Source organism: Massilia aurea (genome assembly GCF_040790145.1).
GTDB classification, from domain to species: domain Bacteria; phylum Pseudomonadota; class Gammaproteobacteria; order Burkholderiales; family Burkholderiaceae_D; genus Telluria; species Telluria aurea_C.
The window spans coordinates 1-115,343 of sequence record NZ_JBFMMP010000008.1 but is presented as its reverse complement, the minus strand read 5'-3'; the positions used below and the strand labels follow the sequence as shown (position 1 = coordinate 115,343).

Below are 115,343 nucleotides of genomic sequence, written 5' to 3'. Positions count from 1 at the left end.
GGCGCTAAGTGAACTGAACCGTCTGTGCCACTGGCCAGCGTATTTCGACAAGATGGGACCGCCCCGCTTCTGGATCGGCCCGGCGCGCACGATCACGCCGCTGCACTGCGACTACGATGACAATATCTTCGCCCAGATTCACGGCGTGAAAAGGATCTTCCTGGCGCCGCCCCACCACGACGCGTTTCTGTATGCGCGCCAGGCAAATCCGCTGCTGTTCGGCTCTCCCGTCGACCCGGAGGCGCCGGACTACGAGCGGTTTCCGCTGGCGCGCCAGGCGGCGCTGGTGGAAATCATCGTGCGGCCGGGCGACATGCTGTATGTGCCGGCTGGCTGGTACCACCAGGTGCGGGCGCTGGAATTTTCGCTGTCGTCGAACCGCTGGGCGCGCGGGTTACCGCTGGCGCTCGCGGGTTTGCCCCCCAACTAGGCGACGGTGGTCGGCTCTTCGACCGCGCGCTTGGCCGGCTTGTCGTCGCCCAGCTTCAAGAACTGCGTGGAAGGCCGGCCATCGGCATTGTGCTGCACGATGCGCTCGGGGCGGCCCTTCGCGTCGAGCCAGACCTGGCCGATACCGGAACCATTCCACAGGCGTTCGCCGTGCTTGCGCTGGTCGGGCAGGTGCGGCGTGATCGACATGTCACGCCGCTTGGTGAACCAGTTCAGCGGCGAGCGCGGTGAATACAGCCAGCGATTAAGGCGATCGAGCCAGTTGAGCAGGTCTTCGGGGAATTCGTTCTTGAAGCCACTGCTGGTGATCTGCCAGATGTGCGGCGGCCGGTTCTCGTCGCGCACTTCCACATCGTAGGCGAACGAATAATGCACGTCGCCCGACAGGATCACGTAGTTGCCGGGCGTGCGCGAGTGGCGGAAGATGTTGAGCAAACTCCCCGCCGCGCCGCGGTGCGCCATCCAGTTTTCGGCATCGACCGTCAAGGCCTGGCCCATCACGGTAGCAACCTTCTGCACCACCTCGATCAGCTTCACGCCGAACATCGGCGCGGCCGAGACGATCACCGCCGCCGTTTCATCAATCAGCTCATGCTGCAATTCGGTCAGCGACTCCCAGTCCATCAGGCCGGACGGATGGCTTGGCCGGCGCTCGTTGCGCCAGCGCCGCGTGCGCGTATCGAGCACGATGACGGCCGGCTGCGTGCGCAGCATGTAATCCCACTGGCGAAACGTCAGCAGCCGCTCGATCAGGGCGCCATGCGGCTCGGGTTCGAGGCGGTTCTTCGCGTCCGGCCTGCCCGCCATGGCCGCCATGTCGTCCAGCACCTCGCCGAAGACGTCGGGCCGGTTGCCCCAGCCCTGGCACAGCATGTAAGCCACCAGCGCATTGCCCATGATGCGGCGCGAGAACGGGTGGCCGTAGGCGGTCTTTTCCCATTTATAGGACAGGTTCCAGTCATCGGTGACGTCGTGGTCGTCGAAGATCATCAGCGTCTGCACGTGCGCCAGCAGGCGCGCGGCCCGTGGCAGCTCGGCGCAGAAGCCGGCGAGCGCCTCGCCCTCGGTGTGCCAGCGCTCCTGGCACTTCGGGTCGAGGGGCGGCATCGGAATCTTGCCCACCACCTGCCATGGCACCGGCGACCAGACCAGGAGGTACATGGCCAGTACTTCGCCCAGCGTCATCAGGTGGTTGTCCGCATTGGCCGTGGTGAAGATCGGCTTTTCCACGCCGCCGAAGAACTTCTCGCGCAGCGCCTCGTTCGATTTGAAGGCGGGCAGCAGGCGCTGGCGGCCGTAATAACCGTCGGGATGCGCATACAACTCGGCACTGTCCTTGACGATGGCGCCTTCGACGCATTCGCCGAACAGGCCCAGGCGCTCGATCAGCGCATGGGTCGCGCCCAGCATCGGGCCGGCCACGTCGTCGGCATACACCTGGTCGCCGGCCAGCAGCAGCATCGACGGCCGCTCGCCCGCCTGGTCGGGGTGTTCGGCGATCAGGTCGTCACCGCGCGCCAGGCCGTCGCGCGACGGGTGATGCGGCTTGCGGCACGAGCCATACAGGATGTTGTCGGAACGGCTGCGCAGCACCAGGTTCGGCATCGATGCGCCCTCGTGCACCAGGTGGGGCGCCCAGGCAGCGATGCCCTGTTCCACGCCGGCGACGTCGGTCAGCAGCAGGTCGTAGTCGATCAGCGTGTCCTGCGGCAGCGGCGTGGGCAACGTGACGTCGATGAAGTGGATGTGCGCGTCGCGCCCGATCGGGATGACGCGGCACGCCGTCTTGTCCAGCGTCAGGCGCTGCGGCGCGGCGCCATGCGGCGCGAGTACCAGCGTCAGGTCGAGCGGCGTGCTGCCCACCAGCCAGAGCACGAGACGGCCAGGTTCGAGGCGGCGCAACAAGGGACCGGCGAGGACGGATGGGAGGCCGTTGGGAGTGTGTATATGTATCACGCGGACGACGGCTGACTGTGGAAAAGATCAGTCCAGTGTAACAGAGCCATCCGGAAATCAAAGTTGCCCATCCGTGCGCACGCAGGCAATGTATTTGTCAGTAATACACGCAGATGCGCTGGCCGTCGGCATCCATCACGCGGATATCGAGCCCGTACAGCGCGTGCAGCACGTCGGGCTGGATCACCTCGAGCGGCGTGCCGTGACAGGCCAGCTTGCCGTCCTTCATGGCCACGATACGGTCTGCGTAGCACGAGGCGAAGTTGATGTCGTGCAGGACCAGGATCACCGTCTTGCCCAATTCGCGTGCCGCACGGCGCAGCAGCCGCATCATGTCCACAGCGTGGCGCATGTCGAGATTGTTCAGCGGCTCGTCGAGCAGCACATAATCAGTGTCCTGGCACAGCACCATCGCCACGAAAGCGCGCTGGCGCTGGCCGCCCGAGAGCTGGTCGAGAAAGCGCTCGGCCAATGCGTCCAGGCCCAGGTAGCCCAGTGCGCGCTCGACGTGCGCGGCGTCATCGACGGTGGGACGCCCTTTCGTGTGCGGATAGCGCCCGAAGGCGACCAGGTCGCGCACCGTCAGGCGCATCGGCAGGTGGTTATCCTGGCGCAGGATCGCCAGGCGCTTGGCCAGTTCGGCGCTGTCGCCGCGCGCCGCGTCGATGCCGTCGACCAGCACGCGGCCTTCGCTCAGCGGCAGCAGGCGGCTGATCATCGACAGCACGGTCGATTTGCCGGCGCCGTTCGGACCGATGATGGCGGTCACGCCGCCAGCGGGAAGCAGCAAGGTGACATCGTCGACGACGACGCTGTCGCCATAGCGTTTGGTGAGGCTGGAGACTTCGATCATGTCGACCTTTTACGGGTAATCAGGAACAGGAACAGCAAGCCGCCGACGAACTCGATGACGACGCCGACCGTGGCGTTCAGTTCGAGCGCGCGCTCGAGCAGCAGCTGGCCGCCGACCAGGAACACGACGCCCCACAGCACCGCCATCGGCACGACGTACTTGTGCCGGTCGGTGCCGGCCGTGACGTACGCCAGGTTGCTGACCAGCAGGCCGAAGAACGTCACCGGCCCGACCAGCGCCGTGGACACCGACACCATCACCGCGATCAGGGCCAGGGTGAGCATGACCGTGCGGCGGTAATCGATGCCGAGATTGACCGCGATCTCGCGTCCGAGCGAGAGCACGTCGTAGCGGTGGCGCAGGCGCCAGGCCACGAGAGAGGCCAGCGCGATGGCGAGCGCCGCCACCGACAGCAAGCCGGTCTGGATCGCATTGAACGAGGCGAACATGCGGTCTTGCAGCACCAAAAATTCGTTCGGATCGATCAGGCGCATCACAAAGCTCGACAGGCTGCGAAACAGCAGGCCGAACACGACCCCGGCCAGCAGCATCAGGTGCAGGCTGTGCGCCGCGCCGGTGAACAATGCGCGAAACAGCAGGCAGGCAAAGGCCGTCATCAAGACCACCTCGAACGCGAAGCGCAGGTTCGGGTTGCCCGTCCCGGTGAGAGGATCGATGCCGATGCTGAAGATGATCACGGCCTGGATCAGCAGGTACAGCGAATCGAAGCCCATGATCGAGGGTGTGAGGATGCGGTTGTGCGTGATCGACTGGAACAGCACCGACGACACCGCGATCGCATACGCGACCAGCAGCATCGCGGCGAGCTTGGCGCCGCGGAATGGCAGCACGAAATCCCAGTTGCCGTTCGCGCCGATCAGCATGAAGGTGGCCACCAGCGATAGCGCCAAGCCAGCCAGCAGCGCCACCCGGATACCGGGCGGTATTTTGATTGAAAACTCAGGCGCCACGGGAACGACCTCGCAACAACAGGAACAAGAACAGCGCGCCGCCGATGACGCCGACCACGGTGCCGATCGGGATTTCGTAGGGCGCCACGACGAGGCGGCCGACAATGTCGCAGGCCAGCACGAACAGGCCGCCCAGGATCGCGACCCACGGCACCGAACGGCGCATATTGTCGCCAAACAGGATGCTGACCACGTTCGGCACGATCAGGCCGAGAAAGGGAATGCTGCCGGCCGTGACCACCACCACTGCCGATATCGCCGAGACGATCATCAAGCCCCATAACGTGAGGCGCTGGTAGTTCAGGCCCAGGTTGGTGGTGAACTGCTGGCCCATGCCGGCCACCGTGAAGCGGTCGGCCGCAAACCAGGCGGCCAGCGCCAGCGCGCCGCCGATCCATAGCAGCTCGTAGCGCCCGCGCAGCACGCCGGAAAAATCGCCGACGGTCCACGCGTGCAGCGTTTGCAGCATGTCGTAGCGCAGCGCGAAGAAGGTCGTCACGGCCTGCACCACGCCGCCCAGGATCAGGCCGATGAGCGGGACCAGGTACGGGGAGCGCAGCGGAATCCGGCGCAGCAGGCCAAGGAATAAAAAAGTGCCAGCCAGCGCAAAGGCGGCGGCCACCAGCATCTTGCCGAACACCGGCGTGTCGGGCGCGAGCAGCGCCAGCACCAGCACGCCCAGCGTCGCCGACTCTATCGTGCCGGCGGTGGACGGTTCGACGAAGCGATTGCGCACCAGCATCTGCATGATCAGGCCCGCAACCGCCAGCGACATCCCGGCCAGCAGCAGCGCCAGGGTGCGCGGCAGACGGCTCACGACCAGCAGTTGCCAGGCGTCCGATTGCGTACCGGCCAAGAGGCCGGCGAAGCTGAAATCGGCCGCGCCGATGGCGATGCTGAGGGCAACCAGCGCCGCCGTCATCAACAGCGGCAGCGCGAGCCAGGCGTGAGAGATCTTGCGGGAAGCACGTGCCGGGCTTCCCGCTTTCGTTACCACCATCCCGTCAGCGGCCCGCGGTGCCCAGGGCGCGCGACAACTGGTCGACGTTCTCCTGCAGCGCGGTGATGCCGGCGCTGCCCAGCGTGTACCAGTTCAGGCCATCGAGGTAGACGACGCGCTTGTTCTTCCAGGCGTTGGACTGGCGTACCAGTTCATTGTCGAGAAACCTGGCGGCGGCCGTGCCTTCGCGGCCGATGGCGGCGTCGCGGTCGATCACGAACAGCCAGTCGGGATTGGTCTTCTGGATGAATTCAAACGAGATCGCCTGGCCGTGGTTCGAGGTATCGAGCTTGGCGACGGCTGGCTTGATGCCGAAGGTGTCGTGCAGGACGCCAAAGCGCGAGCCCGGACCGTAGGCGCTCATCTTGCCGCCGGTGGTCAGGATCACGAGGCCCGTGCCGGCACTGGCCGACTGGGTTCTCAGCGTGGCGATCGAGGTGTCGAGTTTTCTTGTCAACTCAAGGGCGCGCGCCTGCTTGCCGAACAGGCCGCCCAGCAGCGTGAGGTTGTTCTTCGCGCTGGCCACCAGGTTGGTGCGGTCGACCGTCATGTCGATGGTCGGGGCGATCTTCGTCAGCTGTGCGTACTTGGCTTGCGAACGGCCGCCGACGATGATCAGGTCGGGCCTGGCGGCGTGGATCTTTTCGTAGTCAGGCTCGAACAGGGTGCCCATCTTGGGGGCGCTGTCAAAGCGCGCCAGCTGGCGCGGCAGCGGACGCGCGGTGGTGCTCATGGTCGGCACGCCGGCCACGGCGACGTCGAGTGCGGCCAGGTTGTCGAGGCTCGTCGCGTCGAGGACGATGACTTTTTTCGGGTTGACCGGGACGGTCGTGGTGCCGCTGGCATGCTTGATTTGCACGCTGCCCTTTGCCTGGGCCTGGGCCTGGGCCTGGGCCGGCAGTGCAGCGAACGACAGGGTCAAGGCGGCGCCGAGGGCGGCGATGGCGCGGCGGCGGGGGAAAGTGGCGGTGTTCATGTGCGTCAGCATGTGCGTCGGATCCTGGATTGTCTGGTGTGGATGTGCCAGAGCGAGGTGGCGGCGAACACGCAATGCCACGTATTCCCACGTATTGCCAACCTGCCCCGCCTGAATGATAATCATTATCATATGAAATTAACCCCCAGAAAGTTTGTCAAGTTGTGGCAAACGTTCGTCGTTACGCCATGACGCCAGTGCCCCGCCCCTCCCGCATCCTCGTGGTCGACGACCACGCCGACATCCGCGATCCGCTGGCCGCCTTCCTGCGCCGGCATGAGCTGGAGGTCTTGACTGCGCCCGACGCCGCGACCGCACGTGCGCTGCTGCGCGAGCATCCGATCGACCTGGTGGTGCTCGACGTGATGCTGCCCGGCGAAGGCGGCCTGTCGCTGTGCCGGCATCTGGCCGAGACCACGGCCACGCCGGTGATCCTGCTGTCGGCAATGGCCGGCCAGGACGATCGCGTGGCGGGGCTCGAGATCGGCGCCGACGATTACGTGACCAAGCCGTTCGACCCGCGCGAACTGGTGGCGCGCATCAAGGGCATGCTGCGGCGCCTGGGCCGCGCGGCCGCGCAGTGGCAGGGCCGCCGCTACGCGTTCGGTGACTGGACGCTCGACATGAACCGGCGCGAACTGCGCGATGCGGGCGGCGAGCCGGTGGCCTTGAGCAGCGCCGAACTGCGGCTGCTCGGCGTGCTGGTGGAGCGGGCCGGGAAGGTGCTCAGCCGCGACGAACTGCTCGACCTGACGCGCGATGGCGAGGTGCAGAATTTCGATCGCAGCATCGACAGCCAGGTGAGCCGACTGCGCAAGAAGCTCGAAAGCGATCCGCGCCGGCCACGCCTGCTCAAGACCTCGTGGGGTGACGGCTACGTGTTCACGGCCGATGTGCGGCCGCTGTCCGCGGCATAACGATGCGCCTGATCCCGAAGACGATGGGCGGCCAGCTGATCGCCACGATGCTGCTGGCCGTGATGGTGGCGCATGCCGCCGCGATCGTCGTGCGCCAGCTATCCCCGGACGGCATGCATCCGCTGGCGGCGCGCTATATGCTCGATCGCATGGCGGGCCTGTACCATGTGCTGCGCCTGTCGCCGGACAAGGGCGACGCGATGCTGGCAGCGCTAGGTTCGACCACGTCGCGTTTCTGGCTGGCGGCGAGTCCGAGCCAGGCCGGTCATCCGATGGACAAGGCCGAACAAAGCCAGTCGCGCGCGTTGGCCGAGCGTTTGCCGAAGGCGCCGGCGCCGCGCAGCTGGGTGGAGCTGACCGACCACCTGCCCGGCAGCGATGGCGCCCCCAGGGCCGGCATGCTCGCCTCGATCGAACTGCCCGACGGGCGCTGGCTCATCGGCTACCAGCAGTCGCCGGGGGCGAGTCCATGGTGGCGGCCGCTGCACTTTTCGATCCCGGTGAGCGTGCTGCCGGTGCTGCTGGTGGCGCTGCCGTTCATCCGCCGCATCCTGCGGCCGATCCGCGCGCTCGAAGGCGCGGCCGAGCGCTTCAGCCGCGGCGAGCACGATGGCCCGTTGCCGGTCACGGGCCCGCGCGAGGCGCGCGAACTGACGGCCGCATTCAATACGATGGCCGAGCGTCAGCGGCGCTTCGTCGAGGACCGCACGCGCATGCTGGCCGCGATCAGCCACGACCTGCGCACGCCGATCACGTCGCTGCGCCTGCGGGTGGAGCTGATCGACGACCCCGAACTGCGCCGCGCGATGACGCGCACGCTCGAGGCGATGGGCCAGATGGTGGAACAAACGCTGCATTTTGCGGCCGACGACTGTATCGGCGAGCCATCGCAAGATATCGACCTGGCCAGCTTGATGCGCGAGCTGACGGCCGACCTGGCGCGCCCCGGGATCAAGGTGCGCTACACGGGCGCACTGACACTGCCCTACCGCTGCCGCCCGATCGCGCTGCGGCGCGCGGTGGGCAACCTGGCCGACAACGCGATCCGCCACGGCACCGATGTAACGCTCAGCGCAAGCGCGGGCCATGCCGACGTGACGCTGACCGTGACCGACAACGGCCCCGGCATCCCCGAACACGAACTGGCCCGCGTCTTCGAACCCTTCGCCCGCCTCGACCCCGCGCGCTGCAGCGACACAGTGGCGACCGCAGGCGCAGGCGCAGGCGCAGGCACAGGGACGGCAGGCAACAGCAGCAGCGTAGGCCTGGGCCTCTCCATCGCCCGCTCCTGCATCGAAGCCCACGGCGGCACCCTCACGTTAAGCAACCGCCACCCAACCGGCCTGAGCGCAACAATCGCCCTCCCCACCTGATAAAACCCAATTAGGGTCAGAGTAGAATTGTTGAGCAATTTCTCCGAATTTCTCGCAATGAGGGTCAGTGTCGAATTAATTGGCAATTTCTTGTATTCAGCGTTACAAAAAACCATAGCCAACCGGCTAGAATATAAATAAATTGCAAATTAATTCGACTCTGACCCTAATTATTTTTTGGCTTCTTTTCGCTTTTGGAAAATTAATCTTCCATAGGAGAACCCATTAATTTCAAGACTCAATTGAAATCATTAAAGATAGTATCTTTGAGCAATTAAGGGACACAAGATCAATTAGGGTCAGAGTCGAATTATTGAGCAATTGTTCATACATTTCTATTTAACGGGGACAGAGTGGCCGGATTAACAATTGTGCTGACCAGAGAATAATCAGGGTCGCAGTCGAATTAAAAGCAATTATGAGAAATTGCTCAAAAATTCTACTCTGACCCTAATTTTTCTTTGAAGTAATTTGTGGGGTGGCGACAGATTTCGCTTGCACGCTTGGCGGACTGCGATAGAATGAATGAGAATCATTATCATTTGATGGAGGGCGCTGCCTTCCGCCGCTACTTTTCGTGCCCAGAGGATCTGCCATGTGCGACAAACACGCTTCGACCGTACCCTGCTCCATCGATGGATCACAGAGCTCGCGCCGGCGGCGTGTCTGGGAGTTGTCTCATGCGTCGCATTGTCCGCTCGTGGGTGTCGGGTTGCCGCTGAACGGTTTGCGCAAGCTGGTCGAGAAGGTGACGGGCGGGAAAGTGCTGCATGATGACTATGACATCCACGTCGGTACCGTCAGCGAATGCGCGCTGCGCACCCCCGTCGCCGATGCGGTCCAGAAGGAACTCGAACGCCGCTACGCCCAGCATGTCCAGCGCTTTCGCGCGGCCAAGACTACCGAGCAGGTCGAGGCGATGTGGGAGGCGGCTGTCGCGGCGGGCGATGTGGCCGGTGCGTTCTGGGCTGGCTTGTCCCATCCGCGCTGTACCGTGTCGCTCGAAGAAAAGATGTGCCGCGACATCCACATGGTCCAGCACCAGGCCGGCGCCTGCGCCCGCGCCGATATCAACAAGTTCAATGCGATCGTCGCCGACAATACCCGCCTCGAACGCGACCTGGCCCGCCTGCAGGAACGCTGCAACGCGCTGGTGCAAGAGAAAGCCCTCGACGCCGAGCGCCATGAGCAGCTCTTGATGTCGGCACGCGCAGCCACCATCGCCCGCGATGGCGATCTGCAGACCCTGCGCGCCGAGCTGGCGCGCCTGCAGGCCAGCGTCCCAGAACTCGACACCCGTGAACGCATGGCCGATCGCATCGCGCAAATGGAAGCGCGCGAGCTGGCCCTGCGCGCGCAGGTCGCGGAATTGAAAACGTTGCGTACCAACGCACCGGAAGCGGAAACCGCCCCCGGGCCGACGCCGGAACCCGTCGCCATGCCAGTTGCCATGCCGGTGCGGCTGGAAAACCGCGCCGTGCTGTGCGTCGGTGGCCGCAGCAGCAGCGTGCCGATTTATCGCAACATGATTGAACGCGTCGGCGCCCAGTTCGCGCACCACGATGGCGGCCTGGAAGACAGCAGCAGCCAGCTTGATGCCAGCCTGGCCGCCGCCGACCTGGTGATCTGCCAGACCGGCTGCATCAGCCACAGCGCCTACTGGCGCGTGAAGGACCATTGCAAGCGCCACGGCAAACGCTGCGTGTTCGTCGACAACCCGAGCGTCTCGAGCCTGGCGCGCGGCTTGCAGGAAGCCGCTACCGAAGAAACGCAGCCGGGCTAAATACTCAGGCGGCCAGCGTGCGGATCGCCGCCACCAGGCGATCCAGCTGCGCCGTCGTCGTGAAGTAGGACGGCGTCACGCGGATGCAGCCGCCACCTGCCGCCCCTTCGCGCGCGACGGTGAAGATACCGTGGTCGTCGGCCAACCGGCGCGCCAACGCCACATTGGCTTCCATCGACGTCTTGCCGGCGATGCGGAACGACGTCACCGCCCCCGTCATCCCCGCCTCGTCGGGCGTGAGCACCTGCACGTTCGGCATACGCCGCACCCGCGTCACCCAATAATCGCGCAAGCCGCGCAGGTGCGCCGCGCGCGCCGCCAGCGGGATGCGCGCGTGGAACGCCAGCGCCGCCGGAATCGTCATCACCGCCGCCACGTTGAGCGTGCCGGCATTCACGCGCGCGCGAATGTCGGTGGCCGGGTGCTCGGAGTTGCCGCAGTCAATGTCGATGTCTTGCAACCGGCCTTCGCGGATGTACAGAAAGCCCAGTCCCAGCGGCGCGCCGATCCACTTGTGCAGGTTGGCGCCGACGAAATCCGCGCCCAGTTCGGCGATCCTGAAATCGAGCTGGCCAAACGACTGCGCCACGTCCACCACCACATCGACATTACGCGCGCGGGCGATGCGCGCGATCTCGGCCACCGGCAGCACGAGGCCCGTGCGGTGGCTCACGTGCGTCAGCAGCAGCAGGCGGGTGCGCGGGTGCTGTTCAAGCGCCATGCGATAGGCGTCGATGACGTTCTGGCGCGTGGCCATGTCGGGCAGCGTGACCGACGCCACTTCGGCGCCCCGGCGCCGCGCCAGTTCGCGCATCGCATCCATCACCGTGCCGTAATCGAGATTGCCGATCATGACCGTCTCGCCGGCTTTCAGCGGCTTGTAATTGACGATCAGGTTCTGCAGCGACTCGACCGCGCTGCGCGTGAGCGCGATCTCCGTCGGCGCCACGCCGGCAAAGGCGGCCAGTTGCGCGCGGATCTCTGGCATCACGCCGCGATCGAAGCGCGTGCGCAGGTAGTGGGAGTTGTGCAGGTTCAGGTAGTCGAGGTTGCGCTTGTAATCCTCGAGCACCGGGCGCGCCATGATGCCGTAGTAGGCGTTTTCGAGATTGACGATGTCGCCGGCGACGTCGTAGCTGGCGCAGGGATCGGCGCCTGCCGGTGCTGTCCCGGCGGCGGAAGGTGCGGCCTGCGCGAGGCTGGCGCCGCCGAGCGTCAGCCCGGCCGCGCTGCGCAGCAGGCTACGCCTGCGATATGCAAATGTACTCATGAACCTGCCTGGTCAAGTCACGTCGATGGTCGTGCTCATCATGCCGACGAGCGCTGTCATTTCGGCCGAATCGGCGATCCCCAGCAGCAGGTCGCCACGGTTCAGCGCCCCTTCGTCCATCAGCTTGATCCAGCCTGCGATTTCGTCCGCGCTGGCGGTGCGTTCCAGGCCGGACTGATACAGGTGCGCGATGAACTCGGTATCGGTCATGGCGCTGATGCCGCCTTCGGCGACAGTCACGAACGTGGCGGCGATCGCCGCGATGGTATTGCCGCTCTCGAAGGCGCCGATCCAGTAATTCAGGCCGGCGGCATCCGGCGCACGGTCGAACAGCGCGTCGTACATGCGTACCAGGCTGCCGATCTCCGTGTCGGCAACATAAGTGCTTGCGCCGCCGACCGCCAGATACAGCGTCCCCGAGCCCATTTCACCAAAGCGCACAAGGACGTCGGCGCGCGTCGACGCGTTGAGCGAGGCGAGCCAGTTGTTCATGTCCACAAGATGGACATGTACCCCGATCAGATTCTTCTGCAGCGTTTGAATGAAGTCATAGTCCGTCAACGCGTCGTCTGCGCTGTACTGCGCCAGCAGGGTGGTGGCGATATCGCGCAGCGACGTGCCGGACGCGAGCGCCGCTTGCCAGCCATCGAGCTCAACGCGGGTAGCCGTCCGGCCCTCCAGGGCGTCAACCATGCGCGACAACGTGCCGCGCACGGATGCGTCCCGGCCTTCCCCCAGGAAGTGAAACAACTCGACATTGGCGACGCGATCGCTGCCCTCGGGCGGGGTGATGTTCCCGACTTCATCCATGGCATCGGCCGTGCGACGCGCGGTGACCACGAAATGGCCCTCTTCGACACGGATAACGTAATCACCGCGCTTGCCTCCCAGGTACAGGGTATCGAGGTCGTCGCCGCCGTCGATCCAGTCGTTGCCTGAGCCGCCGAAGAAGAGATCGTTGCCCGCGTCGCCGAACAGGCGATCGTCGCCGCTGTCGCCGTAGATCGTATCGGCGCCGCCACCGGCGTGCACGATATCGCTGTCGGCGCCCATGTGCAGCGTTTGAGCGGCATCGTCTGCCCACACTTGCTGGACGCCCGCGCCGGCGCCGGAAACCGGGTTCAGCGCGATATTACCGGCGAGCGCGAGAAAGCCGATGTCGTTGACCTGGATGTCCACGCTGGCCAGGCCACGCGCGTCGATGACCAATGCAGTCAGGGGATTGACGCCATCTGCCGGCGTACCGGCAAGATTGATCGTGCTGCTGTAACCTTCGCCAAATGCCGCCACCGGCACGATCGTCTGCAGCAAGATCGGCGTATCGGCAGCAACACCTGCCAGAAAACGGCTCGCCCCTTCAGCCAGCGCCGTTCGAGAGGTGGAACCGGCGTCAGTATGCTGGTCAATCTCGCGCAGCATGTCGCCCAGCGACGCGCCGGCTGCTTTCGGCGCCACGCTGCCGCTTGCCGTCAAGCCTCCGCTGTAAGAATCGATGTCCGCGCTCAGCAGCGTCCTGCCGCTGCTATCGCTAACGATCGGCAACGGGTCCTCGCCATTTGGCATCGGCACATATTGGGTCCCCACCGTCAGTAACTGGCGCTGCACGCCGTCACTGTCCACCACGTAGCGTACCTGAACATCGCGGTCGTTGATCAGACTCGACTGCGGCGCAGTGCCTTGCCGCTCGTCGACGTCGAGCACCCGCACCGTCAGCAACTGCGAGCCGATCGTGGTGTCGGTACGTCGCGTGATCTCGACTTCATAGGTGTTGTTGCCGGCCCCGGCCCCGAGGTCGCGCGGCGTCTCGTAGTCGGGCGCGTCAATAAAGATCAAGTAGCCATTGGTGGGGTCGATCGAGAACAGGGCAGCGTCGGCGCCGCCGCTGATGGCATAAGTATCAAGCACCGAACCGGGCGAGTCGGGATAGACCCGGTCCACCGTTACCTCACGGTCACCCTCTGCCACCTGGATCATGGCGCCGCCATGATAGGCAAAGTGGTCGGGGAGCAGGTTGTCGTCGCTGATGGTCGCGTTTCGGGTAGTCGTATACGGCGAGGTTGCCATGGTCATTCCCAAGGATTAGTTACCAAGAGTATATCCATGCCCATGGCAAGGCAGCAAAGAAAAAAGGGTTACCGGCGTGGAGCCTGTAACCCTTTGATCTGACTACTGAATGTTGGTGCCGCTGACCGGAATCGAACTGGTGACCTTCGCATTACGAATGCGCTGCTCTACCGACTGAGCTACAGCGGCGAAACCTGGACTTCGCCTTCTTTCATGCCCGACGAACCAGCCGTCGCTCACGAAAGAGCCATATTCTAGCAAACAAATCGGCAACCTTGCTAGTGTGTATCGCGTCCCTGTCGCAAGATTTCCGATTTGCCCGGCACTTGCCTAAGTTATAGGCACGCAATCAGGCCGCGTGATAGCCAGTGACCACGTCCACTTCTTCTTTCGAGCCCAGGAACACCGGCACGCGCTGGTGCAGCTTGGTCGGCTGGATGTCGAGGATGCGGCCTTTGCCGTCGGTAGCGGCGCCGCCGGCCTGCTCGACGATCATCGCCATCGGATTGGCTTCGTACATCAGGCGCAGCTTGCCCGGCACGCTCGTGTCACGCAGGTCGGCCGGGTACATGAACACGCCGCCGCGGGTCAGGATGCGGTGCACGTCGGCCACCATCGAGGCGACCCAGCGCATATTGAAGTCCTTGCCGCGCGGGCCGGTCGAACCGGCCAGCAGTTCGTCGACGTAGCGCTTGACCGGCGGATGCCAGTGGCGCTGGTTCGACATATTGATCGCGAATTCCTTGGTTGCCGCCGGAATCTGCATATCGCTCTGGGTCAGCACCCACGAGCCCTGCTCGCGGTCGAGCGTGAAGCAATGCACGCCATTGCCGGTGGTGAGCACCAGCATCGTCTGCGGGCCGTACACGGCGTAACCGGCCGCTACCTGCGTGCTGCCGGCCTGCAAGAAGTCCTGCTCGGTCGGGTCTTGCATGCCTTCCGGCGCCTTGAGCACCGAGAAGATCGTGCCGATCGAGACGTTGACGTCGATGTTCGACGAGCCATCCAGCGGATCGAACAGCAGCAGGAACTCGCCCTTCGGATAGCGGCTCGGGATCTGGCGGATGGTCTCCATTTCTTCGGACGCCATCGCGGCCAGGTGACCGCCCCACTCGTTCGCTTCGAGCAGGATCTCGTTGGAGATCACGTCGAGCTTCTTCTGCACTTCGCCCTGGATGTTTTCGGTCTCTGCGCTGCCGAGCACTTCGCCCAGCGCGCCCTTGCTCACGGAGTAGCTGATGCGCTTGCAGGCGCGGGCCACGACTTCGATCAGCAGGCGCAACTCAGCATTGATGCTCTGGTGCTGGCGTTGTTCTTCCACCAGGTACTGCGTCAGACTTACGCGTTTCATGAGTTCCTCAGGTTGTTTGAATTCAGGGTACGTTTGGCATGTTTGTTCAGTTGGCCAGCGCCTTGCCGACAATCTCGCGCACGTCGTTCGACAGCTTGACCTGCCCCGCCACCTTCTGCAAGGCTTCGCTCATCTGCCATTGCAGGGACGGCGTATAACGGCGCCAGCGGTCCATCGCGCGCGCCAGGCGGCTGGCCACTTGCGGGTTGAGCGCGTCGAGTGCGATCACTTGCTCGGCCCAGAAGGCGTAGCCGCTGCCGTCCGGCGCGTGGAACTGGACCGGATTGTTCACGCAGAACATCGACACCAGGCTGCGCGCACGGTTGGGATTGCGCAGCGTGAAGGCCGGATGCGTCATCAGGGCGCGCACTGTCGCCAGATCCGTGGTGGGGCTTGATGCCTGCATCGCGAACCATTTATCCACGACCAGCGGCTCGTTCTTGAATTCTTCATAGAACACGGCCAGGGCGTCGGCCGCCTGCGGCACACGCGCCGCGACCAGCGCGCCCAGTGCCGCGGCGCGGTCGGTCATATTGCCCGCTTCATCGAACTGGCGCTGGGCCAGGGCGACGCTGGCGTCGTCCGGTGCCGCGTTCAGGTAGGCCAGCGCGAGGTTCTTCAGGGCGCGCTTGCCGGCCGAAGCAGCGTCCGGGCTGTAGGGGCCGGGCGTGGCGTTGGCCTCGTACTGCGCCAGCAGTTCGCTGCGCAGGCGGGCGCCGATGTCGGCGCGCACGAACTGGCGCGCGATGTGTACGGCCAGCGGATCGACGCTCTCGAGCTGCTCGGCGATCATCGATTCGGAAGGCAGCGTCAGGCACTGCTCGCGGAAGGCAGGGTCGAGTGTTTCGTCGACCAGGATCTTGCGCATCGCTTCGATGAAGGTGTCGTCCAGTTTCAGGCTGGCCGCGGAATCGTCCCTGGCACTGGCTTCGCCGGTGAGTTTCAGCAGGCGCTCCATGGCCAGGCGCTGGCCGGCCTCCCAGCGGTTGACCGGGTCGCTGTCGTGGCTGAACAGGTGCAGCAGGTCGGCATCGGTGTAGCCGCCCTGCAGGATGACCGGCGCGGAAAAATCGCGCAGCACCGACGCCACCGGCTGCTCCTTGATGCCGGTGAATACAAAGGTTTGCTCGGCCTCGGTCAGTTCGAGCACGGCGGTCGTGCCGCGTTGCTCGCCATCGACCACGAGGGCCATGTCGGCGCCGGCGGCGTCGAGCAGGCCCACGGCCACCGGGATGTGGAATGGCAGTTTCTCGGGTTGGCCGGGCGTGGCCGGGCACGACTGGAACAGCTGCAACGTATAGGTCTGCGCCTGGGCGGCCCAGCGGCCTTCGAAGCGCAGCACCGGCGTGCCGGCCTGGCTGTACCAGCGCTCGAACTGGGCCAGCTCGCGCCCGTTGGCGTCGGCCATCGCGCGGCGGAAGTCGTCGCATTCGACGGCTTGCTCGTCATGGCGCGCAAAATACAGGTCCATGCCCTTGCGGAAGCCGTCGACACCGAACAGCGTCTGGTACATGCGCACGACTTCGGCGCCTTTTTCGTACACCGTCACGGTATAGAAATTGTTGATCTCGACGAACGAGTCGGGCCGCACCGGGTGCGCCATCGGGCCGGCGTCTTCCGGGAACTGGGCCTGGCGCAGCGTGCGTACCTGGTCGATGCGGGTGACGGCGCGGCCAGTGGCGGTGCCGATCATGTCGGCCGTGAATTCCTGGTCGCGGAACACCGTGAGGCCTTCTTTCAGCGACAGCTGGAACCAGTCGCGGCACGTGACGCGGTTGCCGGTCCAGTTGTGGAAGTACTCGTGCGCCACCACCGCCTCGATACCCTGGAAGTCGATGTCGGTCGCCACGCGCGGATTGGCCAGCACAAACTTGGTGTTGAAGATGTTCAGGCCCTTGTTTTCCATCGCGCCCATATTGAAGTCGCTGGTGGCGACGATCATGAAGCGGTCGAGGTCGAGTTCGAGCCCGTATTTTTCTTCGTCCCAGCGGATGCTGTGCTTCAGCGACTGCATCGCGTAGTCGGTTTTATCCAGGTTGCCGTCTTCGACCCACACCTGCAGCAGCGCGTCGCGGCCATCGGCCAGGCGGAAGGTTTCTTCCTGGCAGACCAGTTGCGCGGCGACCAGGGCAAACAGGTATGACGGCTTCTTGAACGGGTCTTCCCACAGCGCATAGTGGCGCCCGTCGTCCAGGACGCCTTCTTCGAGCAGGTTACCGTTGGACAGCAGCACCGGATAACGGGCCTTGTCGGCGCGCAGCATCACGGTGAACTTGGCCATGACGTCGGGGCGATCCGGGAAGAACGTGATGCGGCGGAAGCCCTCGGCTTCGCACTGGGTGAAGAAGTTGCCGTTGGACACGTACAAGCCGCTCAGCGTGGTGTTCTTCTCGGGCGCGCACAGCGATTCGATCTCGAGCACCACGGCGTCCGGCGCGCTGTGGATCACGAGCAGGTTGTTGGCCAGGGTGTAGTCGCCCTTGCCCAGTAGCTTGCCATTCATGCGCAGCGCCACCAGCTCGATGTCTTCGCCGTGCAGCTCGATGCCGCGCGTGGTGGCGGCCGGGTTGCGCCGCAGCGTGAGGCGGTTGGCCACGACGGTGCGCGCCGGATCCAGGTCGAAGCCGAGCTCTACAATATCCACCAGGTAGCTCGGCGGGGAATAATCCTTGCGGAAAATGGTCTGGGGTGTATCGGTGCGCATGATGGGCTCTGGCTGACACAGTGGATGAAGGGCTTATTTTACCAACAAGCTTTTGGGTCGCCGTCGACGAATTTTCATGTATCGGATTGTATGCACGGTAACGGGGTGTAAAAGTGGCTCCAAGAATCCTGAACAAGCGATAATCTTGAAGATCGGGGAAAGACCGACAAGACAAACGGGAGATTTGCATGAAACGCTTCATCACGATCGCTCTGGGCACCGCACTTGCGTTGCTGCTGGGCGGCTGCGCGACGAGCATCCGCAGCGATGTCACCACGTTCCACCAATGGCCGGCGCAGGTTGCCGACAAGAGCTATGTATTTGAAGTGCCGTCACCGCAGGACGATACCCTGGAATGGCGCAGCTACCAGGAACTGGTGCGCGGCCAACTGGCGCGCCAGGGCTTTCGCGATGCCGACGGCGCCACGCCGGCATTCACCGTGTCGATGGGCTTTACCACCACCGACCTGCCGGTGCGCGTGATCGAGCCGATGATGACGCCCTACTTCTACCCGAGCGCCCGCTTTGGCTACGGCGGCTATCGCGGCTTCAACCGCCGCTACTGGGGCGGCTGGTACAGCCCGTTCTACGATCCGTTCTGGGGCCCGTACCCGTCGTACCAGACGTCGATCGAGCACCACTACCGGCGCGAGCTGCAAGTCTCGATCAAGTCGTCGAGCGACGGCAAGCGCCTGTTCGACGTAACGGTGCATAACACCAGCCGCAATATGTCGACGCCGGAAATCATGCCGGCGCTGGTGCAGAGCGCGTTCGCGGGTTTCCCCGGCCAGTCGGGCGTGGCGCGGCGGGTGGTGGTGACAAAGGAACCAACCAGCTAAGTCACCATGCGCATTGCAGCAAGCACGTCATTCCCGCCTCCGCGGGAATGACGTTTTGAGGCTAACAAATTCTCTTGAAGCCCAGCGGTCGGGCCTAGCCGAAATACGCCTCCGACCCGAACGTGATCGCCACCACCAGCAGCAACGCCAGCACCAGCACGATCAGCAGCCGCCCGAACTTCGGCGCGCCGTCGTCGGCCGGGCGCGGCGGCGGCGTGACAGGCCGTTCGTCCCGGGTGTCTCTCATGGCAGCAGCACCGTCGAGCCGGTGGTGCGGCGCGCTTCCAGCGCGCGGTGCGCCTCGGCTGCCTGGGCCAGCGGAAAGGTCTGGTTCACGTTGATGGCGATCTTGCCGCTCGTGACCATCTCGAACAGTTCTGTCGACATCGTTTCGCATTCTTCGCGGTTGGACATGTAATCGAACAGCGTCGGCCGGGTGATGTACAGCGAGCCGCGCCTGGAAAGCTCGCCCGGCGCGAACGGTTCCACGGCGCCGGACGCATTGCCGAAGCTGACCATCAGCCCGCGCCGCTGCAGGCAGTCGAGCGAGGCGGTGAAGGTGTCCTTGCCCACCGAGTCGTACACCACCGGCACGCCGGCCCCTTTCGTCATCTCCTTGACCCGCGCCACGATGTCTTCGTCGTTGTAATTGATGACGTGCGCCGCGCCGTGCGCCAGCGCCAGCTCGCCCTTCTGTTTCGAGCCGACGGTGCCGATCAGCTGCACGCCCAGCGCACGCGCCCACTGGCAGGCGATCAGACCCACCCCGCCGGCCGCGGCATGGAACAGGATCGTCTGGCCCGCCTGCAGCCGGTAGGTGGAACGAAACAGGTACTGCACCGTCAGGCCCTGCAACATCATGGCCGCCGCCGTTTCGAACGAAATCGCAGCGGGCAGCTTGACGACGACCGCCGCCGGCATCACGCGCAGGTCGGCATAGGCGCCGTTCGGGCCGCCGGCATAGGCCACGCGGTCGCCCGGGCGGATGTGGGTCACGCCCTCGCCCACCGCCTCGACCACGCCCGCGCCTTCCTTGCCCAGGCCGCCGGGCAGCGGCTGCGGATACAGGCCGGTGCGAAAGTAGACGTCGATGAAGTTCAGGCCGATCGCGTGCTGGCGCAGCAGGATCTCGCCGGGCCCGGGGGCGCCCACGTCGACGTCGACATATTCCATCACTTCGGGGCCGCCGTGAGCGGCGATACGGATTGCTTTGGCGTGCATGCGGTTCTCCTGTGTGTGCCCCAAGAATACCGTATTCAGGCCCGGTTCTGAACCCGCTCAACATCGGTGCGCGAGTGTGGCGTCGGCGTTGAAGTTCGGTGCTCGCCGGCGCCGCAGCCGACCGCTGCACGCCGCCGAGCACGGTGCGCTGTGGCGCAATAGTTGCACCGCCGACCGCGCGGCCATCGCGCATCAGGCGACGGCGGGCTCGTCCTGGCGGGCCTTGCGGCCGGGCCTGCCGAACGGACAGCCGCGCTGCGCAGTCGAACCTGCACACCCGTCACCACAAGGAGCCACCACCATGACCTGGAAAAAAACACGCGTCGCCCGAGCAGGAGCGGCGCGATGAATCTGAGCGACCTCGAAGCAAGCGCCGCACCCGAGCGCCCGCTTGAAATGAATGCTGGCGCGCACAGCGACCGTCCGGTCGCCCTGAGCCTGCTGCTGGTGTCGCTGCTGGCCAGCCTGTTCTGGGCCGGGCTGGTGCTGGGTGGCCTGGTGCTGCGCGGGGCGGCACCGCTGCCTGCCACCGCAAGCACCGTCATTGCCGCAGGCCCATCGCTCGCCTGGCATGCGGGCCAGCTGGCGCTCGTGTTCCTGACCTGGGCCGGCCTGTGCACGGCCCTGATGCTGCCGCTGGCCAGCCGCGCCGCGGTGCTGTTCGCGCGCCTGGCCGGCCACCGCGCGGCCCGGCGCGCGCGCCTGCGCACGGGCCTGTTCGTGCTTGGCTACCTGGGCGCCTGGACCGGGTTTGCCCTGCTCGCCGCCATCGCCCAGTGGACACTGCACGCGGCCGGCCCGGGCGGCGCGATCCGCCATCCGCTGCTGCTCGGGCTCGTTCTCGTGGCGGCCGGCGTCTACCAGTGGACACCCGCCAAGCACGCCTGCCTGGCGCATTGCCGGGCGCCGCTCACCGGCATCCTGGCCGGCTGGCGCGACGGCCTGGCCGGGGCCTTGCGCCACGGCGCCGCGCATGCGCACGAGGCGCTCGGTTGCTGCTGGCTGCTGATGCTTGTGCTGCTGGCCGCCGGGCCCGACAATCCGGTGGCGATCATTGTCGTGGGCCTGTTCGTGCTGGCCGAGATCCGGCTGACGGGCGGTCACCAGGTCGCCTGCGCCGGCGGGTTGGCGCTACTCGCGCTGGGTACCGGACTGTTGTTTCCATGACGATTCGCGACCGTCGCATGATGCTCCTTGGACGTTTTTGCAAGGGGGGGCTATGCTAGAATGTCGGCCACTCTTGCATACCGTCTAAGGAATTCTCGACATGGCTGGACACAGCAAATGGGCCAATATCAAGCACAAGAAGGCCGCGACTGACGCCAAGCGCGGCAAGATCTGGACGCGCCTGATCAAGGAAATCACCGTCGCCGCACGCATGGGCGGCAGCGACATCCCGTCCAATCCGCGCCTGCGCCTGGCGGTCGAGAAGGCGGCTGATGCGAATATGCCGAAAGATAACGTCACCCGCGCGATCCAGCGCGGTTCGGGCGAGCTCGAAGGCGTGAACTACGAAGAAGTGCGCTACGAGGGCTACGGCATCGGCGGCGCGGCGATCATCGTCGAGTGCCTGACCGACAACCGCGTGCGGACGGTGGCCGAAGTGCGCCATGCGTTCAGCAAGAACGGCGGCAATATGGGCACCGAAGGCTCGGTCGCGTTCATGTTCCAGCACACCGGGCAGTTCCTGTTCGCGCCGGGCGTCGATGAAGACAAGCTGATGGAAGCGGCCCTCGAAGCGGGCGCCGACGACGTCGCTGCCGACGAAGAAGGCGGCTTCGAAGTATTGTGCGATCCGCACGCTTTTGCGGCCGTGAAAGAAGCGCTTGAAGCGGCCGGCTTCAAGGCCGAAGTGGCCGAAGTCATCATGAAGCCCGCCACCGAAACGGTGTTCACGGGCGACGACGCCATCAAGATGCAAAAGCTGCTCGATGCTCTGGAAAACCTGGACGACGTCCAGGAAGTGTTCACCAACGCCGTGATCGACGAATAACCCTGGTAGGCAATATGAAAATTCTCGTAGTCGGCTCGGGCGGCCGCGAACACGCGCTGGCGTGGAAACTGGCCCAATCGGAACGCGTCCAGACGGTCTTCGTCGCCCCCGGCAACGGCGGCACGGAGCTCGATGCACGCCTGGTGACGGTCGACCTGCACGAGCCGCAGGCGCTGGCCGACTTCGTCGCGGCCGAGAACATCGCCCTGACGCTGGTGGGCCCGGAAGTGCCGCTGGCGGCCGGCATCGTCAACCTGTTCCGCTCGCGCGGCCTGAAGATCTTCGGCCCTACCCGCGAAGCGGCCCAGCTCGAGAGCTCGAAGGATTTCGCCAAATCGTTCATGCAGCGCCACGGCATCCCGACCGCGAAGTACGAAACCTTCTCGGACGCCGCCGCCGCCCACGCCTACATCGACGCCAACGGCGCGCCGATCGTCATCAAGGCCGATGGCCTGGCGGCCGGCAAGGGCGTCGTCGTTGCCATGACACTTGCAGAGGCCCATTCGGCCGTCGATCACATGCTGGCCGATAACGCCTTCGGCGACGCCGGCGCGCGCATCGTCATCGAAGAATTCCTGGCCGGCGAAGAAGCCAGCTTCATCGTCATGTGCGACGGCAAGAACGTACTGGCGCTGGCCACGAGCCAGGACCACAAACGCCTGAAAGACCACGACCAGGGCCCGAACACGGGCGGCATGGGCGCCTATTCGCCTGCGGCGATCGTCACGCCGTCGATGCATGCGCGCGTGATGCGCGAGATCATCAACCCGACCATCCAGGGCATGGCGCGCGACGGCATCCCGTTTACGGGCTTCCTGTACGCCGGCCTGATGATCGATGCCGAAGGCAATCCGCGCACGCTCGAATTCAACTGCCGCATGGGCGACCCTGAAACCCAGCCGATCATGGCGCGCCTGAAAAGCGACTTTGCCACCGTGCTCGAACACGCCTGCAACGGCACGCTCGACACGGTCGAACTGGAATGGGACCGCCGCACCGCCGTGGGCGTCGTGATGGCCGCCGCTGGCTATCCAGACAGCCCGCGCAAGGGCGACGTCATCGACGGTATTCCGCCTGAAGTCCCGGAATGCGTCACCTTCCACGCCGGCACGCGCGTCGTGGGCGGCACGCTGCAAGCCAGTGGCGGGCGCGTGTTATGCGTCGTGGGTCTGGGCGACAGCGTCAAGATGGCGCAGAAGCGGGCCTATGAAACCGTGGAGAAGATTCATTTCAATGGCGCGCAGTATCGGCGTGATATCGGGTGGCGCGGGATCAAGTAAGCGGTACTGCGGGCGTTGGTTGAACTTGGGTTCCCGCCTCCGCGGGAACCCAAGTGTCTCCGAACACCCCCAACCTCACCAGCACCGGCCGCCTCAGAACGACCCACCCCCTGCGCAGGTGTACAATCTGCGCTCTTTTCATTTCCCGACCGCGAACGCTCGATGCCATCCCTCCATTCCGCAGCCATCAAGACCTGGCTGCTCGACCTCCAGGCGCGTATTGTCCAGGACCTTGAACAGGTCGATGGCAAGCCGTTCCTGCGCGACGCATGGACGCGCCCGGAAGGCGGCGGCGGGATTTCACGACTGATCGAAGAAGGCAATGTCTTCGAGCGCGGCGGCGTGAATTTTTCGCACGTGATGGGAGCCGCCCTGCCCCCGTCGGCCAGCGCCGTGCGCCCCGAACTGGCGGGCCGCGCCTGGGAAGCGATGGGCGTGTCGCTGGTGCTGCATCCGCGTAATCCGTATGCGCCGACGGTGCACATGAACGTGCGCTTTTTCGAGGCGACCGCGCCCGGCGAAGACCCGGTGTGGTGGTTCGGCGGCGGCATGGATCTCACGCCGTATTACGGCGACGACGGCGACGCGCGCCATTTCCACCAGACCTGCCACGACGCCCTGGCGCCGTTCGGCCCCACGCTGCACCCGCGCTTCAAGACCTGGTGCGACGAGTATTTTTACCTGAAGCACCGCAAGGAAGCGCGCGGCGTGGGCGGCATCTTCTTCGACGACCTGAACGAACTGGGGTTCGAGCAGTGTTATGCGCTGATGCAAAGCGTCGGCAACAGCTTCACTGCCGCCTACCTGCCGATCCTGGCGCGCCGCAAGGAGCAGCCGTACGGCGAACGCGAGCGCGATTTCCAGGCCTACCGGCGCGGCCGCTATGTCGAGTTCAACCTGGTGTGGGATCGCGGCACGCTGTTCGGCCTGCAGTCGGGCGGGCGCACCGAGGCGATCCTGATGTCAATGCCGCCGATCGTCAAGTGGCGCTACGACTGGCAGCCCGAAGCCGGCAGCCCTGAAGCGCGCCTGGCGGCCGACTTCCTGCCGCACCGGGACTGGCTCGCGCCGTGATGACCTGTATCGCCGTGCTGGGCGGCAGCTTCGACCCGGTGCACCGCGGTCACGTCGCACTGGGGCAGCTGTTTTGCGGCTTGCTGCAGGCCGACCAGCTGCGCATCCTGCCGGCCGGCCGACCGTGGCAAAAAAGCGGCCTCGAAGCCGGCGACGCGCACCGCATCGCGATGCTCGAGCTGGCCTTCGGCCCACTGAACAACGACAAGCTGCAGGTCGTGATGGACCTGCAGGAAATTGAACGTGCGACGCCAACCTACACGGTGGAAACCCTGCGTGCGCTGCGCCGGGAACTCGGCCCGCAGGCGTCGATCGTATTCTTGATGGGCGCCGACCAGCTGCTCAATCTCGATACCTGGAATGAATGGCGCGAACTGTTCGCGCTGGCCAACCTGGGTGTGGCCACGCGCCCGGGTTACGACCTGGCGCAGCAAGCGCTGCCGCCCCTGGTGGCACAAGAATTGTCGACGCGCCTTGCGACGCCCGACACCGTGCGCGCAAGCAGCCACGGAAAAGTTTGCCTCGCACCGACGCTGGACGTCGACATTTCGTCAAGCCGCATTCGTGCGGCCTTGCACGCGGGCCTGGAAGCGGACGCAAACGCGCTCGTGATGGCGCAAGTGCTAGACTATATTCAACAACATAACCTGTACAAAAACTAATGGATCTCAAGAAACTTCAAACCCTCGTCGTCAACGCCCTGGAAGATGTCAAGGGCCAGGACATCGTCCTGTTCGACACGACCCACCTGACCAGCCTGTTCGACCGCATCGCCGTCGTCTCGGGTACCTCGAATCGCCAGACCAAATCGCTGGCGGCATCGGTGCGCGACAAGGTCAAGGCCGCCGGCGGCGACGTCATCGGCATGGAAGGTGAAGACACCGGTGAATGGGTGCTGGTCGACCTGGGCGACATCATCGTCCACATCATGCAACCGGCCATTCGCCAGTACTACCGCCTCGAAGAAATCTGGGGCGAGAAGCCGGTCAAGCTGGGCGCCGCCAAGCGCAAGTCGACGCTCGAGGGCGCCGAGGCCGATGCCGCCAAGCCGAAGTCGAAGCACCTTGCCGCCAACCAGGACAAGATCGACGCCAAGCCGGTCAACGAACGCAAGCCGGCCGCCAAGCGCGCCGCCACCGTCGCCAAGACCCTCGCTGCCGAAGGGCCTGCCGCCGCCAAGAAGCCGGCTGCCAAGAAGCCTGCCGCCAAGGCCGTGCCAACCGGCAAAACCGTGAAGGTCAGCCCAAGCAAAACCGAGACCGCCGCTGTCGAAGCGACCAAGGCCAAGCCGCCAAAGCGCGCCGTGAAAGCCGCCGCGCCAAAAGCTGCGCCAGCTGCCGAAGCGCCGGTCAAGAAAGTGATCCGTCGCATCAAGAAGGACGCCGAGTAAGCCTTCATGCAATTGATCATTGCCGCGGTCGGTCACAAGATGCCGGCCTGGATCGAATCGGGTTTCACCGAGTACACGAAGCGCATGCCACCGGAGCTGCGCATCGTGCTCAGAGAGATCAAGCCGGTCGAACGGTCCGGCAGCAAGACCGCCGCCACCGCGATGGCGCTCGAACGCGAGCGCATCGAAGCGGTCTTGCCGAAGGGCGTACGCATCATCGCGCTCGACGAGCGCGGCCGCGACCTGACCAGCGTCGGCCTGTCGCAGCAGCTGGAAACCTGGCAGCGTGACGGGCGCGACACCGCGTTCCTGATCGGCGGGGCCGATGGCCTCGATCCCGAGCTGAAGGCGCGCGCCGAAGGCTTGATTCGTATTTCCAGCATGACGCTTCCACACGGTATGGTGCGGGTGATGCTGGCCGAGCAGCTATACCGTGCCTGGTCGATCACGCAGAACCATCCTTATCACCGGGTCTGAATTTTGCTTATGCAGTAAGCATCCGCCTTGCCTGATCGTCCGAACTGATGAGAAATAACCAGAACAAGATCTACCTCGCCTCGAAAAGCCCCCGCCGGCGCGAGTTGCTGCGCCAGGTTGGCGTGGAATTCGAGCTGATGCTGCTGCGCAGCGAGCCGGGCCGCTCGGTCGACGTCAGTGAAGATGTGTTGCCGAACGAAGACGTGCACCAATATGTCGCGCGGGTAGCCAAGGCGAAGGGCGCGTTTGCCTTCAACCTGCTCTTGCAGCGGCGCCAGCCGCTGCGCCCCGTATTGACGGCCGATACCACGGTCACGATCGATGGCGAGATTCTCGGCAAGCCGGCGGATAACCGAGAAGCGGTCGCCATGCTCGAGCGCCTGTCGGGCCGCACGCACCAGGTGCTGACGTCGGTCGCCGTGCATGCCGAACGCGTGGCCGAGCAGGTCACGCAAGTGTCGAACGTGCGCTTCGCCAAACTCACGCCGGCGCAGATCCGCACCTATTGCGCCACGCTCGAGCCATACGACAAGGCCGGCGGCTACGGCATCCAGGGTCCGGCGGCGCTGTTCATCGAGCACATCGAAGGCAGCCACTCGGGCATCATGGGCCTGCCCCTGTTCGAGACCGCCAATTTGCTGCGCAAGGCGGGCCTCACGGTCTGAACTGATCGCCTTCCCGCCCCCGGCGATACGCCGTGAGCGTGTATCATGATCACCCTGAACAATAAGTGCGGCAGGGTCCATGAACGAAGATATTCTCATCAACATCACGCCGCAGGAAACGCGCGTCGCGCTGGTGTTGCAAGGCGCGGTGCAAGAGCTGCACATCGAGCGCACGCTCACGCGCGGGTTGGCGGGGAATGTCTATCTGGGCAAGGTCGTGCGCGTGCTGCCGGGCATGCAGTCGGCCTTCATCGACATCGGCCTGGAGCGCGCCGCGTTCCTGCATGTGGCCGACATCTGGGAAGCGCGCCCCCACGACGGCAGCAACGTGGCGCCGACGGCGATCGAGAAACTGCTGTTCGACGGCCAGGTGCTCACGGTCCAGGTCATCAAGGATCCGATCGGCACCAAGGGCGCCCGCCTGTCCACCCAGATCTCGATTGCCGGGCGCATGCTGGTGTACCTGCCGCAAGACCAGCACATCGGCATCTCGCAAAAAATTGAAAAGGAAAGCGAGCGCGAACGCCTGCGTACGCGCCTGCAAAGCATGCTGCCGCCTGACGAAAAAGGCGGCTACATCGTGCGCACGCAGGCCGAAGAAGCGCCGGACGACGACCTGGCCGCCGACGTCGACTACCTGCGCAAGACCTGGGGCGCCATCAATCAGGGCGCCCGCACCCGCCCGCCTACCACGCTGCTGTATCAAGACCTCTCCCTGGCCCAGCGCGTGCTGCGCGACTTCGTGCACGATGAGACCGCCACCATCCAGATCGACTCACGCGAGAACTACCTGAAACTCGTCGAGTTCGCCCAGGTCTACACGCCAAGCGTGCTCTCGCGCATGGCGCACTACACCGGTGAGCGGCCGTTGTTCGACCTGTACGGCGTGGAAGAAGAAATCCTGCGCGCGCTGGGCCGGCGCGTCGACCTCAAGTCCGGCGGCTACCTGATCGTCGACCAGACCGAAGCGATGACCACCATCGACGTCAACACGGGCGGCTACGTCGGCGGGCGCAATTTCGCCGACACCATTTTCAAGACCAACCTGGAATCGGCGCACGCCATCGCGCGCCAGCTGCGGCTGCGCAACCTGGGTGGCATCATCATCCTCGACTTCATCGACATGGAGAACAACGAGCACCGCAACCAGGTACTCGCCGAGCTGAAGAAAACCCTGGCGCGCGACCGCACCAAGGTATCGGTGAGTAATTTCTCGGCGCTGGGCCTGGTGGAAATGACCCGCAAGCGAACGCGCGAATCGCTGGCCCACATCCTGTGCGAACCGTGCCCGGCCTGCTCGGGCAAGGGGCAAGTGAAAACCAGCCGCACGATCTGCTACGAGATCCTGCGCGAACTGCTGCGCGAAGCCAAGCAGTTCAACCCGCGCGAATTCCGCATCGTCGCCTCGCAAGAAGTGATCGACCTGTTCCTGGAAGAAGAGTCGCAGCACCTGGCCATGCTGGGTGACTTTATCGGCAAGCGCATTTCGCTGCAGGTCGAGAAGGGGTATCACCAGGAACAGTACGACGTGATTTTGATGTAGGTGCAGCAGTCGCATCGTCGTCGAGTTCACTGTACGCACCCTGGACTTGATCCAGATCGACTGCGGCCGGTTTCAGCGCGGTGCACGGAAAACCAGTCGCACCGCGCACCATCCAACCTGCATGACACGACCGTCGAACCAATGTTTTCTCGACGCTTCAATCGTTTATGCTTGACTTGCATCAGCAACCTAATTAGCGTTCCATACCATGTAGCCAAAAACTCAGCCTCTTCCGGGCTGGATCCACAGCCTGCTTGCCATGCCAACCCGCCAACGCAATCGACTGAGTAAAGCACCTTTTCGGCCAGAGGATGCACTGGTCCGGTCCCGTTATGCCGAGGTGGTGGCCGACGAAGGGCTCGAAGCGTCCATGCGGCGCCTGACTGAAGAACAAATGCTGGTCAACCAGGCGCTGGTTGAAAAAATCTTCGCCTGCCAGCACGCCGAAGCATCGCTGCGCGCGTCCGAACAGCAGTTGCACTCGTTACTGGCTCACCAGCGCGCCAGCCGCGATGCCGAACGCCGACAGATCTCGCGCGAAATCCACGATTGCCTCGGCCAGAACCTGCTGGCCTTACGGCTCGACATCGTCACGCTGCACCAGCAAACGAACGAGCGCCATGGCCGCCTGCACAGCTGGGTGGGCGCTGCGCTCGACAACGTGGACGAGACGCTGCGCGCCGTGAAACACCTGCTCAGCGAATTGCGGCCCGCCGGTTTCGACCTGGGCGTGGTCGCCACCCTGGAAATCGAAGCGCGCAAGTTCACCCTGGCCAGCGGCATCGCCTGCGACCTGCAGGCGGATGCCGGTCTCGAAACGCTGGAGATCGACGAAGACATCCTCATGAGCCTGTACCGCGTGCTGCAAGAGTCGCTCAACAATGTGTTTCGCCATTCGCTGGCCAGCCGGGTGCAGCTGCACCTGGCCAGCACGGACGACGCGCTCGAATTGGTCATCAGCGACAACGGCATCGGGTTCGACCCGCAGGCACCGCGCAAGTCATGCAGTTTTGGTTTGGCAACGCAACAAGAACAGATCGCCGCGCACCACGGCACGCTGGTCATCGACAGCACGCGCGCGCGCGGCACGCGGCTCGCCGTGCGCCTGCCGCTCGTGCCGGCCGCTGTACCGGCTCCCGCTTCTTCACCCGTCATCAATGGGATAAAATAGCCCGTACTATATTCACAACCTCCCCGGGGACCGAAGCGCTGCAGTGTTCGTCAGCGGGGCATGCGGCAATTGCCGGAACGCCATGCCAATACCGACCGACCTGCTCGCGACGATCACGGCCCCTCTCGAGGCTGGCACGCCTGATGCCGCGATCCAGGTCTGGCAACTGCTGCGTAACAAGCTCGATCCACTACTTGGCGCCCTGAGCAGCCAGCTACTGTTCGTGCGCAGCCTCGACGCGCACCGGCCGGCGTATCCCTGGTTGCCCGCCACCGGGTCGCTGCCCGAGCGCGAGGCGGTATTCGCCGCCTTCCACAAGCTGCTGCCGGGACTCGAACCGCAGGTACTCATCGAGGTGAACCGCGCCTTGCTGGCAACCTACACCGACGCAATATGCGAACTGATCGGCGCGAGCCTGGCCACGCGCTTCTTGCGCTCGGCGTTCCCCGGTCCGTCGGCCATCAAGAATACTCAGGAGAATCTGGCATGACTGACAAAATAGACCTTCGCCTGCTCAAGACGGGGGTATCCGGATTCGATACCATCCTCGGTGGCGGCTTGCCGGAATTGTCATTCAATATCATTGGCGGCGCGCCCGGCAGCGGCAAGACCACCTTTGCCCAACAGATCATGTTCAGCCTGGCGCGGCCCGGCTGCAAGGCGCTGTTCTTCACCGCCATGGGCGAGCCGCCCGTCAAGATGCTGCGCTACCAGCAGCAGTTTGCCTTTTTCGACTTTGACAAGGTCAACGAGTCGGTCACGTTCATCAGCCTGGCGTCGCAGGTCGAGGAAGGCGACTACGACGCCGTCATGGCGCAGATCCTCGCCGAAGTGCGCAGCCACGCGCCGGCGCTCGTGTTCATCGACTCGTTCCGCTCGTTCATCCAGGCGGCGCGCGGCAATCACCAGGACGTGGCGGCCCTGCAATCGTTTGTCCAGCGTCTGGTGACGCACATGACGAGCTGGAACGCGACCACGTTCCTGATCGGCGAATACCTGGCCAACGAGGCCGACCAGAACCCGATCTTCACGGTCGCCGACGGCATCATCTGGCTCAGCCAGAACGTGCAGCGCAACACCATGTCGCGCAAGATCCAGGTGATCAAGATGCGCGGCCAGCAACAGCAACCCGGGTTGCATGCCTTCCGCATCAGCAACCACGGCATCGATATCTTCCCGCGCATCCTGCCGGCGCCGGAGCCGGCTGGCGCGGACGCGTCGATGGTGTTGCCACGCGGGCGCCTGTCGAGCGGCGTGGCGGCACTCGACGACATGCTGGGCGGCGGCATCCCGAGCGGCTATTCGATGCTCGTGGTCGGCCCGACCGGGTCGGGCAAGACCATCCTGTCCACGCAATTTCTGGCTGCCGGCGCGGCCAATGGCGAAACGGGTGTGGTTGCCCTGTTCGAGCGCAGCCCCAGCCAGTTGATGAACCTGAAGCTCGACGGCCTGGTGCGCTCGGGCCAGGTGGCGTTGATGAGCGTGCGCGCGCTCGACCTGTCGATCGACGAAATGCTGCACGAACTGGTCGGCATGATCGACCGCACCCAGGCCACGCGGGTCGTGCTCGATTCGCTGTCCGGTTTCGAGCTGGCGCTGGCGCCCGAGTTTCGCGACGATTTCCGCGAGTCGCTGTATCGCCTGACCACGGTGCTCGGCGCCAAGGGCGTGACGGTATTGATGACAAGCGAACTCGAAGACCGCTACCAGGAACTGCGCTTCAGCGCATACGGCAACGCGGTGCTGGTCGATGGCGTGATCATGCAACGCTACATTGAAACGCATGCCGAACTGCGCACGGTGATTTCGGTCGTCAAGCTGCGCGGCAGCCGGCACAGCCGCCAGATCCGCCAGTTCGAGATCGTCGACGGCGAGATCCTCGTCAGCGCCAGCGCCGCCCCTTTCGACGGCATCCTGCAAGGCCATCCACGCACCATCTTGCCGTAATCGGCCCCTGCTGGCCGCGCCGGCGCGGCATCGTTATATACTTGTTTATATTACGAATGGAAGGATGCCAATGCGCCGTTTCGCCTGCCTGACCCTGCTCTGCGCCGCCCTGAGCGCGGCCATCCCCGCGCTGTCCCATGGCGTCCCGCCGGCCACGCCGGCACGCTCCGTGCTCGTCAAGGGCGCGGTCGAGCGCAGCCTGACGCTCGACGTGGCCGCGCTGCGCGCCCGCGACCCGGCGCAAATCGTCAGCCTGCGCCTGCCGGCGAAGAACGGCGGCGCCGTCAGCGACGTCCGTGGCGTGCGCCTGCGCGCGCTCCTGGACGAAGCGAAGATCGTCGTGCGCGACCATAACACCGTCAAGAAGCTGGCGATCATCGCCGGCGCCACCGACGGCTACCAGGTCGTGTTTTCGTGGAACGAGCTGTTCAATGCGAAGGCGGGCGACAACGTGCTGGTTCTGTTCGAACGCGACGGCCATCCGCTGGCCGCCGGCGAAGGGCCTCTGGCGCTGATCGCCGGCGACGACCTGCGCACCGGTCCGCGCCATGTCAAATGGCTGCAGTCGATCGAAGTACGCCAGATAGTCGACTGAACCGTAAAACCTGCAGGACGTCCGCAAATGCGTTATATTCGGTGGTATATAACGCTTGAGGAATCGTCATGCCCATCCTGCCGGCACCGCATCTTGCGCTGCGCCCGAATCCGCTCCTGTCGACTGCAACCATGCTGTTCGGCCACGGGCCGGGTGACGCATGCTGCGCCGAACACCCGGCGCAGGTGGCGCAGCCGGTCCCGGTGGCGCGTCCCCGGCGCAGCACGCTGGCCGACCTCGACCTGCACCTGCACTGCTCGATCATCGGCACCTGCCTGAGCACGGGTGAATTGCGCAAGCTGGTGCCGCGCTTCCAGCCGCTCATCGACCGCCAGCATGCCAGCGACCTCGACATCCATCACGCTGCGGTGGGCATCTGCTGCGACCGCTCCCCGGGTTGGAAAGACATCAACAAGGCCCTCGATACCCGTCATTTGCTGGTGATCAAGCGCTTCAAGGCGGCGCCCGACGAGGCGGCGCTGCTGGCCCTGTGGAGCCAGGCAATGGCGAGCGGCGAAGTGCCCGGCGCCTATTGGGCCCTGATGACCCATCCCTGCGTCACGCCGGATGCGCGCGCGACGGCCTTTGGCGACGTCCACATGCTGTCGCACCTGGTGGGCGCGGCCAACCGCGCCGACATCCGGCGCCTGGTGGCGCTGGAAGCCGAAGCCGACGAACTCAGGCAGCAGAACGAACGCCAGCAAGAACGCCTGCGGGAGCAGGCGCTGCGCCATGGCGCCGCCACGCGCCGGCTGGAAGACGAGGTGCGCGCCTTGCGCGTGCAATGCCGGCAGCAAGCGGACACGGCCGAACTGGAAGCGCAACTGGCGCAGGCGCGCGGCGAACTGGCCGCCAGCGCCAGCCGCGTGGCGCTGCACCTGGCCCGCGGCGACGAGGCCGAGCGCAAACGGACAGCGAGCGACGCACTGGTTGCCACGCTGCAGGGCGAACTGGCGCGCGTGGGAGCGCAAGCCAGCGCCGCGCTGGCCGACGCACTGGCTGTCGAGCGCGCGCTGACTGCCGCGCTGGCCAATGACGGCAGCGGCACCACCCTGCCGCCTCTGGCTGGGCAGTGCATCGCCTACATCGGCGGCCGGCCTGGCGCTGTCGCCACGCTGGTCAGGCTGGTGGCCGATGCCGGCGGTCAGTTGCTGGTGCACGACGGCGGCATCGAAGAACGCCAGGGCACGCTGGTGTCGACGCTGGCGCGGGCGCAGACGGTCGTGTTCCCCGTCGATTGCATCAGCCATGCCGCCATGCACACGATCAAGCGCAGCTGCGAGCAAACCGGCGCCCGGTATCACCCGGTGCGCTCGGCCAGCGTGGCCAGCATGATCCTGCTGCTGCAACGCTTGTTTCCGCAGGCAACGATGGCGACCCCGCCGTCCTCGCGCTTTTGCCTGCGGCATGGCTGAATGCATGCTGGCGGCATCGATACATGCTGGCTATGGCACTCATAGAAACAATTTAAAATTAATCCCACACAGTGTGTGTGTGATCTCACAGTAGCGTGCGGAACTGTTGGCTATGTTGAAGGGTGTTTGATTAACCACATAACCAACGAGGAATAGCATGCCTACATCAAAGCACCCGAGCTCGTTCGATGGCGCAGGATCAGTCCTGAGCACGGTGGCCGGCCCGTCCGACGCCAAGCCGCCCCAAAGCCTCGGCGTGAGCAATCCGATTGCGGATCGCCTGCTCGACAAGATTCCTTCTGAACAAGATCTGGCCGCAGCGCGGCCGTTCAACGCCAACAAGCCTGGCGAATATGGCGATGCGTCGCGCACCCCGGCAGTTGGCGAATCATTCAAGCCGTCGACCCACGCCGCCACCGGCAGCACGACGACCGAGATCATCGCCAATGACAAGGTCGGCGACGGCACCCCGCCGAAAGGCGAAAACGCCACCGTCGCCCCGCTCGACCGCGTGCGCGTCGACCCCGCAGAGCGCCACCTGACGACGAACCAGGGCGTGCCGGTGTCGGACAACCAGCATTCGCTCAAGGCCGGCCTGCGTGGCCCGACCCTGCTCGAAGACTTCGTGCTGCGCGAAAAGATCAGCCATTTCGACCATGAGCGCATCCCCGAGCGCGTGGTGCATGCGCGCGGCTCGGCGGCCCACGGCTACTTCGAGTCGTACGACAACTTCAGCGCCCTCACCCGCGCGATTCCGTTTGCCAAGAAAGGCAAGCGCACCCCGGTGTTCCTGCGCTTCTCGACCGTGGCCGGCGAGCGCGGTTCGACCGACACCGCGCGCGATGTGCGCGGCTTCGCGGTCAAGTTCTATACCGAGGAAGGCAACTGGGATCTGGTGGGCAATAACATCCCCGTATTCTTTATCCAGGATGCGATGAAGTTCCCCGACCTGGTGCACGCGGCCAAGCCGGAACCGCACCACGCGATGCCGCAGGCCGCCACTGCCCACGACACGTTCTGGGATTTCGCGTCGCTCTCGCCCGAGATCGCGCACATGCTGCTGTGGACGATGTCGGACCGCGCGATTCCGCGCAGCTATCGCACGATGCAGGGCTTCGGCGTGCACACCTTCCGCCTGGTCAATGCCCAGGGCGAGTCGCGCTTCGTGAAATTCCACTGGACGCCAATGCAGGGCACGCACTCGCTGGTATGGGACGAAGCGGTGCGCATTTCGGGCGCCGACCCCGATTTCCATCGCCGCGACCTGTGGGAAGCCATCGAGGCCGGCAATTTCCCTGAATGGGAACTGGGCCTGCAGATCTTCACCGAAGAGCAAGCCGCCAGCTTCGCCTTCGACGTGCTCGATCCAACCAAGATCATCCCGGAAGAGCTGGTGCCGCTGACGCCCGTGGGCAAGATGGTGCTGGACCGCAACCCGGACAACTTCTTTGCCGAGACCGAGCAAGTGGCGTTCTGCACCTCGCACGTGGTGCCGGGCATCGATTTCTCGAACGATCCGCTGCTGCAAGGCCGTAACTTCTCGTACCAGGACACCCAGCTGACCCGCCTGGGCGGCCCGAACTTCCACGAGATCCCGATCAACTCGCCGATCGTGCAGATCCAGAACAACCAGCGCGACGGCTTCCATCGCCAGGCGATCAACCGCGGCCGCGTGAACTACGAGCCCAATTCGCTGGGCGGCGGCGTGCCGTACCAGGCCGGGCCGCCGGGCTTTACCAGCTTCCCCGAGACGATCGCTGCCGACAAGGTGCGCGGCAATCCGGAACTGTTTGCCGACCACTACTCGCAGGCCCGTCTGTTCTGGCAGAGCCAGAGCGTGCCCGAGCAGAACCACATCGTCAATGCGTTCCGCTTCGAACTGACGCGCGTGCAGACGCCGGCCGTGCGCGAGCGCACGCTGGCGCTGCTGGCCAACGTCGATGCCGTACTGGTCGCACGCGTGGCCGAAGGCCTGGGCATGGATGTGCCGGCCCCGCTGCCGCTGGCCACCGATGCGCCGATTCCGACCTATCCGGTGTCGCCGGCGCTGTCGCTGCTGAGCCGTCCGGGCGTCACCGGCATCAAGGGTCGCCGCGTCGCGGTGCTGATCGCCTCGGGCGTTGACGACAAGGCCGTCAAGGCGCAATACGCCAGCCTGCTCAAGGATGGCGCCGTGCCGCGCATGGTCGGTAATATGCTGGGCAAGGTCAAGGCCGCCGATGGCGACCCGATCGACGTCGAGATCTCGGTCGAAGCCGGCCCGTCGGTGATGTACGACGCGGTGATCGTGCCGGACGGCGCGCAGGCCGTGGCGACCCTGGCCAAGAACGCACAGGTACTCGAATTCCTGCGTGAGCAATACCGTCACGGCAAGCCGATCCTCGTGTTTGGCGCCGGTTCGGACTTGCTGACCAGGGCCATGATCCCGGCGACGCTGCCGGACGGTTCGGACGACCCGGGCCTGATCGTGGCCGACCCGGCCCAGGCCGATACGGCGCTGGCAGCCTTCAAGACGGCGCTCGCCGGCTTCCGCGTGTACGCCCGCGAAACCGATCCACCATCGGTGTAAGTCATTCCAGCCTGTCCGCCTGCGCTTGCAGGCGGTTAGGTGCAAGCCAGAAATTTGGTAAAAGTGCAAGAAAAAAAGACACCGATCGGTGTCTTTTTTTTAATGATTTTTTATAAATGCTCTATTTACTGGTACGAGTTTATCGCGTACTCTTCTTGTCATAATTTTATTGCCCCTATGACATGTTTATGATGCGCAGCATGCCCGGGTCGACCATTACAACAACCTCCCGGAAGGCACTTCATGACGCTCCAACATGGCATCCATGACCGCATCGCATTTTTACGGATCGTCATGATCTTCGGCGTTATCGTGTTGCATACCCCGGCCTATGTACCGATGCCGGAGATTGGCAATGGTTGGTTCGACATGGTCAAGGCGTTTTTCCAGCTTGCGGTGTTTCGTGCCAGCGTGCCGGTGCTGACCGTGATTTCGGGTTTCCTGCTGTTCAGGTCCTGCATCGATCAGGAACCGGTACGCTGCCTGACCAAGAAAACACGCACGATCCTGATTCCCTTTCTTTGCTTTAACCTGCCGCTGGCGCCCGTGGCGCTGGGCGCCGAAATGGTCGGCGGCATGCAGTTGTCGGCAAACTTGTGGCCCTTCGACGCGATGGGCTGGTTGAATGCGGCGTTCGGTCTCACCTTCTCTCCGATCAATTACCCCCTTAATTTCTTGCGCGACCTGATCGTGCTGATCCTGCTGGCGCCCCTGTTCGGCTGGTTGCTGCGCAAGGCGGCCTGGGGCGGACTGGTCTTCGTGTCGATTGTCTTCATGGGCAATTTCGACGGGCATCTGTTGCAGCGCGATCTGATGGCCGTGCTGTTCTATGTCGGCGGCATGGCGGCAGTGCGCAAGTGGGATTTGCGCCTGCTCGATCGCTACGCCGGCATCCTGTTCGTTGCCTTCCTGCTCGCCTGCGCCGCCATCCTGCATTACCGGATCGAAGACACGACGTACCTGCGCGTGGCTGCCCCGATCCTGCTCTGGCCCGCAACCGCCTGGGCGGCAAGCACACGGTTCGGTACGTGGCTGACGGGCATGAGCAAATACAGCTTCTTCCTGTTCCTGGCACATGCGCCGCTGCTGATGCTCAGCTGGATCCTGTACAACCGTTATGGCAGCGCCATTCCGTATCCGGTGTACTGGGTGCTGGCCCCGCTGGTGGTCAGCGCCGTGCTGGTGGCGCTGTACCAGGTTGCCAGCGCCATCATGCCACGTGTGTTTGCGTCCATGATCGGCGCCGGCGGCAAGGCCAGGCCATCAGGGGCGCAGGCACAACCTCGCGGCGCAGGCATCGTGCCGACTGCGGCCCTGAAGATCTGACCAGACCTGCCCGGCTTCGCTTGCGATGTGCGCCGCCAGCGGTTATAAGGTCTGTCCGTCTTCTGGCAGCCCCGCGTCATGCAGTCTTCACCGTTTCTTCGTATCAGCGACATCCTGCGCCACGGCGCCTTCCACCACCCGGGTGCGCCGGCGCTCGTGGAGGATGGCCGCACCTGGTCCTATGCAGAGCTCGCGCGCGAGACCGACGCGTACGCCGCCCTGCTGCGTGACCTGGACGTGCGCGCCGGCGACCGCGTCATGCTGGTGGCCGAAAACAGCGTGGCGCAAGTGGCGCTGCTATTTGCCGCCGCCGCCATCGACGCCTGGAGCGTCTGCGTCAACGCGCGCCTGAGCGAAGGCGAACTGGCCACGCTCGCGCAGCACAGCGGCGCGCGGCGCGTGCTCTACCTCGTGCACGCTTCGCCCGACGCCGCCGGCCACGCGGCGCGCGCCGGCGCGACCGACTGTGCAGCACATCCCGGCATCCTGGCCGGGCCATGCAATGAGGAATGCCTGCCTGAGCCGGTCGACGCTGGCGCGGCGCACGTCGCGGCGCTCGTCTACACCACCGGCACCACCGGCCAGCCGAAGGGCGTGATGCTCAGCCACGCCAGCCTGCTGTTCGTCGCCGCCACGTCCAGCCGCCTGCGCGGCCTGACGCCGGACGATCGCGCCTATGGCGGCCTGCCGATATCGCATGTGTATGGCTTGACGTCGGTGCTGCTGGGCACCCTGTACGCGGGCGCCTGCCTGCAGCTCGCGCCGCGCTTCGACGCCGCGCGCCTGCTGGCCGCCATTCGCGCCGGCGAGCTGACGATCGTGCAGGGCGTGCCGGCCATGTATGCGCGCCTGCTGGCGCTGGCCAAAGGGGACGCGCAACCGATTGCCTCGACACTGCGCTTTTGCTACGCGGGCGGCTCGCCGCTCGACCCGGTGCTCAAGCGCGCGGTCGAGCGGATGTTCGGCCTGCCGCTGCACAACGGCTACGGCTTGAGCGAGAGTGCGCCGACAGTCAGCCAGACGCGCCTGGACGCGCCGCGCGCCGACACCTCGGTGGGCATGCCGATCCCGGGCGTCGTGGTGCGCATCGTCGGCAAACAAGGCCTCGACGTAGCGCCGGGCGAACCGGGCGAGCTGTGGGTGCGCGGCCCTAACCTGATGCGCGGCTACTATCGCGACGCCGCCGCCACCGAGGCGGCGCTGCGGCCGGGCGGCTGGCTGGCGACGGGCGACCTGGCGCGCCAGGGGCCTGACGGCGCGCTGTTCCTGCTCGGGCGCACGAAAGAACTGATCATCCGCTCGGGCTTCAATGTCTATCCGGTGGAAGTCGAGACCGCGCTCAACGCGCACCCGAACGTCGTGCAGTCGGCCGTGATCGGCCGGCCGTTGCCCGATGGCGAAGAAGAAGTGATTGCGTTCGTGGAGGCGCGCGGGGCGACAGAGGCCGTGCTGGCCGACTGGCTGCGCCCGCGCCTGGCGCCCTATAAACGCCCGGCGCGCATCGTGTTCATGGACGCGCTGCCGGCGGCGCCCAGCGGCAAGATTCTCAAGAGCCGGTTGCCGCCAGGGTGAGGCGCTAGCTGCGCCGCTTCTTCCAGCTGTAGTCGGCACCGGTGACGTCCGCGCCGGGATGGCCCACCACGTCCGGGTGCTCCGAGCACATGGTGATGAAGCGAATGCCCTCGCCATCGCGCTGGCGCTTGCGCAACGCTTCCATGAACCCCATGGCCGGCACCATCTCGGCAGTATCGAAGTCCTGCGCGTGTGCGGTCGAAACGCCGCCGTCCACGACCGTCCAGTACACCATGTACATATTCCCTCCCCCATTGTGAATTCACGCATTGTCGCCTGAAATAGTTCTTGGATGCAGAATGGTCGCGCTACCGATAAAACTACCGACAGAAAGTAGGACTGGTCCGAAAACCCTCTGCTATGTGAACCACTTAACATAGCGAGGCCGGTGTGGCCGTTAGTCTGTTGTCATGTTCATTACGCAGGTACGCTTTCATGACCGGTCAATTTCATCCATGCGCCGATACCCAGCCTGGCCTTGCCCTCTGGGGCGGGCTCGAATGCACGGTTAATCGCGTACGCGATGACTACTTCAGCCAGATGGACCGCAACGGCCACGCCGGCCGCTTGCAAGATATTGAACGTTTTGCATCGCTCGGCATCCAGGCGATCCGTTATCCGGTGCTGTGGGAGCGCACGGCGCCCGATGGCATCGAGACAGCCGACTGGTCGTGGGCCGACGAGCGCCTGCCAGCGCTGCGCGACCTCGGCGTTCATCCGATCGTCGGGCTGATCCACCACGGCAGCGGCCCGCGCCATACGAGCCTGATCGATCCCGCCTTCCCCGACCTGCTGGCCGAGTATGCCGGCGCCGTGGCGGCGCGCTATCCGTGGGTCGAGCATTACACGCCCGTCAACGAAATTTGCACCACCGCGCGCTTTTCGGGCCTGGCCGGCGTCTGGTTCCCGCATGGCGACGACGAAGCCACGTTCATCCGCGCCCTGCTGAACCAGTGCCGCGCGACGGTGCTGTCGATGCGCGCGATCCGCGCCGTCAATCCGAACGCCAGGCTGGTGCAGACCGACGATTTGTCCAAGACCTACGGCACGCCCGAGATGCAGGACGTCGCCAATTACTTCAACGAGCGCCGCTGGCTGGCCTGGGATCTCTTGTGCGGCATGGTCGACACGCATCACAAGCTGTGGGACTACCTGCTTGAATCGGGCGCCAGCGTCGATGAACTGCGCTGGTTCCGCGACAACCCGTGTCCGCCCGACGTGATCGGCGTAAATTACTACGTCACCAGCGAGCGCTGGCTCGACCATCGCCCCGAACGCTATCCCGAAAGCCACCGCCATGTGTATCGGGGCGTGGCACACGCCGATATCGAGGCGCCGCGCGCACTGGCCACGCCCACGCCCGGCATCGCCCCGCTGCTGCTGGAAACCTGGGAGCGCTACGGCTTGCCGATCGCGATCACCGAGGCGCACATCGACGCCAACCGCGAAGACCAGCTGCGCTGGCTCGTCGAAATCTGGAACGCTGCCCTGAAGGCGCGCCAGCAGGGCGCCGACATCCGCGCGGTCACCGTCTGGGCGCTGCTTGGCTCGTTCGACTGGAACTGCCTGGTCACCGAATGCCGCGGCTATTACGAGCCGGGGCCGTTCGACGTGCGCTCGGCCACGCCCCGCCCCACCGCGCTGGCGACCCTGATGCGCGAGCTGGCCAGCAAGCGCGCGCTGTCAAACCCCGTGCTGCAGGGCGAAGGCTGGTGGCGCCGCCCGGGCCGCTTCTGGTGCAAGCCGGTGGCCACCCGTACGGCAGTGGCCGACATCGCCGTGCGCAGCCAGTTCAAGTCCGGGCCCGTGCAGCCGATCCTGATCAGCGGCGCCACCGGCACGCTTGGCGCGGCCTTCAAGCACATCTGCGAACGCCGCAACCTGGCTTGCCACGTGCTCACGCGGCAAGAGATGGACATCGCCGATCCGGCCTCGGTGGACGCGGCAATCGTGCGCTTCAAGCCGTGGGCGATCATCAACGCGGGCGGCTTCGTGCGGGTCGACGAGGCAGAATCCGACATCGACCGCTGCATGCGCGAAAACACGCTCGGCCCCACCATCCTGGCGCTGGCCTGCATGCGCCACGCCCTGCGCTTCATGACGTTTTCGAGCGACCTGGTGTTCGACGGCGCCAAGGAGGCGCCGTATGTCGAATCCGATGCGGCCTGCCCGCTCGGCGTCTACGGGCGCAGCAAGTTCGACGCCGAAACCCGCGTACTCGATGCCGACCAGGGGGCGCTCGTGATCCGCACCAGCGCATTTTTCGGACCGTGGGACCGGCACAATTTTGTCACCCAGGCGTTGGGCGCGCTGGGCAATGGCCAGCCGTTCCAGGCTGCAGGCGACATGACGGTTTCGCCGACCTATGTGCCGGATCTGGTAAATGTGTCGCTCGACCTGTTGATCGACCGCGAACGCGGTATCTGGCACCTGACCAATGGCGACGCGGTGAGCTGGGCCGAGCTGGCGCGGCGCGCGTGTGCGGCAGCGGGGCTGTCGTCGGAAGGGTTGCAAGAGGTGGCAGGCGCCACGTTCGGCTACCCGGCGCGGCGGCCGGTGTTCAGTGCGCTGGGCAGCGAGCGCGCGCTGTTGTTGCCGTCATTGGATGATGCGCTGCGACGGTATGTCGAGGCGGTGCAGGAAGACGCTGGCGGCGTGGGGATCGGGCTGGCGGGGGTAGCGGCGCATTACGCGCGGTGAAGACTGCGTCAGCCACCAGCGTGAAAACCGTCGTACCCGCGGAAGCGGGTACCCAAGGTATTAAGCTCAGCCACTACGTTCAGCGCTCGTGGCAGCGCATGAGACTTGGGTACCCGCCTCCGCGGGTACGACGTATTGAAGCAGCGGGCCAGGAACGTTATTTCGTCTCCGCCGTAAACTGCAGATAGTACAAATTCGCGTACATGCCCTTCCTGGCCAGCAGCTCGTCGTGCGTACCCTGTTCCACGATGCGCCCTGCTTCCATCACCACGATCCGGTCGGCCCGCTCGATCGTCGACAGGCGGTGCGCGATCACGATCGTCGTGCGCCCGGCCATCAAGGTGTCGAGCGCCGCCTGCACCGCGCGTTCGCTTTCGTTGTCGAGCGCCGACGTGGCTTCGTCCAGGATCAGCAGCGGCGCGTCCTTGTAGATCGCGCGCGCGATCGCCACGCGCTGGCGCTGGCCACCCGACAGGCGCGAACCGTTTTCGCCGATACGCGTGTCGATGCCGTCCGGCAGGCGCGCCACCACGTCCGTCAGGTGCGCCGCGCGGATCGCGCCGGCCAGGCGCTCGTAGTCGATCTGCTCGGCCCCGTAGGCGATGTTCGCCGCCAGCGTGTCGTCGAACAGCACCACGTTCTGGCTCACCATCGCCAATTGGCTGCGCAGCGAGGCGAGCTTGATATCAAGGTACGGCACCCCGTCGAGCAGCAGGCGCCCACCCTGCGGATCGTAAAAGCGCGTGACCAGGTTCACGAAGGTCGACTTGCCGCCGCCGGAGACACCCACCAGCGCCACCGTCTGCCCCGGCAACACCTCGAGCGAGACGCCGTCGAGGGCGGGACTGGCTGCGTTCGGATACTGGAACACCACGTTGTCGAGCACCAGGTGACCATTGGCGCGGCCCAGTTCACGGCTGCCGGTATCGACTTCAGGTTCGGCGTCGATGATGCCGAACACTGTCTCGGCGGCCGACATCCCGCGCTGCATCGGGCCGTTCACTTCGGCCAGCGATTTCAGGGGCGTGAGCAGCATCAGCATCATGGTGACGAACTGCGTGAATTCGCCGACCGTCATGTCGGCCTGCATCGCCAGCACGACCACCAGCGACAGCGCCAGCGAGGTGGCGATCTGGGTCACCGGCGTGGTGGCGGCAAAGGCCACCGTCATGCGCTGCGAGAAGCCGCGCAGCGCGACGCTGCGTTGGTGGAAGCGGCGCGTTTCATACGCTTCACCGGCGAACACGCGGATCACCTGGTGACCGCGCGCGGCTTCCTCGACCACGCCGGTCATTTCGGCGGTGACGCGCTGGCTTTCGCGATTGAGGTTGCGCAGGCGCTTGGTGGTGGTGCGCACGATGACGGCCGTCAGCGGGATCACGACGATGGCGATCAGGGTAAGTTTCCAGTTCAGGTACAGCAGGCTGCCCAAGAGGCCAATCACCACCAGCACGTCGCGCACGCAGGCCACGAACACCGACTGGATCATGTCGACCACCTGGCGCACATCGTTGACGACCGTGTTGATGATCTTGCCGGTGGATTCGTCCTGGTAGCGCGCGACGGGCAGGCGCAGCACCCGCTCGAAGGCCATGGCGCGCATGTCGTTCAGTACGCGCGAGAGCACCCAGTTGTTGAAATAGGCGGTGCCGAACGTGCCGATCCCGCGCAGCACGAAGATCGACACCAGCACGGCGGGAATCAGCCACAGGCTGAACGACACCCGTTCTTCGAATCCGCGGTCGAACAGCAGCTGCATCGCCTTGGCCAGCAGCGGCTGCGTCGCGGCAGTGATCGCCATCGACAGCAGCGCCAGCGCCGCGCGCGATTTATACGGTTTGACGAGCGCCAGCAGGCGCCGCACGATGTCCTTAGTTTCCAATTTGTTCCACCTTGTTGTCACGCTGCGTTGCAAGCGTCGCAGCAGTCGCCTGGCGCGTCTTCGCGACCAGGCATAGTCCCATCAGCAGGAACACCATCAGCGCATAGAACATGCTGCCCTTCAGCGACCAGAAAATCACTTCGGTCAGGCCGAAGCTGAAATAACACAGCACCACCAGCATGCCCGCCAGCGCCGGTGCGAACTGCGGCAGGCCGACGCCGCGCGCATGTGCCTGGGCCTGCGCACCGCGGCCGAGCTGGCGCGCGAAGAACACGAATGGCGCGCCCAGGATGCCGATCCAGGCCAGCAGCCCGAACACGCCGCCGGTGGCCAGCGCCTGCAGCGCGTCATTATGAAGGTGTTCGAGCGACAGGATCGCCGGATCGAGCTTGCCCTGCTCGACCATGTTGCGAATTTCGGCGCGCAGCGTGTGGCGGTCAAGGCCGAACAGCGGGCGCTGTTCGATCAGGATCGCCGCGCCCTTCCACAACTCGAGCCGGGTGCCGACATTGGTGTACACATTGCCGCCATCGACCCAGGTCTGGACGTCGGCCACGCCCTCCAGCGCGCGCTCCTGCATGCCGGTGGCCGGCACGAAGAACGCGGCGCCGATCAGCGCGAAGCTCCCGGCCAGCAGCAGGCGCAGCTTGCGGCTGCGCAGCAGCTGGGCATAGCTGAGAAACAGCACGGCGGCCAGCGCCAGCGCGATCCAGCTGCCGCGCGTGCCGGTGAGCATGCAGGCAGCCAGGCCGGCCAGCGCCCCCAGGCCCGTCAGCGCGGCCTTGCCTGCATGGTGGCGATAATCGACTGCCGCCGCCAGCGCCACCAGGCCCAGGCACAGCGCCAGGTCGCCGAACGTAATCGCATTGAGAAAGCCGCCCGGACGTTCGATGCCCATGGCGATGCGTTGCCAGGCCACGAACGGCAGCGCCGCGATCGCGCCCGCGACCACGCCCCACCACAGCGCCGCGGCGCGCGGCCGGGCCAGCACGACGAGCGCCATGCAGCTCATGCCAAACAGCATGCGCGACGGTTTGTCGAGGGAATCCAGGCCCGCCTCGGGACGCAGCACCATCGCCGCCACGGCCAGCGCGAACTGGAACACGAAGGCGGCGAGCACCCAGCGGATCTCGTGCCAGTACGGCGCAATGGCTGCCCACGCCTTGCGCGGCACGCACAGGGCGGTGAGCAGGAACAGGAGGCTGGAAAAACCGATGCCGGATGGCGTGGTCAGACTAATCAGGGGAAACAGGAACATCTGGAAGCCGATCCACAATTGCAGCGGCTCCCGGGGCATCATCGACGTATTGTTCATTCTTGTTCTTGTGGGATATTCTTGCAACCTGGAGAGCATTTGTATCGGACACCATGCAGCAAGCACAGACAATGTCGGTCGTGATCACCACGTACAACCGGCCCGACGCACTGGCGGCGGTGTTGGCAGCCTGTTTCTTACAGGACGACAAGAATTTTGAAATCATTATCGCTGATGACGGCTCGACTGCCAACACGCGGGACTGCGTCGCGCGGCTGGCGGCAGGCGCCCCGGTGCCCGTGAAACACGTGTGGCAACCGGACGACGGCTTTCGCGCCGCCATGGCCCGCAACCGCGGCACGCTGGCGGCAACAGGCGACTATATCATCTTCCTCGATGGCGACTGCGTGCCGCAGCGTGACTTCATCGCCCGCCACCGCGCGCTGGCCCAGCCGGGTTTCCTGGTCTCGGGCAGCCGCATCCTGCTCAGCCAGGCCTTGACCGAGCGCGCGCTGCGGGACGGCATCGACGTGGCTGGCCTGGGCGTGCTGGAGCGCCTGCGCCTGCGCCTGTCCGGCGACCTGAACAAGGTGCTGCAGACGATGCTGCGCTGGCCCGACGTCGGACGCGTACGGCGCAAGTTCAGCTGGCGCCGCATCAAGAGCTGCAATCTGGCGGTGTGGAAGCAGGATCTGATGGCGGTGAACGGCTTCGACGAAAGCTTCACCGGCTGGGGCCATGAAGATTCGGATCTGGTGGTGCGCCTGTTTCACGCCGGCGTGATGCGCAAGGATGGGGCGATGGCCACCGAGGTGCTGCACCTGTGGCATCGCGAGGCCGAGCGCGACCAGGAATCAAGTAACCGGCGCATCGTGCTCGAACGCGCGGCGAACGGGACGACGCAGGCGGCGGTGGGCCTGCGCGAACACAACGCCGGCTGAGATGCGCTGACAACAGCGCGTAAAAAAACCCCGGCGCCTTGCGGTACCGGGGTTGTTTGTGGCCTGGATCGCCAGACGGTTGAGACGTTAGATTGCGTCGCCAAATATCACTTCGTGGCCATACGCGCTCATGTAAGGCACTTGCCCAACCAGCTCGATCACGTAATCGGACTCGTCGATGGCGGCGTTGCCCGTATCGACCACAAGGTAGGTACGCTGGTTGCTGAACTCGACGACCAGCGCCGCATTGCTCGCGCCGAGAGCCATGGACTGGTAGGCTGAGTCGAGCGCACCGATCAGGTCTTGCACGCTGCCCGATTGCGGCGCCGTGGCATTGTAAATCGTGCCTGCGTTGAGCACTTCATTGTCAAACACCAGGGTTTGCGGTGTATAGGCGTAACCGAGGTCATCGAACACGATGACGTCCGTCTCGGCGGCGGTCGAGTCTCCAGGGGTGAAGAGCACCCTGTTTTGACCAAATGCGACCATCACCCGGTCCGCGCCAGTTCCACCGACAAGCGTGTTGACGCCGTTGCCGCCGATGAGCAGATCGTTCCCATCCTCGCCAACCAGCATGTCGTCTCCTTCGCCGCCATACAGGATATCGTTGCCGAGACCGCCCGCGATCGCATCGTTGCCGTCAAAGCCCCAGAAGGTGGCATCGTTACTGGCACCAGTCGGCATCATGATCTCGTCACCAGCCGTCCCGAACCGATAGATCATGGCATCGGCCTCGACGATGGTCTGATTGGACGCGGTCTCGAGCCTCAGTGAGCCGAGCACGTCGGTTCCCTGCGCGCCGACCATGAATGGCGTGCCGGCTACCACGGCGGACTGACCGTTGACGTCGAGCAGCGGCAGTGCACTGTTGTCGAGGTACAGCTTGCCGCTGACCGGACTGGTCACCAGCAGTCCTTCCGCCGTTACCTGGGCGCTCAGCGTCTGCACCACATCCGTATACGAACCATCGACCTTGACGCTGGCCAGGTTGCTTACATTGCCGGCCAGATCGGTCACGCGCAGGACGAACGTCGGATCCGACTGGCTCAGGTTCATGTTTGCCAGCGTGATGGTGCCGGCCGTGACGTCGGTGACGACGCTTGCGCCGCTGATCCATTTTCCGCCGTCAATCTGGTATTCGATCGTGTCGGTGGCGCCCAGGCTACCGGTGAAGCCGAAGGTCACATCCGCGTGGTCGCTGTTGACCACGGTTGACTGGCCGGTTGCACCGCTGACAGCTTTGAAGGCCAGCGTCGGTGCCAGGGTATCGAGCGTGAAATGCACCTTGCCCTCGTCGCTGACGTTGCCGGCCGCATCGGACTGGCGGATCACGATCGTGTGCTCGCCATCGCCCTGCACGCCCATCCAGCTGGCACGTCCCAGTTGATCGGAACCCCAGCCGTTTTGCCAGATGCCGCCATTGTGCGAGAACTGCCACGTGCTGCCTGGCGTCTTGTCCAGGTTACTGAACAGGATCTGGCTGTTGGACGTGATGTTGTCGATCGAGCTGATCCCGGTATCGGCCCACAAGCCCACCTTCGGCGCCGCCGGCGCGGTTGTGTCGACCGTGATGCTCAGGCTCGAGCTGCTGCTGATGTTGCCGGCCCGGTCGGTCTGCCGCACAAACACGGTGGTCACGCCTTCACCGGCCTCGGGCGCGGTGGTGGTCCAGTTGTTCTTGCCGTCCAGGCTGTACTCGGCGTAGGCGCCGGCCTCGACGCCGATCGTCTTGTAGGCGCCTTTGCCCGTGGCCGCATCGAGTGCGAGCGTCGGCGCCGCCACGGTGGTGTCGAGAACGATCTGCTGGCTACCGAGCGCAGCGGTGTTGCCGGCCGCATCGATAGCGCGCAGCGCGATCGTGGTGACGCGATCGCCACTGTTGTCTGCAGCCAGCACACCACCCCGCAGATCGACGCCCGCGACGGTGATCGCGCCGGTGGATGCATCGACCGACATGCCGTTGCCGCTCCAGCTCAAGCCATCGAGGCTGTATTGCACGTGCTCGCCGGCGGCCAGCGCCGCGCCCTTGTACGAGAAGTCAACCGCCACCACGTCGACGTTGGTGACTTCGTCGGGCGTGATGTCACGGCCGCTTTGCGAGACCTTGTCGAAGCTCACGCTGCCAACATCCGGTGCGACATCGTCGAACACGATGGCGTGGCTGAACGTTGCGCCCTGATTGCCGGCAGCATCGGTCACGCGCAGCGTCAGGATCGGCGACGTGACGGTCGCCACGTCGCCAATGGTGACGAGGGACTCGGTGACCTTCACGCCCTGTTGCGACCAGGTCGCGCCGGCATTGAGCGAATACTCGACAAATTCGCCGCGCGCCAGGGCCGCCGACAAGGTCGCGCTGACGGTCGCGCTGGCCTGGTTGGTGGCCAGCGGCGCGTTCGTGCCTTCAGCGATCGCACCCGCGCCGCCACTCTGGCTGATGGTGGTGAACGTGAACGACTGGAGCGGTGCATCGACATCGACGGCCGGTGCGTTGTCGATCGGCAGGGCCTGGAAGGCCTTGCCGGCCAGCGCATTGCCGGCGCGGTCGAGGATGATGCCGGTGAATGGGTTGGTCGCCGCCACTTTCAGGCCGTTCGACGTTTCGCCCGCCTGCGGCGTGTAGGTGAAGACCAGCTTGGTGCTGCCGCTGCCGCCGCCATACACGGCGCTGCCGCCGTTGGCGAAGTGAATCGCCGCGCCCGGCTCCACGGTCACCTTGTCATCGAACGTCACGACCAGCTCGATCGTGTCCTTGGCCGACAGCGTGCCGTCGTTCGCGTCGAAAGCGATGCTCTGGATGACTGGCGCCGTCTGGTCGATGGTGATCGTGGCAGCCTCGGTGTACGCGATATTGCCGGCGACGTCACTGATGACGGCGCGATAGTCGTGTGCGCCTTCGGCGACGTGATCGACGAGCGCGGTGTCGAGGGTTTGCCAGGTGCCGGTCTTGTCGTCCCGCATCTGGTAATGGATCGTGGCGCCCTCTTCGGCGCCGACGACCTTGAGCGTGAAGGTGTCACGATTGGTGACCGGGTCGGCCAGCGTCGGGTCCAGGTCTGGCGCGACGAATTGCAGCGCGCCGGCAGTTGGGGCAGCGTCATCGACCGTCACTTGCAGCTTGTCGGTGGTCACGCCAAGTTGCTTGAGCATGTCGAACTCGAGCATCGAGAGCTTTTCGGCGATGTTTACCATCTTGGCCGACAGCAGCAGTTGTTCGACATTCTTGTTCAGGGTACGCTCGAGCGGCGTACCGCTGAAGAACACGTTCTTGCTGTCGACCAGCTTGTAAGCGGTGTCTGGCGAGTTCGGGGCGACCTTTTCGATCTGGGCGACGGTGCCGGAGAGCGTGACCAGGCCGGTGTAGCCATTCAGCTTGACGGCATCGATCGCGTCGATGGCAGGCAGCGGAAATTTGGTGCCGTTATAGGCAACGGTGTGGCCGGTCAGGTCGACCACGACGTCATACTGGGCGTTGCCCGAGATGGTCAAGGCGCCGTCGCCAACCAGCAGCTTGACCGTGGGCGCCGGCGCAGAGTCGCCAGCCGGTGGATAGACGACGTCGATCGCGGCATCGAGGCCGCCCTTGCCCAGTGCTTCGACCACATCCTGCAGCGTGGCGCGCACCGGCATCACCTCGAGCACCTTGTTCATGCCGCCGCCGCGCAGCAGCGCGTCGAGCGTGACAGGATTGCCGGCCGCCGTGACGGCCACGTCGATCAGCGCATGGAACAGGCCTTCCGGTTCGGCGCGGCCGCGCGGAGTGGCGAACAGCGCCGCCAGGTCGCTTTGCGTGCCGATCGCAGCGATCACGGCCGGCGTATCGTGCGCAATATTGACCAGTGTCTGGGCCTTCTTAACCATCGCGGCGATATCGCCCTGGCTGGTATCGGCATTGATCGCCGCGAGCAGCACGCGCGAGGCTTCGACTGCCGCATAGCCGGTGTACTTGACCTGCTCCGAGAGCACGCTTGCGGTGAAGTCCTGGGCTGCCTGCTGGCGCAAGCTCGACAACGTTGCATCAAGGCCTTGGGCGCCTTGCAGGATGTTGAGCGTGACGTTGGCCAGCGTGGTGCGGCCGCTGTCGACTGCCTCGCTCCAGAACGCCAGGCCTGCCGCATCCGGTGCGCGACCGAACAGTTGCTGGTAAACGTCCGTGACGCGCTGGGCGGTGGTGTCCGCGCCGAAGCGCACGGTGGCTTCTTCCGAAACGGCAAAGGCGCTGGCGATCGCGCCAAAATTACCACCGGCCTGTTCGAGCTGATTTGTCCAGAACGCCAGGCCTTCGGGATCGGCAGGACGGCCATAGTAGGAAAAATAGAAGGAGTGAACTGCCGATTCGTACGTGGTGATCAATTTAAATTCTCGTTAAAGAGTTACTTGGGAAAAAGATTCTGAACAAGTATATCCACGAGGAAATAAATTGGATGTATTTACATATTGTTTTTGACAACGTTTTGTTGGATTAAAAGCACAGATTTAGCGACGAATAGCCAATCGATGCCATCAAATTGCAAACTTTGTAAGATATCCGTTGTCGATTTAGTATTCGACTGCCACGTCCTTCGCCCCCAGCGTCAGTTCCAGCGCCTGCTTGAGCGTATCCGACGGCGCCACGCGCCACTCGTCCCCCAGCTGCACCACGAACGGGATATCCTGCGTCTGCAGCCGCAGACTCACCGGCATGCCGTCATGCACCCGGTGCGGCTGCAAGATCTCGGCCAGCCTGGCCGGGTTGACCGATTTGTCCAGGTCCATTTCGAGCTTGTGCCCGTACTGGATGCGCGCCGTGGCCAGGTCGAACACTTTCTCGGCCGTGATGCGCAGGCCGCCGTTGAAGCGGTCTTCGGATACCTTGCCCACCACGAGCAAAAATTCGTCTTCCTTGAACGCGTTCTTGTTCGCCTCGAACACCTCGCTGTAGACCGTCACTTCATGCACGGCGGTCTTGTCGTCCAGCGCCACGATCAGGATCTTGCCGCGCTGCGTCATCTGGGTGCGGATCCCGGAGATCACGCCGCACATCATGCGCGGGTCGCGCGACGGCTCGAGATCTTTCATCTTCGTTTTGGCAAAGCGCCGCACTTCCTGCGCGTACGAGTCGAACATATGGCCCGACAGGTAGTAGCCCAGCGCGATCTTTTCTTCGGACAGCTTCTGGCGGTCGGTCCACGGCAAGGCCTTGACGTACTCGGGGGGCGCGACCAGATCCGCATCGTCGCCACCGAACAGGCTGACCTGGTTGATGGCCGCCGCCGCCTGTCCCGCCGCTTCCATCGCGAACGAGACCGACGCCAGCAGCACGGAGCGATCGACGCCAAACGCGTCCATCGCGCCGGCGCGGATCAGCGATTCGATCGTGCGGCGGTTGATCTGCTTGCGATCGACACGATTGCAGAAGTCGAACAGGTCCTTGAACTTGCCGCCCGCCGTGCGTGCCGCGACGATCGCTTCGATCGCGCCCTGCCCCGCGCCTTTCACGCCACCCAGGCCGTAACGGATATTGGTGACCTGCTTGCCGGTTTTGGAGCGCGCCTCGCCATCGGGCGTGAAGCGGAACTGCGATTCGTTCACGTCCGGCGGCAGGATGGTGAGTTTGCAGACTTCTTTCGCATCCTCGACCAGGATCTTGATCTTCTCGGTGTCTTCCATCGCCAGCGACATATTGGCTGCCATGAACGCGGCGGTGTGGTGCACCTTGAGGTACGCCGTGTGGTACGACAGCAGCGCGTAGGCGGCGGCGTGCGACTTGTTGAAGCCGTAGCCCGCGAACTTTTCCATCAAGTCGAAGATCTCGTCGGCCTTGGCGGTGGTGAGGCCATCCTTGGCGGCGCCGGCGCGGAAGATCTCGCGGTGCTCGGCCATCTCTTCGGCCTTCTTCTTGCCCATCGCGCGGCGCAGCATGTCGGCGCCGCCCAGCGAATAGCCGCCCACGATCTGCGCCATCTGCATCACCTGCTCCTGATAGACCATGATGCCGTAGGTCTCGGACAGGATGGACTCGGTGCGCGGATCGGGATAGTCGAACTTTTCGCCGTGCTTGCGCTTGCAGAAGTCGGGGATCAGGTCCATTGGGCCCGGCCGGTACAGCGCCACCAGCGCGATGATGTCCTCGAAGCGGTCGGGCCGCGCATCCTTGAGCATGCCCTGCATGCCGCGCGACTCCAGCTGGAAGATCGCGACGGTCTTGGCGTCACTGAGCAACTTGTACGACAGCCGGTCATCGAGCGCCAGCTTGGCCAGGTCGAATTCGCTCTCGGCCGGATCGAGTTCCTTGATGTACTTGACCGCGCGGTCGAGGATCGTCAGCGTGGTCAGGCCCAAAAAGTCGAACTTGACCAGGCCCACGGCTTCCACGTCGTCCTTGTCGTACTGCGAGACCACGCCGGTATCGCCGCCCTGCGTGTAGAGCGGACAGAAGTCGGTGAGTTTGCCCGGCGCGATCAGCACGCCACCGGCGTGCATGCCGATATTGCGGGTGATGCCTTCGACCTTCTGCGCCAGTTCGAGCAGCGTCTTGACCTCTTCTTCGTTCTCGAGGCGCTCCTTGAGCATCGGCTCTTCTTCGATCGCTTCGGCAATCGACACCTGCTTGCCCGGCTTGAACGGAATCAGCTTGGAAATGCCGTCGCAGAAGTTGTAGCCGAAGTCGAGCACGCGCCCGACGTCACGGATCGCGCCCTTGGCCGCCATCGTGCCGAACGTAGCGATCTGCGATACCGCGTCACGCCCGTACAGGTCCTTCACGTGCTGGATCACCAGCTCGCGCTTTTCCTGGCAAAAGTCGATGTCGAAGTCGGGCATCGAGACGCGTTCGGGATTCAAAAAACGCTCGAACAGCAGGTTGTACTTGAGCGGATCGAGGTCGGTGATCTTGAGCGCATAGGCCACCAGCGAACCGGCGCCGGAACCGCGGCCCGGGCCGATCGGCACGTCGTTGTTCTTGCCCCACTGGATGAACTCGGCCACGATCAAAAAGTAGCCGGGAAACTTCATGTTGATGATCGTTTGATTCTCGAAGTCGAGGCGCGCTTCGTAGCGCGGGCGCTCGCGTTCGCGTTCGACCTCGTTCGGGTACAGCTGCAGCAGGCGGTCTTCCAGGCCCTTTTTGGTTTCGGCGATCAAGAATTCGTCGATCGTCATGCCCGGCGTGGGGAAGTTCGGCAGTTGCGGTTTGCCCAGCGTGAGCGTGACGTTGCAGCGCTTGGCGATTTCAACGGAGTTGGCGAGCGCGCCCGGCAAGTCCTTGAACAGCTCGCCCATTTCGGCCTGCGTTTTGAAGCACATGTTCTCGTTGAAGCGGCGCACGCGCTTGGCGTTGGCCAGCATCTCGCCTTCGGCGATGCAGACACGCGCTTCGTGCGCGATGTATTCGTCCTTGTCGAGGAACTGCACCGGGTGCGTGGCCACCACCGGCAGCCCGAGGCGGCCGGCCAGCGCCACCGAATGACGCACCTGCTGCTCTTGGTTGGGCTGGCCGGCGCGCTGGATCTCGATATAGAAGTGGCCCGGGAATACGCGTGCCCAGCGCGCGGCGTTGGCTTCGGCGCGGGCGATGTCGCCGTTCTCGATGGCCTGGCCGATGTCGCCGAAGTGCGCGCCAGAGAGCACGATCAGGCCATTGGCCTGCGATTGCTCGGGGTGCAGCGTGGACGTGGACGTGGCCAGCGCTTCGAGCCATTCGGCGCGCAGTTCGGCGCGGCCCTTGTGCTGGTTGGTCAGCCAGGCGCGCGCCAGCAGGTCGCACAGCTGCAGGTAGCCGGTGTGGTTCTTGGCCAGGATCAGCAGGCGGTGCGGCTTGTCGCGGTTGTCGTCATTGGAAATCCAGGCATCGACCCCGACGATCGGCTTGACGCCCTTGCCGCGCGCCTCTTTGTAGAAACGCACCAGGCAGAACGTGTTGGCCAGGTCGGTCACGGCCAGCGCCGGCTGCGCGTCCTTGACCGCCGCCTTGACCAGCTCGTCAATACGGACCAGGCCGTCGACGATGGAGTATTCGGAGTGGATGCGCAGGTGGGTGAAGGTCGGGGAAGTCATCCCGCCATTTTACCGCGCCCGGGCCTCCCGCGGCGGGGCCGGCAGAACCTGCGCAAGGCGCGCCAGGAAGACCAGCGTCGCAGCCAGCGTAGCTGATCGGCCTGTATTGCCGAGCAAAACGCCCCTGCTGACGAGCCCTATCCGGCCACGCCCAGCGCCTGCAGCACCGGCAGGCGTGCGGTCTCGAACGACTGCGCCTGGCCGCGCAGCATGTCGGTCTGCTGGGCGTCGTCCAGCACCGGCTGGCCATCCTTCATGATGCGCTGGCCCTGCGCCTGCAGCGCACCGCCGGCGAAGTCGGCCAGGGCGTCGACGCCGGCCACGCCGAGGCTGCGCGCCAGTAAAAACAATTGGTCGATGCGACGCACCGGGAAGCCGCCGCCCGTCACCGGCGAGGCCAGGCAACCGACATCTTCGGCATAGCGCGCCAGCGCGCACAGGCGGGTATTGAGCAGCAGCGCGCGTGGACGAGCATGCGCAATCGCCTCGTCGGACTGGGCCGGGTGCAGGTTGCCGGCGCCGGCCAGGATCATGACCGCCTCGACGATGCGAGCCAGATTGGCGCCGTGCGGGGCCAGCGTGGTTTCGAGTTCGCCCAGGCTGTGCGGCCGGTGATCGGCCAGCGCGTCGAGGATCGGGCGGTAGACATTTTCGTGCAGGCTCGCCTCGCCCAGCGCGCCATTGACCTTGAGCTTGACGCTGGCGGCCGGCGTGGCCAGCACCACACGCATGGCGCGCAGGCGCTCGGTACGGTCCGCGGGCGCCAGCTGGCGTGCGCCGCGCACCCAGTAGTCGCGCCGGAACAGGCGGTTGACGACGAAGTCGCGCGCCGTTTCACGGAACCCCGCGTCCGGGATCGCGGCCAGCATGTCTTGCTGCGGCGCAGTCAGGTTGAGCATCGGCACGTGGTCGAGGAACTGGGCCGAGGTGGCGTAAGTGAGCCTGGCCCCTTCCATCCAGGTGCGCATCCGGGCGAACGGCATTGGCTGCCAGTCGCGGTTGAAGTATTCGTGCGCCAGGTAGCGCCGGTCCTGGCCGCGCAGGCGCTTGATGTGCTCGGCCACCTGCGGATTGACCTTGCCGTACAGCGCCCCGCCCGCGACCAGCGCGTCGACGAAATCGAGCGCGGCATCGATGCGCGCGACCGGGCCGATGCCGGGTGGATTGAGGGCGGCGTCGAAGCCGGCCATCAATTCGGTCAGCGGTCCCGTCGCGGCCCAGCCGGGCTGGGTGTTGTAGCTGACGTAGACGACGCCGCCCACCTTGAGCTTGCGCTCGATGAAGCTGGCGATCACGCTGCGGTTGGCGTCCGAAATCCAGCTCCAGATACCGTGCAGCGCGATGAAGTCGAACTGCGGCAGGTCATCGCGCTGGCAGTACGCCTCGAACGCTTCATCGGACAAATTGGCGGCCAGCGGCAAGTCCTGCGCCAGCTCGCGTGCAAAACCGACCTGGGCCGGATTGAAGTCGGTGCCATGCCAGGTGGCGTCGGCGGCGACCGCATGGATATTGATGCTCATGCCCTGACCGAAGCCAAGCTCGCAGGCGGTCTGGACGTCGGGCGGTACGATGCCCGCCTCCAGCAGGGCCAGCCGTGCACGCAGCGGGTTGAGTTCGGGATAGTAGCCGTAGGTATAGGCTAACTCGGTCATATAGCCTTCGGACCAATTGTGCATGGCGTTCCTGTCGTTGAGAGAGCGATGCGAGGCACTCTAGCACGACGTACCCCGGGCGCATACGAAGCACGCTGCACGACGAACCGGGCGCGCGGCGTTCGTTAACGTAAAAACGTCGTTCCCGCGAAGGCGGGAACCCAGGTTTGCATGCGCAACGCTCACGTTTGAGGTAAGCGGTGCGCTACGAACCTGGGTTCCAGCCAAGGCGCCCGGCGAGGGCTGGAACGACGGTCTTGGGCTAACTCAGGCAGCGCGCTGCCAGGGCAAATCAGCCGCGCTTGTTGCGACGGGTGAATGCCAGGCCGGCCAGGGCCAGACCCATCAGGGCGATGCTGCCTGGCTCTGGCACTTCGGTCACGCTCAGGTCGCTCACGGTCAGGGTCAGACCTTTATCCAGACCCAGGGTGCGAATGCCGATCGCGTCGAACGACGTCAGGCTCGAGTTGCCGCTGGTCGACAGATCGGCGCCGGTCAGCGACGATTTTTCGTCGGCCGTTGCATTGAGCCACATGTCGATACGGTTATAGACCGACGAACCCGCGCTCTTGTACAGGTTGGCGAAGATGTTGTAGGTCGTGCCAGCAACCAGCGAGCTGTTCGCCATGAATGGGCCGCTCTGGCCGATCGTGCGTGCGAACAGGTCATTGGTGCAGCTGCCGGTGCCGCAGTTGGCCTTGAAGCCGATATTTGGATTGAGGTAGCCGGCCGCCAGGTTGGCCGAGTTGCCGAACCACAGGCCCATGAAGTCGTTATTGTCGACCGCAGCGCCGGTGTACGTGAAATTGAAGTCGATCAGCACGCTGCCACTTGTGGCTGCCGACAGCACATTGGTGTACGCGGTATTGCTGTCCGAATTGAACGTCAGCGACGAAGGAATGGCAGCGGCCGAGGCGGCACCAGCGGTCAGCGAGAGGGCCAGCAGAGCGGTATTGCGGATCATTTTTATTTCCCTAATTAGATCGATATTTGAACACTACACCGCCGTATAAGCAAACTTGATGCCAGCCAATCTCATGCCATATGAATCAATGACTTACTTGATTCAGATCAATACCATGATGCAATAGTGTAAATGTATCCGACAAGCATGGAACGCTTCCCCTGTGGTTGGCGCGGCTGGCTGACTTATAATGTCGGCCTGTCCTGTCCACCGTTCGTTCTCCTTTACCGCCATGTCCTCCGCTCAACAGTACGTCAACATCGCCGCCTACAAATTCGTCACGCTCGAGGATCTGGAAACATTGCGTCCGCAATACCAGGATCTGTGCAACGAGCTTGCCCTGAAGGGCACGGTGCTGCTCACGCCGGAAGGCATCAATATGTTCTTGTCGGGCACCCGCGAACACATTGACACGTATCTGGACTGGGTCCGCAGCGACGCCCGCCTGGCCGACCTGACCTGGAAGGAAAGCCTGTCGACGGAACAGTCGCACAAGCGCATGCTGGTCAAGATCAAGAAAGAGATCATCACGATGCGCATGCCGCTGATCAAGCCAGAACTGGGCCGGGCGCCGGCGGTCGATCCCGTCACGCTCAAGCGCTGGCTCGACCAAGGGCATGACGATGACGGCGTCGAGGTCGTAATGATGGAAACGCGCAATGCCTTTGAAGTCGACGTTGGCACGTTCGAGAACACGCTCGACTACCGCATCGACAAGTTCACCGAGTTTCCCGAGGTAGCGGCGCAGCACCGGGATGAACTGACCGGCAAGACGGTCGTGACCTTCTGCACCGGCGGCATCCGCTGCGAAAAAGCGGCGATCCACATGAAAGAGATCGGCTACGAGCGCGTGTTCCAGCTCGAGGGTGGCATCTTGAAGTATTTCGAGGATGTGGGTGGCGCGCACTACACGGGCGACTGCTTCGTGTTCGATTACCGCACCGCCCTCAACCCCAAGCTTGAGCCGACCGAGACCGTGCAGTGCTTCGCCTGCCGCGCCGTGGTCACGCCGCGTCAGCAACTGGCGCCGAGCTATGTATATGGCGTGTCGTGCCCGCATTGTATCGGCAACTGCGGTACCAGCCAGGGGGCGACCGACCAGACAGCGGCCTGACTCAGGCCGCTGTGCAGCGTCAGAACACTGGCGCCGGCTCGATGTCGGTCTGGACACCGACCAGTTCAATATCAGCGCCGAACGTGTTCGCACCCAGGACCCGCGAAATCACCCAGTCCACCGCGCCGGTGCTCAGTGCGGCCGTGACCGTGGCCTGGTCCTTGATGGTTTCGAGGAAATCCTCGACCAGGTCGATCGCGGCATTGCCCGCGTAGGCGGCCTGCTCGTTCGGCAGGTCAAGGCGCTCGGTGAACAGTGCGGCCACGGCCACTTTGCCATCAAACACAATCTTGTCGTTGCCAACGGCGGCGGCGGAGATCTCGGCGACGACGTTGTCGATCGTAACGATGTTGCGGTTGAGCAGGTCGGTCCAGTAGTTCAGGCCGGCGGCGTCGGCGTCGCGGTTGAACAGGTTCTCGTACACCTCATCGACGATTTCGCGGTTGCTGTCGCCGACGTATTCGGCGCGGTATTCAGCCGAGGCGGCGAACGCGCGCGAGATGTCCTGCAGCGCGTTTGGATTGGTGTCGAGGACGCCGCTCCAGTAGGTCAAACCGGCAGCATCGGCTGGTCGGTTGAAGTAAGCAACGTAGAGTTGCTGGATGTCGATGGTATTTGCCATTGTTAAGCTCCATTGTGATCACTAATTAATTCGTGGATTCTACAATAGTCGAAATGGCAAGTGTAGAAAGACCTTTATAGCAATATGGTCATAGTGACAACTAGTGATTTTGGTCCAACGACCGGGAACGAAGAAGATGGTGACTTGGCCGCCGCCCGCTGGAAGGCGAAGCGGCGGCCAGCGGTATCAGCGGAAGAACGCCGCGATCTCGCGAATCGATTCCGGCGCCAGCGTGCCGGCGGCGGCGCGCAGGCGCATCAGGCCGACGAGGTAGGAATAGCGGGCCTGGGCCAGGTCGCGCTGGCTGGTAAACAGCTGTTGCTGGGCATTGAGCAGGTCGAGGTTGATGCGCACGCCGCCCTTGATGCTCTGCTCGGTGGCAGTCATCAACAGCTTGCCCGAATCGACGGCCTTGACCAGCGCATCGATCTTGCGCCCGCTGCTGAGCACGAGGTCGTGCGCGCGGCGCAGCTCGATCAGGATCTCGTTGCTGCGCACGTCGAGTTCGGCTTGCGCGCGGCCCAGATTGGCCGCCGCCTGGCGCGTGGTGGCGTTGACCGAGCCACCCGAATAGATCGGGAAGTTGATCTGGAAGCCCAGCGCGCGGTTCGTCGTTTCGACACCCAGATAGTTCAGGGTTTCACTGTCGCTCTTGCTGTAGGAGGCAATCAGGTCCACACGCGGCAGGTGCCCGGCGCGATTGCGGTTGATGTCCAGGCGCGCATTTTCCACGCCCAGGCGCGTGGCGGCCAGCGTGTTGTTGCGCGCCAGCGCCAGGCTGCGCCATTCTTCGAAACTGCCCACGTCGAGCGTCACCGGACGGAAATTATCGGCTAGCTGGTCGAGCGAGCCCGGGTCGGCGCCGATCACGCCGGCCAGGGTATTGCGCACCGCGACCACGTTGTCTTGCGCCTCGACCAGTTGCGCCTCGGCCAGGTCGAGCCGGGCCTGGATTTCCAGCATGTCAGTGCGGGTGCCCTCGCCCAATTGGAACAGGCGGGTGTTGACCTTTTGATGTTCGACATAGGCGTCGCGCTGCACGCGTGCCAGCGCCAGCTGGTCTTCGGCGAACAGCGCGTCCATATAGGCGCTGACGACGCGCACCGACACTTCGTCGAGACCCGCTTCGTAGGCCTGCTCGGCCTGCTCGCTTTGCACTTTGCCCTGGCGGTAGCGCTGGATGCCTTCCACATTGAACAGTGGTTGGCGCAGCTGCACGACCGACGAGCGGCTGAGGTAGCGCGGGTGGTCCAGTTGCGTCGCGCCTTGCACCAATGACGATGGCGACAAACGGTCCGTGATGTTGCGGTTGAACGAATGGCTGGCCGAGATCTGCGGCAGCAATTGCGCGCGGCCGAGGATGCGGTTCTCTTTGCCGCTCTCGTTCTCGAAGTAACGCATGCGAAACACCGGATCGTTCTTGAGCGCGGCCTGGTAGGCCTGCTCGAGCGTGATCGCGCCGGCGCTGCCGGCAGCGCCGGCAAGCAGCGCGCCGGTCACCAGCGCGCGCAGGCGTGAGGTACGGATGGACGTCATGGCTTATTCCTCGCTCAGGGCCGTGTGGGCACGATCCATGATCGGCTTGAACAGGTAGCTCATCATCGTGCGCTCGCCGGTCTTGACGAACAGTTCGACCGGCATGCCGGAGCGGATATCCATATTGTGCGCGATGATTTTCTTCTCGCCGGCCGGGGCCACCTTCACTTTGACCTTGTAGTACGGCACGCCGGTTTTCTCGTCAACGGCGCTGTCGGCCGAAATCTGGGTCAGTTCGCCGTCGATGTGCGGGGTTTTATTGGTATTGAAGGCCGAGAAGATCAGCTCGACCGGCAAGCCCGCATGTACCTTGTCGACCAGGTTGGTCGGCAGATGGCCGTCAATGATCAGCGGCGCGTTGCTCGGAACGATGTCCATCATCTTGAAGCCCGACGGCACGACGCCGCCGTTGGTGAACACGGCCAGGCCGACCACGGTGCCGTCGGCAGGCGAACGCACGGCGACGTTGGTCAGCTCGAAGCGCTGGGCCAGCAGGCGCGCGTGCTGCCCCTCGGCCTCGCGCTGCTGGTCGTTGAGCTGGGTGCGTACTTCTTTCTGGAATTCCTGCATGCGCTGCGAACGACGCATCGTCAGTTCGATCACCTGGCGCTGCGAGCGGCCGATATTGCCGATGTCTTCCGAGATGGCGCCGCCGAGCTGGGCATAGGTGCGCTCCAGGTCGAGCAGGCGGTTGCGGGCAACGTAGCCTTCCTTGGCCAGGTCGCGCATGCCGACCAGCTGCTCTTTCAGGAACTCGACCTGCTCCTTCTTGCTGTCGCGCGACTCTTGCAGGCCGGTGATCTGCATCTTCAGGCCTTCGATGCTGGCGTCGACGCCCGACAGCTCGTTCTGCAACGCGCCCTGGCGCGACATCAAGAGTTGTTCTTGCGAACTCATCAGCTCACTGATGCGCGGTTCATTGCGGCGCGATTCCAGATCCGCGGGCCACTTGATCGTGCGGGCGCCGTCGCGCTCGGCCAGCAGGCGCGAGACGCTGGCCAGTGCCGACAGGTATTGCGCTTCGGTGGCTTGTACGGCCGACTGGGCCACGATCGGATTCATGCGCACCAGCACCTGGCCCTTCTTGACCACGTCGCCATCGCGCACCAGCAGTTCCTGGACGGTACCGCCGTTCAGGTGCTGCACCGCCTGGCGATTCGACTCGCTGGCCACGGTGCCGGACAACGGCACGCCCTTGTCGAGCGGCGCCAGCAGGGCCCACAGCATGAAACCGCCAAAACCGAACAGCACGACCAGCCAGCCGATGCGGGCAAATGCGCGCGCATCGGTTTTTACTTCGAGCGGGGTCACGTCGTGGGTGATGACGTCCGCTGCATCTTTCTTAAGCAACTTCATCAGTTAGTCTCTCCAGGTGCTGGCGCTGCGGTGGCAGCGGGGGCAGCGGGGGCTGCCGGTGCGGTAGTGGGTGGCGTGGTGGCCGGCGCCGTGGCGGGGACATCGGGTGCAAGGCGCTCGGGTACCGCGTAGCGCGGCGTGCGCGGCTTGGGTGCACCTGGATCACCAGTCCCCGGCGCACCAGTGCGCGGTTGCGCCGCTTCGAGCGCTTTCTTGTTCGCGTCCTGGATCGCCGCCATCACTTGCTGGGTCGGACCGAAGGCCTGGACCGAACCTTCCTTCATGACCAGCAGTTTGGTGGTGGCGCCCAGGATGCTCGGCCGATGCGTGATCAGAATGATGGTCTTGCCGCGCTTGCGCAAATCGAGCACAGCCGTGACAAGAGCCTGTTCACCGACGTCATCCAGGTTCGAGTTCGGTTCGTCGAGCACGATCAGCGCCGGATCGTCGTACATCGCGCGGGCCAGCCCCAGGCGCTGCTTCTGGCCGCCGGACAGGCCGCCGCCGGCGTCGCCAAGTGGCGTATCGTAGCCTTTTGGCAGGCGCAGGATCATCTCGTGCACACCGGCACGTTGGGCAGCGGTGACGACTTTCTCCGCATTGACCTCACCGAAGCGGGCGATGTTTTCGCTGACCGTGCCGCTGAAGAGTTCGATATCTTGCGGCAGGTAGCCGATATTTGGGCCCAGTTCGGCCTTGTTCCACTGATAGATGTCGGCGCCGTCGAGACGGACTTTGCCCATCATCGCCGGCCACACGCCCACCAGCAGGCGCGCCAGCGTCGATTTGCCCGATCCACTCGGGCCGATCACGCCGAGCACGTCGCCGGCCACGATGCCGAAACTCAGGTTACGCACGATCGGCGTGGTCACGCCCGGTGGCGCCGCGGTAACGGCTTCGACCGTCAGCTTGCCTTCGGGTTTTGGCAGCGCCATGCCTGCCGCGCGTTCCGGATTGGTTTCGAGCAGCTTGGTCAGGCGCTCATGCGCGCTGCGGGTGCTGCTCCAGCTTTTCCAGACGCCGATCACTTGCTGCACCGGCGCCAGTGTGCGGCCGACCAGGATCGATGCGGCGATCATCATGCCGGGGGTAATCTTGTTTTCCAGGACCAGCAGTGCGCCGAAGCCCAGCACCAGAGACTGCAGCGCGGTCTGGACGAACTTGGTGATGGCGCCAATCGTGCCGGCCTTCTGACTGGCATCGGCCTGCAGCGACAAGAACTTGCCATGGGTCTTGAACCAGCGGCCCATCAGGTTCGGCAGCATGCCCATCGATTCGATGACTTCGGCATTGCGCAGGTTGTTGGTCGCCATCGCACTGGCGGCCACGGCCATCGAGTTCGCTTCGGACAACGGTGCGCGCGTGACGCGTTCGTTGACGATAGCCAGGACGATCAGGATGACGGTGCCACCCAGCGCGAACCAACCGAGCGCCGGCTCGAACAGGAAGATGACGAACAGGTAGACCGGGAACCACGGCGCGTCAAAGAACGCGAACAGCGCGTTACCTGTGAGGAACTGGCGCAGGCTGGTCAGGTCGCTCAGCGACTGGCCGGCGTTGCCGCCGCTCTGCTTGAGGTTTTGCTCGAATGCAGCGGTATAGATGCGCTTGTTGAGCATCATGTCGAACTTGGCGCCAACGCGCACTAGCACGAACGAGCGCACGACCTCGAGGCAGGCAACGAACAGGAACGCGCCGAGCATCAGCAAGGTCAGCATCAACAGCGTGATCTCGTTACGGCTGGCAAGCACCCGGTCGTACACCTGCAGCATGTACAGGGATGGCGTGAGCATCAGGATGTTGATGATCGCGCTGAACACCCCGATGGTGATGAAGGTGCTCTTGAACGCGAGCAATGCGCGTTCGATTTCGTTTTTAGCGTTTAGCAGTTTTTTCATGGACGATGGTCAGAAGACAGAATCGGGCTGGGGCGTGTTGACCCTGCATGTTGCCGTAATACAAGCAACCGCTTAGCGCGTCCATTATGACGCAGAACGCTCATAATTTGTGATACAGATCACAAATTATGAGCGTTCTGACTACATTCAGTCGCAAGTCTTCCACAACGCATGGTGTACAAACCTGTAGAAGTAAAAAAACCCGCTGCCTTGCGGCAGCGGGTTTTTCACAGTTTATGCTAGCCCGCTAATGCGGGCCAAACATTAGACGGTGGTTGCTTTCAGCGAGATGATGCCGTTGACCAGTTGCAGGTCGTCAGCGTCAACACCAACCAGGGTGATGATGGTGACATCATCGCTGGCCGAACCGAAGGCAGCCTGCTCGACGTGGACTTCGGTACGGGTACCGTTTTGCACGAAGAAGACTTCCAGGGCTGCGTTGTTGCCGCTGTCCAGGTCGCCGGTGTTCAGGACGAACTGGCTACCAACGTACAGCGAGTCGGTGCCGGTGCGGCCGAAGGCGCTGATGGTGATGGTGTCAGCTTCGCCCAGGGTGAAGATGTCCGAACCCGAGGTAGCAGCGAACGAACCATCGACATCCAGTGCCACTGGAGCGCGGTAGCCGTTCAGTTCAAACGCGGCGCCTGCGTCGGTCACAGCAGCGACAGCTGCGTTGAACTGGGTCTGCAGTGCCAGCGCTTCGACGCGGTCGGCAACAGCTTCAGCCAGATTGGTCACGGCATCTTGACGCAGTTCCAGGGTTGCATTGGCGTTCACGACTGCGGTGACCAGTGGGCCGTTGTCGACGATCAGGTCTTCACCAGCAGCGTTGCTCAGTGCAGTAGCGGCCAGGCCAGCATCGATATCTGCATCCAGGTCAGCGATGATGGCTTCGCGCAGAGCGGTGACGCCTGGGAAGTCAGCTTCAGTGACGCCAGCAGCAACAACCAGTTGACCACGTGCGTTCAGGATCAGCAGTGGATCGCCATCGACCGTAGCAGTGCCGTTTGCAGCGATGATCGCTGGGAACTCGTTACGCAGGTTGAAGGTCGAGGTAGCGACGTTCAGATCAACTTGCGTTTCAGCAGCCAGTTCGATAGCGTCAGCGTTAGCAGTGGTAGCAGCGCGCAGGTTAGCGATTGCAGCGGTCAGGCCGGCAACAGCAGCAGCGTCAGCGTTAGCGTTGGTCACAGCGGTGGTTGCGGTGGTCACGGCAGCAGCATTGGTACGCTGTTGGTCGGCCAGCAGAGCAGCTTTCACAGCGGTGCTTGCAGCGGTGTAGTCAGCGGTGATCAGCGCATCGACAGCGGTGGTTGCAGCGGTGACGTTACCGGTCACTTCGGTGCGTGCATCAGCGACGACGGCTGGCAGGTCGTTAGCGTCCAGGAAGTCAGCCAGGGCTTCGTTCGCGTTTTCCAGAGCGACCAGGCTGGTGGTCAGGCTGAACGGGGTGCCAGCTTTGACGACAGCAGCGACTTGTGCGGTCAGGTTCGCTGGAGCGATTGCGGTTGCCAGGGTTGCATCGGTGGTGACCGATTTGATGAAGGCTTTAGCCAGGGTCAGAGCCGAGTTACCAGCGTAACCTGCGTTTTCTGCTGGGGTGTCCAGAGCAGCGGTGAAGGCGGTCGAAGCAGAAACCTTGTTTTCAACAGCTTCAGCATCGGTGGTCAGTGCAGCAGCAGCGACTTCAGCGACGATGGTGTCGATCTTGATGGTGCCGTTGGTCAGCAGGTTAGCCCAGTAGGCGCTACCAGCTGCATCAGCGTCACGGCCGAACAGGTTTTGGTAGATGTTGTTGACGATCTGGGTATTGGTCTGACCGAAGTAGGTCACGATGTATTCTGGCGAAGCAGCGAAAGCGGCCGACACAGCGGCGGTAGCGCCAGCATTGGCTTCAACAACGTTGGTCCAGTAGTCCAGGCCTGCGGTGTCAGCAGGACGACCGAAGTAAGCGACGTACAGTTCTTGAACTGCTGCAACGTGGGCGGTAACAATAGCCATGTGTAACTCCAAATAAAATGAGATCGATCGATCGAATGTTGATTCGTTATTGCAAGAGCTGAAAGCACTCTTGAAGTCCAACGAGCCGCATCATGACAGATAGGTCAGCATGACTCGTGTGACGGCCATCACACTGCAGACAAAGTTTTCTGAAAAAATTACAAAATCCGGACAAACTCGTCCGCCAAAACCGATTCTCGCCTGGGATTCTATTCAATTACCACTGGGAATGCTCCAGATTGCGCACGTTGATAACACGCGCCGGCGTTACATCTTGAAACAAAAAGAGCGATAAACGCATTCCGCATTTAAATATTCGTTAAATGAAAAAACCCCGGAAACTCCGGGGTTTTTTATTATCGAAAATGCAAATGATCAGCGCCAGGTGGCAGCGCCATTCACTGTTCGGCGAGCGTCGATGCGACCGTCGAAAATCGTCGCCGCCGTCGACGATGGGCCACGCTCATTGGTCAGCAGCCCCTGCACGTTCAGGTAGCCATTGCGCCCTGCAGCATTACTGTACAGACGACCATCGCTAGTGACGGCGCCCTCGCCGCGCAACTTGACAGTGTCGGTACGCGTGATCAGATCCATACTGGTATTGAAACTGCGCTTGCCGAAATCGACAGTCAGCGCGCCATTCGACAAGGTCGCCGGCGCGGTCACGATGTTACCGCCACCATATTCGGTCGTTACATACGCTTCACTACTGCGCAGGCTGAATCCGACACTGCCGTTATTCGGCGCAACATACTCTTTGCCGGGTGTCCGGAACAGCGCGAAATAACCATTGAGCGCGATCCGCTCATTCGTCGCCTCCTGGGCGGCGAAGTCGAGCGTTGGCGCTGCGCCGTTCACCGGCTGCCACCGGCCCCAGACCGCAAAGCGCTCGGTCGGGTTGGGCACGCCAACCAGCGGCGGCGGATTGCTTGGCACTGCCGGCTCAGGCACCGGCACCGGCGTCACGGGCACCTCGGTTACCGGCGGCACTTCCGGCGTCGGCGTCGGCACCACCACCACCGGCGTTTCCACCTCTGGCAGATCGACCGGCGGGGTGTCCGGCTCGGCCGGATCGGGTTTGACGACCTTGTCGATGGCCGTGTTCAGGCCAAGGTTCTTGGCCACTTCAACATTGACCTTGGGCTGATCGGCATCCTTCCTGGTCAGCGGCTCATCCGGACGCGGCGGCGCGGCCTGGTCCGGGCTCTGGCCGCCGGCCTCGAGCACTTGCGGTGCAGCCTGGCCACGCGTGACCTGCACCAGTTGCCCACGCTGGGCGGCGCTCAGTTCGCGGCTGGCCGCGCCTTCACATGGCCCTGCCCCGTCGGGACGGCAGCCGCCCACGAAACCGCTCACGACGACGCCGCCCGAAAACACCGAGACGCGCGAGGTATCGTTGTCGGTGGCGACGGTGAAATCGGTGCCGCGCACGCCAATGGCGGCCACGGGCGTATTGAAGCGGAAGTTCTGGCGCGCCTGCTTGACCGCGTCGCCGGACTTGCTGCGTGCGGTGCCTTTGAGCAGCTCGAACTTGACGCGGGTATTGGCCGGGTTCTGCTTGTCGATCTGGTAGGTGACGATGCGGGCCTGGGTCTGCGGGCGCAGGATGAACAGGCCATTGTCGGCGGTCTTGACATACATATAGCCGTCGGCGCCGGTGGACAGCATTTGCCCTTCTTCAACGCGCGCCCCTTCGACGGCCGCACGCTCGCCGGCCGTGGCGGCGCCAGCCACGAAGATGATCTTGCCCGCCTCTGCGGCATGGGCGAACTGCGCGGCGCATGCAAGCGTGGCGGTAATGAATAATTTGTGCAAGATAGACCCCTTTCCTCGCCACTGTACCGCGTCGCCATGACGCGCTGCTGTGACGGTTATCACATTCTAGCGCAAAGGCCGAGCGCGGCCATCGTCATTTCGGCGTGTCGTATTTCCAAAAAAACAATGCAATCGAGCAACCCGACCGTTATACTGCGTCACTACACTTGACCAACCAATTCTTCGACAAGAGCGCAGCACGTGGCTGAACCGAGAACTCAAGCACGTACCCGGGGCCGCTGGATCATCGCTGCGCTGGCCTTTCTGGTAACGCTGTGGACGCAATGGAGCGCGCCCGCAGCCCTGTCGCCATCCGACAACAGGTGGACGCGGATCGTCATGAACGAGGTGTCGTTCCTGCCCGATGAATGGCTGCGCGACGCCTTCCTGCGCCTGCAGGTGAGCACCACGCCCGAGCCGCGCATCCTGGTCGTCGATATCGACGAAGCCTCGCTTGGCGAACTCGGCCCGTGGCCGTGGCCGCGCGAACGGCTGGCGCATCTCGTTGAAGTCCTGCTGACCCACTACGCTTCTCGCGGCGTGGCCCTCGATATCCTGCTGCCGGCGGCCAGCGGCACCGACGGCGACACCCGCCTGGCCCTGCTCGCCGCGCACGGCCCGCTGGTGCCGGCCCAGGCCTTCGATTTCGATTTCGCCGGCAACCGGCCGCAGCCGGTGCTCGACGGCTACCTGGGCGGTGCAATCGCCGACGATGCCGGCGGAATACGGGCAGCCGGCGTACGGGCAGCCGGCGTACCGGCCACTGGCTTCATCGGCAACTATCCGGCCCTGGCGCGGGCGCCGCACGTCGGCGCCATCGGCTTCATCCCGGATGCCGACGGCGCCCTGCGCCACGTGCCGCTCGTGACGCAGTTTGCCGGCAAGGCCTACCCGTCGCTCGGGCTGGCGCTGGTCAATTGCTGCACCGGGCGGCCAGCACTGGCGGTCGAGGATGGCGGCCTGATGCGCATTCCGTATACCCGCGACTGGCGCGCCTACACGGTGGTCAGTGCCGGCGACATCCTGGCGCAACGGATCGCGCCCGAGGGCGCCAGCGAGCGCCTGGTGCTGATCGGCTCGTCGTCACTGGGCATGGGCGACCGCGTTTCGACGCCACTGGCCGCCAACCGCCCTGGCCTGGGGGTGCAGGCGACCATCCTGTCCGCCCTGCTCGACCGCCAGGAGGGCAAGCAGCCGGCGCCGTGGCCGGGGCGCCTGATTGCCTGCCTGTTCGCGCTGGCTTCGTGCGTGGCCTGCACGTTTGCCTTCCCGCGCCTGTCGGCTGCCAACTGCGTGCTGTTGCTGGGCGCCAGCTCGGCCCTGTGGCTGGCGCTGGCGTATCTCGTGGCGCCGCACGATCCGGTGTTCGCGCCGGTGGGGCCGCTGGGCACCAACCTGTTCCTGCTGGCGGTAGCCGTCCCGTATGGTTGGCAGCAAGCCCAGCGCCGCTCGCGCCACCTGCTGCAGACGCTGCGCCAATACGTGGCGCCGGCCGTGGTCGAGCAATTGCTGCGCAGCGAAGAAGAAGATCCGCTGCGCCCGCGCCAGCGCGACGTCACCACACTGGTGGCCGACATGGAGGGTTATACGAGCCAGGTCGAGACGCTGCCGGTGGAAGCGGCGGCCACGCTCACGCGCGACTTCCTCGATTGCCTCACCGGCCCCGTGATCGACCACCAGGGCACGCTCGACAAGTACACGGGCGACGGCATGATGGCGTTCTGGGGCGCGCCGTTGCCGCAGGCCGAGCATGCCGACCTGGCGCTCGACGCGGCGCGCGCGATCCAACTGCGCGTGACCGGACTGAGCGAGAGCCGGGTGCGCCAGGGCTACCAGCCGCTGCGGGTGCGCATCGGCATCGAAAGCGGCGCGGCGATGGCGGGCGACTTTGGCACGACGTTCCGCAGCATCTATACTGCCGTCGGCGACGGCGTCAATACGGCGGCCCGCCTGGAGCAGGTAGCGCGTGATTTCACGCACAATGTCATTATCGGTCCGGGAACGGTGGAGCGCAGCCGGCGCCACCGTTTCCTCGCCCTCGGCGAGCGCCTGCTGCGCGGCAAAGAAAGAGCGACACCTTTGTATACATTCGAACCCAGTCTGCCCACCAGCAGTCCCGCACCGGAGCAGGCATCTTGAACCGGTCATCCAACGTTGTGCGCGCGGTTGCCGGCCTGAGCCTGGCGCTGACCTGCGCCGGCGCGCTCGCGCAATCGGGCAGCCCGCCCCCCGGCGCCAGCCCTGAAGACGCGGCCCCGCCCGATCCACCCGCTCAAGCGGTGCGCACGCCCGAAGAACTGCTGTACCAGGAAGCGTTGCAGTCGCTGGCCGAAGGCCGCAAGAGCGATGCGTCGGAGCAGATGTCGCGCCTGATCGGCATCGTGCCGCAGCACGCCGGCGCCTGGCTCGACCTGGCGCTGATCCAGTGCAGCCTGGGCCAGGGCGACGAGGCCGAGCGCCTGTTCGCCAACGTCGAGACACGCTTCAATCCGCGCCGCGAAATCCTGGAGCTGATCGCCGAGGCGCGCGACACCGGCTGCATGCGCTGGACGCCAGCGAGCACCGCCGCCATCAGCGTCAGCCGCGGCATCGACGACAACGTGAACCAGGGCGCCAGCAATTCGTCGTTCATCGTCGAAGGCCCGGACGGCACAGTGGAGTTGCCGCTGCTGGACGACTTCCTGCCCAAGCGCGATGGCTACACGCAAGTGAGCGCCGACTACGTGCGCGACGTCACCGCCAACGGCACGCTGGGCTTTCTGCAATTTCAGGGCCGGCGCTATGACAGCCTGCGCGACTACGACACCACGGCGCTGTACGGCGGCGTCGAATCGCCCTGGCGCCTGGACACCTGGCTGGTGCGCGGCACCGCCTCGCTCGGACTGACGGGCATGGGCGGCCACCTGTACCAGCGCCAGGGCCAAGCCCAGCTGCGCGTCACGCCGCCCGTGCCGCTGCCGCCGCGCACCCAGCTGCACGTGATCGGCGCCGTCACCCGCACCGATTACGCCACCCTGAGCGCATTCGACGCCAACCTGATCGAGGGGCGCCTGCTGCTGAGCCACTACACGGGCGCGCTCAGCGCCACCGTCACCGCCGGCGTGCAATCCGACCGCGCGCTGGCCGACCGCCCGGGCGGCGACCGGCATGGCGCCTACGTCAGTCTGAACCTGCGCCGCCCGCTTGGCTGGAACACGACGGGCGAACTGGCCTACACGCGCCAGACCTGGGACAGCGCCAGCGCCTACTCGCCCGAACTGCTGATCGACCAGGTGCGGGCCCAGCGCACGCACGTGCTGCGCGCGTCGCTCACTTACCAGATCGGCAAGCAGCAGAGTGTTGTTCTGGAGGCGCGCGCGGTGCGCAACCGCGAGAACATCTCGATCTTTCAGTACAATAACCGCCAACTGCAGTTGAGCTGGCAATGGCACACGCCGTAGGCAGTACAATCGCGGTCCCGATTCTGTAGAGAGCCCGCCTGGTGAGACTGGAAGCGATTTTGTTTGTCTGCGCGTCGCTCGGCCTGTGTGTCGGGTGCCTGGTGCCCAACCGCTGGCTGCCGCCTCTGCCGAACGATAAACTACTGCATTTTGGCGCCTTTGCGCTGCTGACCGTGCTGGCCCTGCGCATCGCGCAAGACAGTGCCGAAGCGGCGTGCTGGATGGCGGGCCTGCTGGTGTTCGGCTGGCTGATCGAATGCCTGCAGGCGCTGGTGCCCGACCGCCGCTTCTGCTGGCGCGACCTGGGCGCCAATGCGGCCGGCATCGGCTGCGCCGCCCTGGCCGTGTTCGTGGCCGGGCATTTTTGAAGAGACCGACACACCGATGAGTTCCAGCGCCAAGCTTTCCGTGAAATCAGCCGCTGCTGCCGCTGCCGCCCCCGTGCCGGAGGCGGCAGCCGGCGCTGCGCCGCAACTCAAGGAACACCAGGTTCAGGTTCACCTGCGCAAGATCCCCCTGCTGGCCGATCTGAGCGACGAAGACATCGCGCGCGTCAAGAGCGAAATGCGCTATCGCCATTTCCCGAAACGCACCGTGGTACTACACAAGGGCGGCGTTGCCGACGCCCTGCTGTTTCTGCTGTCTGGCCAGTTGCAGGTGGTCGACGTGACCGAAGACGGGCGCGCGGTTGGCCTGCGGATGCTGGCGGCGGGTGACTTCTTTGGCGAGATCGCGCTGATCAACGGCTCGACCCGCTCGGCGTCGGTGGTGGCCACGACCGAGGTGCTGGTCGCGTTCTTGCCGGCCTCGACTGCAATGCACCTGTTCTCGCACTCGCCGTCGGTGGCGCACAAGATGCTCGGCCACCTGGCCCAGAAGATCCAGCGCGATTCCGAGTTCCGCGCGCTGCTGAGCATCAACAACACGACGCGCCGCATTTACACCTACATCGCGCTGATGCCGCAGACCGAGGACAAGGAAGGCCAGCGCGTGGTCGAGAACCTGCCGACGCACCAGGACATCGCCAACATGATCAATACCAGCCGCGAAACGGTCACCCGCGCCCTGCTGGTGCTGGCGCAGCAAGGGGTCGTGCTCAAGGATGCCCACCGCCTGATCATCCTCGATCCGGACGCGCTGCAGCGGCTGGCGCAGGGCGGCTGAACGCCATTCACGGCGCTTTTCCAGGTGTCACGCGCCATGACACGTCGTTACAATTGAACAATTTGTGTGCTGGACCGTGGGGTATAATTCCGCTCTTATCGCAGCCCGCATTACTATGACGACAACACTACCGCCCTCTTGCGAGGCGCTTCCGAACACTTCCATTCCATGATCCTGCCCCTGATGCTGCGCGGCCTGTGGGCCTATCGCGGTTTCGTCCTGGGCAGCGTACAACGCGAATTCCAGTCGAAATACGCCAATGCGATCCTGGGGGCGGTCTGGTCGCTGCTCAGCCCGCTTGCAATGATCCTGGTGTACACCGTGATCTTCGCCGAAGTCATGCGCACCAAGATGCCGGGCTCGGATTCGACCTTCGCCTATTCCATCTATTTGTGCGCCGGCATCCTGACCTGGGGCCTGTTCGCCGAGATCGTCGGGCGCGGGCAGACCATGTTTCTCGAGCAGTCCAATCTGCTGAAAAAAGTCAGCTTCCCGCGCATCTGCCTGCCGGTGATCGTCACGCTCAATGCGCTGGTCAACTTCGGCATCATCTTCGGCCTGTTCGTCGTGTTTCTCGTCATTACCGGCAATTTCCCGGGCCTGACGTTTTTCACGCTCCTTCCGGTGCTGGTATTGCAGGTGATGCTGGCGCTCGGCATCGGCATGGTCGTCGGCATCCTCAACGTGTTCTTCCGCGACGTCGGCCAGTTCATGACGATCGCCGTCCAGTTCTGGTTCTGGCTCACGCCGATCGTGTATCCGGCCAGTATCTTGCCCGAGCACGTGCGCCCGATCCTCGACTGGAATCCGATGGCCCCGATCATCGCCGCCTGGCAAGGCGTGCTGGTCAAGGGTACGCCGCCGGACTGGGGCAGCCTGGTCTATCCGCTCATCATCGCACTGCTGCTGTGCACGCTCGGCCTGCGCATGTTCCGCAAGCGCGCCGGCGAAATCGTGGATGAACTGTAATGGGATCGATCGTTGCCAGTGGCCTGGGCAAGGCCTACAAACAATATAGCAACCGCTGGGCACGCCTGGCGGACTGGACCCTGCCGGGCCAGCGCCACACGCTCAAGTGGGTGCTCGAAGACATCGGCTTCACGATCGAGCCGGGCGAAGCCGTCGGCCTGATCGGCGTGAACGGCGCCGGCAAGAGCACGCTGCTCAAGCTGATCACCGGCACCACGCAACCGACCACCGGCGCGGTCACCCTGGAAGGCCGCGTGGCCGCCCTGCTCGAACTGGGCCTGGGCTTTCATCCCGACTTCACCGGCCGCCAGAACGCACTGATGGCCGGCCAGATGATCGGGCTGGACGCGGCCCGGGTCGAGGCATTGATGCCCGAGATCCTGGCCTTTGCCGACATCGGCGACTACATCGACCAGCCGGTGCGCGTGTACTCGAGCGGGATGCAGGTGCGCCTGGCGTTTGCCGTCGCGACCTGCGTGCGGCCCGACATCCTGATCGTCGACGAAGCGCTCGCCGTGGGCGACGTGTTCTTCCAGCAGAAATGCTACGCCCGCATCGAAGGCTTCATCAAGGCCGGCACCACGCTGCTGTTCGTCTCGCACAGCGCCGGCACGGTGCTGAATATCTGCAACCGCTGCATCTTCCTGCGCGGTGGCAAGGTCGCCTTCGACGGCGCGCCGGCCGATGCGCTCGATCTGTACCAGGCCGAACTGCTGGGCCGGCTCGACCAGGCGCCGGACGCGATCATGATCCAGGACGGCGCAACCCAGTTAGCGCCGATCGAACGCGAACACCTGACCGTGGTGACCGGCAAGACCGGCAGCATCACCACCCCCGGCGCCGATTGCGTCGGCGTGCGCCTGCTCGACCGCCACGGCGAGGCGCGCGCCACCTTGATGGCCGACGAGATGGTCACGCTGCAAGTCGACTACCTGCTGCACGAAGACGTGGCCGACCCGCACGTCGGCTTCAAGATCCGCAACCGCTTCGGCGCCACGCTGTTCGAGACCAACAGCTACTGCATGAAGAATGCGCCGGGGCCGGCCACACGCGGCGCCATCATCAGCGCCAGCTTCGCCCTGAACCTGGCGCTGTTCCCGGACGAGTACACGCTCACTGTCGGCCTGGGCGCCGGCGGCCATGGCGAAGGCTCGTTCGAGAAAGTGCTGAACTACCTGCACGAGGCGCACAGCTTCGTGGTCGCGCCGAATCCGGCGGCGATCGTCTGGGGCGGCCTGGTCAACCTGCACCCGCAGCTCAAGTTCAGCATCCGCTGACCCGATTGGACACCACCATGCAAGAACACGATTCGACTCTCCCCCAGCAGGACCACGCCGCCATCGTGCGCGGGCTGTACCGGGGCTTCCTTGGGCGCGAGCCCGATCCGGCCGGCCTGGCCTGGTGGAGCGCGCGCCTGGCCGAAGGCGCCGCCGCCGACGAACTGCTGGCGGCCCTGATGGCATCGGACGAGTATGCACTCGGGCACGGCGCGCCCGGCGCCGCCGGCATCGACGCACTCAAGGCGCGCGTGGCCGCTGCCGCCGCATCGCTGCTGGCGCGCCCGCTCACCGTGGTGGACATCGGCGCCCAGGAACTGGAAAACGAAGACCACGTCTACGCGCCGCTCACGCGCCATGGCCTGCCGTACCGGATCATCGGCTTCGAACCGCAGCAGGACAAGATCGACGCCAGCCGCCGCAACAACCCGGACAGCCACGTCACGCTGTACCCGACCTTCATCGGCGACGGCGAAGCGCACACCTTCCACATCAATAACAATGACGCCACGTCGTCCCTGCTGCCGTTCAACCGGGCCTTGACCGCGCAGTTGCGCGACCTCGATCACCTCACCACCGTGCAAACGGCGAGCGTGGCCACCAGCCGCCTGGACGACGTGCTGGTCGATGCCGGCCCGGTTGACTTCCTGAAGCTCGACATCCAGGGCTTCGAGCTGCCGACGCTGCGCCATGCGGGCGCGGTGCTGGCGCGTACCAATGTCGTGCACTGCGAAGTCTCGTTCGCGCCGATCTACGAAGGCCAGGCGCTGTTCTCCGAGATCGAGACGCTGCTGCGCGCGGCCGGCTTCTACCTGCTCGACTTCTCGTCGCTGTGCCGCTACCCGAGCACCGGCAGCGCGGCGCGCTCGCGCGATCGCCTCGGCTGGGGCGACGCCGTGTTCGTGCGCGCAGCCAGCGCGCCGCAAGACCTGCTGGCGCAGGCGCTGGTGCTGCTGCTGGTGTACGACAAACCGTCGGCCGCGCAGGCGCTGGCGCGCCAGGCCGATGCCGCCGGAGCGACACAACTGGCCCAGCTGTTCGACAACGTCCAGGCATGAAAGCAAGCGCATGAATTACTTCATCTCGTACTCCCAGAACCATGAAGACGTGCTGCTGTGGCGCGCCTTAGGGCACGTCAAGAACGGCTTTTACATCGACGTAGGCGCGAACGACCCGGTCGAGCACTCTGTCACCAAGGCGTTCTATGACGCCGGCTGGAGCGGCATCAGCATCGAACCGCTGCCCTCGTTCCACCCGGCCTTTGAAGCGCAACGCCCGCGCGACGTCAACCTGGCCATCGCGGCCGGCGCGACCGAGGGCGAACTGACGCTGTACGACGTGCCGGCCGTGCGCGGCTGGGCCTCGCCCGAAGCATCGGTGGCCGAAATGCACCGCGCCGAAGGCCATGAGGTCGCCGAGATCACGGTGCCGGTGCGCACGCTGGCAGCGGTGTGCGAAGAGTACGTGCGCGGCGAGATCCATTTTTTGAAGATCGACGTCGAAGGTTTTGAAGGCGAAGTGCTGCGCGGGATGGACTTCAAGCGCTGGCGCCCGTGGGTGCTGGTGATCGAGGCCACGCTGCCGAACAGCCGCGAGACCAATCACGCAAGCTGGGAGCACATGGTGCTGGGCCAGGGCTACCGCTACGCCTGGTTCGATGGCCTGAACCGGTATTACGTGGCGGACGAACATGCCGAACTACTGGCGCAACTGGACATCCAGCCGAACGTATTCGACGGCTACGTCTCGCACCACCTCGACAAGGCCTGGGCCAACGAGCACGCGCTCGACGCCGCGCTCGGTCAGGCCGGCGAGCACGCGCGCGAACTGACTGCCGTCATCGAGCAGGTCGAAGCGCGCGAGCAGGCACTGCACGGCCACCTGGAACGCGTCGGCGCCCAGGCCCAGGGCCTGCTCGATCAGCTCGACAAAGCCAATGTGCGGCTCGACCAGGCCAATGCCCGCGTCGACGAAGCCAATAACCGCGCCGACCATGCGCTGCTGCGCGTGGATGAAGCGCTGCACCGCGCCGAATACGCGACCGGCCGCGCGAAAGAAGAAGCACAGCGCGCCGGCAACGCGGAAGCACAAAATGCCGTGCTGACCCATGAACTGGAACAGGTGCATGCCCGCGCGGCCCAGCTCACCGAGTGGGCCAAGGGCATGGAAGCGCACATCATCGCGATCCAGGCCAGTACCTCGTGGCGGGTCACGCGCCCGCTGCGCGGCGTCGGCCGGGTGCTGCATGGGTTGCGCCGCCCGCACCTGCTCAAGCGCGTGGTCAAGCGCCTGACCCAGGTCGAGCTGCTGCGCCGTTTGATCATTCCGGTGCTGCTGCGCTTCCCGATGCTGGGCCGGCCGGTGGCCTCGCAGCTGGCCGCAATCAAGCAGACCTTCCCCGATCCGCTGCCCCCCGAAGTGGCGCCGGTGCCCGACGAGCTGCGCCGCTATCCGGCCTCGGTCCGCACCGTGCTGACCGATCTGCAGCGCGTCCGCAATCTTCATACAGGCAGTTAATCCAATGCGTATCGTTATCGATCTTCTCGGCCATGCCGACCATGTCGACGCCCCGGCGCTGACCCTGGCGGCGGCACTGGCGCGCGCCGCCGGCGAACTTGACGTGTGGGTGGCCGCGCCGTTGCACGACACCGCGGCGCTCGAATTGCTGCGCCTCGAACCGGCCCTGGGCGCACGCGTGCGCGCGTTCGACCTGCCGGCCGGCCCGGCGCATGCGCTGCTGCGCCGCCATGCCATCGCCGGCCTGGCGCCGGCCGCGGTGCTCGCCATGGGCCTGCAAGAAACCGATGCGCCGTATCCGGTGCTGGCGCACGCTGCCGGCGACGATACGCCGGACGCAGCGGCCCTGCTGACGCGCCTGGCCGCCCTCGGCGCCGCCGCGCAGCGCCCCCTGCCTGCCGCAGCCGCACGACCCAGGCTTGCCTATGTGTCGCCGCTGCCGCCGACGCATTCGGGCATCGCAGACTACAGTGCCGAACTGGTGCCCGAGCTGGCGCGGTTCTACGACGTTGAACTGGTCGTCGCGCAAGCGACGATGGACGACCGGCGCCTGAATAAAATGCCATTGCGCGACCCGGCCTGGCTGCGCGCGCACGCGCACGAGTTCGAGCGCGTGGTCTACCACTTCGGCAATTCGCACGCCCACCAGCACATGTTCGAGCTGGTGCGCGATGTGCCCGGCATCGTGGTGCTGCACGACTTCTTCTTCTCGGGTGTGCTCGACAACCTCGAACGCGAGGAGTACCTGCCCAAGGGCTTCCTGCACGCGCTGTACGAATCGCACGGTTATTCGGGCCTGCTGTCGCACCGCAAGGACGGCCGCAACCCGTCGATCTGGACCTACCCGCTCAACAAGGGCGTGCTCGATGCGGCCAATGGCGTGATCGTGCACTCGGACTTTTCGCGCGAGCTGGCCACCGAGTGGTACGGCCCCGGCGCGGCCGACGGCTGGCGCACCATCCCGCTGCTGCGCGGCCGGCCTGACGGCAGCACCACCGACGCGGCGCGCAGTGCGGCAAGACAGGCAGCGCGCCAACGCCTGGGATTGGCGGACGACGAGTTCGTGGTCTGCACCTTCGGCATGCTCGGCAGCACCAAGCTGAACGCCGAATTGCTCGATGCCTACCTGGCCTCGCCACTGGGGGCCGATGCGCAGTGCCGGCTCGTGTTCGTCGGCGCCAATGACCCCGGCCCGTACGGCCAGGACCTGGAACAGGCGATCGCAGCCAGCGTCGCCGCCGAACGCATCCGCATCACCGGTTTCGTCGACGCCGGCGCGTATGCCGACTGGCTGGCGGCCTGCGATGGCGCCGTGCAGCTGCGCAGCAGCACGCGCGGCGAAACCTCGGCCTCGGTGCTCGACTGCCTGCTGTACGGCGCGCCGACGATCGTCAATGCCCACGGCTCGACCGCGGCGCTGCCGGACGAACTGCTGATCAAGCTGGACGACCGCTTTGCGATCGCCGAACTGGCCGCGAGCCTGGCCAGCCTGCGCAGCGATCGCAGCCTGCGCGACGGCCTGTCGACGCGCGCTCTGGCCTTCATGGCGGCCCATCACGCGCCGGCCCAGGTCGGCCGCCAGTACGCCGAGGCGATCGAACAGTTCGCTGCCAATGGCCGCGCCGCCATCTACCGGCGCCTGGTCGACCAGGCCGCGCCGCTGGTGCCCGAGCGCGCGCTGCCGGCGCTGGCCGAGGCGATCGCGTTCAACCGCGCGCCGACGCCGCAGCGCCAGTTGCTGGTGGACGTCTCGGCGCTGATGCAGTCCGACCTGCGCACCGGCATCCAGCGCGTGGTGCGCAGCATCCTGCGCTCGATGATTGCCAATCCGCCGCCCGGCCTGCGCATCGAGCCTGTGTATTCACACGGCGGCAACCGCCCTTATATCTACGCCCGCAATTTCGGCATGAAAGTCGTCGACGAGACCGAACTGGTGCTCGAGGACGCGCCGGCCGATATCCGGCCCGGCGACATTTTCTTCGGCCTCGACCTGTTCACCAACGGCACCTCGCAGAACGAGGCGCTGCTGCTCGACATGCGCATGCGCGGCGTGGAAGTCTATTTCGTCGTCTACGACGTGCTGCCGATGCTGCGGCCCGAAGTGTTCCCGTTCGGGACCGAGCAGTACTTCGGCGATTTTTTGCGCACCGTGCACAAGGTGGCCGACGGCGTGCTGTGCATCTCGCGCGCCGTGGCCGACGAGCTGGCCGGCTGGATTGCCAGCCAGCGCCTGGAGCGCGTCACGCCGTTCAAGCTGGCCCACTTCCATCTGGGCGCCGACATCGACGCCAGCGCGCCGAGCTTCGGCCTGCCGCCGGACGCCGATCACGTGCTGACCGAACTGGCGCTGCGCCCGAGCTTCATCATGGTGGGCACGGTCGAGCCGCGCAAGGGCCACGCCCAGGCTCTGGCCGCGTTCGAGCTGTTGTGGGAAGCCGGCGTCGACGTCAACCTGGTGGTGGTCGGCAAGCAGGGCTGGATGGTCGACAAGGTGTGCGAGCGCATGGCGGCCCATCCCGAGAAATCGAAGCGCCTGTTCTGGCTGCCGGGAATCTCGGACGAGATGCTGCAGAAGCTGTACGCCGGATCGTCCGCGCTGCTGGCGGCCTCGGAAGGCGAAGGTTTCGGCCTGCCGCTGATCGAGGCGGCCCAGCATGGCATCCCGATCCTGGCGCGCAGCCTGCCCGTGTTCCGCGAAGTCGCGGGCGAGCACGCGGTGTACTTCGACGGCCTGGCCGCGAGTGACCTCGCCGACGCGATTGGCGGCTGGCTCGCCCTGCACCGCGACGGCAAGGCACCGCCATCGACCGGCATGCCGTGGCTGACCTGGGACGGCAGCGCCCAGCAGGCGCTCGACGCACTGGTGCGCCAGCGCTGGTACCAGACCCTGCCGGGTAGCAAACCAGTAGTCAACACAGCAGTAAACACTTGATAATGTCCGTAATGAACACTTCGACTATCAACAATCTGAACCTCACCGAGCTGGCGGCCCCGTTGGCGCCGGTGATTGCAGTGGTTATCCCGAGCTACCGCGTCACGCGCCACATCATCGGCGTGATTGCCGGCATCGGCCCCGAAGTGGCACGCGTCTACGTCGTGGACGACCGCTGCCCGGACGGCAGCGGCGATTTCGTCACGGCCAATTGCCACGACCCGCGCGTGACGGTGCTGAAACACAGCGAGAACCAGGGCGTCGGCGGCGCCGTCATGACCGGCTACCGCGCCGCGATCGCGGACGGCGCCAGCGTCATCGTCAAGCTCGATGGCGACGGCCAGATGGATGCCTCGCTGATCCCGATGTTCGTGGCCCCGATCCTGGCCGGCGAAGCCGACTACACCAAGGGCAACCGCTTCTTCGACCTCGAACGCATCGGCGCGATGCCGCCGGTGCGCCTGTTCGGCAACGCCATGCTGTCGTTCATGACCAAGCTCTCGTCGGGCTACTGGCAGCTGTTCGACCCGACCAACGGCTATACCGCGATCCACGCCGATGCGGCGCGCTACCTCCCGTTCGACAAGATCAGCAAGCGCTACTTCTTCGAGAGCGACATGCTGTTCCGCCTGAATACCCTGGGCGCGGTGGCGGTCGACGTGCCGATGGACGCCGTGTATGGCGACGAGGTCAGCAACCTGAAGGTCTCGCAGGTGATCACCGAGTTCGCGGCCAAGAACGTGCGCAACTTCTTCAAGCGCCTGTTCTACAACTACTACCTGCGCAACCTGTCGGTGGCCTCGCTCGAACTGCCGATCGGCGTGGCCTTGACCACGTTCGGTATCGTGTACGGCATGATCCACTGGATTGCCTCGGCCCAGAGCGAGGTCGAAACCCCGGCTGGCACCGTGATGCTGGCCGCCCTGCCGGTGATCATGGGCGTGCAGCTGATCCTGGCGTTCCTGAACTACGACATCGCATCGGTCCCGAGTCGTCCGCTGCACAAGAAAACGCTGTTCCGGCGTCGCAAACATGGTTGACCCGGCGCGCCTGCGCCAGTTCGTCACGTATGTCGCCGGCGGCGTGCTGTGCGCCGTCATCGACGTCGGCCTGATGCACCTGTTGATGACCCAGGGCGTGCACCCGGCGGGCGCGGCCAGCGCCGGCTTCGTGGCGGGCCTGCTGGTGAACTACGCGTTCCATAGCCAGGTGACCTTTGCGCAGGCGGCTACCAGGGCCAGCTTCGCGCGCTATATGTGCGTGGTGGGCCTGAATTACATCCTGACGCTGGGCTGCGTGGCGCTGGCGGTGGCGCTGTTCGACAACCCGCTGGCCGGCAAGATCGCCTCGCTGCCGCTGGTGGCGGTCAATGGCTACCTGCTTGGCCGCTTCTGGATTTTTCGCGCATCATGATCAGGCATACCGGCAACGACCGTACCGACTCGCCACGCGCCTGGCTGGCGCTCGTTACCGTGCTGGGCGCCGTGTTCGCCTGGCTGCTGGTGCGGAACCTGGGCCTGAATCCGGCCATCTTCGCCGACGAGCTGTATTACAGCCAGATGTCGCGCCTGCAGCCGCTGAGCGAGGCGTTCGTTCCGTCCTATCTGTATTTGTGGTTGTTCAGCGCCAGCAGCGCCTGCGGCACGGGCTTTCTCGATTGCGTCCGCGTCGGCAATGCGCTGCTGTTCGTCGGCGCCGGCCCATTCATCTACCTGGTGGCGCGCCAGGTCACGGCGCCGCTGGCGGCGCTCGCCATTACCCTGGTCAGCCTGCTCGCCCCGGTCAATCTGTACACGGCGTTCTTCATGCCGGAGGCCAGTTACTACTTCTGCTTTGCGGTATTGAGCTGGTTGCTGCTGACGCGCGCCACGTGGCCGCCCGTGCGGCTGGCGCTGGCCGGCGGCGGCGTGCTGGGCCTGATGGTCCTGGTAAAAGTGCATGCGCTGTTCCTGCTGCCCGCCCTGTGCCTGTTCATGGTCGGGTCCAGCTGGTTGCGCGCACCCGGCGCCCGCTCGCTGCGCGCCGGCCTGGTCGCCGCGATCGTGCTGGCGGCGGTCACCCTGGGCGTCAGGCTCGGCCTGGGTTTCGTGCTGGCCGGCGAGCCGGCGCTGGCCCTGGTCGGCAAGTTCTATGCGACGGCCGCGGCCTCGGGCACCGGCAGTTCGCCGCTGGACCTGCTGGCGCCGCTGTTCATCAACGGCCGCGCGCACCTGATGGTGCTGGCGCTGCTGATGCCGCTGCCGATGGCCGCCCTGCTGCTCGCGCTGTTCAGTCCCGCCATGCGCCAGGATGCCGGCGCACCCTTCACCCGGCTGGCCCTGTACGCGATCCTCACGCTGGGCGCGGCCGCCGGCATGACGGTGGCCTACACTGCCTCGATCGCCGGCGTCGGCCCGCAAGAGGTGCTGCGCCTGCACCTGCGCTATTACAGCTTCACGTTCCCGCTGCTGCTGGCCGTGGCGGCTGCCACCGCCCACCACCGCCGCGTGGCGCCGCGCCTGCGCGTGCTGGTCGCGCTGTCGATCGGCGCCGCCGTCTGCGCCGCGCTGGTGATGGTGCCGCGCTACGTGCTCAATACGGTCGATAGCCCCGAGCTGAATGCGTTCGACCTGCGCGCCTGGAGCGGCTGGGCGGTCGCCGCACTGGCACTGGTGACGCTGGCCCTGTGGGCGCGCGGCCAGCGGCTGGCCGCGCCGCTGTTCCTGTTCGTGAGCATGCCGCTCACGATCGTGCTTGGCGGCGTGCTGACGTCCACCTTCCTCAGTCAGATCGTCAACGACTGGCCATCCGACCGCGCCGGCAAGGCCGCGCGCGATCACGTGCCGCGCGCCGAACGTCACTTGATCACGGTGGCCGGCAGCGAAGTCACCGACATCATGCGCGCGCAATTCCACATCGACGAACGCGCCATCGGCATGCTCGAACTGGCGCCCGGCGCGCCGATCGAGCATTACCAGCTGCCGGCGCGCCAGTACTGGCTGCTGGTCATGGGCCAGCACGCGCTGCCAGAGGGCGTGACGCCGGTGCGGCAAGGGCCCGGTTATGCTTTGCTGAACCTCGATACCGGCATGCGCCTGCAGGCCCTGGCCAGGCTGACCGACGCCTACGGCGGCGCCAACCCGATCGTGCGCGCCGAAGGATTGTCGGTCTCGGAGCCGTGGGGCCGCTGGTCGACCGGCAAGCAGGTGGTACTGCATTTCGCCCGGCCGCTGCCGAAGCAGCTCGAGCTGATCATCAAGGCGCGCGCCTACGCCGCCAACACGACCCTGCCGTTCCTGCTGCGCGTGGGAACGGAATCGGCGCCGTTCCGCATCGCCGGCAGCATCCAGGAGGTGCACCTGCGCCTGGCTACCGATGGCGCCCAGCGCAGCGTGACGATCGAGGTACCGCGCCCGACCGCCCCGCGCACGCTGGGCGAATGGCCCGATGACCGCGCGCTGGGCATCGGCATCGCCGAAATCGGCATCGGCACCGGTCCGGCGCAACAAGTCGTACCGTAGCCTCTGCATTGCCTGAACCAAGTTTAATTAACCGGAACACCATGACCACTTCCACGTTCGACCGCCACCGTGGCATCTGGGCCGCCGCCTTCGGCCTGGCCCTGGCCGCCCTGACGGCTTACCTGTACACACGTAACCAGGGGCTCCAGCCCACCGTCTTCGCCGACGAGTGGTACTACAGCAAGATGTCGCGCCTGACGCCGCTGGCCGAGTCGCTGCTGCCCTCCTACCTCTACCTGTGGATCTTCGGGGCGACCAACAGCTGCGGCGCCGGCTACCTCGACTGCGCCCGCATCGGCAACCTGGCGTTCTTTATTGGCGCCGTGCCGTTCCTGTACCTGATCGCGCGCCAGTACATGGGCCGGGGCTACGCCGGCGCGGTGGCGCTGCTCTCGGTGGCGGCGCCGCTGAACGTGTACACCGCCTACTTCATGCCCGAGACGACGTATTACTTCGGCTTCTGCGTCCTGAGCTGGATCGTCCTGACCCGTACCACCTGGCCGCTGATGGTCCAGGCGCTGGCCGCCGGCACCGTGCTCGGTGCGATGAGCCTGGTGAAGGTGCATGCGCTGTTCCTGATTCCGGCGCTGTGCCTGTACCTGGTGTTTGCCAGCTGGAACAACGGCGGCGCCTGGCTGGTGCGCGGCGTGTTCGCCGCAGCGCTGGCGGGCGTGGTCACGATCGGCGTCAAGTTCGGACTCGGCTTCCTGCTCGCGGGCGATGCCGGCATGAGCCTGCTCGGCCCGTTCTACCAGGGCGCGGCCAACTCGGACAATTCTTCGGCGCGCCTGGCGCTGCTGGCGCCGGCCTTCATCAACGGCCGCGGCCACCTGATGGCGCTGGCCATGCTGCTTGGCCTGCCGCTGGCGATCCTGCTGCACGGCGTGCTCGGCGGCCTGCGCGAGCGTGGCACGGCGACCAATGCGCTGCGCGTCTACGTGCTGCTGATGCTGGGCGCGGCCGTGGGCATGACCGTCCTGTACACCGCCACGCTGGCGCATCCGGGCAGCAACGAAGGCGTGCGCCTGCACATGCGCTACTACAGCTTCGTCCTCCCGATGGTGTGGATCGTCGCCGGCGCCGGGCTGCACGAAGCGCGCGACCTGCATCCGCGCCTGCGCTGGGCGATCGCGGCCCTGATCGGCATCGTGGCGGCACTGGCCTGGTACAAGCTGCCGGGTTACGCGGCGCAAGTGGTGGACGGCCCGGACATCGCGACGTTCGATATGCGCCTGCTGCCGGGCTACATCATGCTGGCCTTGCAACTGGCCTTGCTGGCCCTGTGGGCCGCGCAGCGCTGGAACGCCGGCCGCCTGTTCCTGTTCACCGCGCTGCCTTTCTCGCTGCTGGTCGGGCAGGTCCGGATTGCCGAATTCACCCAGATGCACCGCCCTGCCGGCCATGGCGACCGCGCCGCCAGGGTGGTGCTCGAGAACGTGCCGCTGGCCGAACGCGGCCAGGTGATGGTCGTTGGTAACGAGATGACCCAGGTCATGCGGGTCCAGTTCCATATTGACCATCCGGACACGGTCGGCCTCGAGCTGCGCGACAATGCGCCGCTGGCCGAGTACCAGATGCCGGTCGAGAAAAAGTGGCTGATGGTGCTGGACCGGCGCGACATCGACGGCGCCGCGAAGGTGGTGCACCAGGGCCCCGACTTCGTGCTGCTGCGCCTGCCGGAACCGCCGCCATCGTTTGCCCGGGTCGCGCTGGCGCAAGCACTGGATCCGACCTTCGTGACGCGGGTCGAGGGCCTGTCGGCGATCGAACCGTGGGGCCGCTGGTCCGACGCCAAACAGGTCGTGTTCCATTTTGCGCAGCCGCTGCCGCGCAAGTTCGGCCTGGTAATCAATGCCCGCGCCTTTGAAGACAACGTCGGCCTGCCATTCACGATCCGGGCCGGCGACGCATCGAAAGAGTTCCGCCTGAGCTGGAGCATGCAGCCGATCAGCCTGCAATTCGAGACCGACGGCAGCGCGCGCACCCTCGTGATCGACGTGCCCAAGCCAACCTCGCCAGCCTCGCATGGCAATCCAACCGACACCCGCCTGCTCGGGATCGGTATTGGCGAGCTGAATTTCACCAAGGAAGAAGGCGTCGCAGGCACGCCTTGACGATCAGGGCGGCGCCGGGAGGCGCCTCCAGATCCGCCCGATCAGCGCGCCCGCGCCTTCTGTTCCTCGGCATACCTGGCGCCGATATACAAGTCGCCATCGTAGGTCAGGTGGTTCGTATCCCGGTACATCAGCTTGCCATCGACCTTCGCCTTGCAGTGCTGCTGGTCGCACAGGTACTTGCTCGGATCAAAGCTTTTCACTGTAGGGAATTCCTTCAATACCGATGCCACGATCTCGTTGTGCGCCTGCACTACCCGGTTGTAATCGGCGACATCCATGGTGCAGTCGCGATTGGTCGAACTGGCCACGCCGGGCCGTTTGATGCAGGCGCGCGGATCGAAGTCCAGGGTGGGCACGTCGTACAGGTACGTGACCTCCTTGCCTGCATCGAGCAGTTTTTTCAGGGTGCCGCGGAATTTCTCCACCATCATGCGCCCGCCACTGGTGTCCAGATTCAGTTTGAGCATCGTCGAAATCATGACCTTCTTGATGCTGTCCGTCGACAGCACCAGCTCGAACATTTTCGTCGTCGCGCCCTGGTAAAGTTCATGCGGCAGCGCCGGCACATCGAAGAACGGAATGCCGGTACCGAGGTAGATCAGGTTCTCGCCCTGCCCGCTGTAGTATTTTGTCAGTCCTGCAGAAACGTGGTAGCCATGGCTGTCGCCAAGCAGGGCAATCGTTGGCGCCTGATCGACCTTTGCCAGCAGGCAGTATTCATAGATCGTGTCGAAACCGTAGCGCTGCTTGCACGCGGCCGCATTGTCGCGGTCTTCGACCAGGTTCAGCGCCTTCTGGAAATTCGCGTTCTCGACGATGCTTGCGCGTGCCGGCAGACCGTCCTGCTTGTAGACCCAGCCACCGATGCCGCCCAGCGCAACCACCAGCAAGGTGAGCACGATCGCCACCGCGGGATGGCGCCCGCCACGGGTGCGGATCGGCTGCTCGAACAGCTTGTAGGTCAGCCAGGCCAGCAGCACGGCGCTGGCGACCGCCGCGATCCGGATCTCGCGCGCTGGCACACCCGACTCGACGATCTGCGCAAACGACAGTAGCGGCCAATGCCACAGGTACAGCGGATAGCTGATCAGGCCGATCCAGACGAGCAGGCGATTCGACAGGATCACCCGGTTGATCCAGGCCGTCGGCCCGGCAGCGAGCAGGCTCGCCGCGCCGAGGGTTGGCAGCAGCGCCCACCAGCCCGGGAAGCCCTTGTCGCCGCGCACAAAGATGCACGCCAGGACGATGAAGACCAGACCGAGAAAAGCGAGCAGATTGCGGCCGGCCGCACTGTTCGAATCGAACATCGGCCGGGTATCGATGCCGACGCCATCGCTGGCGGGACGACGCACGCTGCCGAAACAGATCGATACTTTTTGCATCGACAGGCAGGCCAGCAAGGCGCCGATGAGCAGTTCCCAGGCGCGGCTGGCAATCGAGTAGAAGGTCGCGCTCGGGAACGTCTTGATACCGCCGACGTTGACCAGCAGCGACGCGACCAGCAGCGTGACGGTCAGCCAGAACACGCTGGCGCGGAACCTGAAGGCCAGCGCCAGCAGGATCGGCCAGAAAATATAGAACTGCTCTTCGATGCCCAGCGACCAGAGGTGCAGCAGCGGCTTGGTTTCAGCAGCAGTATCGAAGTAACCGACCTCGAACCAGAGAAACACATTCGACAGGAACGACGCGCCGCCGACCATGTGCTTGCCGAGCATTTTCAGTTCGTCGGGGAACAGCGCCAGCCAACCGAAGGCCAGTGTCGCCGCCATCACGACGATCAGGGCGGGGAAGATGCGCCGGGCGCGCCGCGCATAGAAGTTGCCGTAGCTGAACGCGTTTTGCGCGAACTCGGCCATCAGAATTTTTGAGATCAGGAAGCCGGACAGGACAAAGAAGATATCCACGCCGATGAAGCCGCCGGGGATCAGCGCGGGGAACGCATGGAACAACACGACAATGGCCACGGCAATGCCACGCATGCCATCGATGTCTGCCCGGTACGGTAAATGTTGGGCAGCGAGCACTGCCTGACGTTCAGAATGCAAGAGAATCCCCAAGTGTGGGTCACGGCGCCGCCGCGAGCCAGCTAAGTAGCTTAAAGGCAAAATTATCGCATGCGGACATGCCACGCCGGCAACAATTGGTGGTGATTGCTTCTAAAAGTACTGGTTTGCAACACGCAAAAAAAAGCCGGCATGGAATCCCATGCCGGCTTTTTTTATAGATGATCGCCGCTTACTTCGGCCCGCCGCCCAGCAGGAACGCCAGCTTCTGCTTGCCCGGCTTGGCCGGCGCGCTCAAACCGTCGCTCACGTCCTTGCGCGGGCTGATGGCTGGCTCGTACGGCTTGAGGAACCATGGATCGACGCGCTCGCGGCGTGAACCCGGGCCCGGCCCGGTGCGCGGCGTGCGTGGCGCACCGCGGCCGGCGTCGGCATCCCGATTCGGGCCGCGACCCGGACCACGTTCCGCATCGCGCGGCGCGGCCGCATCGCGGCTGCCGTCGCGCACGAATTCGCGGCTGGCGTCGCGCGGTGGACGGCTGGCGTCGCGGCCGAATTCGCGGCCGCCAGCGACATCACGCCCACGGCTGACCGGCGCCACAAACCCATCGAGCGTGCCGCGCGTAATCGTCTGCTTGATCAGCTTTTCGATGTCAGCCAGCAAGCGCTCGTCTTTCTCCGAATACACCGACAGCGCGTCGCCCGAGGCGCCGGCGCGGCCGGTGCGGCCGATCCGGTGCACATAGTCTTCGGCGTTGTACGGCAGATCGTAGTTGATCACGGCCGGCAGGTCGGTGATGTCGAGGCCGCGCGCGGCAACGTCGGTCGCCACCAGCACTTCGACGCCGCCATCCTTGAACGCGTCCAGGGCCGCCATCCGCTCTTGCTGGGTCTTGTCGCCATGGATTGCCGAGGCCTTGATGCCGCGCTTTTCCAGGTGCGTCGACAGGCGCGAGGCGCCGATCTTGGTGTTCGAGAAGATGATCACCTGTTTCAGGTTGCGCGAGCGGATCAGGTGCTCGACGACATCGCTCTTCTGGCCTTCGTCGACCTTGTAGACGATCTGCGTGACCTTGTCGGCGGTGGCATTGCTGCGGGCGACTTCGATGGTCAGCGGATTGTTCAGGAAGGTATTGGCCAGCTTCTTGATCTCGGGCGAGAACGTGGCCGAGAACATCAGGTTCTGGCGCTGCTTTGGCAGCAGGTTGATGATGCGCTGCAGGTCGGGCAGGAAGCCCATGTCGAGCATGCGGTCGGCTTCGTCCATCACCAGCATCTGCACCTGGCCGAGGCTGACGTTCTTCTGCTCGATATGGTCGAGCAGGCGGCCCGGCGTGGCAATGACGATCTCGACGCCGCGGCGCAGCAGCTCGGTCTGCGGCTTCATGTCCATGCCGCCGAAGACGACGGTGGCGCGCAGCGGCGTGTGCTTGGCGTAGGCCTTGACGTTCTCGGCCACCTGCACCGCCAGTTCGCGGGTCGGCACCAGGATCAGCGCGCGCACCGGATGGCGCGCCGGCGACATGCTGGCGTTGGCGTGCTGCATCAACAGCTGGATGATCGGCAGCGAGAAGCCTGCCGTCTTGCCGGTGCCGGTCTGGGCGGCGCCCATCACGTCGCGGCCCTGCAGCACGACCGGAATCGCCTCGGCCTGGATCGGCGTCGGGTGGACATAGCCCTGGTCCGTCAGCGCGCGCAGGATTTCCGGCGCCAGGCCGAAATCGGCAAAGCGCACGACCGGGACGGCGTCGGCGGCGACCAGCACATCCACGCCTGGCGTGACAACGACTTCGGTATTGTTCGGGGTATCAGACATAGTTTTTTCGGGCATTCATTTGTTCAGCTCTACGATCGGGCATGTTTTACCCATCGCGATCGGCAGCACGCAGCGGGGGATGACAACGGAAACCGGCCGCACGCGCAAGGCGGCGGGACCGGATGATTGGCCTGCAAGCGGGCCGGAGAAAGCGGACGTAGAGACACTTTTAGCGGGTGACAAGATACCCGAAATCGGCACCCATGTATATGCCCGCCACTTTTTTAAGCAGTTTATCAGAAGAAATACTGCGGGGCCCGCAGGTTGCGGCGCCAGCCTGCTCACCGGGCCCAGCCGCGTCGCTGGGCGGCGCGTTCGGCGGCCGGATCGAGCGCGCTGCCGGCGATGCGCGCCTCGATCGCGGCGCGCACGGCCGGCGGCGGGATACTGCCGTCGAGCCAGGCGGCGCCGGCCGTGCCCTGGGACAGGATCGGAATCGTCCAGCGTCCGCGGCGCAGGCAGGCAAGGCCCGCCGTGGTGTCGACCACGAAGCTGCGGCAATAGCCGCCATCCTTGGCCACGAAGGTGACGCCGATGCGCACGCCGCTGTCGGACGGGCCCGGCGTGGCCAGTTGATCGTCGAGGGCCGCCACCAGCGCGCCGCGCGCGACCAGCACGCCGTTGTCATGGTCGAGCATGGCCAGGCCGGGGCCCTGCCCCAGGTGATGCCAGCCGATCGCGCCCAGTGCGGCGCTGCCGAGCAGCGCCGCCGCCAGCGTGACCCAGTGCAGGCCACCGAAGCGGCCCGGTTCGGGCTGCGGCAACGGCAGCGGGCGCCCCGGGCGCAGGCTGTTCAGGTGCACGACCTTGGCGCCGTACGGCACCGCGCGCTGCGCGCTGGCGCCGCCATCGTGGCCATTGGCCGAGACGCCGACGCTGCGCCCATGCCGGCTGCGCAACTCGGCGCGGTGCTGGGCCACGCGCGCCGCCAGGATCGGATCGGCCCGCGTCGCCCGCTCGACCGCCGCACGCGCCGGTTCGGCGAGGTCGCCGTTGATGTACGCAATGAGCAGGTCGTCCGAGAATGTCATGCTGGCTGGGCCTTGATGAGCGGCTAGGAAGTGATCAACCCATGTTCGTCGAGGACATCGTGCAGCAATTCGAGCCGGATCACGGGGTTATCCAGCATCAGCATATTGTGCTTTTGCTGGTTGGGCAATGGCAATAGCTCACACCAGCGATTGGCGACCCAGCCGCAGTCGTCGAGCCGGAACGGCGGCTGCACCGGCCAGCGGTGCTGCGGCACCTCGTGCAGCGAATTGAGCACCCGGTCGAGCGCATCGGACGCGCCCTGCAGCTCGGACGGAATGCGCACCGTTTGGTCTTCTTCGGCCAGTTCGGCCTCGGCCATCCACAGGCCGTTGACGCGCTGCTCGGCAGTGACGACATTGAAGCGCGCCCCACCGCGGCACAGTACTTGCAGCAGGCCCGGGGTTTCAGTGGTGGTTTCGGTGACCGATGCGATGGTGCCGGCCGCCACGAAGCGCTCTTGCTCGGCATCGGGCGTGCGCACCTCGTGCCCGCTGGTGAGCAGCACGACGCCGAACGGCGTGCCGTCGAGGATGCAGCGGCTGATCATGTCGAGATAGCGCACCTCGAACACCTGCAGCGGCAACACCCCGTCTGGAAACAGCACCGTACTGAGTGGAAACAGTGGCATGGAAATCGTCGACATGGGCTCATGATGACAGAATCGTCGCCAACACGGGACACGATTGCGGGGCCACGCAGCGGCCGGAATCGGCTTGTTCAGCGGGCGCTTCAGTCGTTTGGCGAACGCAGCGGCAGGTAGCGCACCGACTGGCGCAGGCTGTCCAGGCGCCAGGCCAGGCGCGTCCAGCCAGGCCCGGGCGCGGCCACCACGCGCACCCGCACGGTCTTGCCAAGCACCGGCGGGCAGGCATACTCGAACACCCCTTCTTCGCCGAACGGCAGGCGCACCTCGCGCCCGGGCGCGACCTTGAGCGGGCCGAACACGATCGGCACCCGGTCGTTGTTGCGTAAAAGCAGCACATCCTGCACGCCCCGCGTCAGGCGGATTTCACCCGGCACGGCCATGCCACCCACCGTCACGCCGGGCGGGAACGCCAGCAGCAGTTGATGGCTGCCGCCCTTGACCGGGGCCAGCATGCTCCACACCAAAAGCAAGCCAATCGCAGCGGCCAGTACGGTCAACGGCCAGTGGCGGCGCCAGATTTGCCTCATGCAGCACCAGCGTACTTACGAGCAAGGAAATTCGGGCTAGAATATTTCATCAAATAATTGAACAAGCAACGCGATCGATTGATGTGATTCATTAATAAATTAGCAAAGTTGCGTGCGCCCTGCGAATGCGAGCGTGCGTATCCTGTGCACCTTACCGCCCCCATCCACTGCGCCGCCACGGCTGCACCAATCAAGGACATGCAGCAGACCGCCACCCGCCCCCCTGCCCCGCCGCCGCCCGCCGCCGGTCACGCGCCACTATTGATGGCGCTGCTGGTGTTCGCGATCACGCTGCTGGTGACCTGGGTGGCCTGGTCCAGCGCGCAGCGCAACGCCGAGGCGCAGCTGCGCGAAGCCTTCGATTATCGCACCCGCGCGATGACCTACAACATCAGCCGGCGCATGCTCGTCTACGAGCAGGTGCTGCATAGCGCGCGCGGCTTCGTGCGCGGTTCGGTCGACCTGCCGCGCGCCGTGTTCGCCGAGTATTACCAGAGCCTCGGCCTGCACCAGAATTTTCCCGGCATCGGCGCGCTTGGCCTCGCCACCGCACTGGCGCCGGGCGACGTGGCCGCGCACGAGGACCAGGTGCGCGCCGATGGCTTTCCCGGCTACCGCGTGCAGCCGGCGCCGGGCGCCGCGACATCGGCCCCGCTGCTCGCGGTGGTCTCGCACATCGAGCCGTTCAATGCGCGCAACCTGCGCGCGTTCGGCTTCGACATGGCCAGTGAACCGGTGCGCCGCGCGGCGCTGCTTGCAGCCCGCGACAGCGGCCAGGCGGCCCTGAGCGGCAAGGTGGTGCTGATCCAGGAAGACAACGGCAGCGTCGAGTCGGGCGTACTGATGTACCTGCCGGTATACCGCACCGGGCGCCTGACTGACGATGTGCTCCAGCGCCGCGCCGCGCTGACCGGCTGGATCTACGCGCCGTTTCGCATGAATGACCTGATGCGCGGCGTGGGCGGCGCCAGCGCGCCGGAACTCGACATCACGATCCACGATGGCGACACCCCCACGCCGGCCACATTGCTGTACCAGTCGGCCGGCGTCGCCACGCACACGGCCCCGCGCCTGTCCACCACCAGGATGATGATCGCGGGGCGCGTCTGGACCGTGCGGATGAGCTCAAGCGCCGCGCTCGAAGCCACGCTCGACACGGCCCGCCCGTACATGATCGGCCTGGCCGGCATCGTGCTCGGCGCGCTGGCCAGCCTGGTCGTGTGGCTGCTGGCCGGGTCGCGCCGGCGCGCGCTCGAACTGGCGCACACGATGACGCTCGAACTGCGCGAGTCGCACGACCGCATCGCCGCCGACGGCCGCCGCATCCGCGTAATCCTGGAAACCGCCTACGACGGCTTCGTCGCGCTCGACCGCCAGGGCCGCGTGACCGACTGGAACGCGCAAGCTTCGCAGATCTTCGGCATGGAAGCCGAAGACGCGATCGGCTGCCCGGCCGAGCAGTTGTTGCCGGCAGAGCAGCATGCGGCCTTCCGCAGCGCCTTCGACACCTTCGCCCGCAGCGGCGTGGGCCCATTGCCGGGCCAGCCGACCGAAACCGAGGTGCTGCACACGAGCGGACGGCGCGTGCCGGTAGAACTGGCAGTGGCGCTGCTGCCGCCAGCCGACGGCGCCGGTGCCACCGTATTCGTGCGCGACATCACGTCGCGGCGCGCCGCCGAAGAGCGCGAGCTGCAACGCCAGGCGCGCCTGGTCGAAGCGCGCCTGGCCATGCACCGGGCCCAGAAGCTCGAAGCGGTCGGCAAGCTCACCGGCGGCGTGGCGCACGACTTCAACAACATCCTGCACATCATCAGCGCCAACGTACAGTTGATGCTGCGCGCCGACGGTCCGCCCACGCGCAAGCGCCTGCACAATGTGCTCGACGCGGTCGAACGGGGCTCGAAACTGGCCGGCCAGCTGCTCGCGTTCGCGCGGCGCCAGCCGCTGCATCCGAGCGTGGTGAACGTGGCCGAGCTGCTCGAACGCAGCGACAGCCTGCTGCAGCGCGCCGCCAGCGACGCCGTCTCGCTCGAGCGCAGCAGCGCGCCCGACCTGTGGCCGACGCTGGTCGACCCGAACCAGCTCGAACACGTGCTGCTCAACCTGATCATCAATGCGCGCGACGCGATGGAAGGCGGCGGCCACATCGCGCTGCGGCTGGCGAACGTGACGATCGACGCCGCCGCCGGCCAGCTCGACGCCGAACTGGCGCCGGGCGACTACGTGATGATCACGGTGGCAGACGATGGCCACGGCATGCCGCCAGAGGTCATGGAACACGCGTTCGAGCCGTTCTTCACGACCAAGCCGGAAGGCAAAGGCACGGGGCTGGGGTTGTCAATGGCGCATGGCTTCGTGCGCCAGAGCGGCGGGCAGATCCGGCTGGCGAGCAAGCCGGGGGACGGCACCACGGTGACCATCTACCTGCCGAGGCACACGGCGCATGTGCTGCCGGCGCTGGCCGAGCCGGATGTGGGGGCGCTGCCGTGATGGCGCGGACGCACCACAATCCTGATCCGTACTGCACTGTATGAGTCGTCGTTCCCGCGGAGACGGGAACCCAAGGCTGCATGCATTGGTCACAGCGCTCGACATCGTTGGCTGCGCAACCGACTTGGATTTCCGCCAAGGTGGCCGACGAGGCCGGGAATGACAGGTGTTCTTCGTTCCCGTCTTATCCCACCCTGGTGCGGTAACAGCCCGAAATCCGGTTGCGCCCGTGCGCCTTGGCGTCGTACATCGCCAGGTCGGCGCTGTGCAGCAGTGCTTCGCCATCGTCGCCGCAATCGGGATACAGCGCGTAACCGAGGCTGCCCGAGATATTCAGTTCGCCCGCGTCGTCCATGAATGGTTGCTCGAGGCAGGCCAGGATGGCGCCGGCCACGCGCTCGGTGTCCTGCACCTGCCCGCAGCGCGGCAGCAGCACGGCGAATTCGTCGCCGCCCACGCGCGCCAGCGTGTCCGATTCGCGCAGCACCGCGCGCACGCGCTCGGCCACCATGCGCAGCAGGCGGTCGCCCACCGCGTGGCCGTGGGTATCGTTCACCGGCTTGAACTTGTCGAGGTCAAAATAGATCAGGCCCACCTTGTGGCCGTCGCGCGCCGCGACCAGGATCGCCTGGCGCATCCGGTCGTCGAGCAGCACGCGGTTGGGTAGTTTCGTCAGCGCGTCTTCATGCGCCATGCGCCGCATGCGCTCTTCTTCCTGCTTGCGCGCGTCGATGTTCGAGAACGTGCCGACCATGCGCAGCGGCTCGCCGCGCTCGCCCCGTTCAGTGACGGTGCCGCGCGCCTCGATCCAGCGCCAGCTGCCGTCGCGCATGCGGATCCGGTGCACCATCGCGTAGTCGGGCGTCACGCCCTCGATGTGTTCGCGCAGGGCCGTGCGGACGGCCTCGAATTCATCCGGGTGCACCAGTTCGGCCACGCCTTTGCTGCCGAACCACGACACGGTGGCGTGTTCGCTGTCGAGGATGCGCTGCGCGCTTGGCGAGAGCAGCGCCGTGCCCTTGGTGACGTCGCAGTCCCAGACGCCGTCACCGGCGGCGTTCAGCGCCAGCTTCCAGCGCGCTTCGGCTGCGGCCAGCGCCTTGAGCGCGCGCCGGCGCCGGTCGGCCGCGCCGATCGCCGCCCACCCCAGCACGCCCAGCACCAGCGACACGATCACGCCGGCATTGCGCATCACCGAGCCTTGCTGGGCAAAGCGCGCTTCGGCATCGCGCACGGCCTGGCCCACCGTGACCACCAGGCCATAGTCGGGCAGCTTGTGCCACGCGTAGAAGCGGTCGATGCTGTCGAGCGCGCTGACCTTGCGGAACATGCCGCTCGCGTCCCGGCTCAGCATTTGTGGCGTGCCGGCGATATTCGCTCCCATATGGCGGTTGCCATCCACGCGCGAGCTGCGCGCGACGATGGTGCCGTCCAGGCGCATCAGGCTCACGGTCGCATCCGGCCCAAGATCGATGCTGTCGTAGAAGCGCAGGAAATACGATGGCGGGATCGACGCGGCGATCACGCCCGTCAGGCGCCCGCCGGCATCGCGGATCGGGCGTGTGAACTGCACCGTCCACTGGTCGCCGGCGCGCAGCCTCTCGGGCCGGCCAACGTACAACCGATCGCCTGCCTGCGTGCGGTGGATGGCGAACTGGGGCAGGTCGCCCAACGCCAATCCCCGCGGTGCGGTGTCGTCATTCGAATACAGCAGACTGCCGTCTGCATCGGTGACGGCGATATGGATCGGCATGCGCAGATGGCGCGTATGCTCGGCCACGCCCTGGGCGAAGTCGGTCGGATCGCGCTGCCAGGTGCCGCGCAACTGGATCAGCGACAGGTCGACCAGCCCGACGGTGGCCCTGACCTCTTCCGCGAATGCGCGCGACAGATTCTGCACATTGTTCTTGCCGCCGGCTTCAGCCAGCGTGGCGAAGCGCCCCTGCTCGACCGCCACCAGGCCCCACACCACCGACAGCATCAGGGCGAGGTACAGCGACAGCTGGCGCAATACGCGGCGCTGGAAATAGCCGCTGAACATGGCCACGAGAGGATTGGACGAACTGGGATAAGGCATGGAAGGTGGCCGGGTCGAGCCAGGCAACAAACGGCCAGCAGAGGGAATAGGTAGCCGGGCGTCGAAAACAATTCCTGGTGCTGCCGAACAAACGCGCCCGTCGTCGAGCACACCATTATACTGAATTGCACAATTAAAGTTGCGAGATGGAATTAAAGGTTGCTTAATAAGAGACGGGCAACGGCGTGTCACTGTTGCAAAGTCGCACAGGATGCGCACCGGATGGTCATTTCGACAAGCTCCATGCGAGGGTGCTAGAGTAACGCCATGAAAGTTTTCTACAACGTCGCCGGCGTGCTGGCAGTGCTGCTCGGCATTCTCGGCATATTCCTGCCATTGCTGCCGACCACACCCTTCCTGCTGCTGGCCTCGGCATGCTTCGCACGCGGCTCGGTGCGCCTGCACCGCTGGTTGCTCGGACACCGGGTATTCGGCAAGTACCTGGCCAATTTCGAGGCTGGCCACGGCATCCCGCTCAAGGGCAAGATCGTCGCCACCGTGATGTTGTGGGGGTCGATGGCATGGTCGTCGCGGCACTTCGACAACGTCGCCATCCTGATCATGATGGGCGTGATCGGCGCCTGCGTGAGCACGTATATGTGGTGGTACTTGCCGACGTTGAAGCTGCCACCCAGAGCCGCCGAACCCATCGTTTCCCGCACCGACCTGCCATAAAGACCCGTTTTCGGGTCAGGTCATCGCATGCCGCGCGTTTTTGTACTATCATTAGTTACATGAAACGCGACAGCAAACTCTCTTCCGTCCTCCACGTGCTGCTGCACCTGGCCCACAGCGACCGCCCCATGACCTCGGAGCAGATGGCCGGCATGCTCGGCACCAACCCGGTGCTCGTGCGGCGCGTGCTGGCCGGCCTGCGCGAGCGCGGCTACATCAGCTCGGAGCGGGGCCACGGCGGCGGCTGGACCGTGACGTGCGACCTGGCCCGGGTCACGCTGCGCGACATCTACGACGCGGTCGGCGCACCCACCGTGTTCGCGATGGGCAACCGCAACGAGCACAGCGAATGCCTGGTCGAACGCGTGGTGAACGCCTCGCTCGAAGGCGCATTTGCCGAGGCCGAAGCACTGCTGGTCGAGCGCCTTGGCCAGGTGAGCCTGGCCGATCTGTCGCGCGATTTCAACGGACGCTACGACAACCACCTTCACACGAGGCCCGAGCATGAACACGACTGAACCGACACCTGCATCGACAACGGACTACGACGTCATCATCATTGGCGGCAGCTATGCCGGCCTGTCGGCCGCGCTGCAACTGGCGCGCGCCCGGCGCCGCATCCTGGTAGTCGACGCCGGGCACCGCCGCAACCGCTTCGCGACCAATTCGCACGGCTTCCTGACCCGCGACGGCCAGCCGGCCGCCGACATCGCCGCCGAGGGCCGCGCCAACGTCGCCGCCTATCCCAACGTGGGCTGGCATGACGGCGTGGCCACTGCCGCGCGCCATGACGGCGGTATCGATGGACACGCGTTCGTCGTCGAACTCGATGGCGCCAGGACCGTGCGCGGTGCGCGCCTCGTGCTGGCCACGGGGGTGCGCGACGACCTGCCACACATCGACGGCCTGGCCGAGCGCTGGGGCAAGAGCGTGTTCCACTGCCCGTACTGCCATGGCTACGAGCTGAACGAAGGCCGCATCGGCGTGCTGGCAAGCGGCCCGCTATCGGTGCACCAGGCGCAGATGCTGCCGCACTGGGGGCACGTGACGTTCTTCACCAACGGCGTGTGCTCGCTCGATGACGCGCAGCGCGCCGATCTGCAGGCGCGCGGCGTGCAGATCGACGAGACGCCGGTGCTGCGGCTGGTGAATGTCGCCACCGTGGTGCTGGAAGACGGACGGCAAGAGATCATGACCGGGCTGTTCACGTATGGGCGCGTGCACATGAGCAGCCCTATTGCGGAACAACTCGGTTGCGCATTTGACGCCGGGCCGTTGGGGCCATTCATTCGCACGGACGAATCGCGCCAGACCACGGTGCCGGCCGTGTTCGCAGCGGGCGATGCCATGCGCGCCGCCAGCTCGGTGGCGCTCGCGGTGGCCGATGGCGCCATGGCAGGCGTCGGCGCGCATCGCTCGCTGCTGTTTGGCGTGACGCCGTTTGCGGCGCCGATGATGGCTGTCGCGTCATCGGCATCGGCATTGGCAACGGAGTCGTCATCGGCATCGGCAACGGAGTCGGCATCGGCATCGCATTCGGGTGCGCGCTGACCAGCCGCGTCAGCAGACATCAACGTAGCGGCCGCGCCGGTCGGCCGGATAGCTGACGATAATCCGGTCGACCCGCTCGGCGGATTCGTAGCGCAGCCGCACCAGGCCATCACGCGATTCGAACCGGTCGGGGCCGACGGCCACCAGCGGGACCTGGTGCCAGCGGCCGAAGTCGGCCACGACACGCTCGTCGAGACTGGCCAGGCCGAGCTTTTGCCCGTTCGACAGGCGATAGGCGCCGTCGATGGCGTCGAGTACTTCAGAGGCCGGCGTGACGGGCGTGGGTGGCGGGCCGGTGCGGGTGCAGCTGATGGCGGCGATCGGCACTTGCTGCCGGCCTGCCATGCTTTCGGTGGACTGCGGTTGCTGCGGCTGTTGCTGCTGCTGTTGCTGCGACTGAGCTTGCGCTGCGGCGCCCGGCGCTGCCGCCAGCAATGCAGCGACCGCTGCCGCGCACGCGGCGCGCAGTAAATGGGTACGCATGATGTTTTCCTTCACGAGAAGTCGGGCATGGCCGTCACAATGGCGGCACTCCCTCCAGGTCAGACACCAGCGCGCCATACAAGTGCGCCCCGTTATGAATGTACGGCCACCATATTGAGAAACCTCAAAGCGTTGCTAACTAATCGAAGATGACGTGAGTGTGCCTGCGCGCCCGTTCCGGTCGTCTTTCCGGATAATGGCGATGTCACTTTTCGAGAACCGCTTATGGAAATCATTGTCCTGGGTACCTCCGCCGGCACGCCGACCCGGCAACGCAATATGTCCGGCCTGGCGCTGCGCCTGCGCGGCGCCAGGCAATGGGTGCTGATCGACTGCGCCGAGGGTACGCAGCACCGCATCCTGCGCACGCCCCTGTCGATCATGAGCCTGCGCGCCGTGTTCATCACCCACATGCATGGCGACCATTGCTACGGCCTGCCAGGGTTGCTCGCCAGCGCCGCGATGTCGGGCCGCAGCGACGCGCTGACGATCGTCGGCCCGCCGCCGCTGCGCGGGATGATCGAATGCATCATGGTGGCCAGTCAGCTGAGCCTGCCCTTCCCGGTCGTCTGGCTGACACCCGCCGACCTGGCTGTCGCGCCGCTCCTGCCCGAGCTGGCGGTGGACGCGACGGCGCTGTCGCATGGCGTGCCGTGCTGGGCATACGGATTTACCGAGGCAGCGATGGAGCGCCGTCTTGATACTGATAGATTGCGTGCGGATGCGGTGCCGGCGTCGCCGCTATGGGGCGAGATTCAGCAAGGGCGCGATGTGACGCTGGACGATGGGCGTGTCATTGCGGCCGGTGACTACCTGCTGCCGCCACGCCGCGCCCGCCGTATCGTGGTCGCTGGCGACAATGATCGGCCCGAGTTGCTGGCCGCCGCGGCGCATGGCGCCGATGTGCTGGTGCACGAGGCAACCTACACCGAAGAAGTGCTGCAGAAGATCGGGCCAGGGCCGCAGCACAGTTCGGCGCTGCGGGTGGCGCGCTTTGCCGAAGAGGCCGGCGTGCGCAATCTGGTGTTGACGCATTTCAGCCCGCGTTATCAAGACCATGGCGCGCTGCCGATGTCGCTGCTCGAGGATGAGGCGCGTGCGCAGTACAAAGGCAACTTGATGCTGGCGCGCGACCTCGATCACTACGTGCTCTCGCGCAGCGGCGCACTGGAGCATGTGGGGCAATAGTCGTTCGGCAGCGGCTCTACGGGCATGGCAATGTCCGCGCACAACGACATCATTCCTGGCACCAATGCGATCGATGCGCGTATTGATCGATTCGACATATGCAGCCGGCATCTGCCCGCGCTGTTTGTGCGCTCTCAAATTTTCCAAACGATGACGGCGTACGTTGGTTGATGGATCAGCGCATATACCGCGTAACTCTTTGTTTTCAAGAGAAAATTTTCCACGATCAACCAGGAGATTGCCATGCTGATGCATTGTCGCTTCACTCTGTTGCTGCTCTTGTTCGCCGTGGCCGGCAGCGCCATGGCTTATCCCGAATACCGTGTTACGGTGGTGGGCCCGGCCGACAGTCGGCCAACGGGCATCAATCAGATCGGCGTGGTGGTGGGCTATTACACGGTCGGCACCGACCGCAACCGCGCCTTTCTCAATCGTGGCAACGGCCTGGTCGACCTCGGCACTCTGACAGGCACGCAGAGCAATGCCGTGGCGATCAATGACCGTGGTGAGGTGCTCGGCAACTGGCGCACCTCCGCCGGCCAGTGGCGTGGCTTCATCTATTCCTGCGGCAAGGCGCGCGATATCGGCGCCATCCCCGGCACCAACACCACCTATATCGACATCAACAACGCCGGCAATGTCATCGTGCGCGGCCAGGTATCCCAATCTGGCAATGAATTCAGCTACCTGCGCACGCGGGCCGGCCGCTTTACCAACCTTGGGAACCTGCCGGGGATGTGGCCCGGGCAAGGTGAGCCCAGGGTGAACCAGGCCTTTGCGCTGAACAACCGCAACCAGGTTACCGGCCAGTCCGGTCCGATGACGGTCCCGGACGACTCCTATCTCGCCTACATCTGGATCCAGGGCGCGTTGCGCAACCTCGGCGACCTCGGGTACGCCCCCAATGTGGGCAACGATATCAATGACCATGCCCAGATCACCGGCTCGGCGGCGCTGCAGACGGGCACCTACAACGCAGTGGCCTTCTTGTACGCAGCCGGCCGGATGGTTTCCCTCGACAACCGCCCCGCCACCGAGGAAAAGTACAGCAGCGGCAACGGCATCAACAACCGCGGCTACGTGGTCGGCAGCAGTAATCACCTGTCCGGCTTTATCTGGCGCGGCAGGCGGATGCAGAGCCTGAACGCCTTGATCGATCCCCGGTTTGGCTGGGACATCACCGACCCGCGCGCCATCAACGATGCCGGCCAGATTGCAGCCGTCGCGACGCGCAATGGCGTGCAGTACACGGTGCGCCTGGACCTGATCCGCCCGATCAGCGATCCACCTCCGGCGCTCGGCCCAGACCCCGAGGCCGCAATGAGCGCACAGTCAGCGGCGCCAGGCGAGGATGCGACTATGGCGGCGGCCGAAGCCGCAGCGCAAGCGCGCGAAGTCGCGCAACCGGTGGCGCAGTAGCCCAGGTCCACCGTTATGCGTACCCTGCATCAAGGAGAATATCGTGCGAATGCTTCATCACCTGTGTCTGGTCCTGCTGTCGTTCACCGCGGCCGCTGCCGCCCTGGCCCACGCCGAGTACAAGGTCACGGTGGTCGGCCCGCTCGAGAGCATCGGTCTCGACATCAATGAGGCCGGCGTGGTTGTCGGCTACTACCGGGTGAGCGCAACCGTTACCCACGCCTTCCTCAACCGCGGCAAGGGCCTGGTCGACCTGGGCGCCTACCGGGGTGTGTCCAGCAACGCCGTCGCCATCAACGACAAGGGTCAAGTACTGGGCCACTGGACCACCCGGGCAGGCCAGGTGCGCGGTTACATCCACGACAGAGGCAAGTTTCGTGATATCGGCGTGATCGGCACCACGCGCACCGAATGGACCGACATCAATAATGCCGGCTATATCAGCGCAAACGACGGCGGCAGCAGCTACCTGCGCGCGCCGAATGGCGCACTGACAAGGCTCGGCTTTCTGCCGAACACGAGCGCCGACCCTGACGCATTCCTTGCCACTGCCAGCAGTGCGCTCAATAACAGGAACCAGATCACTGGCAGGTCCTCGCCGGCCATTCCGATCGAGGGACCGTTACGCGGCTTCATCTGGACCAGAGGTGCTCTTGGTGACATGGGCGACTTTGGCGACGTGCCGATCAGCGGTCTGGCGATCAACGATCGAGGCCAGGTCACCGGCTACGGCTCGCTGGCGACCGGTCCTTCTCGTGTCGCCTTCCTCTACCACCGTGGCCGCATCGTCCCCATTGATACGCGTCCGGGTTCGTCGCATCCATACAGCAGAGGCGATGCCATCAACAACCGTGGCCACGTCGTCGGCTACAGCGATCAACTGAGCGGTTTCATCTGGCGCGGCCAGCGAATGCAAAGCCTGAACGTGCTGATCGAGCCCAGGCAGGGTTGGAATATCCTGTATCCAACGGCGATCAACGACGCAGGCCAGATCCTCGCATCGGCCCGGCGCAACGGGCTGCAATATACGGTCCGGCTCGACCTGGTCAGACCGTACACGAATGCGGTTCCGGCAGCGGAACCGGACGAAGAACCGGCGGTCGAGCCGCCAGTTTCGCCCCAGGCTGCGACGGCGCAGGGAAAGCAGGAAGCGGCCGCTGTGGCGCGTGAAGTTGCCAGGCCAGTGGCGCACTAAGAGCCTACGCTGTGTCGCCGAACTCGGCCTTGGCAGTCTGGACACGCTTGAGCGAGGTTTCCGGATCGAGCCCGGCCATGATCAGGTTGATGATCTCCTGCTTGTCTTCTTGCTTGATCCATTCGCACTCCTTGCGGTGCGAGCAGAAATAGGCGTACCAGGAAACGTCGGCAGGCCGCTCCTTGCGGGGCTTCAGGCGGGCCGGCACCAGCGCCCGTGCCTGGCTGGCGTAGGTGGTCAGTTGCGCATCGACGACAGACCAGTCGTAAGCGACGACGGCGAGTCGGTCGGCGTCCCAGTCGCCTTGGTAGCGCTCGGGCGGGCGCATGGTGGTTGGATTGATGGCGAGGCAGGCCAGGTTCGGGTAAGCATTGGCTGCGCAGAATGCTTCGACAAACAGCAGCTTGGCGCCGATGCCAACCGGGACTGCGCGGTCGAGGACCAGATCCTTGGGGTGCAACTGCCGCGCCAGTCTGAGCAGATCCTTGTAGACGATGGGCGCGCCCTGCGTGAATGTCGCCTGATATACAAGGGCTTGCACGATGCGTGCGCCGACGTCGATGTCGTTGCTTGTGAGTTGCACTGCTGCGTTGACGTTGTCGCTCATGCGAATTTTCTCAAGAGTCATGTGGCCCCACGAAAGGGAGGCCATCATTATGCATGACCGACGGGCAAGTCCTTCAACGTCTGATCTTGCGACCAAGGAAGTCACGCATCAGCCGGGCAATGTCAGCGCCGCCCTCTTCGAGTGCACAGTGGCCGGTATTCAAAAGAGGACAAGATTGATAAAAATCAAACACATTACCAAATAGAAATATATTGTTGTTTGCGACAGAAAATTATCTCTCTCCTTGAGGACTCTTGCCCTCACGCCCCATGACGGAGTTTCTATGCCCAAATATCTACAACAACGGCAGGCCGCACTGCTGCACCAGATGAGACATGACGTTCGGGGACGGATCGCCATGTACCGGAACAAGATGGAAGACGTATTAACGGAAGGGCTGTCAGATATCGTTGAGCCAATCGTCGACGAGATCAGGACCGACCTCGCCAGCGAAAAGCCCACGGATTCGGTTTATCTGCTACGCGGATTGGGCATATACACGGCGGACATTGAGCAGAACTGTTCTGAACTTAAACGGCAGGTGCTGAACAACCGTTACGAGCAGTATCTTCACGCAGTTGTGCTGTCTGACCAGTCGGTGGTTCCGATCGCAGATGCTCTCGTAGAGCGAATCAGTGAATTCACTACACCTCCAGCATTTCAGCTGGATAGAGCGCCAACCGAGCAAGTCCTTGACGGGTTTTACAAGGCGCTGAAATCGTTTGTCCTGCGTAGGCTAATTGGGCAATTCATGTTTCCACGCATGGATGCGCTCGTCGGCGGACCTATGTTCAGCGGTGGCACAATGCTGAGCGTTAAAGTGACATCGAAGCTAACGTCAGGGGCACGCGTCGAATATTCCCCAATTTACTACATCGCTTTTACCGTACTCGCCGCGCCAACGTCACCAGTAAGAGGTCTGATACCGCCGGGACGCTATATTTTCAAACTGACCACGATAATCAATGACTTGTACGACCGAGGAATTTTTGACGTGCCTCATGATTTTGATATTCGCCTCAATGTATGAACGCGATGACCTTGACTCGTCGTCTCAATGTCGGATTAGCGCTTCTGAGCGTGTGCCTGGCGGGCGATGCAAAGGAAATTAACCCAGTATCCGACTTTGGCGCGCTCAGCGAAACCGTGGCCGCTGCGGGCACATTGATCGCCGCCGTCGGCGCCGTTATGCTCTGCTGGAAGGGTCCCTTCGATTGGGAGCCTGCGGAGGAAGATCTGCCCCGTTCCGCACAGAAAGTCTGCAGTCTCCTGATTGGCATTGCAATTGCCATTATCTGGTTTCGGTTCAAGAATCACACATTAACGCCGGACGACTTACAGACGTTTAGTATGGCGTTAGGCGCCGGGGTCTTGATCGCTTTCATCGTTTATAGCTTGCTCGTCAGCGTCTATGTCTATGATATCGATCGCAGTGCGAGCACCAACAGGACCAGGATCATCAAGATAATCGGCGGTTTCTGGCTGACGCCGCGAGCCAGACGATTGATGGCGGGCCACCCGCCTGCGAATATCCCTCCAGGCGTGACCATTCCGTCCCCGCAGACCATCAACGATCTGCTGGCAGGCCACCAATATAAAATCGACAGCGTCTGGTCAAGACTCAGCCGCGGGCTGGCCAAAGCCGCTTTCCAGCTGGCCTATATTGCGCTCGTTGGTTGTGGAACCTGCGCGCTGACGACCGCTTCGATATTGCTCGCCGTGACGACTGCTTAAGCGCTGCTGCAGCAAAAAGAGCCAGTCGCCAGCGGCGCTAGCCTGAAATCAGGTTATCGGCGCAGATAGACGATCTATTGCAGTGATAATGATGTCAAGAAGTTACCAATGCGTAAGTTCTCGAATTGTTGGTAGGCCTCCCGTGAGTCGAACACGGCACCAACGGATTATGAGTCCGCTGCTCTAACCAAGCATGAGCTAGAGGCCCAGAAACTGGGACGGTGACAAAGAACTCGCCACCAGCGCATCTGCACGAATGCAGCGAGCGAAGTGGCGAGAGCATATTGCCTTTAGTACAGGCCCGTCAAGCCCGCAGTGACAATCAGCTGTTGTTCTCGAGGAAGCTCTTGAGCTTGTCCGAGCGCGACGGGTGACGCAGCTTGCGCAGCGCCTTCGCCTCGATCTGACGAATCCGCTCACGCGTCACGTCGAACTGTTTACCCACTTCTTCCAGCGTGTGGTCGGTCGACATCTCGATGCCGAAGCGCATGCGCAGCACCTTGGCTTCGCGTGGCGTCAGCGAGTCGAGCACATCCTTGACCACGCCGCGCATCGAGGCGTGCAGCGCGGCGTCCGATGGCGCCAGCGTGTTGTTGTCCTCGATAAAATCGCCCAGATGCGAATCGTCGTCGTCACCGATCGGCGTTTCCATGGAAATCGGCTCTTTCGCGATTTTCATGATCTTGCGGATTTTATCTTCCGGCATTTCCATCTTGATCGCGAGCGTGGCCGGGTCTGGCTCGGCACCGGTCTCTTGCAGGATCTGGCGCGAAATCCGGTTCATCTTGTTGATCGTTTCGATCATGTGCACCGGAATACGGATCGTGCGCGCCTGGTCGGCGATCGAACGGGTGATGGCCTGGCGGATCCACCACGTCGCATACGTCGAGAATTTATAGCCGCGGCGGTACTCGAACTTGTCCACCGCCTTCATCAGGCCGATATTGCCTTCCTGGATCAGGTCGAGGAATTGCAGGCCGCGGTTGGTGTACTTCTTGGCGATCGAAATTACCAGGCGCAAGTTGGCCTCGGTCATTTCGCGCTTGGCCTTGCGCGCCTTCATTTCGCCGGCCGCCATCTGGCGGTTGATGTTGCGCAGGTCTGGCAGCGGCAGCACGACGCGCGCTTGCAGGTCGATCAGGCGTTGCTGCAGTTCCTTGATCGTCGGGATGTTGCGGCCCAGGATGGCGCTGTAGGCGTGGCCGGCATTGACTTCGCCGTCGACCCATTCCAGGTTGGTTTCGTTGCCCGGGAAGACCTTGATGAAGTGGGCGCGCGGCATGCCGCAGCGGTTCACGGCCACGTCGAGAATCTGCTTTTCGATGTGGCGCACTTCGTCGACCTGGCCGCGCAGCGTGTCACACAATTTCTCGACGACCTTGGCCGTGAAGCGAATGCCCAGCAGCTCGTTGGAGATCGCATCCTGCGCCTTGACGTAGGCTTTCGAGTTGTAGCCGTCCTTTTCGAACGCCTTGCGCATCTTGTCGAATTGCTGGGCGATCTCGGCGAACTTGCCAAGAGCGGTGACCTTCAAGGCTTCGAGTTGCTCGGCCGAGTAACCAGCGGCACCCGAGTTGCTTGGGGCCTCTTCTTCTTCCTCTTCGCCTTCTTCCTCTTCTTCTTCGTCCTCGTCGTCGTCCGACTCGCTGGCGGCGGGCGCGGCGACTTGCGGCGTGTCGTCTTCGCCTTCGTTATCGACCAGGCCGTCGACGATTTCGTCGATCTTGATTTCGTCGCTGTCGATCTTCGCGGCGGTGCCGATGATTTCGGCGATCGTCACCGGACAGGCCGAGATGGCCTGGATCATGTCCTTCAGGCCATCTTCGATACGCTTGGCGATCTCGATTTCGCCTTCGCGCGTGAGCAGCTCGACCGAACCCATCTCGCGCATATACATGCGAACCGGATCGGTGGTGCGGCCAAAATCGGAGTCGACCGTCGACAGCGCAGCTTCGGCAGCCGCTTCGGCTTCATCGTCGCTAGTGGCGTTCGGAACGTTGTCTGACAGCAGCAGCGTCTCGGCATCGGGCGCGTGCTCGTAGACAGCGATACCCATGTCGTTGAACGTGCCGATGATGCCTTCGATCGCTTCCGGATCGACGATATTCTCTGGCAGGTGGTCGTTGATCTCGGCGTAGGTGAGGAAGCCGCGCTCCTTGCCCGACTTGATCAGGGCCTTGAGCTTGCTGCGGCGCAGCTCGAGTTCTTCTTCGCTGGCCTCGGTGTCGGAAGAGAACGCATCCTTGAGCAGCGCTTTCTCCTTGGCCTTGCGGTCCTTGGCCTTGGCCTTGTCTGCGGCCTTGAGCTCGGCACGCTCGACCGCGTTCAGCGCCGCGATCTCGTCGTTTTCAGGGGTGAATTCTTTTGGCTTGCGACCGCGCCGTCCCGGCACCTTGACGGATGGCAGGACGTAGCCCGACGTGTCGATGGCGGCAAGCGTGGCCGCATCGGTCGTCTGGTTGACAGGCGCTGAGGTCGCTGTACGAACCTCGGCCTTGTCTTGCGAATTGTCAGCCTTGGCAGCGGACGTTCTCGTGGTCGCGGCAGCCACGTTGGTTTCGGGTTTCTTGGTTGGCACAGGCGCTTTCGATGTCACAACGACGAACTTTACGATGGTTAAAAATAAAGTTTTGTTACCTTCATCATCCTGCAGGCACAAATCCATGGCCTCGCTAACTGAAACACCACGCACGCAATTGAACCAAAAAGGGTTTCAACAGTTGCAATAGTTAGCGTTTTATTATAGCACGCACCCTTTCTTTTTCCAGTCATGAACGCCTGGGCTTCCGGGGAGGAAACCGGCGTTCATCGGGGCGCCATCGCCGCAGTGGCTTCTCGTTCAAGAAGGTCCAGCTGGGCAGTAATCTCGCGGTAGCGAGTACTGACCTGATCTGGGGTCAAGCCGGCAGAAAACAACTGGTTCAGTTCTTCTCTTAATGAATCCATCTTGATCTGGCGCACAGCACTGAGCAACACAATGCGGTCGCCATCAACTTCGTTTTCGGGCTCGGCGGCGATTTCTGCGATCATGCCGTCGTACTCATTCGTTACTTCATGCAACTGTTGTGACAGGGCAGCAAAAGTACCATGGGGACCCAGCGCCTGGGCAGTCTCGATCAGGTGCCGCAGCCGGTCTGCGCCCTCCTCGCCGAAATAATCGAAGGCGCCGAGCGCGGCGTCGTCCAGTTCCAGCGCCAGGTGCGGATGCGCGACCAGGATGCGCAGCATCTTGCGCTCCAGGCCCACGGGCTCGGGCCGGCCCTGGCGCGGCGGCGCGCGGCGCGCGGTCGCTACCGGCTTGGACAACTCGAACAGGCTTTCGATCTCCGCCGGCGTCGATTGGGTCATGCTGGCCAGGCCGCGCACGATTTGCAGGCGCAGGCTCGACGGCGTCATCGACTGCAGCAGCGGCTTGGCGTCGAACTGCGACTTGGCGCGGCCCTCGGGCGTATCGAGATCGTGTTCTTGCGTCACTTCGCGCAGCAAAAATTGCGACAGCGGCATGGCGTCGGCGATTTCTTGCTCGAAGGCATCTGCACCGCGCTCGCGCACGAAGCTGTCCGGGTCGTGTTCTTGCGGCAAGAACAGGAACTTGATGGTCTTGTTGTCGCTCACTTGCGGAAGGCACGCTTCCAGCGCGCGGCGCGCGGCCTTGCGGCCGGCCTTGTCGCCATCGAAGCTGAAGATCACATCGTCGGTCTGGCGCAGCAGCTTTTGCACGTGGGTACTGGTGCAGGCGGTGCCAAGGGTAGCCACCGCTTGCGGGAAGCCAAGCTGGGCCAGCGCGACGACGTCCATATAGCCTTCGGTCACCAGAACATAGCCGGCGTCGCGGATCGCCTGGCGCGCCTCGAACAGGCCGTATAGTTCCAGGCCTTTCTGGAACAGCGGCGTTTCAGGCGAGTTCAGGTATTTCGGTTCGCCGCCGTCGAGCACGCGGCCGCCAAAGCCGATCACCTGACCTTTGGTGTTGCGAATCGGGAACATCACGCGCTCGCGGAAGCGGTCGTAGCGGCGCTGGTGGTTGCCTTCTTCATCGACCTTGTCGATGACCAGGCCCGACTCGACCAGCACCTGGGCATCGTAGTCGGGGAAGATCGACTGCAAGCTGTTCCAGCCGGGCGGCGCATATCCCATGCCGAAACGGGCGGCCACTTCACCGGTCAGGCCGCGATTCTTCAGGTAGGCGATGGCGGTCGGCGCCTCGCGCAACTGGGCGCGGTAGAACGTGCACGCTTGCGTGAGCGCATCGGTCAGCGCCAGCGACTGCGCCTGCTGGGCGGCGCGCTGTGCTGGCGGGATCTTGTCATCGACGTCGGGCACGATCATGCCGACGTTCTGGGCCAGATCTTTCACCGCATCGACGAAGCCCATGCCCGAGTATTCGATCAAAAAGCCGATCGACGTGCCGTGCGCGCCACAGCCGAAGCAGTGATAGAACTGCTTGGTCGGGCTGACCGTGAAGCTGGGGGATTTTTCGTTGTGAAATGGGCACAGGCCCATGAAGTTCGCCCCGCCCTTCTTGAGCTGGACGTAACGGCCCACGATATCGACAATGTCGACCCGGTTGAGCAAATCGGTGATGAAGGTTTGCGGAATCACTTGAGGTTACACAGTGTTTGTCTAGGGCCAGACTATACCGCAGCGCCTGCTGCAAATTGATATGCAACAAGTTGCAAAGTTTGGAGGCGGTAGAAGCATGCGGGCCACCCGACCGCGATTTCCAGCTGCCAGATGCACGTCGTTCCCGCGGAGGCGGGAACCCAAGTTCGATGCGCAGCTGATACAAATTTCTGCGCGGCTGCGCTTGCGACCTTGGATTCCCGCCTTCGCGGGAATGACGTTTTTACGCTAACTCATTTAGCGAACAACAACTTACGCGCCGGCCAGAGCTTTCTTGACCAGGCTGGATACCACGGTCATGTCGGCGCGACCAGCCAGTTTCGGCTTGAGCACGCCCATCAGCTTGCCCATGTCTTGCGGGCCGGTGGCGCCGGTTGCGGCCACGGCAGCGGCGACTTCGGCGGCGATTTCTTCGTCCGACAGGCCTGCTGGCATATAGGCCGACAGGATGACCATCTCGGCCTTCTCGATGTCGGCCAGGTCGGCGCGGCCGCCGGCTTCGAATTGGGTGATCGAATCCTTGCGCTGCTTGATCATTTTTTCGATCACGGCCAGCACTTGCGTATCGTCCAGCTGGGTCTGCTCGTCGAGTTCCTTGCGCTTGACTTCCGAAATGATCAGCCGCACAGCGGCCAGGCGGCCGGTGTCCTTGGCGCGCATGGCGTTTTTCATGTCTTCGGTCAGTTGTTCTTTCAAGCTCATGGGATCTCCGTTTTCAAAAGGGTTAAACGACAAAACCCGCTGCGGCGAAACCGAAGCGGGTTTGCGGACTTCAGCGACTCGCCGGGACTGGCAATGCCGTCACCGGGTCTTGGCCGTCTGAACTGTCTTAGTACAGTTTCTTCGGCAGTTGCTGGCTGCGGATGCGCTTGTAGTGACGCTTCACTGCTGCTGCCAGCTTGCGCTTGCGTTCTGCGGTCGGTTTTTCGTAGAACTCGCGTGCGCGCAGTTCCGTCAACAGACCGGTCTTTTCGATGGTGCGTTTGAAGCGACGCATGGCGACTTCGAACGGCTCGTTTTCTTTAAGGCGGATAGTGGTCATGTAAAAATCAAACCGTTGGATTTAGGGAAGAACGAAATTCTAGCATCGTTTGCGGTCCAGTGGAAGCTTTAATCACGAAGTGGTGTGTTCAAACGTCACGGTTTTGCCAATGCCAACCCGGCCGCAACACCCGATGCCCAGGCCCACTGGAAGTTGTAACCGCCGAGCCAGCCGGTCACGTCGACCGTCTCGCCGATGAAGTACAAGCCCGGCACATTGTTGACCATCATCGTCTGTTGCGACAGGCCCCTGGTGTCAACACCGCCCAGCGTGACCTCGGCCTTGCGGTAGCCTTCCGAGCCGGTCGGGACGATGGCCCAGCGGTTGATGGCGTCGCCCAGCAGGCGCAATCTGGCGTCGGCCATGTCCGCCAGGCGCGCGCTCCCATCGAAACCATTAGCTGCGAGCAGGCCTTCAGCCAGGCGCGTCGGCAGCCACCCTGCCAGCACATTGCCCAGTTGTTTCTTCTCGGTTTTTTTCAGGCCGATCAGCGTATCGGCCACATCCATTTCGGGCAACAGGTTCAGGACGATCGGCGTGCCGGGCTGCCAGTAGCTGGAAATCTGCAGGATCGCCGGGCCCGACAGGCCGCGGTGCGTGAACAACAAATCTTCGCGGAAGTGGCCTCGCAGAGAACCCTTGCCTTTACCGCTGCCGGTAGTAACTTCCACCTCGAGCGCGATGCCGGCCAATGGCACGAACGGCTCCCAGCTCGGGCCGTCAAACGTCAACGGCACCAGGCCGGGACGGGTCTCGATGAGTTTCAGGTCAAATTGCGTGGCGATGCGATAGCCGAGATCGGTCGCGCCGATCTTCGGGATTGACAGCCCGCCGGTGGCGACCACGACACTACCAACCAGCAGCTCGCCGGCATCGGTATCGATGGCAAAGCCAGCATCGACCCTTTCCACGCCCGCCACCTTGCACGGCATGCGCCATTCGACGCCGCCCAAATCACACTCGGCGCGCAGCATGGCGATGATCTGCTCGGCAGAATCGTTGCAGAACAATTGGCCGCGGTGCTTTTCGTGGTGCGCGATCCGGTATTTCTTGACGAGCGCCAGGAAGTCTTGCGCCGTGTAGCGCGACAGCGCGCTGCGGCAGAAATGGGGATTGTTCGACAGGTAATGCTGCGGCCCGGCATTCACGTTCGTGAAGTTGCAGCGTCCGCCGCCCGAGATGCGGATTTTCTCGGCCAGCTTGGCCGCGTGATCGATCAGCACCACGCGCTTGCCGCCCTGCGCCGCCACGGCCGCGCACATCATCCCGGCCGCGCCCGCGCCGATTACCGCCACATCGAATTGATTTGCCATGCCTGCCACCGTTTTGCTCAACCCGACATTGTATGTCAGTGAAGCAGCGGCGAACAGCTACCCGGCCGGCAGGCTGCGCGCGCGGATCTTGCGCGACACTTCCACGCAGTACGCCACCTGCGTGGCGATCGACGGCGGCACCGGCACCTCGCCACGCAGCGCGGCGCCGATCCAGGCGGCGGTGGTGGCCGCATCGCGCCCGTCCGGCACGATCGACAGATCGTCGGTCGGCGCGTCGCGCTCGACCAGCAGCGCGCGCTGGCCGGCGTGGCACCAGTCGATCCGCTGGGCGCGGTGCGGATGCGCCACGGTTTCGCCCTCGGTGCCGCGCATCAGGAAGGCGTCGCCCTGCGTGGCGCTGTCGACGCCTTCGAAGTAGCCGCCCAGCGTTTCCAGGTATTCGGGATGCGTGTACGACACCAGGCGCAGCGCCGGGCCGTCAAATGGCTGCAGGATCTTGACCAGGGTGTGGGTCGAATTGCGCACGCCCAGCACGCGGCGCAGCGCCAGCATGCGCGCCAATTCTGGCGCCAGGTGCTCGATCGGCATGAAGGCCACGCGGCCATGGACAAACGCATTGTGCGCCTCGGCGCCGGTGGTCACGATTTCCACGCCGAGCGCGTGCAGGATTTCGGCCGTGGTGACGCGCCCCGGATCGCTGCTCACGCCGTGCACCAGTACCGGCACGCCCTCGCGCGCCAGCAACAGCGCCAGCAGCGGCGTGAGATTGGCCAGCTTGCGCGCGCCGTTGTAGGTGGGGATCGACACCGGCGCGAATTCGCCGCGCGGCGCCGGCAATGGCGTGAACGCCGCGCTCGCCGCGTCCATGAAGCCGGCCAGTTCGTCCACCGACTCGCCCTTGATGCGCATGGCGAGCAGGATCGCGCCCAGTTCGAGGTCGGACACGCGGCCCTCGAGGATGGCTGCGTACAGCCGGTGCGCGTCGTCGCGCGACATGCTGCGCGCCCCTTTCACGCCGCGGCCGATTTCCTTGATGAAGGGGGCTGCGACAAAGCGTTCGATATCGGTAGTCATGGCAAAAGGATACACGGGAACGTGGTAGATCGGCAGCACGCACGGGTGACGCCGTGCCGACCAATGCCCTCATTTGGTGCTTGCCATGTGCACATACAGCAATTTCCGACTACACTGATCCATCCCCAAGAAGAAATGTAGATTGCAACATGAACAGTACGCCTCAAATCGAAAATACCAACGTCAGCTCGTTCGCCCGCATGCCAACACCGGTCGAGCTCCACGCGACCCTGCCGCTGAACGACCGCGCCTATGCCACCGTGATGGCAGGCCGCGAAACGCTGCGCAATATCCTGGATCGCAGCGATAAACGCCTGTTTGTCGTCGTCGGCCCGTGCTCGATCCATGATCCCGAAGCCGGCCTGGACTATGCGCGCCGGCTCAAGGCGCTGCAGGATGAGGTCAGCGAGACGATGGTGCTGGTGATGCGCGTGTATTTCGAAAAGCCACGCACGACCACCGGCTGGAAGGGCTATATCAATGACCCGTTCATGGACGATTCGTTCCGCGTCGACGTTGGCATGGAGCGCGCGCGCAAGTTCTTGCTGGATGTCTGTGAAATCGGTTTGCCGACCGCGACCGAAGCGCTGGATCCGATCTCGCCGCAATACCTGGGCGACCTGATCGCCTGGACCGCCATCGGTGCGCGCACGACAGAGTCGCAGACGCACCGCGAAATGTCGTCCGGCCTGTCCACGCCGGTGGGCTTCAAGAACGGCACCGATGGCGACGTGAGCATCGCGATCAACGCGGTGCTGTCGTCGTCCAACCCGCATGCGTTCCTGGGCATCAATGGCCAGGGCTCGGTCTCGATCGTGCGCACCAGCGGCAACGCCTACGGCCACGTCGTGCTGCGCGGCGGCGGCGGCCGGCCGAACTACGATTCGGTGTCGGTGGCCATTGCCGAACAGGCGCTGACCAAGGCCAAGTTGCCGGCCAACCTGGTCGTCGATTGCTCGCACGCGAACAGCTACAAGAAGCCGGAACTGCAACCGCTGGTGATGTCCGACGTGATCCAGCAGATCCGCCATGGCAACAAGTCGCTGGTCGGCGTGATGATCGAGTCGAACATCGTCAGCGGCAGCCAGGCGATCCCGAGCGACCTGTCGCAGCTGACGTATGGCTGCTCGGTGACCGATGGCTGCATCGGCTGGGAAGAGACGGCAACGATGCTGCGTGAAGCGCACAAGGAATTGTTGCAGCGTCCTTGATTGCCATGACGTCTTGATGCACGTACGGTCGGCGCAGCCCGCGACCGTACGGTAGAATGCCCGGTTCCGCTCAATCTCCCCTGCTCCCACATGATCGTTCTCGGCGTCGAATCCTCCTGCGATGAAACTGGCTTTGCTCTGTATGACACCGAGCGCGGCCTGCTGTCCCACGCCCTGCATTCGCAGGTGGCGATGCACGAAGAATATGGCGGCGTGGTGCCTGAACTCGCGTCGCGCGACCATATCCGGCGCGCCATTCCGTTACTGGACGAGGTGCTCAAGCGCGCCGGCATTCCGGCCTCGACCATCGACGCGATCGCCTACACGCAAGGCCCGGGCCTGGCCGGCGCGCTGCTGGTCGGCTCGTCGGTGGCGTGCAGCCTGGCGCTGGCGCTCGACAAGCCGGTGCTTGGCGTGCACCACCTCGAGGGGCACCTGCTCTCGCCGCTGCTCGCAAGCGAACGCCCGGATTTTCCGTTCATCGCCCTGCTGGTGTCGGGCGGGCACACGCAACTGATGCGCGTCGATGGCGTGGGCAGCTATACGCTCCTGGGCGAGACGCTGGACGATGCCGCCGGCGAGGCGTTCGACAAGTCGGCCAAGCTGCTGGGCCTCGGTTATCCGGGTGGCCCGGCCATCTCGCAGCTGGCCGAGCGTGGCGACCCGGCGGCCTACAAATTGCCGCGACCGATGTTGCACAGCAAGGACTTCAATTTCAGCTTCTCGGGCCTGAAAACGGCGGTGCTTACCGTGGTCAAGAACCACGACGAAAAAGTGATCGCGAATATTCCCGAGCAGGACAAGGCGAATATCGCGCGCGGCTTTGTCGATGCGATTGTCGACGTGCTCACCGCCAAGTGCGTCAGCGCCATGAAGCACACCGGCTTGACCCGCCTGGTGATTGCTGGCGGCGTTGGCGCCAACAAGCAATTGCGCGCGTCGCTCAATGCGGCGGCGGCGAAACGCAAGTTCAAGGTCTATTATCCGGAACTGGAATTCTGCACCGACAATGGCGCGATGATCGCCTTTGCCGGCGCCATGCGTCTGGAGCGCAATCCTGCGCTGGCGCAGCGCGATTATGCGTTCAATGTGCGCCCGCGCTGGCCGCTGGATGAGCTTGAAGCGGCCTGAACACAGCGAGAAAACACGAGCAAAAGCCTGCCGCCGCCATTGAACTTGCCTGTCTGACACCGATCCTACGGTGTGACCGTTGCCCGTCAAACGGTGGCAATATCCGTCGATCAAGATTTACGGAGGTGAACAATGCGCGTAGTAAGCTGGAATATACATTGGGGATGTGGCAAGGACGGTCGGATCCGCATTCACGCGATGATCGACGTACTGCGCCGGTTGAACCCTGATGTGATTTGCCTGCAAGAGGTGGCTGCCAATCACCCCGAGCTCGAAGGCAGCGCCAGCGCCAACCAGTTCAAGCAACTCGCCGGCGCCTTTGGCGGCTACCACGCGATGGAGCACGCACCGAGCGAGATTTACCAGAACAATGTACCGCGCCTGTTCGGCAACCTGATCCTGTCCAAGTACCGCATCTCGCAAGTGCACCGCCACGTGCTGCCGTGGCCGGCTGATCCCGATGCGGCCGGCATGCCGCGCGGCCTGCTCGAAACTGTTGTCGAAGCGCCTGGCGGCAAGCTGCGCCTGCTCACCACGCATCTCGAATATTATTCACCCCTTCAGCGCATGGCGCAGGTCAACCGTATCCGCGAACTGCATGCCGAGGCCAGTGCCAGAGCCCTGCTGTTCCAGCCCGATCCGAACCTGGATGCGCCGTTCCAGCTCGGCTTTCGGCCCGGCTCGGCGATCCTGTGCGGCGATTTCAATTTCGCGCCCGATGCGCCCGATTACGCAGCCCTGCTGGCTCCGCCGGAAGGCAGCGCACTGGCGCTGGTCGACGCCTGGCAAGTGGTGCATGGCGACCGCGCGCGCGCGCCGACCACCGGGCTGCACGGTTACCCGTGGCCCGAGCGGCCTGAGTGCTACGACTATTTCTTTGTCACCGACGATCTGGCACCGCGCCTGACGGCGCTTGATGTGCTGTCAGAAACGGCGGCGTCGGACCACCAGCCGGTGGTGTTGGATCTGACATAAATACCTGCCTCGTCTTCGCGCCGAGTGATCTTGGCGCCAACCATCGCCGCGTCGGCGGCATAGCCGCCAACCCTTGTATCTTGTTCTCATTGGTGGTTAGCTACTACCAATTGAGGTGAAGACCAGCTTGTGCCAACCCTTA

At 64.5% G+C, this 115,343-nt stretch carries 88 protein-coding genes and 2 tRNA genes (1 of these 90 running past the window's edge); 50 read left to right on the top strand and 40 right to left on the bottom strand.

All coding sequences use genetic code 11. The annotated features are described in order from the left end of the window. On the top strand, positions 1-430 hold the end of the coding sequence (locus tag AB2N08_RS13655) for a cupin-like domain-containing protein (protein WP_367611195.1). 464 nt of this gene lie to the left of the window's left edge; only the last 430 of its 894 coding nucleotides appear in the window; its start codon lies off the left edge, out of view; the stop codon is at positions 428-430. On the opposite strand, the gene AB2N08_RS13650 is transcribed toward AB2N08_RS13655, so the two are convergent. The 5 genes from AB2N08_RS13650 to AB2N08_RS13630 all read right to left on the bottom strand — a co-directional run bounded on the left by AB2N08_RS13650 (position 427) and on the right by AB2N08_RS13630 (position 6,218). Then, entirely contained in the window at positions 427-2,352 is a 1,926-nt protein-coding gene (locus AB2N08_RS13650; protein WP_367611194.1) for an alkaline phosphatase family protein, read from the bottom strand. The two genes, AB2N08_RS13655 and AB2N08_RS13650, sit on opposite strands and share 4 nt — an antisense overlap. A gap of 151 nt (positions 2,353-2,503) precedes the next feature. Continuing rightward, positions 2,504-3,259 carry an iron ABC transporter ATP-binding protein gene (locus AB2N08_RS13645; protein ID WP_367611193.1) on the bottom strand — a complete coding sequence of 252 codons (756 nt, stop codon included), beginning with the start codon at positions 3,257-3,259 and terminating at the stop codon, positions 2,504-2,506. After that, positions 3,256-4,143 carry an iron chelate uptake ABC transporter family permease subunit gene (locus AB2N08_RS13640; RefSeq protein ID WP_367611240.1) on the bottom strand — a complete coding sequence of 296 codons (888 nt, stop codon included), beginning with the start codon at positions 4,141-4,143 and terminating at the stop codon, positions 3,256-3,258. Before AB2N08_RS13640 ends, AB2N08_RS13645 begins: the two co-directional genes overlap by 4 nt. Positions 4,144-4,219: 76 nt before the next feature. Further along, the gene (locus AB2N08_RS13635; RefSeq protein ID WP_370662418.1) at positions 4,220-5,230 is read right to left on the bottom strand and encodes an ABC transporter permease; all 1,011 of its coding nucleotides are present in this window, start codon (positions 5,228-5,230) and stop codon (positions 4,220-4,222) included. A 4-nt stretch (positions 5,231-5,234) separates the two neighbouring features. Next, a complete protein-coding gene (locus AB2N08_RS13630) occupies positions 5,235-6,218 on the bottom strand; it encodes a siderophore ABC transporter substrate-binding protein (protein WP_367611192.1) in 984 nt (327 codons plus the stop codon). Positions 6,219-6,394: 176 nt separating this feature from the next. Between AB2N08_RS13630 and AB2N08_RS13625 the strand changes: the two genes are divergently transcribed. From AB2N08_RS13625 to AB2N08_RS13615, 3 genes are all read left to right on the top strand, one after another. Continuing rightward, complete coding sequence (locus AB2N08_RS13625; RefSeq protein ID WP_367611191.1) at positions 6,395-7,123, top strand: response regulator; 729 nt, start codon at positions 6,395-6,397, stop codon at positions 7,121-7,123. A 2-nt stretch (positions 7,124-7,125) separates the two neighbouring features. Next, positions 7,126-8,496, top strand: coding sequence for an ATP-binding protein (locus AB2N08_RS13620; protein ID WP_367611190.1), 1,371 nt, complete (start codon positions 7,126-7,128; stop codon positions 8,494-8,496). 595 nt (positions 8,497-9,091) lie between these two features. Beyond that, a complete protein-coding gene (locus AB2N08_RS13615; protein WP_367611189.1) occupies positions 9,092-10,279 on the top strand; it encodes a DUF2325 domain-containing protein in 1,188 nt (395 codons plus the stop codon). A 4-nt stretch (positions 10,280-10,283) separates the two neighbouring features. Here AB2N08_RS13615 and AB2N08_RS13610 read toward each other — a convergent pair whose 3' ends face one another. The 5 genes from AB2N08_RS13610 to pepN form a co-directional block, all read right to left on the bottom strand. Further along, positions 10,284-11,549 carry an aminotransferase class V-fold PLP-dependent enzyme gene (locus AB2N08_RS13610; RefSeq protein ID WP_367611188.1) on the bottom strand — a complete coding sequence of 422 codons (1,266 nt, stop codon included), beginning with the start codon at positions 11,547-11,549 and terminating at the stop codon, positions 10,284-10,286. Between the two features lie 12 nt (positions 11,550-11,561). Then, on the bottom strand, positions 11,562-13,613 hold the full coding sequence (locus AB2N08_RS13605) for a DUF4214 domain-containing protein (RefSeq protein ID WP_367611187.1): 2,052 nt from the start codon (positions 13,611-13,613) through the stop codon (positions 11,562-11,564). Positions 13,614-13,726: 113 nt separating this feature from the next. Continuing rightward, positions 13,727-13,802 (bottom strand) — tRNA-Thr (locus tag AB2N08_RS13600). A gap of 160 nt (positions 13,803-13,962) precedes the next feature. After that, positions 13,963-14,964, bottom strand: coding sequence for a class 1 fructose-bisphosphatase (locus AB2N08_RS13595; protein ID WP_367611186.1), 1,002 nt, complete (start codon positions 14,962-14,964; stop codon positions 13,963-13,965). Between the two features lie 46 nt (positions 14,965-15,010). Beyond that, the gene (gene pepN / locus AB2N08_RS13590; RefSeq protein ID WP_367611185.1) at positions 15,011-17,668 is read right to left on the bottom strand and encodes an aminopeptidase N; all 2,658 of its coding nucleotides are present in this window, start codon (positions 17,666-17,668) and stop codon (positions 15,011-15,013) included. A gap of 188 nt (positions 17,669-17,856) precedes the next feature. Between pepN and AB2N08_RS13585 the strand changes: the two genes are divergently transcribed. Next, positions 17,857-18,507: a DUF4136 domain-containing protein gene (locus AB2N08_RS13585; protein WP_367611184.1), complete on the top strand. Its 651-nt coding sequence runs from the start codon at positions 17,857-17,859 to the stop codon at positions 18,505-18,507. A gap of 94 nt (positions 18,508-18,601) precedes the next feature. On the opposite strand, the gene AB2N08_RS13580 is transcribed toward AB2N08_RS13585, so the two are convergent. Together AB2N08_RS13580 and AB2N08_RS13575 are read right to left on the bottom strand one after the other, a co-directional pair. Further along, complete coding sequence (locus AB2N08_RS13580) at positions 18,602-18,754, bottom strand: hypothetical protein (protein WP_367611183.1); 153 nt, start codon at positions 18,752-18,754, stop codon at positions 18,602-18,604. Next, positions 18,751-19,728, bottom strand: a complete 978-nt coding sequence (locus AB2N08_RS13575) for a quinone oxidoreductase family protein (protein ID WP_367611182.1) — start codon at positions 19,726-19,728, stop codon at positions 18,751-18,753. Before AB2N08_RS13575 ends, AB2N08_RS13580 begins: the two co-directional genes overlap by 4 nt. A gap of 345 nt (positions 19,729-20,073) precedes the next feature. On the opposite strand from AB2N08_RS13575, the gene AB2N08_RS13570 reads away from it, so the two are divergent. From AB2N08_RS13570 to AB2N08_RS13490, 17 genes are all read left to right on the top strand, one after another. Continuing rightward, positions 20,074-20,895, top strand: a complete 822-nt coding sequence (locus tag AB2N08_RS13570; protein WP_367611181.1) for a DUF2182 domain-containing protein — start codon at positions 20,074-20,076, stop codon at positions 20,893-20,895. Positions 20,896-20,995: 100 nt separating this feature from the next. Continuing rightward, a complete protein-coding gene (locus AB2N08_RS13565) occupies positions 20,996-21,721 on the top strand; it encodes a YebC/PmpR family DNA-binding transcriptional regulator (RefSeq protein ID WP_367611180.1) in 726 nt (241 codons plus the stop codon). 14 nt (positions 21,722-21,735) lie between these two features. Further along, a complete protein-coding gene (gene purD / locus AB2N08_RS13560) occupies positions 21,736-23,001 on the top strand; it encodes a phosphoribosylamine--glycine ligase (protein ID WP_367611179.1) in 1,266 nt (421 codons plus the stop codon). A 162-nt stretch (positions 23,002-23,163) separates the two neighbouring features. Beyond that, entirely contained in the window at positions 23,164-24,075 is a 912-nt protein-coding gene (gene hemF / locus AB2N08_RS13555) for an oxygen-dependent coproporphyrinogen oxidase (protein WP_367611178.1), read from the top strand. Then, positions 24,075-24,737: a nicotinate-nucleotide adenylyltransferase gene (locus tag AB2N08_RS13550; RefSeq protein WP_367611238.1), complete on the top strand. Its 663-nt coding sequence runs from the start codon at positions 24,075-24,077 to the stop codon at positions 24,735-24,737. The genes hemF and AB2N08_RS13550 overlap by 1 nt, the downstream gene beginning before the upstream one ends. Continuing rightward, positions 24,737-25,465: a ribosome silencing factor gene (rsfS, locus tag AB2N08_RS13545; RefSeq protein WP_367611177.1), complete on the top strand. Its 729-nt coding sequence runs from the start codon at positions 24,737-24,739 to the stop codon at positions 25,463-25,465. The genes AB2N08_RS13550 and rsfS overlap by 1 nt, the downstream gene beginning before the upstream one ends. A 6-nt stretch (positions 25,466-25,471) precedes the next feature. Further along, positions 25,472-25,942: a 23S rRNA (pseudouridine(1915)-N(3))-methyltransferase RlmH gene (rlmH, locus tag AB2N08_RS13540; RefSeq protein WP_367611176.1), complete on the top strand. Its 471-nt coding sequence runs from the start codon at positions 25,472-25,474 to the stop codon at positions 25,940-25,942. Positions 25,943-25,989: 47 nt separating this feature from the next. After that, on the top strand, positions 25,990-26,607 hold the full coding sequence (locus AB2N08_RS13535; RefSeq protein ID WP_367611175.1) for a Maf family protein: 618 nt from the start codon (positions 25,990-25,992) through the stop codon (positions 26,605-26,607). Positions 26,608-26,686: 79 nt separating this feature from the next. After that, complete coding sequence (gene rng, locus AB2N08_RS13530) at positions 26,687-28,150, top strand: ribonuclease G (protein ID WP_367611174.1); 1,464 nt, start codon at positions 26,687-26,689, stop codon at positions 28,148-28,150. A 370-nt stretch (positions 28,151-28,520) separates the two neighbouring features. Beyond that, the gene (locus tag AB2N08_RS13525; RefSeq protein WP_367611173.1) at positions 28,521-29,321 is read left to right on the top strand and encodes a sensor histidine kinase; all 801 of its coding nucleotides are present in this window, start codon (positions 28,521-28,523) and stop codon (positions 29,319-29,321) included. A gap of 82 nt (positions 29,322-29,403) precedes the next feature. Continuing rightward, positions 29,404-29,811: a hypothetical protein gene (locus AB2N08_RS13520; protein WP_367611172.1), complete on the top strand. Its 408-nt coding sequence runs from the start codon at positions 29,404-29,406 to the stop codon at positions 29,809-29,811. Continuing rightward, positions 29,808-31,268, top strand: a complete 1,461-nt coding sequence (locus AB2N08_RS13515; protein WP_367611171.1) for an ATPase domain-containing protein — start codon at positions 29,808-29,810, stop codon at positions 31,266-31,268. The genes AB2N08_RS13520 and AB2N08_RS13515 overlap by 4 nt, the downstream gene beginning before the upstream one ends. Positions 31,269-31,338: 70 nt before the next feature. Further along, positions 31,339-31,863 (top strand): molybdopterin-dependent oxidoreductase, encoded by a 525-nt coding sequence (locus tag AB2N08_RS13510; RefSeq protein ID WP_367611170.1) that lies wholly within the window; start codon positions 31,339-31,341, stop codon positions 31,861-31,863. Positions 31,864-31,931: 68 nt separating this feature from the next. Further along, complete coding sequence (locus AB2N08_RS13505) at positions 31,932-33,278, top strand: DUF2325 domain-containing protein (RefSeq protein WP_367611169.1); 1,347 nt, start codon at positions 31,932-31,934, stop codon at positions 33,276-33,278. Positions 33,279-33,435: 157 nt separating this feature from the next. Next, positions 33,436-35,847 carry a catalase gene (locus tag AB2N08_RS13500; RefSeq protein ID WP_367611168.1) on the top strand — a complete coding sequence of 804 codons (2,412 nt, stop codon included), beginning with the start codon at positions 33,436-33,438 and terminating at the stop codon, positions 35,845-35,847. A gap of 243 nt (positions 35,848-36,090) precedes the next feature. Continuing rightward, positions 36,091-37,173 (top strand): acyltransferase family protein, encoded by a 1,083-nt coding sequence (locus AB2N08_RS13495; protein ID WP_367611167.1) that lies wholly within the window; start codon positions 36,091-36,093, stop codon positions 37,171-37,173. A 78-nt stretch (positions 37,174-37,251) separates the two neighbouring features. Then, positions 37,252-38,745: a class I adenylate-forming enzyme family protein gene (locus AB2N08_RS13490; protein ID WP_367611166.1), complete on the top strand. Its 1,494-nt coding sequence runs from the start codon at positions 37,252-37,254 to the stop codon at positions 38,743-38,745. Between the two features lie 4 nt (positions 38,746-38,749). Here AB2N08_RS13490 and AB2N08_RS13485 read toward each other — a convergent pair whose 3' ends face one another. Next, entirely contained in the window at positions 38,750-38,986 is a 237-nt protein-coding gene (locus AB2N08_RS13485) for a hypothetical protein (RefSeq protein WP_367611165.1), read from the bottom strand. A gap of 194 nt (positions 38,987-39,180) precedes the next feature. Here AB2N08_RS13485 and AB2N08_RS13480 point away from each other — a divergent pair, with 194 nt between their 5' ends. Continuing rightward, positions 39,181-41,445, top strand: coding sequence for a family 1 glycosylhydrolase (locus tag AB2N08_RS13480; RefSeq protein WP_367611164.1), 2,265 nt, complete (start codon positions 39,181-39,183; stop codon positions 41,443-41,445). A gap of 157 nt (positions 41,446-41,602) precedes the next feature. Here AB2N08_RS13480 and msbA read toward each other — a convergent pair whose 3' ends face one another. Further along, on the bottom strand, positions 41,603-43,327 hold the full coding sequence (gene msbA, locus AB2N08_RS13475; RefSeq protein WP_367611163.1) for a lipid A export permease/ATP-binding protein MsbA: 1,725 nt from the start codon (positions 43,325-43,327) through the stop codon (positions 41,603-41,605). Next, positions 43,317-44,642, bottom strand: a complete 1,326-nt coding sequence (locus AB2N08_RS13470) for an O-antigen ligase family protein (protein ID WP_367611162.1) — start codon at positions 44,640-44,642, stop codon at positions 43,317-43,319. Before AB2N08_RS13470 ends, msbA begins: the two co-directional genes overlap by 11 nt. Before the next feature lie 53 nt (positions 44,643-44,695). On the opposite strand from AB2N08_RS13470, the gene AB2N08_RS13465 reads away from it, so the two are divergent. After that, positions 44,696-45,523 carry a glycosyltransferase family 2 protein gene (locus tag AB2N08_RS13465; protein ID WP_367611161.1) on the top strand — a complete coding sequence of 276 codons (828 nt, stop codon included), beginning with the start codon at positions 44,696-44,698 and terminating at the stop codon, positions 45,521-45,523. 87 nt (positions 45,524-45,610) lie between these two features. Here AB2N08_RS13465 and AB2N08_RS13460 read toward each other — a convergent pair whose 3' ends face one another. The 4 genes from AB2N08_RS13460 to AB2N08_RS13445 all read right to left on the bottom strand — a co-directional run bounded on the left by AB2N08_RS13460 (position 45,611) and on the right by AB2N08_RS13445 (position 56,170). Then, the gene (locus AB2N08_RS13460) at positions 45,611-49,873 is read right to left on the bottom strand and encodes an Ig-like domain-containing protein (protein ID WP_367611160.1); all 4,263 of its coding nucleotides are present in this window, start codon (positions 49,871-49,873) and stop codon (positions 45,611-45,613) included. Between the two features lie 186 nt (positions 49,874-50,059). After that, complete coding sequence (dnaE, locus tag AB2N08_RS13455; protein ID WP_367611159.1) at positions 50,060-53,554, bottom strand: DNA polymerase III subunit alpha; 3,495 nt, start codon at positions 53,552-53,554, stop codon at positions 50,060-50,062. 137 nt (positions 53,555-53,691) lie between these two features. Further along, the gene (locus AB2N08_RS13450; RefSeq protein WP_367611158.1) at positions 53,692-55,230 is read right to left on the bottom strand and encodes a methyltransferase regulatory domain-containing protein; all 1,539 of its coding nucleotides are present in this window, start codon (positions 55,228-55,230) and stop codon (positions 53,692-53,694) included. Between the two features lie 268 nt (positions 55,231-55,498). Continuing rightward, the gene (locus AB2N08_RS13445) at positions 55,499-56,170 is read right to left on the bottom strand and encodes a PEP-CTERM sorting domain-containing protein (RefSeq protein WP_367611157.1); all 672 of its coding nucleotides are present in this window, start codon (positions 56,168-56,170) and stop codon (positions 55,499-55,501) included. 232 nt (positions 56,171-56,402) lie between these two features. On the opposite strand from AB2N08_RS13445, the gene AB2N08_RS13440 reads away from it, so the two are divergent. Beyond that, positions 56,403-57,284 (top strand): sulfurtransferase, encoded by an 882-nt coding sequence (locus AB2N08_RS13440; protein ID WP_367611156.1) that lies wholly within the window; start codon positions 56,403-56,405, stop codon positions 57,282-57,284. A 19-nt stretch (positions 57,285-57,303) separates the two neighbouring features. On the opposite strand, the gene AB2N08_RS13435 is transcribed toward AB2N08_RS13440, so the two are convergent. The 6 genes from AB2N08_RS13435 to AB2N08_RS13410 form a co-directional block, all read right to left on the bottom strand. After that, on the bottom strand, positions 57,304-57,906 hold the full coding sequence (locus AB2N08_RS13435; protein ID WP_367611155.1) for a DUF4214 domain-containing protein: 603 nt from the start codon (positions 57,904-57,906) through the stop codon (positions 57,304-57,306). Between the two features lie 186 nt (positions 57,907-58,092). After that, positions 58,093-59,442, bottom strand: coding sequence for a TolC family outer membrane protein (locus AB2N08_RS13430; RefSeq protein ID WP_367611154.1), 1,350 nt, complete (start codon positions 59,440-59,442; stop codon positions 58,093-58,095). 3 nt (positions 59,443-59,445) lie between these two features. Continuing rightward, positions 59,446-60,798: an HlyD family type I secretion periplasmic adaptor subunit gene (locus tag AB2N08_RS13425; protein ID WP_367611153.1), complete on the bottom strand. Its 1,353-nt coding sequence runs from the start codon at positions 60,796-60,798 to the stop codon at positions 59,446-59,448. Beyond that, entirely contained in the window at positions 60,798-62,696 is a 1,899-nt protein-coding gene (locus tag AB2N08_RS13420) for a type I secretion system permease/ATPase (RefSeq protein ID WP_367611152.1), read from the bottom strand. Before AB2N08_RS13420 ends, AB2N08_RS13425 begins: the two co-directional genes overlap by 1 nt. Positions 62,697-62,960: 264 nt before the next feature. Further along, positions 62,961-64,697 carry a DUF4214 domain-containing protein gene (locus AB2N08_RS13415; protein ID WP_367611151.1) on the bottom strand — a complete coding sequence of 579 codons (1,737 nt, stop codon included), beginning with the start codon at positions 64,695-64,697 and terminating at the stop codon, positions 62,961-62,963. Between the two features lie 375 nt (positions 64,698-65,072). Continuing rightward, the gene (locus AB2N08_RS13410; protein WP_367611150.1) at positions 65,073-66,512 is read right to left on the bottom strand and encodes a FecR family protein; all 1,440 of its coding nucleotides are present in this window, start codon (positions 66,510-66,512) and stop codon (positions 65,073-65,075) included. Positions 66,513-66,713: 201 nt separating this feature from the next. Here AB2N08_RS13410 and AB2N08_RS13405 point away from each other — a divergent pair, with 201 nt between their 5' ends. The 13 genes from AB2N08_RS13405 to AB2N08_RS13345 all read left to right on the top strand — a co-directional run bounded on the left by AB2N08_RS13405 (position 66,714) and on the right by AB2N08_RS13345 (position 84,425). Continuing rightward, positions 66,714-68,651: a CHASE2 domain-containing protein gene (locus tag AB2N08_RS13405; protein WP_367611149.1), complete on the top strand. Its 1,938-nt coding sequence runs from the start codon at positions 66,714-66,716 to the stop codon at positions 68,649-68,651. Beyond that, positions 68,648-69,952: a tetratricopeptide repeat protein gene (locus AB2N08_RS13400; protein WP_367611148.1), complete on the top strand. Its 1,305-nt coding sequence runs from the start codon at positions 68,648-68,650 to the stop codon at positions 69,950-69,952. The genes AB2N08_RS13405 and AB2N08_RS13400 overlap by 4 nt, the downstream gene beginning before the upstream one ends. Before the next feature lie 59 nt (positions 69,953-70,011). Beyond that, positions 70,012-70,320: a VanZ family protein gene (locus AB2N08_RS13395; protein ID WP_367611147.1), complete on the top strand. Its 309-nt coding sequence runs from the start codon at positions 70,012-70,014 to the stop codon at positions 70,318-70,320. Positions 70,321-70,360: 40 nt separating this feature from the next. Then, the gene (locus AB2N08_RS13390) at positions 70,361-71,116 is read left to right on the top strand and encodes a Crp/Fnr family transcriptional regulator (protein WP_367611146.1); all 756 of its coding nucleotides are present in this window, start codon (positions 70,361-70,363) and stop codon (positions 71,114-71,116) included. A 168-nt stretch (positions 71,117-71,284) separates the two neighbouring features. Beyond that, a complete protein-coding gene (locus AB2N08_RS13385; protein ID WP_367611145.1) occupies positions 71,285-72,085 on the top strand; it encodes an ABC transporter permease in 801 nt (266 codons plus the stop codon). After that, a complete protein-coding gene (locus AB2N08_RS13380) occupies positions 72,085-73,362 on the top strand; it encodes an ABC transporter ATP-binding protein (protein ID WP_367611144.1) in 1,278 nt (425 codons plus the stop codon). The genes AB2N08_RS13385 and AB2N08_RS13380 overlap by 1 nt, the downstream gene beginning before the upstream one ends. A gap of 17 nt (positions 73,363-73,379) precedes the next feature. Next, complete coding sequence (locus tag AB2N08_RS13375) at positions 73,380-74,420, top strand: FkbM family methyltransferase (protein ID WP_367611143.1); 1,041 nt, start codon at positions 73,380-73,382, stop codon at positions 74,418-74,420. Between the two features lie 10 nt (positions 74,421-74,430). Continuing rightward, complete coding sequence (locus AB2N08_RS13370; RefSeq protein WP_367611142.1) at positions 74,431-75,879, top strand: FkbM family methyltransferase; 1,449 nt, start codon at positions 74,431-74,433, stop codon at positions 75,877-75,879. Positions 75,880-75,883: 4 nt separating this feature from the next. Continuing rightward, complete coding sequence (locus AB2N08_RS13365; RefSeq protein ID WP_367611141.1) at positions 75,884-78,811, top strand: glycosyltransferase; 2,928 nt, start codon at positions 75,884-75,886, stop codon at positions 78,809-78,811. An 11-nt stretch (positions 78,812-78,822) separates the two neighbouring features. Then, complete coding sequence (locus AB2N08_RS13360; protein ID WP_370662417.1) at positions 78,823-79,851, top strand: glycosyltransferase family 2 protein; 1,029 nt, start codon at positions 78,823-78,825, stop codon at positions 79,849-79,851. After that, positions 79,844-80,224: a GtrA family protein gene (locus AB2N08_RS13355; RefSeq protein WP_367611139.1), complete on the top strand. Its 381-nt coding sequence runs from the start codon at positions 79,844-79,846 to the stop codon at positions 80,222-80,224. Before AB2N08_RS13360 ends, AB2N08_RS13355 begins: the two co-directional genes overlap by 8 nt. Further along, complete coding sequence (locus AB2N08_RS13350; RefSeq protein WP_367611138.1) at positions 80,221-82,311, top strand: ArnT family glycosyltransferase; 2,091 nt, start codon at positions 80,221-80,223, stop codon at positions 82,309-82,311. The genes AB2N08_RS13355 and AB2N08_RS13350 overlap by 4 nt, the downstream gene beginning before the upstream one ends. A gap of 41 nt (positions 82,312-82,352) precedes the next feature. Further along, positions 82,353-84,425: a DUF7024 domain-containing protein gene (locus AB2N08_RS13345; RefSeq protein WP_367611137.1), complete on the top strand. Its 2,073-nt coding sequence runs from the start codon at positions 82,353-82,355 to the stop codon at positions 84,423-84,425. Positions 84,426-84,466: 41 nt separating this feature from the next. Here the strand turns inward: AB2N08_RS13345 and AB2N08_RS13340 are convergent, their stop codons facing one another. From AB2N08_RS13340 to AB2N08_RS13320, 5 genes are all read right to left on the bottom strand, one after another. Next, positions 84,467-86,452: an acyltransferase family protein gene (locus tag AB2N08_RS13340; protein ID WP_367611237.1), complete on the bottom strand. Its 1,986-nt coding sequence runs from the start codon at positions 86,450-86,452 to the stop codon at positions 84,467-84,469. Positions 86,453-86,663: 211 nt separating this feature from the next. After that, entirely contained in the window at positions 86,664-88,247 is a 1,584-nt protein-coding gene (locus AB2N08_RS13335; protein WP_367611136.1) for a DEAD/DEAH box helicase, read from the bottom strand. A 281-nt stretch (positions 88,248-88,528) separates the two neighbouring features. Then, positions 88,529-89,278: a hypothetical protein gene (locus tag AB2N08_RS13330; protein ID WP_367611135.1), complete on the bottom strand. Its 750-nt coding sequence runs from the start codon at positions 89,276-89,278 to the stop codon at positions 88,529-88,531. A gap of 23 nt (positions 89,279-89,301) precedes the next feature. Further along, positions 89,302-89,907 carry an LON peptidase substrate-binding domain-containing protein gene (locus AB2N08_RS13325; RefSeq protein WP_367611134.1) on the bottom strand — a complete coding sequence of 202 codons (606 nt, stop codon included), beginning with the start codon at positions 89,905-89,907 and terminating at the stop codon, positions 89,302-89,304. Positions 89,908-90,008: 101 nt separating this feature from the next. Continuing rightward, positions 90,009-90,452 carry a hypothetical protein gene (locus tag AB2N08_RS13320; protein ID WP_367611133.1) on the bottom strand — a complete coding sequence of 148 codons (444 nt, stop codon included), beginning with the start codon at positions 90,450-90,452 and terminating at the stop codon, positions 90,009-90,011. A 144-nt stretch (positions 90,453-90,596) separates the two neighbouring features. On the opposite strand from AB2N08_RS13320, the gene AB2N08_RS13315 reads away from it, so the two are divergent. Further along, complete coding sequence (locus AB2N08_RS13315) at positions 90,597-92,942, top strand: CHASE domain-containing protein (protein WP_367611132.1); 2,346 nt, start codon at positions 90,597-90,599, stop codon at positions 92,940-92,942. 184 nt (positions 92,943-93,126) lie between these two features. On the opposite strand, the gene AB2N08_RS13310 is transcribed toward AB2N08_RS13315, so the two are convergent. Further along, entirely contained in the window at positions 93,127-95,019 is a 1,893-nt protein-coding gene (locus tag AB2N08_RS13310) for a sensor domain-containing diguanylate cyclase (protein ID WP_367611131.1), read from the bottom strand. A 267-nt stretch (positions 95,020-95,286) separates the two neighbouring features. Here AB2N08_RS13310 and AB2N08_RS13305 point away from each other — a divergent pair, with 267 nt between their 5' ends. Genes AB2N08_RS13305 through AB2N08_RS13295 form a run of 3 tightly spaced genes read left to right on the top strand, consistent with a single transcriptional unit; the run spans position 95,287 to position 97,245 of the window. Continuing rightward, a complete protein-coding gene (locus AB2N08_RS13305; protein ID WP_367611130.1) occupies positions 95,287-95,694 on the top strand; it encodes a YbaN family protein in 408 nt (135 codons plus the stop codon). Positions 95,695-95,753: 59 nt separating this feature from the next. Then, positions 95,754-96,212 carry an Rrf2 family transcriptional regulator gene (locus AB2N08_RS13300; RefSeq protein WP_367611129.1) on the top strand — a complete coding sequence of 153 codons (459 nt, stop codon included), beginning with the start codon at positions 95,754-95,756 and terminating at the stop codon, positions 96,210-96,212. Further along, entirely contained in the window at positions 96,199-97,245 is a 1,047-nt protein-coding gene (locus tag AB2N08_RS13295; RefSeq protein ID WP_367611128.1) for an NAD(P)/FAD-dependent oxidoreductase, read from the top strand. The genes AB2N08_RS13300 and AB2N08_RS13295 overlap by 14 nt, the downstream gene beginning before the upstream one ends. Positions 97,246-97,254: 9 nt before the next feature. Here the strand turns inward: AB2N08_RS13295 and AB2N08_RS13290 are convergent, their stop codons facing one another. Then, positions 97,255-97,728, bottom strand: a complete 474-nt coding sequence (locus AB2N08_RS13290; protein ID WP_367611127.1) for a hypothetical protein — start codon at positions 97,726-97,728, stop codon at positions 97,255-97,257. A 225-nt stretch (positions 97,729-97,953) separates the two neighbouring features. Here AB2N08_RS13290 and AB2N08_RS13285 point away from each other — a divergent pair, with 225 nt between their 5' ends. From AB2N08_RS13285 to AB2N08_RS13275, 3 genes are all read left to right on the top strand, one after another. Next, positions 97,954-98,916 (top strand): MBL fold metallo-hydrolase, encoded by a 963-nt coding sequence (locus AB2N08_RS13285; protein ID WP_367611126.1) that lies wholly within the window; start codon positions 97,954-97,956, stop codon positions 98,914-98,916. Between the two features lie 243 nt (positions 98,917-99,159). Next, positions 99,160-100,335 (top strand): HAF repeat-containing protein, encoded by a 1,176-nt coding sequence (locus AB2N08_RS13280; RefSeq protein WP_367611125.1) that lies wholly within the window; start codon positions 99,160-99,162, stop codon positions 100,333-100,335. Positions 100,336-100,384: 49 nt separating this feature from the next. Beyond that, a complete protein-coding gene (locus AB2N08_RS13275) occupies positions 100,385-101,530 on the top strand; it encodes an HAF repeat-containing protein (protein WP_367611236.1) in 1,146 nt (381 codons plus the stop codon). A 4-nt stretch (positions 101,531-101,534) separates the two neighbouring features. On the opposite strand, the gene AB2N08_RS13270 is transcribed toward AB2N08_RS13275, so the two are convergent. After that, positions 101,535-102,137, bottom strand: a complete 603-nt coding sequence (locus tag AB2N08_RS13270) for a hypothetical protein (RefSeq protein ID WP_367611124.1) — start codon at positions 102,135-102,137, stop codon at positions 101,535-101,537. A gap of 283 nt (positions 102,138-102,420) precedes the next feature. Here AB2N08_RS13270 and AB2N08_RS13265 point away from each other — a divergent pair, with 283 nt between their 5' ends. Together AB2N08_RS13265 and AB2N08_RS13260 are read left to right on the top strand one after the other, a co-directional pair. Further along, the gene (locus AB2N08_RS13265; RefSeq protein WP_367611123.1) at positions 102,421-103,167 is read left to right on the top strand and encodes a hypothetical protein; all 747 of its coding nucleotides are present in this window, start codon (positions 102,421-102,423) and stop codon (positions 103,165-103,167) included. After that, positions 103,164-103,871 (top strand): hypothetical protein, encoded by a 708-nt coding sequence (locus AB2N08_RS13260; RefSeq protein ID WP_367611122.1) that lies wholly within the window; start codon positions 103,164-103,166, stop codon positions 103,869-103,871. Before AB2N08_RS13265 ends, AB2N08_RS13260 begins: the two co-directional genes overlap by 4 nt. A 129-nt stretch (positions 103,872-104,000) precedes the next feature. Here AB2N08_RS13260 and AB2N08_RS13255 read toward each other — a convergent pair. The 7 genes from AB2N08_RS13255 to ybiB form a co-directional block, all read right to left on the bottom strand. Continuing rightward, positions 104,001-104,079 (bottom strand) — tRNA-Ile (locus AB2N08_RS13255). Between the two features lie 114 nt (positions 104,080-104,193). Then, entirely contained in the window at positions 104,194-106,449 is a 2,256-nt protein-coding gene (gene rpoD, locus AB2N08_RS13250) for an RNA polymerase sigma factor RpoD (RefSeq protein ID WP_367611121.1), read from the bottom strand. A 227-nt stretch (positions 106,450-106,676) separates the two neighbouring features. Next, positions 106,677-108,473, bottom strand: a complete 1,797-nt coding sequence (dnaG, locus tag AB2N08_RS13245) for a DNA primase (RefSeq protein ID WP_367611120.1) — start codon at positions 108,471-108,473, stop codon at positions 106,677-106,679. 273 nt (positions 108,474-108,746) lie between these two features. After that, the gene (locus tag AB2N08_RS13240) at positions 108,747-109,196 is read right to left on the bottom strand and encodes a GatB/YqeY domain-containing protein (RefSeq protein WP_367611119.1); all 450 of its coding nucleotides are present in this window, start codon (positions 109,194-109,196) and stop codon (positions 108,747-108,749) included. A gap of 127 nt (positions 109,197-109,323) precedes the next feature. Next, a complete protein-coding gene (rpsU, locus tag AB2N08_RS13235) occupies positions 109,324-109,536 on the bottom strand; it encodes a 30S ribosomal protein S21 (protein WP_005665410.1) in 213 nt (70 codons plus the stop codon). A 95-nt stretch (positions 109,537-109,631) separates the two neighbouring features. Continuing rightward, entirely contained in the window at positions 109,632-110,849 is a 1,218-nt protein-coding gene (locus AB2N08_RS13230; RefSeq protein WP_367611118.1) for an NAD(P)/FAD-dependent oxidoreductase, read from the bottom strand. Between the two features lie 57 nt (positions 110,850-110,906). Beyond that, on the bottom strand, positions 110,907-111,884 hold the full coding sequence (gene ybiB / locus AB2N08_RS13225; protein WP_367611117.1) for a DNA-binding protein YbiB: 978 nt from the start codon (positions 111,882-111,884) through the stop codon (positions 110,907-110,909). Between the two features lie 149 nt (positions 111,885-112,033). Between ybiB and AB2N08_RS13220 the strand changes: the two genes are divergently transcribed. The 3 genes from AB2N08_RS13220 (at position 112,034) to AB2N08_RS13210 (ending at position 115,201) form a co-directional block, all read left to right on the top strand. Then, positions 112,034-113,095 (top strand): 3-deoxy-7-phosphoheptulonate synthase, encoded by a 1,062-nt coding sequence (locus AB2N08_RS13220; RefSeq protein ID WP_367611116.1) that lies wholly within the window; start codon positions 112,034-112,036, stop codon positions 113,093-113,095. A 90-nt stretch (positions 113,096-113,185) separates the two neighbouring features. Next, on the top strand, positions 113,186-114,226 hold the full coding sequence (gene tsaD, locus AB2N08_RS13215) for a tRNA (adenosine(37)-N6)-threonylcarbamoyltransferase complex transferase subunit TsaD (RefSeq protein WP_367611115.1): 1,041 nt from the start codon (positions 113,186-113,188) through the stop codon (positions 114,224-114,226). A 132-nt stretch (positions 114,227-114,358) separates the two neighbouring features. Further along, positions 114,359-115,201: an endonuclease/exonuclease/phosphatase family protein gene (locus AB2N08_RS13210; protein WP_367611114.1), complete on the top strand. Its 843-nt coding sequence runs from the start codon at positions 114,359-114,361 to the stop codon at positions 115,199-115,201. Positions 115,202-115,343 lie beyond the last annotated feature (142 nt).

Bases quoted from the DNA above. Each gene is read 5' to 3' on its own strand.
- AB2N08_RS13350 (WP_367611138.1), top strand. From the start codon at position 80,221: ATGATCAGGCATACCGGCAACGACCGTACCGACTCGCCACGCGCCTGG.
- AB2N08_RS13240 (WP_367611119.1), bottom strand. From the start codon at position 109,196: ATGAGCTTGAAAGAACAACTGACCGAAGACATGAAAAACGCCATGCGC.
- AB2N08_RS13420 (WP_367611152.1), bottom strand. From the start codon at position 62,696: ATGAAAAAACTGCTAAACGCTAAAAACGAAATCGAACGCGCATTGCTC.
- AB2N08_RS13510 (WP_367611170.1), top strand. From the start codon at position 31,339: ATGCGCCGTTTCGCCTGCCTGACCCTGCTCTGCGCCGCCCTGAGCGCG.
- AB2N08_RS13465 (WP_367611161.1), top strand. From the start codon at position 44,696: ATGCAGCAAGCACAGACAATGTCGGTCGTGATCACCACGTACAACCGG.
- AB2N08_RS13490 (WP_367611166.1), top strand. From the start codon at position 37,252: ATGCAGTCTTCACCGTTTCTTCGTATCAGCGACATCCTGCGCCACGGC.
- rsfS (WP_367611177.1), top strand. From the start codon at position 24,737: ATGGATCTCAAGAAACTTCAAACCCTCGTCGTCAACGCCCTGGAAGAT.
- AB2N08_RS13305 (WP_367611130.1), top strand. From the start codon at position 95,287: ATGAAAGTTTTCTACAACGTCGCCGGCGTGCTGGCAGTGCTGCTCGGC.
- AB2N08_RS13360 (WP_370662417.1), top strand. From the start codon at position 78,823: ATGAACACTTCGACTATCAACAATCTGAACCTCACCGAGCTGGCGGCC.
- AB2N08_RS13500 (WP_367611168.1), top strand. From the start codon at position 33,436: ATGCCTACATCAAAGCACCCGAGCTCGTTCGATGGCGCAGGATCAGTC.
- AB2N08_RS13375 (WP_367611143.1), top strand. From the start codon at position 73,380: ATGCAAGAACACGATTCGACTCTCCCCCAGCAGGACCACGCCGCCATC.
- purD (WP_367611179.1), top strand. From the start codon at position 21,736: ATGAAAATTCTCGTAGTCGGCTCGGGCGGCCGCGAACACGCGCTGGCG.
- AB2N08_RS13620 (WP_367611190.1), top strand. From the start codon at position 7,126: ATGCGCCTGATCCCGAAGACGATGGGCGGCCAGCTGATCGCCACGATG.
- AB2N08_RS13230 (WP_367611118.1), bottom strand. From the start codon at position 110,849: ATGGCAAATCAATTCGATGTGGCGGTAATCGGCGCGGGCGCGGCCGGG.
- AB2N08_RS13260 (WP_367611122.1), top strand. From the start codon at position 103,164: ATGAACGCGATGACCTTGACTCGTCGTCTCAATGTCGGATTAGCGCTT.
- AB2N08_RS13450 (WP_367611158.1), bottom strand. From the start codon at position 55,230: ATGCACAATTGGTCCGAAGGCTATATGACCGAGTTAGCCTATACCTAC.
- AB2N08_RS13285 (WP_367611126.1), top strand. From the start codon at position 97,954: ATGGAAATCATTGTCCTGGGTACCTCCGCCGGCACGCCGACCCGGCAA.
- AB2N08_RS13370 (WP_367611142.1), top strand. From the start codon at position 74,431: ATGAATTACTTCATCTCGTACTCCCAGAACCATGAAGACGTGCTGCTG.
- AB2N08_RS13270 (WP_367611124.1), bottom strand. From the start codon at position 102,137: ATGAGCGACAACGTCAACGCAGCAGTGCAACTCACAAGCAACGACATC.
- AB2N08_RS13595 (WP_367611186.1), bottom strand. From the start codon at position 14,964: ATGAAACGCGTAAGTCTGACGCAGTACCTGGTGGAAGAACAACGCCAG.
- AB2N08_RS13585 (WP_367611184.1), top strand. From the start codon at position 17,857: ATGAAACGCTTCATCACGATCGCTCTGGGCACCGCACTTGCGTTGCTG.
- AB2N08_RS13635 (WP_370662418.1), bottom strand. From the start codon at position 5,230: ATGGTGGTAACGAAAGCGGGAAGCCCGGCACGTGCTTCCCGCAAGATC.
- AB2N08_RS13505 (WP_367611169.1), top strand. From the start codon at position 31,932: ATGCCCATCCTGCCGGCACCGCATCTTGCGCTGCGCCCGAATCCGCTC.
- AB2N08_RS13275 (WP_367611236.1), top strand. From the start codon at position 100,385: ATGCTTCATCACCTGTGTCTGGTCCTGCTGTCGTTCACCGCGGCCGCT.
- AB2N08_RS13325 (WP_367611134.1), bottom strand. From the start codon at position 89,907: ATGCCACTGTTTCCACTCAGTACGGTGCTGTTTCCAGACGGGGTGTTG.
- AB2N08_RS13385 (WP_367611145.1), top strand. From the start codon at position 71,285: ATGATCCTGCCCCTGATGCTGCGCGGCCTGTGGGCCTATCGCGGTTTC.
- AB2N08_RS13515 (WP_367611171.1), top strand. From the start codon at position 29,808: ATGACTGACAAAATAGACCTTCGCCTGCTCAAGACGGGGGTATCCGGA.
- dnaE (WP_367611159.1), bottom strand. From the start codon at position 53,554: ATGACTTCCCCGACCTTCACCCACCTGCGCATCCACTCCGAATACTCC.
- AB2N08_RS13220 (WP_367611116.1), top strand. From the start codon at position 112,034: ATGAACAGTACGCCTCAAATCGAAAATACCAACGTCAGCTCGTTCGCC.
- AB2N08_RS13495 (WP_367611167.1), top strand. From the start codon at position 36,091: ATGACGCTCCAACATGGCATCCATGACCGCATCGCATTTTTACGGATC.
- AB2N08_RS13440 (WP_367611156.1), top strand. From the start codon at position 56,403: ATGTCCTCCGCTCAACAGTACGTCAACATCGCCGCCTACAAATTCGTC.
- AB2N08_RS13295 (WP_367611128.1), top strand. From the start codon at position 96,199: ATGAACACGACTGAACCGACACCTGCATCGACAACGGACTACGACGTC.
- AB2N08_RS13520 (WP_367611172.1), top strand. From the start codon at position 29,404: ATGCCAATACCGACCGACCTGCTCGCGACGATCACGGCCCCTCTCGAG.
- AB2N08_RS13550 (WP_367611238.1), top strand. From the start codon at position 24,075: ATGACCTGTATCGCCGTGCTGGGCGGCAGCTTCGACCCGGTGCACCGC.
- AB2N08_RS13535 (WP_367611175.1), top strand. From the start codon at position 25,990: ATGAGAAATAACCAGAACAAGATCTACCTCGCCTCGAAAAGCCCCCGC.
- AB2N08_RS13425 (WP_367611153.1), bottom strand. From the start codon at position 60,798: ATGAAGTTGCTTAAGAAAGATGCAGCGGACGTCATCACCCACGACGTG.
- AB2N08_RS13525 (WP_367611173.1), top strand. From the start codon at position 28,521: ATGCGGCGCCTGACTGAAGAACAAATGCTGGTCAACCAGGCGCTGGTT.
- AB2N08_RS13300 (WP_367611129.1), top strand. From the start codon at position 95,754: ATGAAACGCGACAGCAAACTCTCTTCCGTCCTCCACGTGCTGCTGCAC.
- AB2N08_RS13485 (WP_367611165.1), bottom strand. From the start codon at position 38,986: ATGTACATGGTGTACTGGACGGTCGTGGACGGCGGCGTTTCGACCGCA.
- AB2N08_RS13570 (WP_367611181.1), top strand. From the start codon at position 20,074: ATGAATCTGAGCGACCTCGAAGCAAGCGCCGCACCCGAGCGCCCGCTT.
- hemF (WP_367611178.1), top strand. From the start codon at position 23,164: ATGCCATCCCTCCATTCCGCAGCCATCAAGACCTGGCTGCTCGACCTC.
- AB2N08_RS13625 (WP_367611191.1), top strand. From the start codon at position 6,395: ATGACGCCAGTGCCCCGCCCCTCCCGCATCCTCGTGGTCGACGACCAC.
- rng (WP_367611174.1), top strand. From the start codon at position 26,687: ATGAACGAAGATATTCTCATCAACATCACGCCGCAGGAAACGCGCGTC.
- AB2N08_RS13605 (WP_367611187.1), bottom strand. From the start codon at position 13,613: ATGGCAACCTCGCCGTATACGACTACCCGAAACGCGACCATCAGCGAC.
- AB2N08_RS13355 (WP_367611139.1), top strand. From the start codon at position 79,844: ATGGTTGACCCGGCGCGCCTGCGCCAGTTCGTCACGTATGTCGCCGGC.
- AB2N08_RS13470 (WP_367611162.1), bottom strand. From the start codon at position 44,642: ATGAACAATACGTCGATGATGCCCCGGGAGCCGCTGCAATTGTGGATC.
- AB2N08_RS13580 (WP_367611183.1), bottom strand. From the start codon at position 18,754: ATGAGAGACACCCGGGACGAACGGCCTGTCACGCCGCCGCCGCGCCCG.
- AB2N08_RS13415 (WP_367611151.1), bottom strand. From the start codon at position 64,697: ATGGCTATTGTTACCGCCCACGTTGCAGCAGTTCAAGAACTGTACGTC.
- AB2N08_RS13265 (WP_367611123.1), top strand. From the start codon at position 102,421: ATGCCCAAATATCTACAACAACGGCAGGCCGCACTGCTGCACCAGATG.
- AB2N08_RS13320 (WP_367611133.1), bottom strand. From the start codon at position 90,452: ATGAGGCAAATCTGGCGCCGCCACTGGCCGTTGACCGTACTGGCCGCT.
- AB2N08_RS13445 (WP_367611157.1), bottom strand. From the start codon at position 56,170: ATGATCCGCAATACCGCTCTGCTGGCCCTCTCGCTGACCGCTGGTGCC.
- AB2N08_RS13565 (WP_367611180.1), top strand. From the start codon at position 20,996: ATGGCTGGACACAGCAAATGGGCCAATATCAAGCACAAGAAGGCCGCG.
- AB2N08_RS13645 (WP_367611193.1), bottom strand. From the start codon at position 3,259: ATGATCGAAGTCTCCAGCCTCACCAAACGCTATGGCGACAGCGTCGTC.
- AB2N08_RS13610 (WP_367611188.1), bottom strand. From the start codon at position 11,549: ATGAGTACATTTGCATATCGCAGGCGTAGCCTGCTGCGCAGCGCGGCC.
- AB2N08_RS13310 (WP_367611131.1), bottom strand. From the start codon at position 95,019: ATGCCTTATCCCAGTTCGTCCAATCCTCTCGTGGCCATGTTCAGCGGC.
- AB2N08_RS13290 (WP_367611127.1), bottom strand. From the start codon at position 97,728: ATGCGTACCCATTTACTGCGCGCCGCGTGCGCGGCAGCGGTCGCTGCA.
- ybiB (WP_367611117.1), bottom strand. From the start codon at position 111,884: ATGACTACCGATATCGAACGCTTTGTCGCAGCCCCCTTCATCAAGGAA.
- AB2N08_RS13335 (WP_367611136.1), bottom strand. From the start codon at position 88,247: ATGTCTGATACCCCGAACAATACCGAAGTCGTTGTCACGCCAGGCGTG.
- AB2N08_RS13435 (WP_367611155.1), bottom strand. From the start codon at position 57,906: ATGGCAAATACCATCGACATCCAGCAACTCTACGTTGCTTACTTCAAC.
- AB2N08_RS13480 (WP_367611164.1), top strand. From the start codon at position 39,181: ATGACCGGTCAATTTCATCCATGCGCCGATACCCAGCCTGGCCTTGCC.
- rlmH (WP_367611176.1), top strand. From the start codon at position 25,472: ATGCAATTGATCATTGCCGCGGTCGGTCACAAGATGCCGGCCTGGATC.
- AB2N08_RS13575 (WP_367611182.1), bottom strand. From the start codon at position 19,728: ATGCACGCCAAAGCAATCCGTATCGCCGCTCACGGCGGCCCCGAAGTG.
- AB2N08_RS13330 (WP_367611135.1), bottom strand. From the start codon at position 89,278: ATGACATTCTCGGACGACCTGCTCATTGCGTACATCAACGGCGACCTC.
- AB2N08_RS13430 (WP_367611154.1), bottom strand. From the start codon at position 59,442: ATGACGTCCATCCGTACCTCACGCCTGCGCGCGCTGGTGACCGGCGCG.
- AB2N08_RS13365 (WP_367611141.1), top strand. From the start codon at position 75,884: ATGCGTATCGTTATCGATCTTCTCGGCCATGCCGACCATGTCGACGCC.
- AB2N08_RS13380 (WP_367611144.1), top strand. From the start codon at position 72,085: ATGGGATCGATCGTTGCCAGTGGCCTGGGCAAGGCCTACAAACAATAT.
- AB2N08_RS13615 (WP_367611189.1), top strand. From the start codon at position 9,092: ATGTGCGACAAACACGCTTCGACCGTACCCTGCTCCATCGATGGATCA.
- AB2N08_RS13630 (WP_367611192.1), bottom strand. From the start codon at position 6,218: ATGCTGACGCACATGAACACCGCCACTTTCCCCCGCCGCCGCGCCATC.
- rpsU (WP_005665410.1), bottom strand. From the start codon at position 109,536: ATGACCACTATCCGCCTTAAAGAAAACGAGCCGTTCGAAGTCGCCATG.
- AB2N08_RS13640 (WP_367611240.1), bottom strand. From the start codon at position 4,143: ATGCTGATCGGCGCGAACGGCAACTGGGATTTCGTGCTGCCATTCCGC.
- pepN (WP_367611185.1), bottom strand. From the start codon at position 17,668: ATGCGCACCGATACACCCCAGACCATTTTCCGCAAGGATTATTCCCCG.
- AB2N08_RS13345 (WP_367611137.1), top strand. From the start codon at position 82,353: ATGACCACTTCCACGTTCGACCGCCACCGTGGCATCTGGGCCGCCGCC.
- AB2N08_RS13210 (WP_367611114.1), top strand. From the start codon at position 114,359: ATGCGCGTAGTAAGCTGGAATATACATTGGGGATGTGGCAAGGACGGT.
- AB2N08_RS13280 (WP_367611125.1), top strand. From the start codon at position 99,160: ATGCTGATGCATTGTCGCTTCACTCTGTTGCTGCTCTTGTTCGCCGTG.
- tsaD (WP_367611115.1), top strand. From the start codon at position 113,186: ATGATCGTTCTCGGCGTCGAATCCTCCTGCGATGAAACTGGCTTTGCT.